The sequence below is a fragment of the Streptomyces sp. NPDC088147 genome (assembly GCF_044741565.1).
Classification (GTDB): Bacteria; Actinomycetota; Actinomycetes; order Streptomycetales; family Streptomycetaceae; genus Streptomyces.
In genome coordinates, this window is record NZ_JBIUSY010000003.1 from 227,675 (window position 1) to 342,722 (window position 115,048).

The window sequence follows — 115,048 nt, forward strand, 5'->3', positions numbered from 1 at the left end:
AACCTGACGCTGACGTCAGAGGCAAGTCGGTGTGACCCAGATCGCAACGGGGGTGCGTGGTGCGTATCGGTGAACTCGCCACCAGGACAGGGGCCAGCGTCCGGGCCCTGCGCTACTACGAGGAACAGAACCTGCTCACCTCGGAACGCAGCCCCGGGGGCCAACGGCACTACCCGGAGAGCGCGGTCGACCGCATCCAGCTGATTCAGCAGTTGTACGCCGCCGGCCTGTCGAGCAAGGCGATCGTGGAACTCATGCCGTGCGTCGTCGACGGCAACGCCACTCCGGAACTGCTGGATCGCCTGTCCGTGGAACGGGACCGTATCGACGGCAATATCGCCGATCTGGTCAGCACCCGGAACCGGCTCGACTCCGTCATCGCGGGGGCCGGCACCCAACTGCGCACAGGCCGGTCCTGCCGGACCAAGGACACCGGAGACGACTGACGCGGGGCGGCTCGGCTCACTGGGCGGCTCGGTTCGCGGGGCGGGGGGGCGGTCAGCTCGGGGGGCAGCTCGCGGCGGCGGTCAGCTCGCGGGGGACGGTCAGCTCGCGGCGGCGGTCAGCTCGCGGGGGCGGTCGTCCGGAAGCGGGACCGGTACGCCGACGGCGTCACGCCCAGCTGCCGCAGGAACACCCGCCGCAGCGATTCGTCACTGCCGAGCCCGCTGCGCCGCGCCGCGCCCGTCACCGTCTCCCCCGCCTCCAGCAGCGCCTTCGCCGCCTCCAGCCGTACGGACTCGACGTACGCCGCCGGTGTGCTGCCGACCTGCTCGTTGAAGAGCCGGGTCAGATGGCGCGCGCTCAGCCCGCCGCGCCTGGCCAGCGCGGGCAGCGAGTGGTCGGCCGCCGGATCCGCCGTCACCTCCCGCAGCAGTCCGCGCAGCCCGTCGTGGCGCGGGCTCGGCGTACGGGCGGCCACGGAGAACTGCGACTGCCCGCCCGGCCGCTGGAGGAAGACCACCAGATCGCGGGCCACCTCACGGGCCAGCTCGACGCCCTCGTCGTCCTCGACCAGCGCGAGCGCGAGGTCGATGCCCGCGGTGACCCCGGCCGAGGTGTACGTACGGCCGTCCCGTACGAAGATCGCGTCCGGGTCCACGGTGATCGCGGGATGGCGCCGGGCGAGAGCCGCCGCGTGCCGCCAGTGGGTGGTCGCGCGCCTGCCGTCCAGCAGCCCGGCGGCGGCCAGCGCGAAGGCGCCGGTGCAGACGGACGCGATACGACGGGACCGCTCGGCGCCGGCCAGTTCGGCCACCGCGTCCAGAAGCCCGGCAGGCGGCGGGCGGTGCGGCAGATCGTCGGAGCCCGGGACGACGAGCGTGTGCGTCCTGCCGACCTCGGCCGCCGCCACGTCGGCGTGCAGCCGGGTGCCGGTGGAGGTGATCACCGGACCGCCGTCCGCCGAACAGACCGCCGTGCTGTACGCGCCGCCGAGCCCGGCCGCCGTACCGAACACCTCCAGCGGCGCGGCGACGTCCATCAGCCGAACGCCGTCGTACACGAACACGGTGATGTTCCTGCGTTCGCCGATGTGCCCGCCGCCCCCGATGTGCCCGCCGCTGCGCTCTCCGGCCCTCATACGGCCAACCGTAGCCCGGATCCATGGCCATATGTGTGGGATACGGGTCCTGATAGACATGGCAGGGGCAGGGGCAGCGGGCTGACAGTGGAAGTGGAAGACCGAAGCCGAAGCCGAAGTGGAAGCCGAAGTGGAAGCCAAAGCCGAAGCGGAAGTGGAAGCCGAAGCCGAAGCCGAAGCCGAAGCAGCGTCGCGAAAGGAACCCGCCATGTCAGCCCCAGCCTCAGCCGAACGCATCGCCGGTATCGAGATCCCCGACAGCGCCCTCGCCAAGGAGGCCACCGAGCTGGTGCGGGACACCACCAGCCCCCTGCTGTACGACCACTCCCGCCGGGTGTTCCTCTTCGGATCGCTCCAGGGACGGCGGCGCGGACTCACGTACGACCCCGAGCTGCTCTACATCGGCGCGATGTTCCACGACCTCGGCCTGACCGAGAGCTACCGCGCCTCGCGGCAGCGCTTCGAACTCGACGGCGCCGACGCCGCCCGCGACTTCCTGCTGAGCCACGGGCTCTCGCAGGAGAGCGCGCGGATCGTCTGGACCGCGATCGCCCTGCACACGACACCGGAGATCCCGTCGCACATGGAGCCCGAAGTCGCGCTGGTCACGGCGGGGGTCGAGTTCGATGTGCTGGGGATGGGGCTGGACGCCGTACCGGACAAGGTGAGGCAGCAGGTCGTGGCGGCCCATCCCCGGCCCGACTTCAAGCGCCGGATCCTCCAGGCGTTCACGGAGGGGATCGAACACCGGCCGGAGACGACCTTCGGCAATGTGAAGGCGGATGTGCTGGCGCGCTTCTCGCCCGGGTTCGTACGGACGGACTTCGTCGACGTGATCGAGAACTCGGCCTGGCCCGAGTAAGCGTGACGGAACCCGGAGCCCGTGGGAGGAGCCCCGGACCCCGTGAAAGGAGCGTACGAACGAAGCCCTCGAACGAAGCCCTCGAACGAAGCCCGTCGCTCCGGCGAACACCGGTCCGTAGAGGTTTCGTTCGAGGGAGGCGATGAGTTCGGCCGTGTCATGCGAGATGATCCGAGGCGTGACGATGGGGAGGGGCCGGCCGGCCATGGAGAAACTCGCAGCTGACGATCCGCAACGCATAGGCGCCTACCGGCTGCTGGCACGCCTCGGCGCGGGCGGCATGGGCCAGGTCTATCTGGCGCGCTCCGACCGGGGTCGTACGGTCGCCGTCAAACTCGTCCACGAGGAGCTGGCCGCGCAGGAACAGTTCCGCGGCCGGTTCCGGCAGGAGGTCGCGGCGGCGCGCCGGGTCGGCGGTACGTGGACGGCGCCGGTCCTCGACGCCGACACGGAGGCGCCGGTGCCCTGGCTGGCGACGGGATACGTGGCGGGCCCCTCGCTCCACACGGTCGTCTCGGGCGGTCCCGGCGGTCCCGGCGGTCCCGGCGGTCCCGGCAGGCCGGGCGGGCCGGGCGGGCCCGGCGGCACGGCTGGTGGCGGTTACGGTCCGCTGCCGGAACGTTCCGTTCGTATCCTCGCGTCGGGCCTCGCCCACGCGCTCCAGGACATCCACGCGGCGGGCCTCATCCACCGCGACCTCAAACCGTCCAATGTGCTGGTGACGATCGACGGGCCGCGCGTCATCGACTTCGGCATAGCCCGCGCGCTGGAACCGGTCGCGGACGAGGGCCTCACCCGGACCGGCTCGCTGATCGGCTCGCCCGGTTTCATGGCGCCGGAGCAGGTACGCGGGGACCGGGTGACGGCGGCGTGCGATGTGTTCTGCCTGGGCTCGGTCCTGACGTACGCGGCGACGGGCCGGCTGCCCTTCGGCACGGCGGACACGGGTGTGCACGCGCTGATGTTCCGTATCGCGCAGGAGGAACCGGATCTGACCGGACTGCCCGAGGGCCTGTCCGAGCTGGTACGCGGCTGTCTGGAGAAGGATCCGGCCGCGCGGCCGACGACACGGGACGTACTGGCCCGGGTGGGCGAGGCGGCGGACTCGGGGGCGGGACCGGGCGGCGAACCCTGGCTGCCGGGCGGGCTGCTGGCCCAACTGGGACGGCACGCGGTGGAGTTGCTGGAGCACGAGGACCCGACGGGCCAGCTGCGGAAACTGGGCCAGGAAACGCTGCCGGGACCGGGACCGGTGCCGGTGCCGGGGACGAAGAAGGGACCGGAGCCGGAGCCGGGGCCGGGGGTGCGGGCGGAGACGCCGTCGGAACAGACGCTGCGGCTGGCGCCGACTCGACCGGGTCCTGCCCCGACTCCGAAACCGACGGGCGCCTTCCCGGCCCCGACACCCACCCAGGCACCTGCTCCGGGCCCGGCACCTGCCCCCGGTCCGATACCTGCCCCGGGTCCCGCAGCCGCTCCCGGTCCGATACCTGCTCCGGGTCCGGCAGCCGCTCCCGGTCCGGCAGCCGCTCCCGGTCCGATACCTGCTCCGGGTCCGGCAGCCGCTCCGGGTCCCGCTCCGCAGCCGTACGGCTATCCGCAGCCGGGATACGGCCCGCCGCACCCTCCCGCGCAGTACTACCCGCCCCAGCACACGGCCTTCGGCCCCACCCCTCCGAACGGCATGACACCGACGTACGCCACGCCCCCGGAGCCCGAACCCGCGCCGCGCAACACCCGCGCCACGATCGCGCTGATCGCCGTGGCCGTGGTCGTCGCGATCGGGGCGGGCGGTTCGGTGTACGCCTTCATGGACGGCGACGACAAGAGCACACGCGTCAGCGGCACGGCCGACCCGACGCCCTCGGCCGACGATCCGGCCGGCCCTTCGTCGAAACCGTCCGCCGATCCCTCCCCGTCCCCCTCCGGGGAGGAGACCAAGGACGGCGACGTGCCCACGCGGTATCTGGGCACGTGGACCGCAGCAGTGGACACCAGCACGGGCAGCAGCAGCCGCGAACTCGTCATCGAGCAGGGCGAGGTGGGCGATACGGTCCTCTCCCTGACCGTGGACGGCCCACCCGGCGACGGCACATACCACTGCGTCTTCGCGGCCCCCTTGGCGTCGGCCCCGTCCCCGGACGAGCCGCTTCGTATCGGCCCCTCCACCGTCACCACCGGCGAACCCATGTCCTCCTGCACGCCCGGCACCCCGACGGAGCTGACGATCGAGCCGGACGGCACCTTGCGCCGGGTGACGACGGCCGGCGAGTCGCTGACGTACACCAAGGAGAACTGAGTTCAGTCGCCGTCGTGGACGTCGAGCGTGGAGAGACGGAAGCCGACCGTCTCCAGGACGTCTCGCCCCGGCGGCTCGCTGAGGAGCGCGATCGCCGCGTTCAGCAGAAGGAGCGGGTGGACGAAGCGGTCGCGGGCCGTGGGCGGGAAGTACCAGGAAAGCGGCCACGTACGCCCCGACAGCGCGGGCACCGGTACGTAACTGACCATATTCCGGGCTGAGTTGAACCGCTGAACACCGGGCGGCCAGGACCGGTGGGCGGTACTTCCCGGCGGCACCAGGAAATACATTCCCCGCCGCCTATTCGCCTCGCAGACCACCGGCCCGGGTTCACCACCGCAGAGCGCCTCCAGCATGTCGGCGAGGCGACGGCCGTCATCCGCGTCGACCCTCACGGCATCGAATCGGCATCCCGCTTTACGGAGCTGAAATCCGGAGGCCGGAATCCAATCGATGTCACCTAATTGGCGAGTTGTCGCATCCATAGGGACATTCTGACCTCCGCTGGCTAGCGTTTTCCATGTCTGGAAGGGGTACGTCGGACAGGGGTTGACCTGCCCGAACACCCTTTACGGAAGGTCGAATTCCGTAAGTCTCGGTTGTGACCGGTTGAGTCCGGTTGAGTCGAAAAGGTGATCGCGATGGCGCGAGCGGAAAACAAGGAAACGGCGGGTCCTGCGACGCGACTGGTGGCTGATGTCGCCCGCAGGATGCGCATCAAGAAAAAGCTGACGCAGGAACAGCTGGGAAAGGAGATGGGCTTCTCGGGCGCGGCGGTGAGCGCGATGGAGACGTGCGCGCAACCGGCGAGTGACGAGATGCTGGTGGCGCTGGAGAGGGTGCTCGGGGAGGGGACGGGGATCTTCGAGGGCGCTCGGGAGTACGTACGGCTGGACAAGTATCCGGAGCAGTTCAAGGACTATGTGCTGCTGGAGCAGAAGGCGGTGGGACTCCAGCTCTACACCACGCAAGTCATCCACGGGCTCTTCCAGACGGAGGAGTACGCGCGAGCGCTGATCGGCGGAGGCTATCCACCGCTGCCTGAGCAGCGGGTGGAAGAGCTGGTCGAGGTCAGGATGGCGCGGAAGGCGATCTTCGATCGGGAGCCGACTGCGCTACTCGAACTGATCCTGGATGCATCGGTGTTCACTCGGCCAATCGGGAGTAAGGAGATCATGCACCGACAGCTGGTTCAGCTCGCGGAGTCCGCGAAGCGGCGCAATGTGACGCTCCAGGTGCTACCGCTGGACTGCGGTCTGAGCGGCGAGTACGCAGGTGATCGGGGCGAGATGACGCTGGTGGAGACTCCGAACCACGAGCACCTCGTTTACCTGGAGCCACAGGACGAGAGCCTTCTGATCAGCGACCCCGCAAAGGTGAGCACGTACGCCCAGCGATATGCGAAAATCCGGGCACAGGCCCTGGGTCCTCGCGAATCACTGGGCCTCATCGAGCGGTTGGCGGGAGTCCAGGAATGAGCAGCACCCTGCGGTGGTTCAAGTCCAGCTACAGCAGCGACGCCGGAGGCCAGTGCATCGAGGTCGCCCTCGACTGGCGCAAGTCCAGCTACAGCAGTTCCAGCGGCGGCGAGTGCGTAGAGGTCGCCGCCTGCGCGCACAGCGTCCACGTCCGCGACTCGAAGAACGTCGAAGGCCCTACCTTCACCGTCGCCCCCGACGCCTGGGCGCGGTTCCTCACCTGGTCGGCCTGACCCGGAGCGGGGCCGGGCACAGTCCGGCCCCGCACGGTTCGACGCGGCATGTCCGCGTCTTTTGGAACCGAAATCGCTGAGACAGAACCCGGACATGCGCAGGATCATTTCAGGATCGACCCAGCCCTAGTGTCGTCGGTGTCAGCAGGAAGCACCGCAATCGACAGCCGCTGGAGATCATGATGCGCTCGCGTCTCGCCGCCCGTTCCACCCGTCTCGTCCTGGCCGCCGCGGCCGTGACGGCCCTGGCCGCCACCACCACCGCTTGCAGCGCCGACGACGGCTCGAACACTGGCAGCGCCGCAGCCTCTTCCTCCGTCGCCTCGGCCGACAGCAGTGGGAGCGACAACGCCTCCACCGCCAAGTCCGGTTCCAACGGTTCCGACTCCAGCGGCTCCACCATCAAGACCGCCTCCGACGACGGCGGGAAGAGCGGCTACGGGCAGTCCTGCGGCACCAACGACATGGACTTCACGGTCACCTGGGAGTCCGGAGTCGGCGGCTACTACCTCGTCGCCGCCAAGGCCAAGCCCGGCATCACCTGCTACCTGGACGTCAACACCCCGACCGTGTCCTTCGGCTCCGACGCCGACGGCGTCGCCTCCCCCGTCGGACAGGGCGGCGAAGACCCCATCCAGCTCACCGGCTCCGCCGTCGCGTACACCGGCATCGACGCCAAGACCACTGTGACCGATGGGGGCACGGAGTTCGGGAACGTCATCATCGCCCTCACCGAAGACGACCCCAACCCGGCCGAGCTGGAACTCCCCGACATGGCCACCGTGGACGAGCCCATCGTCACCAACTGGTCCACCAACTCCGCCGAGACCATCCCTGTCATTGTCTGACGAGAGCACCGCGAGAACTGCTCTGGGATGGGTGCGGGTTCACACCAAGGGGTAACCGTGGTGACCCGGTGCGCTCAATGACGGGTGGGGGGCCGCCCCGACTACCCCTCGGCACGAACCCCCACCCCCACACCCCACCCAAACCTGGGATCGGTAGATCCCCCCGCGCGCCGGCGACCAGGTCCTCCTAGTCGCCGACCCGGCGCAGCCCGGCGGCTTCCTCTATGCCGGGATGGTGTGACCGATATGCCGGGATGGTGTGACCGAGTCCGGGCCCCCGGGGATCCTCCCCGGAGGCCCCTCGCCCGGACCCGAACCGGCCGAGCGCCGTTCCTACAGGAACGAGTTGATCTGGATCGTTTCCGTACGGCCCGGACCCACGCCGATCGCCGAGATCGGCGCTCCCGACATCTCCTCCAGCGCCTTCACGTAATCCTGCGCGTTCTTCGGCAGGTCGGTGAAGGTCTTCGCCTTCGTGATGTCCTCCGACCAGCCGGGCAGGTACTCGTACACCGGCGTCGCGTGGTGGAAGTCCGTCTGGCTGTACGGGAGTTCCTCGACGCGCTTGCCGTCGATCTCGTACGCCACACACACCGGGATCCGCTCCCAGCCGGTGAGCACGTCGAGCTTGGTGAGGAAGAAGTCCGTCAGGCCGTTGACCCGCGTCGCGTAGCGCGCGATCACCGCGTCGAACCAGCCGCAGCGGCGGTCGCGGCCCGTTGTGACGCCCCGCTCGCCGCCGATGCGGCGCAGCGCCTCGCCGTCCTCGTCGAACAGTTCCGTCGGGAACGGTCCGGCGCCGACGCGTGTCGTGTACGCCTTGAGGATGCCGATGACCCGGGTGATCTTCGTCGGCCCGACCCCCGAGCCCGTGCAGGCGCCGCCCGCCGTCGGGTTGGACGAGGTGACGAAGGGGTACGTGCCGTGGTCCACGTCGAGCAGCGTGCCCTGGCCGCCCTCGAAGAGGACGACCTTGCCCTCGTCGATGGCGTTGTTGAGGATCAGCGTCGTGTCCGCGACGTACGGCTTGAGCTGGCCGGCGAACGTCAGCAGTTCCTCGACGACCTTGCCGGACTCTATGGCGCGCCGGTTGAAGACCTTGGCGAGCAGCTGGTTCTTGGACTCCAGCGCCGCTTCGACCTTCTGCTCCAGGATCGACTCGTCGTAGAGGTCCTGGACGCGGATGCCGGTGCGGTTGATCTTGTCGGCGTAGGTCGGGCCGATGCCGCGGCCGGTCGTACCGATCTTCCGCTTGCCGAGGAACCGTTCCGTCACCTTGTCGACGGTGACGTTGTACGGCGTGATCAGGTGCGCGTTACCACTGATCAGTAGCTTGGATGTGTCGACGCCGCGCTCGTTGAGCCCGCTCAGCTCGGAGAACAGGACAGCCGGGTCGACGACCACTCCGTTGCCGATCACCGGGGTACACCCCGGTGAGAGGATTCCGGAAGGGAGAAGGTGCAGTGCGTACTTCTGGTCGCCCACGACGACCGTGTGGCCGGCGTTGTTGCCGCCCTGATAGCGCACGACATAGTCCACGGACCCACCGAGCAGGTCGGTGGCCTTTCCCTTGCCTTCGTCACCCCACTGAGCACCGAGCAGCACAAGTGCGGGCACAGGCGTACACCCCTTCCGGGCGGGGCATGTCCAAGGTCAGGGGGCGCGCAAACGCCGTTCATACGGCGCGTGTACGCCATATCTACGCGTATGACATCGCACAACGTTGTACGACGCGGTCCTGACCGTCGAACCGGATGCCCCGGAATAGACGAAGCCCCTGGCGCAATAGCGCAAGGGGCTCTTGCACAAAGATGCTACCCGAGGAAGGACCGAGGTGTCGGCTCCAGAGCCCGCCGAGAACGGTGCGCAACAGCTTCTGGTGGTCATCGACCCCTTCGCCCGCAGGACCGACGGCGAATCGGTGCGGATCGCGAAGGACGTGCTGAGCGCGGGTGCGGGGGTGAAGCTGTGTCTGCCCGACGGCCCCGAGGAATTCGCGCGGGCGCTGGCCCGGCGGGGCAGCAGACGCCCCGTGGTCGTGGGCGACGACCGGGCGCTGCTGCGGACCGTCGCCCTCCTCCACCGGGAACGGGAGCTGGCCTCGGGCGCGCTGTCGCTGGTGCCGATCGGCGCTTCCGTGGAGCTGGCCCGTTCCCTGGGCGTGCCCACGGGCGCGGTGGCGGCGGCGCGCGCCGTGCTGGACGGCGCGGCGCGCCGGCTCGATCTGCTGGTGGACGACAGCGACGGGGTGGTGCTGGGGGATCTGCGGATCCCGGCGCTGCCCGCGGCGCGCGCGCCGGGCGCGGCCCCGGCGGCGGGGTCGGTCTGGCACACCTGCCGTTCCCTGGTCCGCACGCTCGTACGGCCGGTCCCGTATGTGTTCGCCGCACATACACACCATCGGCTGAGGGTGGAGGCGGACGGTGTGCTGCTGAACGATCTGGACGAGCCGGTCGAGGGCGTACGGGTGTCGTCCCGCGGGGGCCGCGCCGAGGTCGTGATCCGTACGCACGCCTCGCCCGAGCCGGTCCGCGCCAGCGCGCTGTCCGTCACGGTCTCGGGCGCGGACTTCCGCTACCGCGCGGACACCCGCGTCACGGGCCCCGTACGGACGCGGACCTGGACGCTCAGGCCGGGGGCATGGCAGCTGACGCTCCCGACGGCGGCGGGCCCGGGGTCCGGGAGGGGGGCCGGGGCGGGGGCGGGCCCCAGGTAGTCTCGGCCCTCGGTTCCGAGCCCGGGGGGGCACATCTATGCAGAACCACGCGTCGCAGAACCCTGCGCTGGATGTCACGGACACGGCCGAGGCGCTGGCCCGCTACCGGGCGCGCGCCGGTACGTGGGTGCGCGCCGGTCTGGCCATGCTGGTCGGCAGCGGGATCATCGGCCTGATCGCGGCCGGCCGGGGCCTGCACGACGTGGTCGAGCTGATGCCGAATCTGCTGGCGCTGTCCCTGGCCGCGCTGGGTATGGGCCTCGTCTCCCTCCGGCTTTCCGGCCGGATGCGGCGCCACCTGGCGGCGGCCCCCTGGACCGTCTGCGTCGCCGTATCGGTCCCGCGCGGATGGCGGGCCGCGACGGTGGTGCTGCGGGACCCGGCGACCGGAGAGCTGTGGCCACTGACCGTGTGGGCGGTAGGGAGCCGCTACCACCCGGTCCGGCCCGCCCCGGGCGGCGTCCTGTGGTGGTGCGGCGACCCCCGGACCGGCGGGGTGATCGCGCTTCCCGGTGGTACGGGGCTCTGCTGGACGCGAGCGGTACGGGGAAGCGGGGCGCGGCAACTGACCGTACAACGGGCGCAGCGGGCGGGGCTGCTGGAGCGGCAGCTGCCGCACACGCCGCCGGACGTATCGCGCTGACGCCGACGGGCCTGGTGGGAGGTGCCGTCAAACGCGCGTACCGGCGGCGGGAGCCCACGGGCTGAGGCCCGTGTCCACCGACTGAGGTCCGTGTCCACCAGCTGAGGTCCGTGTCCACCGGCTGAGGCCCCCTGTCCGCAGGCCGAGGAGACGCCCGCCGCCTCAGTCTCCGCCGCCTCAGTCCCCGCGCCCCCCGTAACGTCAGCCCGCGCCCCCGGCATCCGCCGGGCGCCCGGTCTCCTTGTAGACCTTCCAGCGGTCCATCAGCGCGAGCAGTTCCTTCTGGAGGAATTCGAAGAACTCGACCGTCTCCGCCACCCGCGCCCCCGCCGGGGTGTCGCTGCCGAGCGTCGCCGCGCCGTCACGCAGGGTGTTCTCCCAGCGGGTCAGTACGGAGTCGCGCTGGGCGAAGGTGGTGTACCAGACCTCGTTGTGCAGCCGGTAGCGGTCGCGGCGGGAGCCGGGGTCGCGTTCCCTGCCGATCATGCTGACCTGGGTCAGATAGCGGACGGCCCCCGAGACGGCCGCGGGGCTGATCCGCAGCTGTTCGCTCAGTTCGGCGGAGGTCATGCTCGCGTCGTCCGAGCTGAGCAGCGCCGCGAAGACCCGGGACGCCGTGCGCTGCATCCCGGCCTCGGTCAACTCGGCCGCGAAGCGCTCCACGAACCGGGACACGGCCTCCTCGTCGCGCCGCGTACCACCCGCGCCCGCGCCCGCGCTCCCGCTCTCGTTCACGCTCGGGTGCACGCCCTCGGTCCCGTTCGCGCTCCGGCGCTGGTCCTCGCTGCTCATCGGCCCCTCGTCTCCCCTGCTCGGCGTCCCCCTCGATCTTAACCCGAACTCTTTTTACGCTTCCTTAACTTCATAAGTTTGTGAAAGTAGCGTACGTTCCGAAGCATGACGAAGGCAATCACGGTCGCCGGACTGCACAAGTCGTTCGGCCGGACGCACGCGCTGGACGGCCTCGACCTCGCCGTCGAGGCCGGCGAGGTCCATGGCTTCCTCGGACCCAACGGAGCCGGCAAGTCCACCACCATCAGAGTGCTCCTCGGACTGCTGCGTGCCGACTCCGGCGCGGCCCAGCTGCTCGGCCGGGACCCGTGGAAGGACGCCGTCGAGCTGCACCGCCGCGTGGCCTACGTACCCGGGGACGTGACCCTGTGGCGCAACCTCTCCGGCGGTGAGGTCATCGACCTGTACGGGCGGCTCCGCGGGGGCCTGGACGCGGCCCGGCGGGCCGATCTCGTCGAGCGCTTCGAGCTGGACCCCACCAAGAAGGGGCGTACGTACTCCAAGGGCAACCGGCAGAAGGTCGCCCTCGTCGCCGCGTTCGCCTCGGACGTCGACGTGCTGATCCTCGACGAGCCGACCTCCGGGCTCGACCCGCTGATGGAAGAGGTCTTCCAGCGGTGTGTCGAGGAGGAGCGCGACCGGGGCAGGACCGTGCTCCTCTCCAGCCATGTGCTGAGCGAGGTCGAGGCGCTCTGCGACCGGGTGAGCATCATCCGCAAGGGCGTGACCGTCGAGTCCGGCTCGCTCTCCGAACTGCGCCATCTGACCCGTACGAGCGTGAGCGCGGAGCTGTCCCGCGAGCCGGACGGACTGGCCGGGCTCCCCGGCGTGCACGACCTCGACATCCAGGGGAAGCGCGTCAGGCTCCAGGTCGACACCGACAAGCTGGACGCCGTACTGCGCTCGCTCTCCGCATCCGGCATCCGCTCGCTGACCAGCACTCCGCCCACCCTGGAGGAGCTGTTCATGCGGCACTACGCGGCCGATGACACGCCCGGGGCCGACGGCGCCCACGGGGCCGACGACGCCTACGCGGCGGGCGGGGCGGTCGCGTGATGACCACCGCCACCCTGGCCGTACCGGTGGCGCGCACCGGCGGCGGCCGGCAGCTCGCCGGCACCGGAACGCTCCTGCGGCTCGCCCTGCGCCGGGACCGGATCATCCTGCCGGTGTGGGTACTGGTGCTCGGCGCCTCGTACCTGTCCGTCACCCAGTCCGTCTCGACGCTGTACGACACGGACGCCGAGCGGGCCGCCCTCGTCCGGTCGATGTCCGCCAACGGCTCGCTGCGCGCCCTGTACGGACCCGTCTTCAGCGACTCCGTGGGCGGGCTCACCTCCTGGCGCATGGTCGCCTTCGGGGCCGCGCTCGCGGCGGTGATGAGCCTGGTCATCGTCGTACGGCACACCCGGGAGGAAGAGGAGACGGGCCGTCAGGAGATGCTCTCCTCGGCGATGGTCGGACGCCGGGCGCCACTGACCGCGGCGCTGCTCACGGCGCTGATCGCCAACGCCGCGCTGGTCCTGGCGGTCGCCGCCGGGCTCGTCGGCAACGGACAGAACGCCACCGGCGCGCTGGCGCTCGGCCTCGCGACCGGCGGGGTCGGCATGCTCTTCGCCTGCACCGCCGCCATCACCGCGCAGATCACCGAGAACGCCCGGCTCGCGAAGGGGCTGACGGCCGCCGCCATCGGCGCCGCGTTCGTACTCAAAGCGGCGGGCGACGCGTCGGCGGACGATGGTTCGTCCCCGCTGACCTGGCTCTCCCCGATCGGCTGGGCCGAGAACGTACGCGCCTTCGCCGGCGAACGCTGGTGGGTGCTGCTGGTCCTGCTGGCCGCGATCGCCGTACAGGCGGTCCTCGCGTACACCCTGGCGGGCCGGCGCGACATCGGCATGAGCTTCCTCGCCGCGCGGCCGGGACCCGCGACGGGCACGCTCACCACGGCGGGCGGGCTCGCGTGGCGCCTCCAGCGCGGCAGCGTGTTCGGCTGGGGAAGCGGCTTCCTGCTCGCCGGGCTCATGTTCGGCGGTATCACCGACGGCGCGGCGGAGCTGGTCGGCGACAACCAGCAGACCCAGGAGATCATCCAGCGGATGGGCGGGCAGCAGGGAGTGACCGATGCCTTCCTCGCCGCGATGGTCGGCATGCTGGGGATGGTCGCGGCGCTGTACGTGGTCGCGTCGGTGCTGCGGCTGTACGGCGAGGAGACCGGCCGGCGCGCGGAACCGGTCCTCGCAGGCGCGGTCGGCCGGCTCCGCTGGGCCGCCGGGCATCTGGTGATCGCCTTCGGCGGCGCGGGCCTGATCATGGCGCTCGGCGGTCTCGGCCTGTTCCTCGGATACGGCGACGACCTGCCGGGAATCCTCGGCGCCGCCCTGGTCCAGCTGCCCGCGATCTGGGTCCTGGGCGGGCTGGCGGTCCTGCTGTACGGCGCCTTCCCGAAGGCGGCGGTGGCGGCGTGGGGCGTCGCGGGCCTGGCCCTGGCCCTGGGCTGGATCGGTCCGGTACTGGATCTGCCGCAGTCGGTGATGAACCTGTCGCCGTTCGGACACCTGCCGAAGCTGCCGGGCGGGGACATGGCGTGGACGCCGGCCGTGGTGCTGACGCTGCTGGCGGTGGCGCTGGTGGGGGCGGGACTGGCGGGGCTGCGCCGCCGCGACCTGCTGAACTGACCGGAAACGGACAGCGGCCCGCCTTGTCCACAGGCTGTGGACAAGGCGGGCCGATGTGTGGCACCGCGTGCGTCAGCGGACGTAGTTCTTCAATTCCTCGGTGTCGAGCTCGATGCCCACGGGGTCGGGAAGGACGACCTTCTTGCCGAAGTCCGCCACCTGGAGATAGCCGTAGCCGTCCGGCGCCGGATCGCTGTGCACGGTGACCGTGCAGTGGTCACGATCGATCAGCAGATACATCGGGATGCCCGCGGCGGCGTAGGCGGCGGGCTTCTCCTTACGGTCCCGCCGGTCCGTGTCCCAGTCGTACGACGTGACCTCGACCGTCATCACCACGCGCGCCGGGTCGGCCCAGTCTCCCTGCCCCGCGAAATTCCCCTCCGGGGCAAGCACGGCGTCGGGTTTGGCGCGGCCCTTGCGGTACGCCTCGACCAGTAGCCCCAACTCGCCCCCCGCGTAAAGCCACAGGTCGGGCCGGACTCGCATGCAGCGCTGTTGCAGCCATCTGATGATCTCGCTGTGGTCGCCGTCCGTCACGCCCTTGAACCCGATCCGTCCGTTGATGAACTCCAACCTGACGGTGTCGGACTCCCTCTCGATGAGTGTGGCGATCCTCTCGAACTCCTCGACGGACATCTGGACCGCGCGCTCTGCCATAACTGTCATGGTGCACCTCCTGTCAGGCGGACACCAGCGTGACGTGACCCCGAGCGGACGAAACGGTTCCGTCCGGTGCGATCACCCGTGCGAGTGATCAAATGACCGGTACTCGCCAGCCCGCGCCCACGCGGCCCCCGGCATCGGCTCAGCCCGGCGTCACCAGCCGCGCCTCGTACGCGAACACCGCCGCCTGCGTACGGTCCCGCAGCCCGAGCTTCACCAGGATCCGGCTCACATGCGTCTTGATCGTGGACTCCGCGACCACCAGATGCTCGGCGATCTCCGCGTTGGACAGGCCCTGGGCGATCAGGACCAGGACCTCCGTCTCGCGCTCCGTGAGATCGCCGATCCGGGCCATCGCGGGCGCGCGCGGGGTCTCCGAGAGTTTGGAGAACTCCGTGATCAGGCGGCGGGTCACCGTCGGCGCGAGCAGCGCCTCGCCGGAGGCCACCACCCGTACGCCGTCGGCCAGTTGGCGGGCCGAGGCGTCCTTCAGCAGGAAGCCCGAGGCACCGGCGCGCAGCGCCTGGTAGACGTACTCGTCGAGGTCGAAGGTGGTCAGCACCAGGACCTTCGCGTCGGCGTTCGCCGCGACGATCTCGCGGGTCGCCTCGATACCGTTCAGCTCCGGCATGCGGATGTCCATCAGCACCACGTCGGGGTGGAGCGCGGCGACCTGGCCGACGGCCTCGCGGCCGTTCACCGCCTCACCGACGACCTCGATGTCCGGCATCGCGTTCAGCAGCACCGAGAAGCCCTCGCGGACCATCACCTGATCGTCGACGATCAGTACCCGGATGGTCATGACGCGTCCCCGTCCTGCACGGCGGCCACCGGAATGAAGGCCGCGACCTCGTAGCCGCCGTCCTCCAGGAGGTCCGCGGTCATCTCACCGTTCAGCATCGTGACACGCTCCCGCATCCCCGTGATCCCGTGCCCCGAGCCGGGCGACGGCTTGACCAGGCCGCGCGGCGGGGTGTTCACGATCCGCAGGCCGAGCCCGCCCAGTACGTACGCGATCTCGACGCGCGCGGTCGAGCCCGGCGCGTGCCGGAGCGCGTTGCTCAGGGCTTCCTGGACGATGCGGTACGCCGACAGCTCCACGCCCTGGGGCAGCGAGCGGACGGATCCGGTGATCGCCTTCTCCACGGTCAGCCCGGCGTCCCGGACGTTCCCGAGGAGCCCGTCGAGATCGGCCAGCGTGGGCTGCGGAGCGTCGGGGGCCTGGTAGTCCTCCGCCCGTACGACCCCGAGGACCCGGCGCAGCTCGGTCAGCGCGGCGACGGCGTTCTCCCGGATCGTGGCGAACGCCTGCTCCAGCTCCGGCGGCGGGTTCTCCACGCGGTACGGGGCGGCCTCGGCCTGGATCGCGACGACCGACATGTGGTGGGCGACCACATCGTGCAGCTCGCGGGCGATGGTGGTGCGCTCCTCCAGCAGCGTGCGCCGGTCGCGTTCGACGGCGGTGACACTCTGCTGCGCGGCGACCTCCTGCCGCGCCTCCCGGCGGATGTGCAGCACGGTCACGATCAGCAGGATGATCGCGGAGAAGAAGAGCATCATCAGCGAGGTGGGGACTCCGGACCCGTACCCACGGTTGAAGACGACCTCCATGAAGAAGGAGTACGCCGCCGTGGCCGCCCACATATAGGCGCCCGTGCGCGGGTGGGTACGGATCGCGGCCACCGTCAGCACGGTGAGATACCCGAGGAAACTGGCGGGCCCCCAGGGCCAGTTGTCATATCCCACGAGCCCCAGCAAGCCGCTGGATCCCAGCGACAGCCACCAGGCGCCGACCGGCCTGGCCATGGTGAGCAGCACGGGAATCGCCGGAAGGAGGCCGATCACGGCGCCCTCTCTGGCGGCGCCGGCGAACAGCACCATCAGCGCGCACCCCACGATCACGGCGTGCGGGGTCCAGGCGGCGTACTCACGTATCCGGCCGGGCAGCCGACGGGTGATCGGGCCGTCGGTCCGCATCGGCTTGAGCGGACGGTAGGCGAAGGCATCGTGGAAGAGGTCCTCGCGCAGGCCGCTCATCAGTCCCGCAGCCAAGCGGATCTCAGGGCTCCGGGTCTTCCCGGTATCTGTCTCGGTCACGTTGCCACGGTAAGTGGAGGGAGGGACGGGGTCGTCACCAGCGAAGCGGATCCTTGCCCGTCCGTCCCAGGTACTACGGCGCGCACCCCCGCTGTCACCAGGGAGGACGCGCCGACCGGTGACCACGTACGACGCGACGGCCGTGACCGGACGCGGCCGGGGTTCAGGCCCGGACCGTGACCGGACGCGGGCGAGGTCAGGTCCGGAACGCCGACCGGACGCGGGCGAGGTCAGGCCCGGAACGCCGACCGGACGCGGCCGAGGTCAGGCCCGGAACGCCGAGGCGTGCTCCGCCGCCCACTCCGCGAACGTACGGGCCGGCCTGCCGGTGACCTCCTCGACCGTGCCGACCACCGTCCTGCCCTCGGGCGGGGTGTCCCGGTACACCATGATCAGGAAGTCGATCAGCTCCTCGGGATGGCCCGCCGCGCGCCACCGCTGCCTCGCCGTCTCCTCGCTCAGCTCCACGAGCGTGATCTCCCCGCCCCTGGCCGCCGCCAGCGCGTCCACCTTGTCCTGGAGGGTGAGCACCTCGGGCCCGGTGATCAGATACGTACGGGCCGCGTGCCCCTCCTCGGTGAGCGCGACCGCCGCGACCGCGCCGATGTCGGCCTCGTGGACCATGGCGCTCAGTCGGCCGGTGAACGGCTCGCGCACGGTGTCCTCCGTACGGATCGCCTCGGCCCACTCCAGCGCGTTGGACATGAACTCGACGGGCTGCACCACGGTCCAGTCCAGCCCGCTCGTCTCGACGGCCCGCTGGAGCGGGGTCTCCTCGCCGCCGAAGAGGACGGTCACCCGCCGCACGCCGGCCTTCCGCGCCAGCTCCATGATCTCGGGGCCGGTCTCCAGCGGCGCGAACAGTGCCCCGCCGAAGGTGATCAGATGCAGCCCGGTGACACCGTCGAGGGCGGCGGCGAGGCTCGCGGGGTCGGTGAGGTCTCCCTGTACGACGTCCACGCCGGAGACGCCCGACGGGAAGTGGGAGAGAAGGCCGGTCCTCGCCTTCTCGGGGTCACGGGTGAGCGCGCGGACGGTGTGGCCGCGGCGGAGGAGTGCGGCGACGACCTGGCGGCCCACGGTTCCGGTGGCACCGGTCACGAGCACGGTCTGGCTGGTGTTCTTGGTCATGGGGAGACCGTAGGAAGACTTGCGGTCGGTTTCTGTCCGCATCTCCCGGGCCTCCCGCGTCTCCGGGGCCTCCGGGCCTCCCGGGCCGTCGGGCGTGTGGAGGACACACTCGCGGGAGGCGCACACGTGCGGGAGGCGCACACGTGCGGGAGGCACCCACGTGCGGGAGGCACACGTGCCGGTGACACGTATACGGGAGACACACGGCTACGGGAGACACACGGACTCACCAGGCGAGCTGGGCGATCTCCTCCGCCACCACCGCGCACGCGTCCGCCGCCGGGTCGATCAGCGGGAAGTGGCCGACCTCCTCCAGCAGCGTCAGCCCCACCATCTCGCCCGCCCGCCCGGCCGCGTCCACGAACGCCTCGGAGACCGTGTACGGCACGGTGACGTCCGTACGGCCCTGCACCACCGCCGTGGCGATCCCGGTCGGCAGCAGCACCGCCGGGTCCGCGCTCTCCCTGTGCCGCTTGAACTCTTCCTCGCCGCCGAGCAGTTGGACGATGGCCCCGCCGCACACATCCAGCTCCACGGCGCGTACGAGATCCGCGATCGGCGCCAGCGCGACGACCCCGCGCAGCGGCGGGGCCTCCGGCAGCCGCCACGGCGAGCCCACCGGCAGCACATGCCGGGCCGCCGCCCACAGCGCGAGATGGCCGCCCGCGGAGTGGCCGGTCAGTACGGTCCGCCGCGCGTCGGCCTGCGGCAGCGCGTCGGCGGCCAGCGCGGGCAGCGCGTCCATCGCCGCGGCCACGTCGTCGAACGTCTCGGGCCAGCGGCCCGCCTGGGGCGGCCCGCCGCCCTGCTGCGGGAGCCCGGGACCCCGCCGGTACTCGACATTGGCGACGGCGAATCCGCGCCGGGCCAGGAAGTCCGCGAAGGGCGTCAGATGCGCACGGTCGTACGCGGCGCGCCAGGCGCCGCCGTGCAGAACGACGACCAGCGGCACCCGCTCCTGGTTGCCGCGGGGAGCGTACAAGTCGATCACCTGATCAGGGTGCTCGCCGTACGCGGCGGTGGCATCGGGCCGGACGACCGGATGGGAGAAGACCGATTCGGTCTCTGCGGCGTCACGAGCGAGGGCATCGCGCGCGGCGGGGTCCGGCATCTTGCTCCAACCTTTCGGTACGGGGGCCGAATTGACCTGATCAGCCGGGACGCTATCAGCCCCGCGCGGGCCCGCTCACCCCGATCCCCGGCGGTCGCACGGGCGACCGCCGGGTCGTCGTGGCCCCGGCGTTGTGTCCGGCCGCGGCCTGACCGGGGCTAGCCCCCGGCCGGCACCTCCGTCAGGACCTCGCCGAGCACCCTGGCCGCCCGTTCCGCGTCGGCGAAACGTGTATAGAGCGGGGTGAATCCGAAGCGCAGCACATCCGGCCTGCGCAGATCCCCGACGATCCCCCGGGCGATCAGCTCCGCCATGACGGCGGGCGCCTCGGCGCAGCGCAGCGCGATCTGGCTGCCGCGCTCGGCGTGCGCGGCGGGGGTCAGCGAACGGACCCGGTCCGGCGGCGCGTACGCCGCCACGCACTCCAGGAAGAAGTCCGTGAGCGCGAGGCTCTTCTCCCGTACCGCCGCCAGGCTCACCCCCTCCCAGACGTCGAGGGCCGCCTCCAGGGCGAGCATGGAGAGGATGTCGGGGGTGCCGACCCGGCCCCGTACCGCGCCCTCCGCCGCCGCGAAGTCCGCGGACATCGCGAACGGGTCGGTGTGCGAGTTCCAGCCGGGCAGCGGGGAGTCGAAGCGGGCCTGGTGGCGCTCGGCGACGTAGAGGAAGGCGGGCGAACCGGGCCCGCCGTTCAGGTACTTGTACGTGCAGCCGACCGCGAGGTCCACGCCGTGCGCGTCCAGCTCGACCGGCAGGGCGCCCGCGCTGTGGCAGAGGTCCCAGACGGTGAGCGCCCCGGCCTCGTGCGCGGCGGCGGTGATCCCGGGGAGGTCGTGCAGCCGGCCGGTCCGGAAGTCGGCATGGTTGACGAGCACGACGGCGGTACGCGGCCCGAGCGCGCCGAGCAGGTTCTCCGGGTCGACGGGGACGATCGGCAGACCGGTCATCCGGGCCGCGGACCGCGCGATGTATCCGTCCGTGGGGAAGGTCGTGGCGTCGACGAGGATCTCGTCCCTGGCCGGTTCCGCCGGGTCCAGCAGACGTACCGCGCCCACCACGGCCTTGAAGACATTGACGCTGGTGGAGTCGCCGACCACGATCCGGCCGGGCCCGGTGCCCACGAGCGGGGCGATCCGGTCGCCGATCCGCTCGGGCGCGGTCCACCAGCCGCTCTCCGTCCAGGAGCGGATGCGCAGCTCGCCCCACTGACGGGTGATCACATCCTGGACGCGCTCGGGGACATGGCGGGGCAGCGCGCCCAGTGAGTTCCCGTCGAGATAGACGGAGTCGTCATGGAGGGCGAACAGCTCGCGCAGTCCGGCCAGTTCGTCGGCCGCGTCGAGCACCGCCGCCTGTACGGCGAGGGACGCGCCCTGGGGGGCGTGGTGCTCACGGGGGGTCGGGGTCGCGGCGGTCTCGTGTGTCTCAGACATGGCTGCGCGCCGTCCACAGCTCGGGGAACACGTTCTTCGCGGCCCGCTTCTCCAGCCAGGCCACGCCCGCGGATCCGCCCGTACCGGTCTTGGAACCCATCGCCCGCCGGGTCGCCACCAGATGGTCGTTGCGCCATCGCCACACCAGCTCGCCGACGTCCGTCAGCGCCTCACCGAGCCGGACGAGTTCGGTGTGCTGATCGGGCCGGCCGTATATCCCGGCCCAGACCTCCTCGACCGCCGGCGACGGCTCGTACCGCCGCGAGAGATCGCGGTCGAGCACCTCCGCGGGCACCGGCAGCCCGCGCCTGGCGAGCAGCCGCAGGACCTCGTCGTACAGGCTGGGCTCCTGGAGCGCCTTCTCCAGCTCGGCGTGGACGCGCGGCGCGCCGCGGTGCGGGACGAGCATCGACGAGGACTTGTCGCCGAGCAGGAACTCCATGCGCCGGTACATCGCCGACTGGAAACCGGAGCCCTCGCCGAGCGCGGCGCGGTACGAGTTGAACTGCGCGGGTGTCAGGCGGCCGAGCGGTGTCCAGGAGGCGTTGAGCGCTTCCAGCTCGTGCCCGGACCGCTTGAGCGCGTCGATCGCGACCGGGATCCGGTCCTCGCGCAGCGCGCGGGACGCGGTCTCCCACTCATGGACGAGGACGGTGAACCACAGCTCCATGACCTGTGTGGTGACGAGGAAGACCATCTCGCCGGGGTCGTCGGAGCGCGGATGCTGCAAATGGGTGAGGACGTCCGCCTGGACGTAGTCCTCGTACGGGGTGGTCCCGGCGAAGTCGAGGTTCGGGGCGTCCGAACCGGCTTCGGGGACATCGGGGGCGTGCGACATCTCTGTCTCCTCGATATGTGCCGGGTAGCGGTCCGCCCCTTCCGTGTTGGTTACGGAGCCCCGGTCCCCTCCCGGCATCATAATCCGGGGTCAGAGTTCGGGGCCTGTGATGTATTTCCCGTCCTCGCTGTACGGCCAGGCGTTGGAGGCGCAGCCGTCCAGGCCCTTGATCTGCTGCATCATCACCGGCGCGGGCCGGCCGGGGCCGGAGCAGCCCAGGTGCGTGCGCAGGCCGATCTCATGGCCGACCTCGTGGTTGATGACCAGATGCCGGTATTCGGAGGCCGGCCCGTCGAACGTCGGTGACCCCAGGACCCAGCGCCGCAGATTGACCACGACGCCGTCCAGGGTCTCGCAGTTCAGCTCGCCGTGGGTGTCCAGTCCCTGGGCACCGCAGAGCTTGTCGGCGGTGGCCGGGGTGGCGATACGGATGACGAAGTCGGCGTGCGCGGAGACGAGCTGGAAGGAGCCCCGGCCGTGCGCGGCCCAGCCGCGCGGATGGGCGAGTATCCGCTCGATCTCGGCCGCCGCCTCCTTCGCGGAGATGTCGATCCCGTTCTCGACCTGGACGCGGTAGCGGCGCAGTGGCCCGTCGCCGACCGGGTCGCCGTGCGCCTGCGCGGTGGTGAAGGTGCCGGGGCCCGAGGCGGGGACGCGGGGCGTCACCTTCGGAGACCGCTCCGCGGCCGGCTCGCTCGGCTTGCCGGGCTCGCCGGGCGTCACGGTCGGCGACGGTGGCGGCGGCTTCGGGGGCGGCGCGACGGGGGACGCGGTGATCACGTCGGCGGTCGTGATGGCCGCGCTGTCCCCCGTATCGCCGCTCCGCCAGGACGCGAGAGCGGCGCCCGCGCCGACGAGTACGGCGACCAGGCCCAGCCCCGCGAGCACCAGCCGGGCGAGCGGACGGCCGTGACCGCGACGCCTCCCGCGCACACGGGCACGGACACGGTCACGACCACGGCGGCCTATGCGGCGGGCGGCGGCACGCTTTCCCAAAACGGACTTCTCCCCTGGTGCGACCGGCTTGGGGGGAGAGGCGCGGGTGGGGGCCTCTGTGCCGGGGCGGGCTGATGATCTGCGGCGCGCGCGATCGATCAAGATCGAAGGCCCGCGCCCTGGATGACGGGCGGGGCCTTCGATGGGTTCCGTTTCGGGACGATCGGCGGCGGTCAGCCGCGATCAGCCTCCGTCGGCCGGTGTCGGCCGCGAGAGAACAGGGGTGGCGTGCCGGTCAGCCGAGGGTGTCGGCCGCGAGCGGCGAGGAGTCGCGCAGGAACGTCGCGCAGCGCTCGTACTCGTCCTGCTCCCCGATCGCCTGCGCGGCGCGGGCGAGCCCGTGCAGGGCGCGCAGGAAGCCGCGGTTCGGCTCGTGCTCCCACGGCACGGGGCCGTGCCCCTTCCAACCGCTGCGCCTCAGGGAGTCGAGCCCGCGGTGGTAACCGGTCCTGGCGTACGCGTACGACTCGACGACGCGGCCGTCCTCGAACGCGCCGTCGGCGAGCTGTGCCCAGGCCAGCGAGGATGTCGGATATTTCGCGGCGACGTCGGCGGGCGGCGTGCCGTTCGCGAGCAGCTCACGCGGCTCGGGATCATCGGGCAGCTGAGTGGGGGGCGGTCCCCCCAGGAGGTTTTCATGGATGGCCATACCTACAGTCTGCCTTGCCCCGGCCCGGTGGGCCCCGCTTCCCCGGCTCCGCCCGAACCCCCGCCCGGACCGCCACCGGATCCGTCACCGCCGCCCGGCCCTCCACCGGGCCGACCGACCGGTCCTCCGCTCGCACCGCCGCCGGGCCGACCGCCCGGCCCTCCGCTCGCACCGCCGCCAGGCCAACCGCCGCCTCCGGCCGTCCCGCCCCCGCTCCCGCCGGCCCCGGCCTCCCCCGCCAGCTGCTCCAGGGGCGGTGCGGACAGCCCGCAGTTCACCCGGCACTCGGGCTCGGTGCGGCCGGCCGCCTCCTTCGGCGTACGTACCGTCGCCCACGCGATCAGCGCGCCCACCGCCAGCACCCCCGCGCAGATCGGCATTGCACGGTGGAAAGTGGCGTCGAACGCCGTCGCCGAGCGGTACGCCTCCGGGCCCGTGCCCGTCAGCAGCGGCAGGGCGGCCACCGCGAGCAGGCCCGCCGCACGGGCCGCCGCGTTGTTGATGCCGCTGGCCAGACCCGCGCGCGTGTTGTCCACGGAGGCCAGCACCGTCGCCGTCAGCGGCGCGACCAGCGTCACCATCCCCATCCCCATCACCACCAGCGCGGGCAGCACATCCGCGAGATACGAGGAGCCCAGGCCCACCCGCAGCATCAGCAGCAGCCCCGCCGCGCACAGCAGCGGCCCCACGGTGAGCGGGATCCGCGGGCCGATCCGCTCCGCCAGCCCGCCGGAGCGCGCGGAGAACAGCAGCATCAGCACGGTCGTCGGCAGCAGGGCCGCCCCCGCGCCCAGCGCCGAGTACCCGACGACCACCTGGAGCTGGAGCGCGGCCAGGAAGAAGAACCCTCCGAACCCCGCGTAGACGCAGAGCGTCACCAGGTTCACGGCGGTGAACTGGCGGGACGCGAAGATCGACAGCGGCAGCATCGGGTCCGGCCTGCGCCGCTCGACCAGCACGAAGACCACAGCGACCAGCACCCCCGCCACCCCCGACCAGACATCCTTGCCGATGAGCGCGTAGGTGATCAGCGCCAGCGCCGCCGCACCGAGGAACGCGCCCAGCACATCGAACCGGCCGTGGTGCGCCGGATCCCGGGTCTCCGGTACGTGCCGCAGCGCCACCGGCACGCACAGCGCGGCCAGCGGCACATTGATCAGGAACACCCAGCGCCAGCCGGGACCGTCGACCAGCCAGCCGCCGAGAAACGGACCGATCGCCGCACCGACGCCGCCGAGCCCCGACCACACCCCGACGGCCCGCGCGCGGTCGTCCGGATGGAAGCTCGACTGGATGATCGCGAGCGAGCCCGGTACGAGGAGCGCCCCGCCCACGCCCTGGAGCGCGCGGGCGACGATCAGCACAAGGGCGTTCGGCGCGATCCCGCACAGCAGTGAGCCGCACGCGAACCAGATGATCCCGATCACGAAGATCCGCCGCCGGCCGTACCGGTCGCCCAGCGACCCGCCCAGCAGGATGAGCCCGGCCAGCGTGAGCATGTACGCGTTGACGGTCCACTGGAGATCCGCGAGATCCGCGTTGAGGGAGTCCCCGATGTGCGGCAGCGCGACATTGACGACGGTCGAGTCCAGCAAGGCCATGGTGGAGCCGAGCACCGTCGTCAGAATGACCCAACGCCCCTTGGCGGAGGACAGCCTGATGTCCATACGGGGATCATCCTCGCCCGGAAGCCCGGTGGCGACCGGGCGAACGCTATGGCAAGGGCCCGGCACCGTGATGGGTGCCGGGCCCGCCGTACGAGTCCGCCGTACGCGAGATACCGCTCGCGCGCGTTACTTCAGCTTGGTGCCCGTGGAACGCAGCGCGCCACACGCCTCGGTGACACGCTTGGCCATGCCCGCCTCGGCCAGCTTGCCCCAGGTGCGCGGGTCGTAGGTCTTCTTGGAACCGACCTCGCCGTCGACCTTCAGCACGCCGTCGTAGTTCTTCAGCATGTGGTCCGCGACGGGCCGCGTGAAGGCGTACTGGGTGTCGGTGTCGAGGTTCATCTTCACGACGCCGTTCTCCAGCGCGGTGGCGATCTCCTCGGCCGTGGAGCCGGAACCGCCGTGGAAGACGAAGTCGAAGGGCTGGCTGCCGGCGGCCCTGCCGTACTTCGAGGCCACGCCGTCCTGGAGGTCCTTGAGCAGCTCGGGGCGGAGCACGACATTGCCCGGCTTGTAGACGCCGTGAACATTGCCGAAGGACGCGGCCAGCAGGTAGCGGCCCTTCTCGCCCAGACCGAGAGCCTCGGCGGTGCGCAGCGCGTCATCGACGGTGGTGTACAGCTCGTCGTTGATCTCGTGGCTGACGCCGTCCTCCTCGCCGCCGGTCGGGGTGATCTCGACCTCAAGGATGATCTTGGCGGCGGCGGCCTTGGCGAGCAGTTCCTCGCCGATGGCCAGGTTGTCGGCGAGGGTCTCGGCGGAGCCATCCCACATGTGCGACTGGAAGAGCGGGTTGCGGCCGGCGGCGACACGCTCGGCGGAGATGTCGAGCAGCGGACGGACGTAGGCGTCCAGCTTGTCCTTGGGACAGTGGTCCGTGTGCAGCGCGACGGTGATGTCGTACTTCGCGGCGACGATGTGCGCGAACTCGGCGAGGGCGACCGCACCGGTCACCATGTCCTTGTTGTACTGGCCGCCCAGGAACTCCGCACCACCGGTGGACATCTGGATGATGCCGTCGCTCTCGGCCTCCGCGAAGCCACGCAGTGCGGCGTGCAGGGTCTGGGACGAGGTCACATTGATGGCCGGGTAGGCGAACTTGCCTGCCTTCGCCCGATCGAGCATCTCGGCGTAGACCTCGGGGGTTGCGATGGGCATCGGGCCGCTCCTTGTGATGTGCGGGTGAGAGGTGCTTGTCCCTGACCTGGGGGCGACGTCATCGTCGTCCCCCATCTTTCCAGACTCCTGTACGGACTCCACCCGGGTCCCGGCCGTTTCACGTGAAACGGCCGGGACCCGGCGGAAAAGCCGGCTCAGCCGAGGCCGAGTTCATCCAGCGCGTAGACATTGAGGTACGGAAGCCCCGCCTCCGCGATCGCCGGAGCGGCCCCCCGCTCCACGATCACCGCGACCGCGACGACCTCGCCGCCGGCCTCACGCACCGCCTCGACCGCCGTCAGCGGCGAGCCGCCCGTGGTCGAGGTGTCCTCGACCACCAGACAGCGGCGTCCCTTGACCTCCGTACCCTCGATCCGGCGCTGGAGGCCATGCGCCTTCTGCGCCTTGCGCACGACGAACGCGTCGAGCCGCTGCCCGCGCGCGGCGGCGGCGTGCAGCATCGATGTCGCCACCGGGTCGGCACCCAGCGTCAGCCCGCCGACGCAGTCGAAGTCCAGGTCGGCGGTGGCGTCGAGCATGACCTGACCGACCAGCGGTGCGGCATGACCGTCCAGCGTGATCCGGCGCAGGTCGATGTACCAGTCGGCCTCGAGCCCCGAGGAGAGGGTCACCCTGCCGTGCACCACGGCCTTGTCCTTGATCAGTTGCAGCAGCTCAGCCCGTACGTCAGTCATGGCCAAGAGCTTAAGTCTTCTCCTCAGAGCCGCTGCCAGCGCCAGGTCGCGGCGATCTCCAGCGGCTCCACGGGGGTGACCAGCCGGGGCGCGGTATTGAGCCCGTTCGGCGGGCCCGACTGCGGCTCCACACAGACCGCCTCCGCCTGTTCGTCGTAGACGACGACCCACTCGGCGCGGCTCGTGATCTTCAGCTCCAGCTGCTCGGGCCAGGTCAGGGTCACATCGACGCCGTCGGGCATCCCGAAGCAGTCGTCCCACGGCCCGGGACGCGGGGTGATCCGGCGGCCGGTGGGCAGATGGTCGGCACCGCGCTCCTCCCGCCAGGCCGGGTCGAAGCCGACGCGCGCGTCGCCCTCCCCCAGATTGCGCAGAAACCACGGGTGCCAGCCGGCCTGCGCCGGGAAGGACGTGTCGTACGTCTCCACCCCGAGCCCGAGCGTCAGCGCGTCCTCGGTCAGCTCGAAGGTCTGGGTCACCCGGCCGCTGTACGGCCAGGGGTCGACGAGGTCATACGTGAACACCGCCTCGCTCCCGGCCACCCGCGCGGTACGCCAGGCCGTGTCCCGGCCGGTGCCATGGATCGCGTGCGGCGGGGAGTTGAGCGGCATCTGATGAACGACCCCGCCGTTACGGAACTGGCCGTTCTCGATCCGCCCGCACCACGGCACCATCGGGAAGCAGCCGTACCGCTCGCCCTGGCGCAGCAGTTCGGTCCCGCCGATGCGCAGACTGCTGATCCGGCAGCCGTTCGCCGGAGTGATGGTCAACTCGGCGTCGCCCGCCGCCAGTCGGATGCTCTCTTCGCTGCTACTCACACCACGACACTACTTGCGCCGGCGCAGTGCCCGTCCGACCACCACGGCGGAGGCGAGCGCGAGCGCGGCGGCGGGCGCGACCCAGCGCAGCGTGGCCCGCGCGCCACCGGCGTCGGGCGCGGGCACGGGCGCGTAACGGCCACGCGGCGGCGCGTGATCCACTTCCTCCGCGCTGCGCCCGATCATGGTGCGGCGGGCATGCGCGGCCTCGGCGGGCGGCTCGTCCGGAATGATGAAGTCCCCCTCACCGGAGACGGTCTCCCCGCCGAGCGCGAGCGCCGACGGGTCGGGCCCGAACTCCGGCAGATCCTCCGCCACGGGCACGATGTCCTCCGGGGGCTCCGTCTCCTCCCCCAGCCGCGCGACGAAACGGTCCAGCAGCCGACGCGCCGCGGCGGTCGTCGTCTCGGCGGGCACCTCCGCGAGCCGCCCCTCCGAACGCGAACCGCCGGTGAACGCGAGCGTCGTACCGTCCGGCGTCTCCATCAGCCGCACGGTGAGCGTCAACTTGGCGGAGCCCGTACCGCGGACCTCCACGCCCTCGCCCTCCACCTCGAAGACACCGTCCCGCTCGACGAGCGTGAGCGCGCCGCGGTAGGTGATCGTGTGGCCGCCGATCCGCACCTTCATCCGGCCGGAGAGCGGCCCGGCCGACTCCTCCGCGTCGTGCTGAAGTCCGGGCACACAACGGGCGACACGGACGGGGTCCGCGAGCGCCTGCCGAAGAGCCTCCGCCGCCACCGGAACGAACACCTCATGCTCCATAACCCCCGAGCGTAGCCGGGTTCCCCTCCCAACGGGTCGCCGTCCGACGGGGGCGTTGGTACGGGTGCGTTTCGGCTGGGGCCGGTGGTCGTGTGCGGGTTGTCGCCGGGGTACGCGGTGCGCCTCCGGCCCACGACAACGCAACCGCAACCCCGCACCCCCGCCGGAGGCGCACCGCACCCACCCCGCCCACGACCCCCCGCCGGAAGGCGCCCCTCACCCCCCGTACCGCGGATGCACCAGCGTCGACGCCGGCAGCCCCCGCATCCGCGTCCGTTCCACCCCCCTCGCCCCCGCCACCAGCGCCGCCCCCTCCAGCGACCGCAATCGCGGCGCGTCCCGTGCCAGGCCCAGCTTCGGGCTCGCGCCCACCGTCGCCAGGTCGAACCCCCAGTCGCTCACGGCCGGCGTGCCGTCCTTGACCCGGTCGGGGCCCGCCGCGAAGCCCGACGGCCACCCCGTCGCGTGGTACGGCGTGGTCCCGAACCCGGCCGCCCGCAAGGTCGCGTCCACCGTCCAGTACGTATGCCGCTGCGTCGCCGGCGACCCCGCGTGCACCGCCAGCCGCCCGCCGTCCGCCAGTACGCGCGTGGCCAGGCCGTAGAACTCCTCGGAGTACAGCTTCGTACTCGCCGTGACGCCGGGATTCGGCAGATCCGAGATGACCACGTCGTACGGCCCGCCCCCGACGCCTCCGGCGTCCACGCCGCCGGCGTCCACGCCGCGCAGCCACGTGAACGCGTCCGCGTACACCGTCCGCACCCGCCCGTCCCCGTACGCCTCCCCGTTCAGCTCCCGCAGCGCGGGATCCGTGCGGGCCAGCCGGGCGACGCCCGGGTCCAGCTCGACCACCGTGACCTCGCGGACGTCCCCGTACCGCAGGACCTCACGCGCGGCCAGCCCGTCGCCCCCGCCCAGGATCAGCACCCGCGTGTGCGGCCCGCGCATCGCGGGATGCACCAGCGCCTCGTGGTAGCGGAACTCGTCGCGCGCGCTGACCCGCAGCCGCCCGTCGAGATACAGCTCCAGCGGCCCGCTCCGTCCTCCTGTGATGACGACGTCCTGGACATCGGTATGGATGGCGACCCGCACCTGCTCGCCGTAGACCGCCCGCCGCGCGGCCCGTTCGAAGTCGTCCACCAGCACGGCCGCTGTGGCGAGGAGGGCCAGCACCAGGACGTTGACCGTCACCAGCACCCAGCGTGAGCGCGACGTCAGATCGCGCCGGAAGAGCCAGAGCACCAGCCCGCCCCCCGCCACCGCGTTCACCGCGCCCGTCAGCAGCGCGCCCGTCAGCTGTCCCAGCCAGGGCAGCAGCAGGAACGGAAAGGCCAGCCCGCCGACGAGCGCGCCCACATAGTCGGCCGCGAAGAGATCCGCGACCGTTCCCTCCGCGTCCTGCCGGGAGAACCGCTGGATGAGCGACATCAGCAGCGGAATCTCGGCCCCGATGAGGATGCCGGTGGCCAGCGAGAAGCCGACGAGGGCGTAGCGGGACTCCCCCAGCCATATGAAGCTCGCGTACAGCACCAGTGCGGAGCAGCCTCCGAGCAGCGCCAACGCCGCTTCCAGCAGCCCGAATCCGAACGCGGCACGGCAGCGCAGCCGCTTGGCGAGCAGCGAGCCGACGCCCATCGCGAAGACCATCACCGAGAGGACGACCGAGGCCTGCGTGACGGAGTCCCCGATCAGGTACGAGGCGAGCGCGACCAGCTCCAGCTCGTACACCAGCCCGCACGCGGCGCAGATGAAGACCACGGTGAGGATCAGGTAACGCCCCGCGTCCGCGCGCACGGGAAGCCGCGCGCCACCTCGTGGCGGCGAGGACACGGACTGCTCGATCATGTTCGTAACGCTACGTCACGAATTCATTGCGGTTTGTCACCCACACGGGTGCATCTACAGCACCGCAGGCATACGGACCCCTACCCGCGTCCGAGTGACGACCAGGCGGCCTTCCTGTGGATACGCATGCCAGGTACGCCAGCGGACCTGGCCGCCGTCGCGCTGCGCCAGCATCGCGGTGAAGGCGTTCGGGGCGCCGGGGAACGTCCCCGCCAATCCGTTCGGGTGGTCGGCGACCAGTGCGAGCAGTTCCTGCGCGCGCCCGGCGAACGAGCCCTGGGAGAGCGTCTCGACGCGCGCGGCGAATTCGTACTCCCAGTCCCCGAGCCGTTTGGAGACACCGAGCGGCAGCGGTGTGCTGCTGCCCGGGATACAGGCGACGGTCTCGGAGCAGGTGCCCCGCTCCTCCTCCAGAATCACCTGGTGAGAGGCGCCGAGCAGCCTCAGCTGGAGCCCGGCGCCCGCGAGATCGAGGTCGAGGACGGCCAGGGCGGGGACCGGCTCCCGGCCCAACGCCCAGGCCAGATCTGCGGCGCGGGTGTCGGTGTAGGCGGTATTGAGGGTGGTGAGCATGGGTCGGCTCCGCAAACACGCTTGACGGGTGAACCGGGGATGTCCCGGACGATGAGCGAGTGGCTTGTGGGGGGAGATCGCCTGCTCGGTTCCGTATCAGGCCCGAGGGCTGGAAGCTCTCAACAGCGAGGGAATCACGAAGTACGCGACGCTCACAGTGTTTTTACCCAACTTGAAGGGGTTTCCATCCCCCCGGGGGCCCAAGGGTTCAACTGTTCAACCGAAAACGGGCGGAGAGAGCCGCCCGAACGGTCAGTTCCCCCAACACGGAGATGCCCGGCGGGAGTTCGTTCCCCACCGGGCACCATCCTGACAGCGGATCAGCTGCCCCGTGTCAGCTGCTTCCTCCGCCACATCCCCCGCCACCGCCGCACGACGAACCCCCGCCGCACGACGAACCGCCCCCGCACGACGAACCCCCGCCGCCGTCCGAACCGCTGCCGCTGCCGCTGTCCCACCAGCTGTTCTGGGAGCGGCGCTTGCTGCCCCCCTTCTTCAGCGAGGGGCTCGATGTGCGGTTCTTCGCCTTCACACGCGGCTTCTTGCTCTTGTTCGAGCTGCTCACACTCGCCACGACCCCGACGAACGCGACCGCGACCAGTACGACCACGACTCCTACGCCCAGCATCGTCCTCACCGTCCTTCTGTTCCCCCGTAGCGGAGCCCCCGCGCCCTCGCGCGGCCCGCTCCGTACCGACTGGCTTCCGCGTGAACTCGTTGCGTGAGATGGGTGTCCCCCCGGTGCCCCGCACCCAAAGCCGACTTGAGCAACTCCAGAGGTTCGGCACAGGATGGCGGCCATGACCAAAGAATGGCTCGGCGGCACCACGATCTTCGCGGAGATGTCGGCGCTGGCCGTACGCACCGGCGCGATCAACCTCGGCCAGGGTTTCCCCGACACCGACGGCCCCGAGGAGGTCAGGGAGGCGGCGGTACGGGCGCTGCGCGAGGGCAAGGGCAACCAGTACCCACCGGGTCCCGGCATCCCGGAACTGCGCACCGCGATCGCCGAACACCAGCTGAAACGCTACGGGCTGGCCCACGACCCGGACACCGAGGTCCTGGTCACGGCGGGCGCCACCGAGGCGATCGCCGCCGCGCTGCTCGCCCTGGTCGGGCCGGGTGACGAGGTGATCGCGCTGGAGCCGTACTACGACTCGTACGCCGCCTGTATCGGCATGGCGGGCGGCACCCGCGTCCCGGTCACCCTGCGTCCCCGGGACGGCGCCTACCACCTGGACCTGGACGAGCTGCGGGACGCCGTCACCGACCGCACCCGCCTCATCCTCCTCAACACCCCGCACAACCCCACCGGCACGGTCCTCAGCCGCGAGGAACTGGCCGCCGTCGCCGAACTCGCCGTCGCACGCGATCTGCTGGTCGTCACCGACGAGGTGTACGAGCACCTGGTCTTCGAGGGCGAGCACATCCCGATCGCCTCGTTCCCCGGCATGCGCGAGCGGACCCTGACGATCGGCTCGGCGGGCAAGACCTTCTCGTTCACCGGCTGGAAGGTGGGCTGGGTGACCGGGACGCCGGAGCTGGTGACGGCGGTGCGCTCCGCCAAGCAGTTCCTGACGTACGTGGCGTCGGGCCCGTTCCAGTACGCGATCGCGGAGGCCCTGCGCCTGCCGGAGAGCTATTTCGACGGGCTCCGCGCCGATCTGCGCGCCAAGCGCGATCTGCTCTCGGCGGGCCTGTCGGCGGCCGGTTTCGAGGTCTACCGCCCGGCCGGCACCTACTTCGTGACGACCGACATCCGTCCGCTCGGGGAGAGCGACGGCTTCGCCTTCTGCCGCGCCCTGCCGGAGCGGTGCGGCGTGGTCGCCGTCCCCAACGCCGTCTTCTACGACCACCAGGAGCAGGGCGCGCCGTTCGTACGGTTCGCCTTCTGCAAGCGCACGGACGTCCTGGAGGAGGCCGTGTCGCGGCTGCGCGGGCGGTAGCCCTCCCCGCGGTACGCGAAAGCCCGGCCCGGGGCCGCGTCACAGACGATCGCGGCGCCGGCCGGGCTGTCGTTCAGCGCGGTCCGCGGACTCAGGCGTCCTCGGGCTTCTCGTCGCCCGGCTCCAGGCCGAACTGCTCGACGAGCCACTTGTCGAACTCGATCGACGCGCGCACCCAGCTGACCGTGGACGACACGAAGTGCTCCAGGCTGACGCCCATGCCGATCAGCATCTGGGCCTCGCCGATGAGCCGGACGGTGGGCGGACCGTCACCCTCCTCGTGGATGTGGGTGTAGACCTTGGGCCACAGCGTGCGGCGGTTCCAGTCGTCGATCGCGTCGAGGACCTTCGCCTTGTCCGTGATCGGGTGCGGCCGGTCGTAGAACGTCCGCACCGAGAAGACCTGCTGGTCGTCCTCGCCGCGGAACATGAAGTACGTACGGAATTCCTCCCACGGCGCCGCGAGGTCACCCTCGTCGTCGACGACGTACTTCAGCTCCATCTGTTCGAGGAGCTGCTTGACCAGGTCCTGGTCGGGGACGACGGGGCCCGCCGGTCCTGCACCCTGCGGTTGGGGCTGTCCCCCGAAATTCGGAATCGAGGACGGGTCGATGCTCACCGTGTATTTCCCTTCGTACGGTTCCTTCCATCCTCCCCCATAGCGGGGAGGCCCTGGCAACCCCGGCCCGCCGATCCGGCGCACAAAGCCGATCCGGCGCACAAAGGGGGCCGGCGCGCGCTCACGCGCGTACCGGCCCCCGCGTCCCGCACGCTCACAGCGTCTTGCCGGACTCCGTCCGGGTCGGTTCCGCGGACGGAGTCGGCTCGGGAGACGCCGTCGGCTCAGAGGACACCGCCGGCTCCGGGGACGCCGTCGTCGCCGCGCCCACGATCAGGCCGTCCTCGAACCGGTCCACCCGGACCGTGTCGCCGTCCGTGACCTCGCCCGCGAGGATCTCCTTCGCGAGCCGGTCGCCGATCGCCGTCTGCACCAGGCGGCGCAGCGGCCGGGCTCCGTAGGCCGGGTCGTTGCCCTCGTCGGCCAGCCATTCCAGCGCCGCCGGGGTGACCTCCAGGGTGAGCCGCCGTTCCGCGAGGCGGCGGGCCAGGCGGTCGATCTGGAGCCTGGCGATGTGCGCCAGTTCGTCGCGCGAGAGGGCGGAGAAGACCACCAGATCGTCGAGGCGGTTCAGGAACTCCGGCTTGAAGGAGCTCCTCACCACTTCCAGGACCTGCTGCTTCCTGGTCTCCTCGCTGGTCAGCGGCTCGGTCGGGCTGTGTCCGCTCAGGAACTGACTGCCGAGGTTCGACGTCAGGACGAGGATGGTGTTGCGGAAGTCCACCGTCCGCCCCTGGCCGTCGGTGAGCCTGCCGTCGTCCAGGACCTGGAGCAGGACGTCGAAGACCTCGGGGTGGGCCTTCTCCACCTCGTCCAGCAGGATCACCGAGTACGGGCGCCTGCGCACGGCCTCGGTGAGCTGGCCGCCCTCCTCGTAGCCGACATAGCCGGGAGGCGCGCCGACCAGCCGGGCCACCGAGTGCTTCTCGCCGTACTCGCTCATGTCGATACGGACCATGGCGCGCTCGTCGTCGAAGAGGAAGTCCGCGAGCGCCTTGGCCAGCTCGGTCTTGCCGACCCCGGTGGGGCCGAGGAAGAGGAAGGACCCGGTGGGGCGGTCGGGGTCGGCGATGCCCGCGCGGGTACGGCGTACCGCGTCGGACACGGCCCGGACCGCCTCGTGCTGGCCGATCAGCCGCTTGCCCAGCTCCTGCTCCATGCGCAGCAGCTTCTGCGTCTCGCCCTCCAGCAGCCGGCCGGCCGGGATGCCGGTCCAGGAGCCGACCACATCGGCGATGTCGTCCGGGCCGACCTCCTCCTTGACCAGTTTGTCGGTGGGCTCCTTGGCCGCCACCTGCTCCGCCTCCGAGGCCTCCTCCAGCTCCCGCTCCAGGCCGGGGATCTCGCCGTACAGCAGCTTGGAGGCGGTGTCGAAGTCGCCGTCGCGCTGCGCGCGCTCGGCCTGGCCGCGCAGATCGTCCAGGCGTTCCTTCAGCTCGCCGACGCGGTTGAGGCCCTGCTTCTCCTTCTCCCAGCGGGCGTTGAGGCCGCGCAGCTCCTCCTCGCGGTCGGCGAGGTCGCGGCGGAGCTTCTCCAGCCGCTGCCTGGAGCCCGGGTCGGACTCGTTCTTGAGCGCCAGCTCCTCCATACGGAGGCGGTCGACGGAGCGCTGGAGTTCGTCGATCTCGACCGGCGAGGAGTCGATCTCCATCCGGAGCCGGGACGCGGCCTCGTCCACGAGGTCGATGGCCTTGTCGGGCAGGAAGCGCGAGGTGATGTAGCGGTCGGAGAGCGTCGCGGCGGCGACCAGCGCCGCGTCCGCGATCTGCACCTTGTGGTGGGCCTCGTACCGGCCCTTGAGCCCGCGCAGGATCGCGATGGTGTCCTCGACGGTCGGCTCGGCGACGAGCACCTGCTGGAAGCGCCGTTCCAGCGCCGCGTCCTTCTCGATCCGCTCGCGGTACTCGTCGAGTGTGGTGGCGCCGACCATCCGCAGCTCGCCGCGGGCCAGCATCGGCTTGAGCATGTTCCCGGCGTCCATGGCGGAGTCGCCGCCGGCGCCCGCGCCCACGACGGTGTGCAGTTCGTCGATGAAGGTGATGATCTGTCCGTCGCTGGACTTGATCTCGGAGAGGACGGTCTTGAGCCGCTCCTCGAACTCACCGCGGTACTTGGCGCCGGCCACCATCGCCCCGAGGTCCAGCGAAACCAGCCGCTTGTTCTTCAAGGACTCCGGCACGTCGCCCTTGACAATGCGCTGCGCGAGTCCCTCGACGACGGCGGTCTTGCCGACGCCCGGCTCGCCGATCAGCACCGGATTGTTCTTCGTACGGCGTGACAGCACCTGCACCACACGCCGGATCTCCTGGTCCCGGCCGATGACCGGGTCGAGCTTGCCCTCGCGGGCCGCCGCGGTGAAATCGGTACCGAACTTCTCCAGGGCCTTGTACTGACCCTCCGGGTCGGGTGTGGTCACCCGGCGCCCTCCCCTTGTCTTCTCGAACGCGTCGAGCAGTCTCCCGGCGCCGGCCCCCAGCCGGTCGAGCATCTCCCCGGCCTGGCCGCCCTTGGCCGCCACACCGATCAGCAGGTGCTCGGTGGAAAGGTAGTCGTCCCCCAGCTCCTTGGCCCGCTGAGCGGCGTCGTTGATGGCGGCGAGCAGCTCACGGTTGGGCTGCGGGGGCGCGACGGTGGAACCGGTCACGCTGGGCTGTGCGGCCAGCAGCCGCTCCGCTCCGGACCGTACCCCGGCCTGGTCCGCCTCGACGGCGGCCAGCAGGTCGGTGATGTTCTCGTTGTCCTGGCCTTCCAGCAGCGCGAGCAGCAGATGCGCGGGGGTCAGATCGGGATGCCCGGCCGCCACGGCCCGGTTGGTGGCGGCATTGATCGCATCCCGGCTCTTGTTGGTCAGCTCGGCGTCCACGTACGCCCTCTCCTCTCCTGCACAGACCTCGGGCCTCCATCCGACCCTGACATCGGCAACGTGCGCAAAGTTGAGTCTATTCCACTCAAGCCTGAATCGGGGCCGCTCCCCGGGGGTTTCCGCGCCCATATCCGCCGGGAGTCGTCACCGTCCCAGGGTTTCCGCACTCGTACCCGCCGGGAGTCGTCACCGTCCCTGGCTTTCCGCGCCCGTACCCGCCCCGGGGGCGTCACCGTCCTACGCTTCCGGCATGGCCCACGACGTACGCGATCCCAGCCCCGATTTTCTCGCCTTCTGGCGCGAGCACCACCTGTGCACCCTCACGACACTGCGTCCGGACGGCAGTCCGCACGTGGTGCCGGTGGGCGTGACGTACGACCCCGAGGCCGGGCTCGCCCGCGTCATCAGCAACAAGAACAGCACGAAGGTCGCCAACATCCTGGCGGCGGGTCCGGAGGGCGCGCGGGTGGCGGTGTGCCAGTTCAAGAAACGCCACTGGGCGACGCTGGAGGGCCGCGCCACGGTCCGTACGGAGACGGAGGCGGTCGAGGACGCGGTGAGCCGCTACGCGGCGCGGTACGGCCGTACGCCGACGCCCAACCCGGACCGGGTCGTCATCGAGATCGCCCTGGAACGGGCGCTCGGCCGCTGCTGACCCGAGGGCCGCGAGGGCCGCGAGGACCGCGGGGCCCGGCGGGCCCGCCGGGCCCGGAAGCGGACAGCACAACGGCGCCATCGTGTTTCAGGTCCACGATGGCGCCGCTGTGTGGGGGAAGCGCCTGAGCGATTTGGAACGACGGGGGAATCGCTCAGGCACTGCGGGGGGTGGCGATGGTGGTATTCGATCCGACCAACTGGTGGTCACGTTGGTCGAGGTTGACGAAGATCATGTCGTAGCGGATGGCACACCGGACCGGCTGCGGAGCCCCCCGCGGCCTCCGAAGGCAGCGGTAGGCACGGACGTCCTCGTCCTCCTCGCGTACGACGACGATCGGCTCTCCGAAGAGGGTGACCATCAACGAGTCGCCACGGTGGGGGATAGCGGTGACGAGATCGATGAAGTGCCAACCCGACCGGTAGGCCGTGGCCATCTCGCGCCGGAAGACCCGGTCGTCCGGCGGGACAGTCATGCGCTTACGTCGGCCGGTGAGCTCCCCCAGCCGCTGTCCGGCGGTTCGTTCGCCGGCGTCGAGCCCCAACCACTGTCATCCGACTTCGTGCCGCCGCTCCAGCCGCTGTCGGCCGGCGCACCGCCCCAGCCGCTGTCCGACTGGGTGGCCTGAGGCGCGAATCCCCAACCACTGTCCGCGCCACCCAGGACCCCGTAAGCCACGACCGCGGAGAAAGCTGCGGCAAGCACCGAGCGAAGCAATCTCTTGTACATAGTCGGCTTCGTCCTCACTTGATGGATTCCTCTCCCCCGCGTCACAAGACGATGGCTCATTCAGGCACGTCAATGCCACAGGGACGATGCATCATGTTCCTGTAGGTTCAGGACCCTGGGGGGTGGAGATTTGCCGAAGATCGTGTCAAAACCGACACATCCCCATGCTGTGACCGCACTGTGCGACGAGGGGGCGCATCTTTACGCCAGCGCTCTGAGCGCCGGGCGCATCTCCCGCGCGGAGGCGGAGGAGGCTCCGTGCCTCCTCGAATTTGCTCTTTTGCACCCCGATCCGGACGACCCGAACTGGCTGCGGCCGGTCCCGCCGTCCGTCGCGCTCGCACAGCGGCTCCATCCCATCGAGCGGGAGATCCTGGACCGGAGGCGTCTCTCGAACGATCTAACAGAATCCTTTGAGCCATTCATGGCGATCAGCGCGCTGAACCCGGCGCCCACGCACTCGATCACGGTCCTGGAGGGCTTCAACCGGATCAACGCCGCCCTCAATCTCGCCACCGCCGAGTGCCATACGGAGATGCTCACGATCCAGCCCGGAGGCGGCAGGCGCGAGCATATTCTCAGTCAGGCCCTGGAGCGGGACCGGCCGCTGATCGAGCGCGGTGTCAGTATGCGCACGCTCTACCAGCACACCGTCCGGCACAGCCAGGGCACGATGGCGTACGTGGACCGCATGGCCAGCGGCAAGATCGAGATAAGAACCCTGGAAGAGCTGATCGAGCGGCTCATCATCTGCGACCAGACCGTGGCCTTCATACCCGCGCGCGACGACCAGCAGGTCGCCCTGGAGCTGCGCCACCCGGGTCTGGTGACCTATCTCGTCAAGGTCTTCGAGCAGCTCTGGCGGCGCGCCACGCCCCTCACCGAGCAGGTCTCGTACGAGCCGACCCCGGACGGCATCACAGGCGTCCAGCGGACCATCGCCAAGCTTCTCGTCGAGGGGTACGTGGACGAGGCCATCGCCCGGCGTCTGGGGATGAACGTACGGACCTGCCGCGCGCACATCGCCAAGCTCGCCTCCGTCCTCGGCAGCGGCAGCCGCGCCCAACTCGGCTATCTCATCGCACACTCGGGAATCCTCGACCAGGAAAACTGACCCCGCCGCCAAGGCCCTCGGCGAAACCCGGCACATCGCCGCACGACGATTTCCGGAATGCTCTGCCGCTTTCTTGCCGCCCCAGGTCGCCAACCGCACTCCACCCCGGCCGTGGAGGGAATCCACGGCTGTCGTCGCCACCCCCCTAGGCTGCGTTTCACGCTCGCACAGTTCAAGCGACATGCGATTGCACTCACACGCACTACAGAATCGTGCAGGGAGGAACAAGTGGAGGAAATAAATAAAAAACCGCAAAAAGTGCCACCCTTTGACATATCGGAAGAGGCGCGCGCCCTGCTGCACCGGCTCGTCCAGGGGGATCAGGTCGAGGACTCCGAGCCCGGCCGCGCGGAGCTGGTCGCCCTCGGGCTGGCCGTGCACAACCCGCAGTACGACCGGTGGAGCGCGGCGGACATGTGGCACGCCGAGCAGACCGCCCTGGCGGAGGAGCGCGCCGCCATCGCCCACCACCTGCGCCGCATGGACCAGCTCTCCGAGCTGCACCGCGAGCTGAGAAGCGCCGAGTCGTCGCGCGGGGACGGTATCGAGTTCCTCGGCCGGAACGAACTGGTCACCGCCGCCATCATGCAAGCGGTCGATTCGGCGAGTATCGAGATCTGCACGGCACATCCGCGGAACAGAAAACCCGAGACGCTACGAGCGGTGATCACGTCCGAAATCAAGCTCCTTCAGCGTGGTATCGCATTACGCACCATCTATCCGGACACCGCTCGCAATCGGCCCGCGGAACAGGAGTGGGCCGCGGAAGTGAGCAAGCACGGTGCGGCGGTACGCACCCTCGCCACCGATTTCGAACGCATGATTCTGGTGGACGACAAAGTCGCCATCTTTTCCGACCACCGGGGCGTGCCCAGCGCGAACACCGCCTTCAAGGCGACCCACCCCGGCCTGCTGGCCTTCCTCCGCCACATCTACGACCAGCAGTGGGAGCGTGCCGAGCCCTGGGCGGGCGGCCGTTTTCTGCGGAAGGCGGAGACGGTCACGACGGGCCGGTCCCGCCGCATCCTGAACAAGCTCCGGGAGGGCCGCACGCTCAAGCAGATCGCCGGCGAGCTGGGCGTCAGTCTGCGCACCGTCAACAGTGACCTGAACAAGCTCTACGAGGCGGTGGGCGTGAACACCCAGTTCGCACTCGGCGTGTGGTGGAGCTCCGAGGCCGCCGCAGACGAGCGCAAGCTCGGCTGACCGGCCTGACCGGCCTGACCGGCCTGACCGGCGACCGGCCTGCCTGGCCGCTCGGCGCCGCGGCGACGCGGAACGCCCGGCCGGGAATCCCCGACCGGGCGCCCGCCCGCTCACATACGCCTCAGCGCGTCGGCCCAGTCCGTCGCCTCAGCGCGTCGGCTCAGTCCGTCGGCCGCTTGGGCCGCCACACCACCAGCGCGCTCGTCTGCTGCACATCCTGATACGGCACCAGATCCCGGCGGTACGAGGCATGCACCTGCGCCTCGCGCTGCCGCATCGCCGTCGCCGCACCGTCCACCGCCGCCGACAGCTCGGCGACGCGCGCCTGGAGCGCGGCGACCTGGTTCTCCAGCTCGATGATCCGCTTGATCCCGGCCAGATTGATGCCCTCGTCCTGAGACAGCTGCTGCACCTGACGGAGCAGCTCGATGTCACGGGCCGAATAGCGGCGTCCCCTGCCCGCCGTACGGTCCGGGGAGACCAGGCCGAGGCGGTCGTACTGCCTGAGCGTCTGCGGGTGCAGCCCGGAGAGCTGTGCCGCCACCGAGATGACGTACACCGGCGTTTCCTCGGTCAGCTGATACGCCCTGGTGAACGATGAAGACTGCCGACGCCGCCCGTCCATGAGGTCATGCTCCCTTCGCCGCCTGGAACAGCTCCGCCCGCGGGTCCTCGTCCGCGGTCGCCTTCCGGTAGGCCTCCAGCGCGTCCCGCGCGGGCGCGTCGAGGTCCTTGGGGACGACGACCTCGACGGTGACCAGCAGGTCGCCGCGGGTGCCGTCCTTGCGCACCGCGCCCTTGCCGCGGGCGCGCATCGTACGGCCGTTGGGTGTCCCCGCCGGAAGCTTGAGCGTGACCGCGGGGCCGCCCAGGGTCGGCACCTTCACCTCGCCGCCGAGCGCCGCCTCCGTGAACGTGACGGGCACGGTCACCGTGAGGTTGTCGCCCTTGCGGCCGAAGACCGGATGGGCGTCGACATGGACGACGACATACAGGTCGCCGCCGGGGCCGCCGCGCTCGCCCGGAGCGCCCTTGCCGCGCAGCCGGATCCGCTGCCCGTCGCTGACACCCGCCGGGATACGCACCTGCATGGTCCGCGAGGACCTGGCGCGCCCGCTGCCCTTGCAGACCTCGCACGGGTCCTGGGCGATCAGCCCACGGCCCTTGCAGTCCACGCAGGGGTCGGTCAGCGAGAAGCCGCCGCCGGTGCCGCGCGAGACCTGTCCCGTGCCCACACAGGTCGGGCAGACCCGCGGCGAGCCGTTCTTGTCGCCGGTGCCCGAACACGCCTTGCAGGGCGCCTGGCTGGACATCCGCAGCGGGACCGTGGCCCCGTCGACCGCCTCGGTGAAGCTGAGCGTCACCTCGGACTCGATGTCCTGGCCGCGGCGCGGCTGCGTACGGGTCCCGGCACCGCCCCGGTTGAAGATCCCGCCGAAGACGTCCCCGAGCCCGCCGCCGAGGCCGCCGGCGCCGGGTCCGCCCTGCGTGCCGCCACCGGGACGACCGCCGAAGAGGTCGCCCAGGTCGAAGTTGAACGAGCCGTTCCCCCCGGCACCGGGTCCCGGCCGGAACCCGTTGCCGAAGAGGGCGCGCGCCTCGTCGTACTCCTTGCGCCGCTTGGGATCCCCGAGGACGTCATTCGCCTCGGAGATCTCCTTGAAGCGCTCCTCGGCCTTGAGGTCGCCCTTGTTGGCGTCCGGGTGGAACTCGCGGGCGAGCTTCCGGTACGCCTTCTTGATCTCGGCCTCGGTGGCGTCCTTGGGGACGCCGAGAACCTTGTAGTAGTCCTTCTCCACGAAGTCCTTCGTGCTCATTCCCGACGTCCCTCCTCTCCGCCTGCTCCTGCCACCGCACCGCCCGCCACCGCGTCAGCCCTCTTCCGGGCCACCGCTCTCCTTGTCGCCGGCGGACTCGGCGGGCTCGTCCGCGCCCTTGGGCTGGGCCCCGGGCTGGGGCTCGGCCACCGCGACGCGGGCGGGCCTGATCGTCCGCTCGCCGAACCGGTACCCAGGCTGGAGGATCGCGACGCACGTCGTCTCCGTGACATCCGGCGCGTACGAGTGCATCAGGGCCTCATGAATCGTCGGATCGAAGGGCTCGCCCTCCGTACCGAACTGCTGGAGGCCCAGCTTGACCGTGACCGCTTCCAGCGACTCGGCCACCGACTTGAACCCGCCGACCAGTTCCTCGTGGTCGCGCGCCCGGCCGATGTCGTCCAGGACCGGCAGCAGTTCGGTCAGCAGGCTCGCGACAGCGATCTCCTTGACCGTGACCCGGTCGCGCTCCACCCTGCGGCGGTAGTTCTGGTACTCGGCCTGGAGCCGCTGGAGGTCTGCCGTGCGCTCGTTGAGCGCCGTACGGACCTGGTCCAGCTGCGCCGTCAGGGCGACTTCCTGTACGTCCCCGCCCGGGGACGCCGGGCCCGGCTCCGCTACGGAGTCGGACTCGGCGCCCTTCGACGCGGCATCTTCGGGGGTCGCGCCGGAGGGAACGTCGGGCTTCTCCTCGAAGCCCGGGGTCTCCTCCGTCACGCCGCACCGTCCTTCTTGGGCTTCTCGTCGTCCACGATCTCGGCGTCGACGACGTCGTCGTCGGCCTTGGCCTGCCCGGCGCCCGCGCCGGCCTCGGCACCGTCGGCGCCCGCGCCGGAGGACGCCTGGGCGTCGGCGTACATCGCCTGTCCGAGCTTCTGGGAGACGGCCGCGACCTTCTCCGTGGCGGTACGGATCTCGGCGGTGTCCTCGCCCTTGAGCTTTTCCTTCAGCTCGGCGATGGACGTCTCGACCTCGGTCTTGATGTCGCCGGGGACCTTGTCCTCGTTGTCCTTGAGGAACTTCTCCGTCTGGTAGACGAGCTGCTCGGCCTGGTTGCGGGTCTCCGCGGCCTCGCGGCGGCGGTGGTCCTCGTCCGCGTACTGCTCGGCCTCTTCACGCATCCGGTTGACCTCGTCCTTCGGCAGCGAGGAGCCACCGGTGACGGTCATCTTCTGCTCCTTGCCGGTGCCGAGGTCCTTCGCGGCCACGTGCATGATGCCGTTGGCGTCGATGTCGAAGGCGACCTCGATCTGCGGCACACCGCGCGGCGCGGGCGGCAGACCGGTCAGCTCGAACATGCCGAGCTTCTTGTTGTACGCCGCGATCTCGCGCTCGCCCTGGTAGACCTGGATCTGCACCGACGGCTGGTTGTCCTCGGCCGTCGTGAAGATCTCCGAACGCTTCGTCGGGATCGTCGTGTTGCGCTCGATCAGCTTGGTCATGATGCCGCCCTTGGTCTCGATACCGAGGGACAGCGGGGTGACGTCGAGGAGCAGGACGTCCTTGACCTCACCCTTCAGGACACCGGCCTGGAGCACGGCGCCGATGGCGACGACCTCGTCGGGGTTGACACCCTTGTTGGCCTCGCGACCGCCGGTCAGCTCCTTGACGAGCTCCGCGACGGCGGGCATACGCGTCGAACCGCCCACGAGCACCACGTGGTCGATCTCGGACAGCTGGATGCCGGCGTCCTTGATGACGTTGTGGAACGGGGTCTTGCAGCGGTCGAGCAGGTCCGCGGTCAGCTGCTGGAACTGCGAGCGCGTGATCTTCTCGTCGAGGTGCAGCGGGCCCTCGGCGGACGCCGTGATGTAGGGCAGGTTGATCGTGGTCTCGGACGAGGACGACAGCTCGATCTTCGCCTTCTCCGCGGCCTCGCGGAGACGCTGGAGAGCCATCTTGTCCTTGGAGAGGTCCACGCCGTGACCGTTGGCGAACTGCTTCACCAGGAAGTCGACCAGCCGCTGGTCCCAGTCGTCACCACCGAGGTGGTTGTCACCGTTGGTGGCCTTCACCTCGACGACGCCGTCACCGATCTCCAGCAGCGAGACGTCGAAGGTGCCGCCACCGAGGTCGAAGACCAGGATCGTCTGGTCGTCCTTGTCGAGCCCGTAGGCCAGGGCGGCCGCCGTCGGCTCGTTGACGATACGCAGCACGTTGAGGCCCGCGATCTCGCCGGCCTCCTTGGTGGCCTGACGCTCGGAGTCGTTGAAGTACGCGGGGACGGTGATCACCGCGTCGGTGACCTTCTCGCCCAGGTACGACTCCGCGTCCCGCTTCAGCTTCTGCAGCACGAAGGCCGACATCTGCTGCGGGTTGAAGTCCTTGCCGTCCAGGTTGATCTTCCAGTCGGTGCCCATGTGGCGCTTGACCGACCGGATGGTCCTGTCGACGTTCGTGACTGCCTGGCGCTTGGCGACCTCGCCGACGAGCACCTCGCCGTTCTTGGCGAAGGCGACGACGGACGGCGTGGTCCTGGCGCCTTCGGCGTTGGTGATGACGGTGGGCTCGCCGCCTTCGAGAACGCTGACGACGGAGTTAGTCGTGCCCAGGTCGATGCCGACCGCACGTGCCATTTCGATTCCTCCAGCTGACTTGAGTGGAACTGACTCAAGGATGCATGACAGATCCCAGAGAGTCAAAGGACCTGAGTCGATGGGACTCAACTATCGTGCGCCGGGCCCGTCTCCGAGCACCCTCGGACGCGCCTGAGGGGCCCGCCTACCCGATCCTCACACCTTCACCGTGCGATCGTTCCGTGGCAAAAGCACCGAAATAAATGAAACTACCGAAACAACCGCTGAACATGGCTGAACGCGACTGAACGTAACAGAGCACGCATAGCGAACAGAACGGTCAGGTGTGACCTTGAAGCGACGCCCCACCGCATGGCGCCCGCCCCACCCCCCGGAGCCCAAGCGCCTGCTGGATCTGATCCTCGGCTCGGCCCTCCTGGCGCTGACCGCGCCCCTGCTCGCGGTGGCCGCCCTCGCCCTCGCGCTGGCCCGGCCGGCCGAGGGCGTTTTCGTACGCGACTACCGCACAGGACTCAACGGCCACCCCTTCCTGCTGAGTTCCCTGCGCACCCGCCGGTTCCGGCTCGACCTGCTCTCCCGGCTGCCCCATGTCGTACGGGGCGAGCTGTCCCTGGTGGGTCCGGCGCCACTGAAGACCGGCTCCCCCGCGGGCGCCGCGCCCTGGCGACAGCTCGTACGGCCCGGCCTGACCGGGCTCGCGCAGGTACGGCGCCACTCGGAGCTGCCATGGGACGAGACACCGCTGCTCGACCAGCACTATGTGGAGCACCACTGGATCGGCCTGGACCTCGCGATCCTCGCGCGCACGCCCGTATGTGCGCTGAGAACGTGTGCGTGGAGAACGTGTGCGGTGAGGACGGCCGGGGCCGCCAGGGCGGTCCGGACGGCCAAGGCGGTCCGGAGGGCCGGGGCCGCCAGGAGGGCCAGGGCGGTCAGGGCGGTCGGGGCGATCCGGACGGCCAGGTTTCCCTGAGGGTCCCCTGAGCGACACAGATCACCGGTTCCGCCGCTACATTGCGGCTGGATAAGTGGGTAACCTCAGCACGAAACGATTAAGTTACCGCTTAGTAAGCAGCATTGAGCAGTGCGGCATCACGCAGTACTGAGCAGCAGCAGTTGGCCCGAGGAGCCCCCATGCAACTCGCCGCGATCATCGTGTCGCTGGTACTCGCCGTCGTCGGTGTGGCGTTGTTCGGCCGAGCCATCGCGCAGATCTACCGCTTCGTACGGCTCGGCCAGCCCGTCCCGGCGGGCAAGCGGACCGATGAGCCCGCCCAGCGCACCCTGACCGTGGCCAAGGAGTTCCTCGGCCATACCCGGATGAACCGCTGGGGTGTGGTCGGCGTCGCGCACTGGTTCGTCGCGGTCGGCTTCTTCTCGCTCGTACTGACCCTGGTGAACGCCTTCGGGCAGCTCTTCCAGGCGGACTGGCTGCTGCCGGTCATCGGCGACTGGACGCCGTACGAGGTCTTCGTCGAGCTCATCGGCCTGCTCACGACGCTCGGCATCCTGACCCTGATCGTCATCCGGCAGCTCTCGCTCCCCGGCCGCGCCGGCCGCAAGTCCCGCTTCACGGGCTCGAACTTCGGCCAGGCGTACTTCGTCGAGGCCGTCATCCTCGTCATCGGCCTGGCGATCCTGGTCCTGCGCGGGCTGGAGGGCGCGCTGCACCACGTCGACTCGTACCAGGCGGCGTACCTGGTCTCGTACCCGCTGGTCGCGGCGTTCGACGGGCTCAGCCTCGGCACCCTCCAGAACCTGGTCTACCTGGTCGCGCTGATCAAGCTCGCGACGTCCTTCATCTGGATGATCACGGTCGCGCTCAAGACCGACATGGGCGTCGCCTGGCACCGCTTCCTCGCCTTCCCCAACATCTGGTTCAAGCGCGAGGCGGACGGCGGGACGGCGCTCGGCGCCCTCCAGCCGATGACGAGCGGCGGCAAGGAGATCGACTTCGAGGACCCGGGCGAGGACGACGTCTTCGGTGTCTCCCAGATCGAGCACTTCTCCTGGAAGGGCCTCCTCGACTTCTCCACGTGCACGGAGTGCGGCCGCTGCCAGTCGCAGTGCCCGGCCTGGAACACGGGCAAGCCGCTCTCCCCGAAGCTCCTGATCATGTCGCTGCGCGACCACGCCCACGCCAAGGCGCCGTATCTGCTGGCCGGCGGCGGAAAGACGATGGAGGGCGAGGAGAAGGCCACCGAGGAGCAGCTGGCCGGGGTGCCCGCCGCGGCCCTCGCGGAGGCCGAGCGCCCGCTGATCGGGACGCTGGAGGCCGCGGCCGACGGCGGCGTCGCCCTGGGCGGCGTCATCGACCCGGACGTGCTGTGGTCCTGCACCACCTGTGGCGCGTGTGTCGAGCAGTGCCCGGTCGACATCGAGCATGTCGACCACATCGTCGACATGCGCCGCTACCAGGTGATGATCGAGAGCGCCTTCCCGAGCGAGGCCGGGACGATGCTCAAGAACCTGGAGAAGAAGGGCAACCCCTGGGGTCTGGCGAAGAAGCAGCGCCTGGAGTGGACGAAGGAGGTCGACTTCGAGGTGCCGGTCGTCGGCAAGGACGTCGAGGACCTGACGGAGGTCGACTACCTGTACTGGGTCGGCTGCGCCGGCGCGCTGGAGGACCGGGCCAAGAAGACCACCAAGGCCTTCGCGGAGCTGCTGCACATCGCGGGCGTCAAGTTCGCGATCATGGGCGGCGACGAGAAGTGCACGGGCGACTCGGCCCGCCGCCTGGGCAACGAGCCGCTGTTCCAGCAGCTCGGCCAGGAGAACGTCGCGATGCTGAACATGGCGTACGGCGAGGACGATGACGACGAGACGACGAAGAAGCCGAAGTCGTCGAAGAAGATCGTCGCGACCTGCCCGCACTGCTTCAACACGATCGCGAACGAGTACCCGCAGCTCGGCGGCGAGTACGAGGTCATCCACCACACGCAGCTGCTCCAGCACCTCGTGGACGACGGCAAGTTGGTCCCCGTGACGCCGGTCGAGGGCCTGATCACGTACCACGACCCCTGCTACCTGGGCCGGCACAACAAGATCTACACGCCGCCGCGCGAGATCATCGCGAAGGTGCCCGGTCTGCGGAACGAGGAGATGCACCGCCACAAGGAGCGCGGCTTCTGCTGTGGCGCGGGCGGCGCGCGGATGTGGATGGAGGAGCGGATCGGCAAGCGCGTCAACGACGAGCGGGTGGACGAGGCCCTTTCGCTGAACCCGGACATCGTGTCGACGGCCTGCCCGTTCTGTCTGGTGATGCTCACCGACTCCGTCAACGGCAAGAAGAACGACGGCCGGGCGAAGGAGTCTCTCCAGGTCGTGGATGTGGCGCAGTTGCTGCTCGACTCGGTACGGACGCCGGCGGGGCCGGAGGGCTCGGAGGAGCGGGAGAGCGCGCCGGACCCGGCCCCGGATCCGGCCCCGGATCCGGCTCCGGATCCGGCTCCGGAGTCCCAGCCGGTGAAGTAGCGGGCGGGCGTAGGTGACGTAGGCCGGAGAGCGGCCGGATCTGCCTCGGGGGCGGGTCCGGCCGCTCGGCGTGTGGGCCGGGGGCGGGGGCCTGGGGCGGGGACCTGGACAGGCGGCACGGCTTCGTATTCGACTTCGTCATCGGCGACGGCGACGGCGACGGCGACAGCGACAGCTTCGTCAACGGCGAAGACTTCGGCCGCTGCACGGGCGAGCGCTGGGGCACCATGTGACGACCGGAGCCGGCGAGAGCGGACCGGGCCGACGGATCGGCGGGACGGGTTGGTGGGCCATGCGCATACGCGTGACAGCGACGGCTTCGGCGACGGCTTCGGCGACGGCTTCGGCTTCAGCTTCAGCGACGGCTTCGCCGGTGATGGGGCGCGGGACCCGTAGAGCCGCGTGCGCGGTGGTGTGCGCAGCCGTCTGCACGGCTCTGCTGCTGACGGGCTGTACCGCTCTCTCGTCCTCCGACCGGTCCGCCCGCGACGGCCGGGACCGGGACAAGGGCACGACCGCCGGCAAGGGCACGACCGTCGGCAAGAACGGCGACACCGCCCCGCTCTCCGGCCGCTCCGGCGCCCCGCGTCGTCCCGTACCGCGCGGCGAGGGCAGCCGTCTGCCCGACGACTTCAACGGCGACGGCCACCGTGACCTCGTACTGAACGACCTGGTCAAGGCCCCGGGCGACATCTACGGCGATGACGCGGGCATCGGGATCGTGTACGGCACCGCCGCGGCCCGCGGTCTCGATCCGGCCGTACGCCAGATCCTCGGCCCGCGGCAGCACGGCGCCCGCGTCGACGGCGCGCTGCCCGCGGCGTTCGACGCCGAGGCCGCGTGCGATCTGGACGGCGACGGGTTCGGGGATCTGATCGTCACCACGGACCCGCCGTACGACGGGATCGGCGCCCCTCCCGTGCCGCTCCAGATCCTCTTCGGCGGCCCCGACGGACTCGGCGCGCGTGGCAAAAGCGGTGGTGACGGGACCGGCGGCAGGGCGGTCGTCCTCCGGATCCCCGCCAAGGCCCGCGCCGGCGACGAGTGGCCCGACCATCCCGTCTGCGGCGACTTCGACGGCGACGGCGAGACGGACCTCGCCGTGACCGCGAGCGCGGGCCGGGTGAGCTACCTCCGGGGCCCCTTCAGCCGCACCGGTGCCCCGCGCGCCGCCTCGGCGCCGATCCCGGGCGGCGGCCCGGTCCTCGAAGCGCCCGCGCCCGAGGCCGATGTGAACGGTGACGGCTACGACGACCTCGTCCACCACACCCGGGCCCGCACGCCCGGCGGCGCGGCGAAGGGCGAGCTGCTGCTCGGCGGCCCGGAGGGTCCGGCGCGCGAGGGAGGCGCGTACCGCTTCGAGGCCGTACGGTTCCCGACCGCGCCCAGACTCCCGTCGGGCTCCGGCCGGACCGTGACGGAACTCCTCGGCACGGCCGAGTTCACCGGGGACGGGCGCCCGGATCTGGTGACACGCACCCACCGGGGCGAACGGACGGATCTGATCGCGCTGTACGCGTCGGGCACCGGCCGACCGGTGATCACGTTCAGTACATCGATCTTCCTCGGACAGCCCGACAGCCCGACGCCACGGGCGGGCCGGGGGCAGTCCCCATAGGGTTCCCCTAGGGGATGTCACAGCTCGGCCGCAAAGAACCTCCCGTTCCCCACCTCAGCAGCCCCGCCCGCCCGGAGCGGGTACGTTCGATTGCGTGGCTGGATTCAGGATCGGACGCGGCCGGGACAACCGCACCCCGCAACAACAACCGCAGCGGCAGCAGCAACAGCCGTACGGGCAGCAGGCGCCGCCGCCCCCGGGCTACGGGGGCGGGCACCAAGCCGCGCCCCCGTACGGGCAGCAGCAGTGGCCCCCCACGGGCGGCGCACCGAACGGATACGGCGGTGGGCACGGTGGTGGGCACGGCGGCGGTCATGGCGGCGGTCATGGCGGCGGTCATGGCGAGCCGGAGTACTTCGGTGACCCGTACGGCCAGCAGGACCCGCACGGGCAGCCCCCGCAGGGCGGTCACAGCAGACACGGCGGGCACGGTGGGCAGGGTGGCTATGGCGGCCAGGGCGGGTACGGCGGCCAGTCCGGCGACTCGTACGCCAACAACGCCGGTCACACGCAGGCGTTCAGCGTCAACGAGGACCCGTACGGCGACGGCACCGCCTACCGCGGCGGCGCGGCCGCGGCCCCCGCGGGCCCGCGGCTGCACTGGAAGGAACTGCTGAGCGGCGTCGTCATGCGCCCCTCCCAGACGTTCCTGGGGATGCGCGACTACCCGGTCTGGGGCCCCGCCCTGATCGTCACGTTCCTCTACGGCCTGCTGGCGATCTTCGGCTTCGACGCGGCCCGCGAGGACGCGATCAACGCGACCCTCTCCACGGCCATTCCGTACGTACTGACCACCGGCGTCGCCTTCGTCATCGGCGGTCTGATCCTGGGCGCGGTGACCCACACGCTCGCCCGCCAGCTCGGCGGTGACGGCGCCTGGCAGCCGACCGTGGGCCTGTCCATGCTGATCATGTCGATCACGGACGCCCCGCGCCTGGTCTTCGCGCTCTTCCTGGGCGGGGAGAACTCGCTGGTGCAGGTGCTCGGTTGGCTCACCTGGATCGCGGCGGGCGCGCTGCTGACGGTGATGGTGAGCAAGTCGCACGACCTGCCGTGGCCGAAGGCGCTGGGCGCGTCGGCGATCCAGCTGATCGCGCTGCTGTCGCTGCTGAAGCTGGGCACGCTGTAGCGCCACCCGGCGACACCGCACAAACGGCACCCACGGCACACGGAAGGGGCCCGGACAGAAATTCCGGGCCCCTTCGCGATGTGTCAGGCGTCGAGTACCTGCCCGCTGCGGCGGACGACAGGCGGCTCGACGCTCCAGGGGAAGTTGATCCAGTCGTCGGTGCGCTTCCAGACGTACTCGCACTTCACGAGGGACTGGGGCTTCTCGTAGATGACAGCGCTGCGCACCTCGGCGACGTGGTCTATGCAGAAGTCGTACACCAGCTTCAGCGTCTTGCCGGTGTCGGCGACATCGTCCGCGATGAGGACCTTCTTGTTGGAGAAGTCGACGACGTTGGGAACGGGCGCGAGCATGACGGGCATCGCGAGCGTGGTCCCGACCCCGGTATAGAACTCGATGTTGACCAGATGGATGTTCTTGCAGTCGAGGGCATAGGCGAGACCCCCGGCGACGAAGACACCACCGCGCGCGATGCTCAGGACGACATCGGGCTCGTACCCGTCGTCCGCGATCGTCTGCGCCAGCTCGCGGACGGCGCGGCCGAACTTCTCGTATGTCAGGTTCTCTCGGGGCTCGGTCATGCCTGCATCACACCTGTGTCCGATGGAAATTGAGATACGAGCGGGACGCGGTCGGCCCCCGCTGCCCCTGATACCGCGAGCCGTACCTCTCGGAGCCGTACGGGAACTCCGCCGGCGAGCTGAGCCGGAACAGACACAGCTGCCCGATCTTCATCCCGGGCCAGAGCTTGATCGGCAGGGTCGCCATATTCGACAGTTCGAGCGTGACGTGTCCGGAGAACCCGGGGTCGATGAAGCCCGCGGTCGAGTGCGTCACCAGCCCGAGGCGCCCGAGGCTGGACTTCCCCTCCAGCCGGGAGGCGATGTCGTCGGGCAGCGAGATGACCTCGTACGTCGACGCGAGCACGAACTCCCCGGGGTGCAGGATGAACGGCTCGTCCCCGTCCGGCTCGACGGTCCGCGTCAGATCGACCTGCTCGACGGCGGGATCGATATGCGGATAGCGGTGATTCTCGAACACCCGGAAATACCGGTCGAGCCGCACATCGATGCTGGAGGGCTGCACCATCGACGCGTCATACGGTTCGAGGCGTACGCGTCCGGAGTCGAGCTCGGCCCGGATGTCCTTGTCTGAGAGAAGCACGCCCCGAGGATACGCAGAGCGCGCGAGCCCACCCCAATCGGGCGGCCCCGCGCGCCTGAACCACTACGGTCAGTGCCGCTCCACCGCCAGGGCCTCCACCGCCACCGCGTCCACCCTCACAGCCTCCGCCGGCCCGTCCACCCGCTCCACGGGCACGGCATGCCGCAACCGCGCACACCGCGGACACCGGATGAGCCGCCCGGGGCCGATGCGCCCGGAGTCGAGCTGCTGCATCGGAAACGTGGCGGTACTGAACACATGCCCTTCGGCACAGCGGACGACGGTGTGCTCCATCAAGTCCATCAAGTCCCTTCCCCAACAAATGCGGACGAAAGCCCACACTAGGGGATGAAGGGAACCCACCCGTCAGCGGCACTCCGCCCCCGACCCTACGCCCCAACTCCCGCGCGCCACCCCCCACATCCACCACCACACCCACCCACCCCAAGCGCCCCCCGCACCGCCCGGCAACACCACGGGCCCCACGGCGCAATACGCCCGGGGCCCGCGATGAGGTAGAGTGTCCGACGATGCGAAGCCGATCACCGGCTCGCCTCGCGGGTGTAGTTTAATGGTAGAACATGAGCTTCCCAAGCTCAGAGCGCGAGTTCGATTCTCGTCACCCGCTCCACGACGAAGGCCCAAGTCAGCGACTTGGGCCTCCTTTGTTGTCTAGACCTCTCACACCTCCTCGCACCACTTGCGCACCACTTGAGGGGTGGAATACCCCGCCCGCACAGGCCCCCCGAACACCCTCGCGCGCACGTTCGACGAACATCTCGAATGGCGAGATCCACTTCATGTGACCCGCGTCACGCACGCCTCGTCCGGATGGCGCACCCGCCATGGCAGCTAGACCACACCAACTACCCTGCCAGTCTGGGAATTGAGTGGCGAAAGGTGAACTCTCATCTGCTCCACGGGGCCGTCTGCCCGGTTGAAGCAGCCGCCACAGGGGTCCGACATCGCACATGTGGGACCCCTGACGCGGGTGTCGGAGGGGGTCAGGCGTGGCGCACCACTGACGCACCACTTGAGTCGCTGTCCGAATTCGGGCGCCCGTCGCCGCGGTTGCTCGCGGCGTCCTTCCGCGCGGCCCGTAGGCGGGCGTCGAGACCCTGTGCGACTTCCTTCTGCCGGTCCATGGGCGAGTGCTGGTAGATCAGCGCCGCCTTCTCCGACGACTGGCCGGCGCGCACCATGACGTCCTTGAGCGTGCCGCCGGACTGGGCGACGAGGGTGTTGCCGGTGTGCCGTAGGTCGTAGAAGCGGAAGTTGGGCGGCAGCCCGACCTTGTCCCGGGCCTTGCGCCACTTCCGGCCGAAGGTGGAGCGGCGGAAGGGGGCGCCCCGCTCGCCGACGAACAGCAGTCCGTCGGGTTCCTTGGCGGCGAACCAGTCGAGGTGCCGCCGCACATCGACGCACAAGAAGCCTGGCAGCACCGACGGCGCGCTTCCCTGCCTCGGACTTCCCATTGGTCGTCTTCACCGAGGCAGGTGGCCGTGTACCCGCCGGCCGCGGCGACCTTGCGCTGATACTCCGGGCGCGCGTCGGTGCGCATGAGGCGGTCCCAGGTGTGGACGAGGCACAGGACCGTACGGTTGCCCGCGTACAGCGCCATCGCGCCGCACAGGCCGTCGAACTGGCTGCGGTGCCCGTCGGTCAGGGCCGCGTCGCCGAGGTCGAGCCAGATACCCGCAATGTCCCAGCCGTGCAGCGCGGCCCAATTCCGGCAGCCGTCGAGGCGTAAATCGAGGGGTGCGCGGTGCTCGGTGGCGTGACGGTCGTAGATGAACGCGAGCGGCGGTGGCGCGGTGGACATGGTCGGCTCCATGTGACGGCGAGTGAGGCTCTCGTCACATCGTCCCGGCCAAGGAGGCGCGCAGTGTTCCCCTCTCGGGAACACTCGGCGGATGGCGCCGTGCTACATGCCCACCCACGCGGCCATTGATGACAGCGAGTCAGAGGCCCGACGCTGGCGCCGGACGAGTGCGCCGATCGTCTCGCGCATCAGAGGGTGATACCTGGCCTGCTGGGGGGCTACCCTGCGTGCGTTGCGCAGCGCCTTGTGTGCGGCTTCCGCGCGGTGGGTGACAGGCTCAGCAGTTGTGCAGGGCGCTCTGGAGCGCGGTCTTCTCCGCAGAGTCGATGCTCAGGTTGTAGAAGTGCTTCACCTGCACCCAGGCGCGGCTGTACGTGCACCGGTACGAGGCCAGCAGAACCATCCACTTCCCGGGTCCTTGTCGCCCTTGGCCTGGTTCACATTGTCCGTGACGGCGATGAGCTGCGGACAGGTCAGGTCGTTCGCGAGGCCCGGCGCTGCGCCGTGGTCCAGCTGTCCGCACCGGAGCACCACCCCTCCTTGAGCGGCACCACATGATCGATGTCGAGGTCGGTCGCGTCGGTCCAGCTGGCGCCGTCGTACGGCCAGTACCAGGTACCGGCCGCTCGGCACGCGGCATCCTGGACGACGTCCTGGCCGTCGCGTTGGAGCACGACCTCGCGGGTGTCGCAGGTGCCGTGCTGGGTGGCCCAGTGCGGAAATCTTGTTCGGCTGTAGCCGGGCGGTGTGACCTCTTCGGTGACGGTGAGCTGGGCGAGTTGAGTGCGGGCGGTCGCTGCGTCCACCGGCTCCGGCATGGACCGGGCTGACGGTGGCGAGAGGGGCGGCGTGTGAGCGGGGGCGGGAGCCGCAGCGAGGGCGAGGCGCGAGGAGGGTTGACACGGCGAGGACGGTCGTACGCCGCAGTTGCAGAATCATCCTGATCACGCTCGCGACGGTCCGGCTGGCGGATCGTTACTGCGGCGAGAGATCACCCAAACGTGCTTTCCACGCAGGAAACTGGCCTCTGCCCAGTCCGCTCGCGCACCGCCCGTTCACTGGCGATCAGCTTGTTGACCGACGTCTTCGCCCGATTCAGCGGCTTGCGCTGTCGATCCGGCCCTGACCGGCATGCCGCGCCAGGAGCTGGACTCCCTCGTCGACCAGTTCGCCGATGACTGCCAGAGGCTTGCCGATCGAGACTTTGCGGAAACTCGAACATCCCCGTCACCCATATGGTGTACCGATTTGCCTCTTACCTGAGAGTTTGGTGAGTATTCGTCGGAGTCCCTACCTGCCTTGAGGTGGGGGCACCAACGAGGAGGTCATCTTGCCCGGTCGAGGTTCGTCACGCCGTCTGCTGCGCAGTTCGGCGATCGTTGCGGCCGCCGCGTCCCTGCTCGGCGTGGGGCTGTCTGCCGCGGTCGCCGTACCGCAGTCCCATCCGGTGCGCGCGGCGTCCGCGGCCGATCCCAAGTACGTGGCGATCGGTGACTCGTTCGCCGCCGGCGGGTCCATCGAGCCGCTCGACCCGACCGACGAAGCCTGCGGCGGACGGTCTCTGAGGAACTATCCCCATCAGCTGGCCGAGGCCAAGGGCTGGGACATCACCGACACCTCCTGCAACGGGGCGACCCTCAAGAAGGGTGTCTGGGGGTCCGGACGAGGCGGCTTCTGGGAGTCCATCGACGGCGGGCGAACCGCGGCGATGATCGACGAGGTCGACGCCGGGACGAAGTACGTGACATTTCAGATGGGAGGCAACGACAGCGGAGTCAGCAACACCTTCCTCACCTGCATCAATGACGGGACCGACCGCGACTTCGGCGGCACCGGCAGGGGCAACGACCCCCAGGGCACCTCGTGCAAGGACCGCTCCGAAAACGGCGAGAGGAACTACCAGTTCGACATCCCAGGTGCACAGGAGGAAATCCGGAAGGCCCTGCTGGAAATCCACAAGCGGGCTCCGCAGGCCCAGGTAGCGGTCGTCGGCTATCCCGCGGTCATCCCCCAGGACGTGACGCGGTGCAACTTCTACACCGATCCCATCCCCTTCCTGAGGAACGGACTCGGGCCGGTCTCCCACGGTGACCTCGCGTGGCTGCGGGGCAAGTTCGAAGCGTTCAACGCAAGCGTCGAGGACACCGTGACCGGGCTGGCCGCGAAAGAGCCCAGCTTCGCTGTCACCTACGTCAACACCTACGACCACTTCAAGGGGCACGAGCCCTGCCAGCCCGCGTCCCCCAACCGGTGGATCTGGCCCGTCCCTGCCCCCAAGACCAACCCCGACTATGCCTTGTGGGGCGCGGCCCACCCCAACGAGTACGGGCACAACGAGCTGGCCCACCTGACCTCAGCAGCCCTCCCCATCGCCCAGCGATGACGCCCCGCTGACCGGGGGCTTTGCTGTCCTTCAAACGGGTAGGGCCGGGGGCTGGCGCGGTAGCTGACGCTCCGTTTCCAGCCCTCACCGCTGCAAGTGAAATAGGCCGCCGACGAGGTGCCCGTGGCTCGGGTCCCTTTTCGACTGCCCCTTCCCGAACCGGGCAGACGGTTTTGACCGCACCCGGCTCTCCGGTGAGCCTCCGCCAACTTGATTTGAGCTGCTTCAGCGGGGCCGGTGTGACGTTTGGTCGGCGTGCTCGTGCTGGTCTGGGCCGGAGTCTGTGGTGTAGATCGTCTGGCGGGCCGGTTTCGCCGGTTCTTGCCCGCCGTGGCCGGTACGCCTTCTGCGATCCGGTCCATGGCGGGCCCCCGAGACCCTGGAATGGATCGCCGCGCGACGCGCGGAGCTGGACGGGCAGGAAGAACAGCCGGTCAAACAGATGGAAGGGACACCGGCCGAGCGGGACGAACTCGACGTGACGATAGGGGTCCTGGAGTGGTGAGCGAGCAGGTCGCCCAAGACCGTGCCGCGGCTGCGCCGGTGTCCGCACAAGTGGGCGGGAGAGCGGTGCTGATGGTCCCGCACCGCGAGCCGGGCGCGGAGGAGACGGCGCTGCCGCCGGAGTACCAGCGCATTCTCACCGTCGTGCGGCAGGCCGGCGGTCCGGTCACGTCCGGCAGGTCGGCGAGGAACTGGGGCTGGAGGTCGGGGCAGTGGGGCATGCTGGAGCCGCTACGCGGAAGGCTGTCCAGACTGGCTGGCCGGGGCCGGCTGCACAAGCGGCCCGACGGAAAGTTCACCGTCCGCCCGTGACCGGCGAACACGCCGCCCCCGGTGCCGGAACAGCGGCCGTAACCAGGTTGCCCCCGGCGGCCGTTGAAATCGTGTGCCCAAAACCAGAGCGTCCGCCGAGGGCACCGTTTCGCTTGTCCACCAGTGCCGCCTGTCGTTGTCCACGCGGACCGTTAACCACCTCGCCGACCTGCTCAGGGGCCACCTGAAGGCGATAGGTTCCCGCGGGCGAGCGCTGCCGCCCCGGAAGATCGCGAACCGGTGCGGGGAGGTCGTCCTGGCCGACGGCACCCTCATCCCCACCCAGCGCCGCACCGGCCAAGCCGACCGCCATGTCCTGGGCATGACCGATGCGCCTCTGCCCTCCCGTGGGAGAGCAGAGGCGCGGCGCGCGGTACCACTCACGTGTGGTGTGTGCCGCAGGACCAGACACCGGGCGGGCCCTTCGCCACTCTCGGGCTCATGACCATGACGAAGTACTTCTACGTGACCACGATCGACACAGGGCGCTGGCTTGGTGTCGGTGGACAGCACCCTGCACGCGTCTGAGGTGACCATGGGACAGCGGAGGTATGAGGTCGCCTACGCGGACGCGTGTAAGCAGATCCGGGCCTCAACAGGGACCGATGTCCCGGACGGAGCACCGGTGATCTTCTACACCTGCGAGCCCGACAAGTAGACCTGAGCACAGGAAACGCCCCCTGCCCAGCCCGTGAAGGCCGAAACCGTTGGTTAATTCGGGGCCGGGCGCGAGTCGTCCTTCAAGAGCCGGTTGTGCCCCTGAAGGCCGACGTTGTCGTACGGGGCGAACGTCGAAATCTTTATCTGTGCGTCCGGGCCTGCATCAGCTTCAGCGTTCCTGCCACCACAGGTCGAAGACGATGTTGCATTCCGCCCTTGAGGAGCCTTTTTCGCCCGGTCGCAGCGTCACCCAGGCCCCGATTCCGCTTTCCGTATAGCACGTGGCGACTGCCCGGAATTCGATTGTCCGATCCGTGTTGTTGATGCAGTCCACCGTGCCGAACCAACTCCCGACAGCACTCTTCGTGCACGTAAGAGCCAATTCAGGGGCGGCCTCTGTGGCTGCTTGGGCGCTTCCCGTAGCTAAGGGAAGCGCGGCCAGGAACATTGCAGCGGCGGTGGTGAGGAGCTTTCCGGTGATACGGCGGTTCTTCATGGTCTTCCCGTCAACTAGTGGCCTGAATGTTCTTCAGTGGTATGCCCGGGGTGCGGTTCCCCGAACTGAGTACTCTCGACCGTCAGCGTTCTTCCCAGTAGACGTCCTCGACGACAAGGCATTCTGCTGACGAGGAGCCGCGTTCGCCCGGACGCACCGTCACCCAGTAGCCGATTCCAACTTCTCCAGGGCACGAGGCGACTGCCCGGAATTCGATTGTCCGATCGGTGCTGTTGGTGCAGTCCACCTTCCCGGTCGACGCGTCCGGGTAGCTCTTCGTGCAGGTGAGGACCAATTCTGGGGCGGTCTGTGCGGCTGCTTGGGCAGCCTCTGTGGCGAGAGAAAGCGTCGCCAGGGAGAGCGCCGTGATAGTGGTGAGGAGCTTGCCGGTGATACGGCGGTTCTTCATGGTCTTCCCGTCAACTAGCGACCCGAATGTTCTTCAGTGGTATGCCCGGAGCGCAGAGACGAATCCGTTTACTTGTGATCTGTCGAGAAGTCGCCAATCTCCGCAGATTATCGTTCAATTCGCTCGGGGGTGACAGGCCGTTCCTGGCGACGGCGTTCAACACCGCGCGCAGCGTCTCGGCGATCAGCTCCAGCCGGTTGAGCCCACGGATCGCCGCCAGGACGTGAGTGGAGTCGCTCCAGAACAACGCAGAGCGGCCCCATGATCACAATGGTGCTCATGGGGCCGCTCTGTGCTTCAACGGATTCGCCAACAGCTTCTCGTGGGAGGGCAGGAGCGCGGCGTGCGCGCGACGGCCGCTCCACGACAGACCCCCAGGTCAGCGACCCGGGGGTTGTTTGTTGTCTAGTCCAATTCGAAGACCACGCACCACTTGTGCACCACGCCTGGCGGTCAATCGCCGCAACGACGCGAGTCTCGGAGACCTGCCGAGTGTCCCTTCGAGCGCATCCTTGAATCCTGAGATCGACTTTGCGTGACGTGTGCCACGCCTTCGGCCGTTCCGAAATCACTGAACGTCGCGACTGTTGATCGCGGCACAAGCATCCGCCGGCACCCAACACCGCTGCTGGAAGCTACTTTGGGGTCGCTCCAGCCCCGTCGGGCAGACAGAACCGAGCACTCTACGTGGCAATGCGCCGGGTTCGGGGGTTGACGCCACGTCACGTCAACCCTCATTTCATGGCGGAGTTGCCAGCCCTGGATTTCGGCTCCCCCGCACCGAGGACCGGCGCCGACGGGCAGCAGCCGGAAGTCGCGGTCACGGGCCCGTCCGCCACTGAACGTGAACTCGTGACGTCGGTTGAATCGTGGTGAGGTCCTAATTCGAGAGAGTGCCCGGTCCGGTCGCTGCGGGCACAACCTCGCCGACCGGTATGCGGCCTGCTCACAGGTGGGCGTCCAGGAACTCCCCGAGCGCTGTCCTGGACATCGGACCGCTCCCGGCCGCCAACGCCTCGGTCCGATCGATCAGCACGAAGGAGGGCGCGCCGGTGACGCCGTACCGCCGTACGGGGCCGGGGCACCTTGCGATGTCGGCCCGCACGACGATCAGTCGGCCCTGATAGACGTCGGCCACCTCCCGCACCAGGGCATCCATTTCCTTGCATGCTGCCGCGGCCTTGGGCCACACCCCGTGGAAGTACGCGAGCACCGGCACGTCCGCCCTCGCCAGGATGAACTCGAACTCGGCTTCCTCATGGGGCCGTTGGACCCTGTTCGCCATCGGCACTCCTTGACGCTCCAGTCGATGTGAGGCAGTGGGTGCTTCCTTGTGTCTCCCGACCGCGACGGCCGTACCGCTCGTCAGTGGCCCCTGCGCGCTCGGGCGGCCTTGCGGGCCTCCGCCATCGTGCGCGCCTCCGCGGCCTTGCGGGATTCCTTCGGCGGGCGGCCCGTGCGGGTGCCCAGACCCCGGAACGCCGCGTTGCCGGTCTTCGCCCCGTCCTGCACCGGCGGGCGCTTCGCGCCTGTGATGCTGGTCAGCCTCTCCTCGCCGGAACGAACCTGAGCGACCGTGGGCCGGATCCCGGCATCCGACATCATCCGGTTCACGTCCCGGCGCTGGCCGGGCGTGACCAGCGTGACCACGCTGCCGGACTCCCCGGCACGCGCGGTGCGCCCGCCGCGGTGGAGGTAGTCCTTGGGGTCGGAGGGCGGATCCACGTTGACGACGAGGTCCAGGCGCTCAACGTCGATGCCACGGGCAGCGACGTTGGTGGCCACCAACACCGTGATCTCCCCGTCCTTGAACTGGGCCAGCGTGTGCGTGCGCTGCGGCTGCGACTTCCCGCTGTGCAGAGCACCCGCCCGTATGCCGCTGCTCCGCAAGTGGCGGGTGAACTGGTCCACGCCGTGCTTGGTGTCCAGGAACATCAGCACCCGCCCGTCCCGAGCCGCGATCTCGGTGGCTGTCATGTACTTGTCGGCGGGATGCACGTTCAGTACGTGGTGCTCCATCGTCGTGACCGAGCCCTTCGCCCGATCGACCGCGGCGAACACCGGCTCATTCAGATATTGCCTGACCAGTTGATCGACGTTGCGGTCGAGCGTCGCGGAGAACAGCATCCGCTGCCCGCCGGCGGGCGTCCGGTCCAGGGTCTCCGAGACCTGCGGCAGGAAACCCATGTCGCACATCTGGTCCGCCTCGTCCAGCACCGCGATCCGCACCCGGTCCAGGTGACAGTCCCGCCGGGCCACGAGATCGGCCAGCCGTCCCGGCGTCGCCACCACGACCTCGGCACCCGCCCGGAGAGCCGCCGCCTGCCGGCCGATCGCCAGCCCGCCGACCACAGTCACCGAGCGTAGCCCGAGCGCCTCCGCGTAGGGAGCCAGCGCCTCGCTCACCTGCTGCGCGAGTTCCCTCGTCGGCACCAGGACCAGCGCGAGAGGGCGCTTCGGTTCGGCGCGTCGGCCCGCCGTACGTGCGAGGAGCGCAAGCCCGAAAGCGAGGGTCTTTCCCGAGCCGGTCCGCGCGCGGCCGAGGACATCCCGGCCGGCCAGCGCGCTCGGCAGGGTGGCCGCCTGGATCGGGAATGGCTCCCGTATCCCGAGCCCCGCCAGCACCCCCATCAGCTCGACGGGCAGTTCCAGCTCCGCGAAGGAGCCGGCCGGTGGGAGGCCAGGCGCCAGTGTCCCCGGCACCGAGAGTTCGCCCCGCGGGGCCCTCCCCTGGTCGGACCTGCCGGGTCCGGAGCGACCGGAGTCCGACTGCTTCGCCTTCATTGGGGGTTCCTCGTTTCGGCGCCCTGAACGGACCGGGGCCCGTACCTTGTCCGGCACGGGCCCAGGCTCTCTGCAAGCGTGACCCAACCTTACCAGCGCGTGCCTCGCGCCGGCCGTCCCGCGGCCCGGCCGGGCACCCGCCCCGGGGATCGTCACGCGCCGAAGGCCGGAAAGCCGCTCGACATCCGGGATGCTCTTGCCGAGCGGTACAAGGGTTCCTGCCGTAGGTGGCCGGGCGCTGGACGCGATTGCCCCGCAGCTGGAGACCATGGCGGGCACGGTCGGGGTGCGGGCGATCGGGGCGCGGGTGATCGGGGAGTTCGGGATCGATGTCTCGCCCTCATCGATGTCTCGCCCTTGCACTGATACGTGACCAGCATGTCCGTGCACGGCGCATACTCGACCGAAGGCCAGGACGCCGATCTACGAGTGAGAGCGTGCTGGGGCCCTGCTGACGTCCCTCGACGTCACCGCGCCCGTCCCCCACCGATGAATTCGTAGATCACTTCACATCATTCCGGGAGAACCTATGACCGTGAGCAAGAACATCAACAACCCTGTGGGCATGGGCGGCGGCCAGCGCAAGAGGCTGTCCCGCGCGGAACGGCAGAACAACGGTCCGCACCGCAACCTCGACCGCCAGGGCGCCGCCGACCGGAAGGCGGAGCTGGTGCGCAAGATCCGCGAGAAGGCAGCCGCAGCCGAGGGCGCCGGGCAGACGGGCGACGACACCGCACAGAGCTGACGCACCCTGTCGCAGGGCGGCGCCGTACGGGGCAGGGCCAGGACCTCGACGCACGGTCCGGGCCCCGCTGCCGTACCGGGGTCTGCGGCCGTACCGAACGCCACCGCTCCCGCTCAGCTCTCAGCTCTCGGCCGACCACCGGCGTCTCAGCCGACCACCCGGGGATGGGCGTGCCACTACGCGCCAGTCGGGACGGTGAGCAGCGGTCAGCTGGGGCCGGAACGAGGCGACTGCGGCACGCTCCCCAGAGACGCGTTTCCCAGGTCAGAGGCGAGCACGCCTACGCAGTACCGGGTGATTCCCAAGCTCAGAGCGCGAGTTCGATTCTCGTCACCCGCTCCATTTGAAAGCCCCAGGCCGACGGCCCGGGGCTTCGGTGTTATCTAGACCATTTCCCGCCCGTGTGTCACAGCCGGTCCATGTCGTCGATGCTGTCCGTGCCCGCCGCCGCCCCCGCGACCAGGCCCATCACCTTCGTCGCCAGGAAGGTCCCGGTGCCGTTGGCCGACGCCGGCAGATCCACCAGCCCACCGACCAGGCCGAGGCCGGACAGGCCGCACCGCTCGGTCAGGCGTAGCAACAGGACCAGCCCGCCGTACGCGACCAGCTCCCGGGAAAGTGGTCCACAGGCATCGGCCCGTGCATCCAGGCCGAGCTGTAGCCCGTCAGGAATTCAGGGCGGCACGCGAAGAGGTCCGGCCACCTCGTGCGGCTGCCGGACCCCGTTGGCGCGGTGTCAGTACGTGGTGGGCGCACCCTCTGTGTCTCCAGAGGACTCCACTCGGATCTGCCCGGTGCTCGTGTCCACGTCGCTGCCGCCATCCTCTGGCGGTGCTGTTTCCGGGGCGTCCGTGGCGCCGGGCATCGTACGAAGGAACAGCGTCGCAAGCAGCGCCGCGGCAGCGAGGCCCACCGCGCTGAGCAGGGTGGCGGCCTGGAGTCCTCCGGCGAAAGCGTTTTGCGCGGAATCCCGCAGCGCCGACCCGGCCTCCTCGGGCAGCCGCTCGGCCACGGCCAGGGCGCCACCCACGGTCTCCCGTGCCTGCTCGCGCGCTGCGGCAGCCAGCCCGTCCGGCATGCTGTCGGACAGCCGGCCCTGATAGGTCACCATGGAAATGGTGCCGAAGAACGCCATCCCGCCCGCCAGCCCCAACTCGGCGCCGCTCTGCGAGATTCCGGAGGTCAGGCCCGCCCGTTCGGTGGGGGCGGAACCCACGATCGCGTCCGTTGTCAGCGCCAGCGTCGGCGTCACGCCCGTGTACAGAATCGTGAAGCTGACCACCGTCCAGGCCAGACTGCTCTGCCCTGCGGTCGCACTGATCATCGCCGCTCCCACGGCGGCCATGCCGAGCCCCGCACTGATCACGACGGCCGGACGCACCCGACGCACCAGTCGCGGTGCCAGCAGCGTCGCACCGATCCCGAACAGCACCGATGGCACCGTCCACAGTCCGGCGGCCAACGGGGACAGACCGATCACCGACTGCAGGTACTGCATCACCAGCAACTGCGAGCCCGCCATCGCCGCGACCGCGACGGTCTGCGTGGCCAGTCCCGCACTGAACGCGGACTGCCGGAACAGCCCGAGATCCACCAGCGGCTCCTCGACCCGGCGCTGGCGGCGCAGGAACAGCGCGCCCATCGCCAGACCCCCCAGCAAGAATGCCCCGGCCTGCACCGACAGCCCCGAGGACGCCGCCTGCTTGGCGCCGTAGACCACGCCCAGCACGGCCACCAGTGACATCGCGGCACCGGCCACGTCGAAACGTCCGGTCGCCTTCTCCCGCTGCTCCGGGAGCAGTACCGGCCCGGTGACCAGCAGGAGCACCATGACCGGCACGCCGATCAGGAACACCGAGCCCCACCAGAAGTACTCCAGCAGTGCCCCGCCCACGAGCGGGCCGATGGCCTCACCCGCGGTGAAGCACGTCATCCAGACCGCGAAGGCAAAGGTCCGCTGGACCGGATCGCGGAACATGCCCGACAGCAGCGCCAGCGTCGAGGGCATCACCGTGGATCCGGCGATCCCCAGCAAGGCACGGGTCAGGATGAGCAGTTCGGCCGTCGGGGCGAACGCGGCCACCGCGGAGGCGACGGCGAACGTCGCCGCGCCCAGGAGCAGCAGCCTGCGCCGGCCTATCCGGTCGCCCAACGTGCCCATGGTCATCAGGAATCCCGCCACGAGGAATCCGTAGATGTCCAGGATCCACAGCAACTGGCCACCGGTTGGCGCGAGATCGGCGCTGAGGCTGGGCGCTGCCAGGTGCAGCACCGTCAGATCCATGGACAGCACCATGGTCGGCAGGGCCAGCACCCCCAGACCGATCCACTCCCGCCGTCCGGCCCGAGCCGGAGCCTCTCTGGACACGTCGCCTTCCTCCCTGAACTCCCAGTTGTCACATCGTCAGAAAGACGTGCTCGGGCCCCTACGTCGCGCTGCGGCACGTCGCACAGCGCGCCCGCACGGGACCTTCTCGACCCGCCACAGGCGTGACGCACCGGCGACGCTAGACCTTCACATTGATGTGAGAGTCAACCCGCGACGTTGACGGGACGGCGCCGACTTTCAGAAGGCCCTCGCCTCCGCCGGTGGCGTCGTCGACGGAGTGCGGATGCACCACGTCGACCGCGCGGCACGCGGGGAGGAGGTGTGGCAACCATGGAAACCCTCGTGCGGCAGGGCAAGGCCCGCTACGTCGGCTCCTCGGACTTCGCGGGCTGGGACATAGCCTCGGCGCGGGAGGCGGCTGATCGGCGCAATCCCCTGGGGGCTGTTCTCCGAGCGGTGCCTCGACAACCTCGCGGTCCGCTACCCGGAGCTGGAGCTGCTGCCCGCGGCTCAGGCGTACGGTCTGGCCGTGCTGCCCCCTGGTAACGACTGCACGGCGGACTCCTCGGCGGCGCGCTGCCCAAGAGCACCGAGGGGCGCGGTCAAGTCGGCGCGGGGCCGGGCCACCGCGGCGCTGGCCGGCATGCGCCGAACTGGCCCGGCCGGACGAACTTCCCATCGGTAGGACACGGAGGTACCGCCCCCAACGCCCGGCACAAGCCCCGGGGGCCGTTCAGCCGCACCTCGCGGGGGATTCCTCACCGTCGAGGATCCAGGACTCACCGGGTTCCCGCCTCCACGGCAGAGTGGGAGGAAGGGCCCACCACGGCGTCCGGATCCGCGGACGCCTCTTGGCGCGGGCGTTGCTACGAAGCCTCCGCCAGCAGGGGGGCTGACGCGATGACCGCATCCAACTTGTCGCGAGACGAACGCAGTTCGTCGATCGCGCGGGTCATCCGATCCCTTGCCTCATGCAGGTCGTCAAGCATCTCGGCGCAGGTGGGGACGAGATGGTCACCGTCCTCCCGCATGCATGGAAGCACCCCGGCGATCAGGGACGTTCCCAGACCTGCCGCCAGCAGCGCACGGATCTGCCGCACCGCGGCAACATCCCCCTCGCGGTACTCGCGGTAGCCGCTGGAGCGCCGCTGTGGATGCAACAACCCCTGCTCCTCGTAGTACCGCAGCAGCCGTTCGCTGACTCCCGTACGCCGGGAGAACTCGCCGATCCGCACCCGCACCTCCCCTACCTGCCGGTCCGCCTCACGCTGCTTTGAGCCTACCCATCCGGCCGACACAATCGACCCGTCGGCCACGAAGAAGCAGCCACGCCCTCGCCGCTCGTTCACACCCGAGTTCAAGGCCGAGATCGTCGAGTTGCGTCGCCGCGGTGGACCGCTCGTTCGCGTCAGCACACCGCGCGGCAACACTGGCCGCGTCGTCCCTCGCCACAAGCGGAACTGGCCCGCCGGAGCAGTCTTCGGTTCCCCCCTACCGAGTCACCGACCCGCACTCGGGCCTCACCCGCTCCTTCCGGGGCGGCCCGTACCACACGTCACCGGCGTACTGGCTCAGAGAGATCGAGGACCGCAACCTCAACCGAATAAGCTTCGCGCGCCTCGCGGACGGCACTCCCACGGTCGTCGCCCACTCCGGGGGCTACCGGGTCACCGTGGCCGTCGAGAACGCCCGGGTGCGTGAGATCGCCCTGCGCACCCCAGACGGTCCGGTCACCGTCATGCGCTACGACTACGACCCCCGAGGCAACCTCGACGCCGTCATCAACTCCTCGGGCCTGCCGCTGCGATTCACGTACGACCCGGACGCCCGCATCACCTCCTGGACCGACCGCAACGACTCCACGTTCCGCTACGGGTACGACGCCGCCGGCCGTGTCGTCCGCACGATCGGCCCGGACGGCTACCTCTCGTCCACGTTCGCGTACGACACCCACCCGGAGACGGGCGACCGCGTCACCCGGTACACCAACTCCCTGGGCGCGACCAAGGTCCATCACTTCAACGGCCTACTGCAGGCCATCGCGGAGACGGATCCGCAGGGCGGTGTCACTCACCGCACCTTCGACCGCTACGACCGGCTCCTCTCCCGAACGGATCCGCTCGGCCGGACCACCACGTACACCTACGACGATCACGGAAACCTCACCCGGATCGAACACCCTGACGGCAGCTCCGCCTCGGTCGAGTACAACGACCTGAACCAGCTCGCCGCCGTCACGGGCCCGGACGGCACCACGTCGCGGCAGGAGTACGACGACCGGGGCAATCCGACACTCTTCACCCGTCCGGACGGGTCCACAACCCGACTCACCCACGGCCCGAAGGGCCAGCTCACCGGTGTCGACGACTCCCTGGGCGCGCTGGACCGGGTGCGCTGCGACGCAGCCGGCCTTCCCTTGGCCATCCGCGGCCCGCTCGGCACAGTCAGCCGGTACACCCGCGATGCCTTCGGGCGCGCGGTGAAGATCATCGGCCCGCAGGGCCACATCACCGAGCTGGAATGGACCGTCGAGGGCAGGCTTGCCCGGCGTACGGGGCCGGACGGAGCGCAGCAGTCCTGGGCCTACGACGGCGAGGGCAACTGCCTCGTCCACACCGACGCGGCAGGCGGCGAGACCCGCTTCGAGTACACCCACTTCGATCTCGTCTCCGCCCGCACCACACCCGACGGCGCACGCCAGGAGTTCACGTACGACTCCGAGCTGCGCGTTTCCCGTGTCACCAACTCCCAGCGCCTGACCTGGGACTACACCTACGACTCGGCGGGACGTCTCAGCTCGGAGACTGACTTCGACGGCCGCTCTCTCAGCTATACGCACGACGCCTGCGGGCGTCTCACGTCCCGGACGAACGCTCTGGGCCAGACGATCCGCTACACGCGCGACACGGCGGGCCGAGTCACCGCCAAGGACGCCGACGGTACGGTCACACGCTTCACCTACGACATCCACGGCCGTCTCGCCTCGGCGACGGGCCCAGGCACCGAACTGTCGTACGTACGCGACAGCTCGGGCAGGATCCTCCGCGAGATCTGCGACGGCCGCGAACTGAGCAACACCTATGACGAGACCGGCCGCCGCACTCGCCGGGTCACCCCTACCGGGGCCATCAGCACCTGGTCCTTCCCCGTCGGACTGCTCGCGGAGCTGAACGCATCGGGGCAGCAAGTGGTCTTCGCGTTCGACGAGACGGGTCGCGAGACGACCCGCCGGATCGGTGACGCGCTGACCGTGGAGCACGCCTACGACCCCGCGGGCCGCCTGACCGACCAGCGTGTCCGCGCGCCCGGCGACCAGATACTCCAGCACCGCTCGTACACGTACCGCGCCGACGGCCACCTCACCTCGGTCGATGAACTGACCGGCGGGCACAAGCGGCTGGAGCTGACCCGAGACGGCCGGGTCACGGGTGTCACCGCGGAGAACTGGTCCGAGCGGTACGCGTACGACGAGGCCGGGAACCAGACCACGGCGACCTGGCCGGGCGCGGACGACGCCACCGGCTCACGCGAATACGCCGGGACCCGCATCAGCCGGGCGGGCGGCATCCGTTACGAACACGACGCACAGGGCCGCGTGGTCCTACGTCAGAAGGCCCGCCTCTCCCGCAAGCCCGACACCTGGCGCTACGGCTGGGACGCCGAGGATCGTCTGGTGTCGGTCACCACACCTGACGGCACGCGCTGGCGTTACCTCTACGACGCCCTGGGGCGTCGCACCGCCAAACAGCGGCTGTCCTCGGACGGCACGACGGTCGCCGAGGAGGTGACCTTCACCTGGGACAACGACACCCTCTGCGAACAGACCACTTCCGTAGCGGGCTCCTCGGACTCCGTTGCCCTGACCTGGGACCACGACGGCGTGAAGCCGGTCACCCAGGTGGAACGACGGCTCGTGGACCAGTCGGAGGTCGACCGCCGCTTCTTCGCGATCATCACCGACCTCATCGGTACACCCCGTGAACTCGTCGACGAGCGGGGCCAGGTGGCATGGCACACTCGCGCCACTCTGTGGGGCACCACCTCGTGGAACCGCGACGCCGACGCCTACACCCCACTGCGTTTCCCCGGCCAGTACTTCGACCCGGAATCGGGTCTCCACTACAACCGCCACCGCCACTACGACCCGGAATCAGGCCGCTACCTCTCAACGGACCCTCTCGGCCTGATCCCGGCCCCGAACGCGGTCACGTACGTCGACAACCCGACGCGGTGGATCGATCCGCTGGGGCTGGCCGGCTGTCCCCACCGGGCCGGGGAGCCCCGGCACAGTGTGGTGCTGGGGGTGGACATAGCACCGGACCGGGCTTCGGAATCGCTGGCACGGTACCTTCGCAACGACCCCTCGGACTCCGATTACGACCGAACCCGCGGCAGTGACCCGGGAGCACACACCTACAACGGTCCGGACTACGCCGGTCGGGAACCCGGTGGCCCGGTATGGATGACGAACGTGATGGATGCCGTCGGGGACCGCGGTACCACTCTGTCGATCACGCTCGACGGAATGCCCAGCAGCGGCGGCAAGATAGGGAACTGGAGCTCGCCTCAGGACATTGTGGATGCGTTCCAGACAGCGGCGCAGCATGGAGCGCAATTCGACAGCAAGCATGAGGACAATTACCCGGGCCGAGGCGACGGCACCGCCTGGGAAATGAGCGAAGTCGCCTACGCGGTACGCAACTACGACGGGGCCGCCGCTTGGGGAGACCCTGATGACGAACGTCCTGGTCGACCGTGGGAAGAAATCCACTGGTACACCCGCGATGAAGAGGGAGGCTACACGGAAGTCAGCGTACCCAAGCCAGACATTCCAGAGATAAAGCCGGACCTGTCGCGTCTACCGGAACATTTGAGGTGAGGAAATATCATGGCGCCCGATGAAGAAGCCCGGAGCGCGGCTGAGATCGTGGCTGCGGAGTGGTCCGCTGTGCTGTCTTACGGACCCGATCAAATCGATCTGGCCGTACCCCGAACCGCTTACGCCCACCTGCCCTTGCGACAGCTCTATCCCATGGTCAGCCACGGCGTTCTGTACCTGAGCCGGTGCACCCAGTGGCCGTGGACACGAGACGTCGGTACGGCCTATCCGCTGGTCAAAGGTGGGTACCGAGTACGTCGAGAGTCCGACAAAACCCTTCTCGGCGAGGTCGACAGCGTTGAAGAGGCATACGAATTGATCGCCGCCACTCTTCCTGACGGCTGCGGGCCAGCAATCGACGGAACCCCGGACGATCTGTGACCGTGGCCCACTTCATCGCGCCCGGCCGGACGTCACCGTCGTTGGCGTACGGGCTCATCGGCGACTCGTGGTCGAAGCCACGCACGTAGGCGCCTGCCGCCGACCGGATGCCGACCGGATGCCGACCGGATGCCGACCGGATGCCGACCGTACTCGATCATCGCGATCCCCTTCGGCCCGCCTGGGCCCGGCACGCAACCCGCGCGACGTAGGTGGCCCGGCTGGCGCGGACCCGTGATGGTGCGGCGACCGGTCCTGGTGCACGGCCCAGTTGGGACACCGACTGTCAGAGGCGGCGGATTGGATGCGCGCAGGCACAGGTACGGGCTGACATCGGGTTTCAGGTGCCGTGCGCCCCTTGCGGCCCGGGGTCACACGTTGGATGGCGAGCACTCGATGTCGGCGACCGCCGTGACCGCGGAAGGCGTCTGGCCCGGTGCGGAGTCCGCGGACTCGTCGAGCCCGCGGGCGGCGTGGATCCGCAGCAGTCCTTCGATGCCGCGCAGCAGGGTCTCGCCGGCCAGGACGGGGTCGCCGAGGTAGCCGGCGCTCATCGCGCCGTCGCGGAGCATGACAAAGTGCCGCCCGGCGTGCTCGGCCTGTTCGGCCGTGATCGTGGCGAACAGTGTGGTGACCGTCTGCAGGAACCATTCACGGTGCTGCACGATGGCTCGGTGGACCGGGTTGCCGGGGTCGGGGAATTCCGCTGCCGCGTTGAGGAAGGCACATCCGCGGTAGCCGGGTGAGCGGATCTGCTCGACCAGGGACGTACCGATGCCTCGGAGGATGGCGTCGGTCGGCACGTCCGTGGACATCAGAGAGCCGATCTGGCCGCGGATCGCCTGGTCGACGCTTCCGATGTAGGCGAGGGCGAGGTCGTCCTTGCTTCGGAAGTGGCGGTAGAAGGTGGCGTTGGTGACCTTCGCCTCGGCGACGAGGCGGTCGACGCCCACCGTGTGGATGCCCTCCGCGTAGAAGAGCTGCGCCGCGGTCCGCAGAAGCCGCTCCCGGGCCGCCGAGACCCGCCCGCCAGTGCCTGTGCCGGCTTCTGTCCGTGTCATGCCACCCATGGTAGCGGGTAGAACGCTCTCTCTTGTTTTCGCCGGAGGGGTGTGCCAGGCTGCGCCAGAGAGAGAACGATCTCTCTACCTGGAATCACTGGAGAATCCCATGGCATCCACCGCCTCCGCCGAGCACGTCGCCGCCACACCCGCCCTGCGCCGGCTGTACGTCATCCGCTTCGCCTTCGCCGCCGCGTGGGCCGTGCTGCTGATGGTGGCCGGCTCGGACCTCACCCTCGGGGCCCAACTGCTGCTGGTTCTCTATCCGGCCTTCGACGTGGCCGCGGCTGTGGTCGATGCCCGGTCCGCGCGCACCGCCGGACCGGTCAGGGGCCTGTACGCCAACATCGCCGTCAGCTCGCTCGCCGCCGTCGGTATCGCGGTCGCCGGCACCTCGGGCGTCGCCGACGTGCTGCGCGTCTGGGGCGCGTGGGCAGTGCTCTCCGGGCTGGTCCAGCTCCTCGTGGGCGTCGCGCGCCGGCCGATGGGCGGACAGTGGGCCATGATCGCCAGCGGCGGCATCTCGGTGCTGGCCGGCGCGGCCTTCTTCCAGAGCGCCTCACAGGACGACCCCTCGCTGACCGCCCTCGCCGGCTATGCCGCGCTCGGAGGGATCTTCTTCCTCGTCTCGGCGTTCCGCCTGTCCCGTTCGACATCGATGCCGTCTCGGTGACGATCACCGGGAGCGCCGCGGCAGGCGGCCGACGCCGAACGGGCGCGCCCTTCGCGTGCCCGCCTGTACCTCGTTGGCGTTGAGACGCCGACGTCCGGAGGCCGAGCGGGCATGCCGGGAACAGTCGGTCCTGTCGGAACGGTTGCAACCGAGGGGCCGGCGCCTACGGGCGGGGGGGTACGGAGACCATGAGGTCGTCCGCCCCACCCGGAGCCGGGCCCAGGAGTCGCGGTGCGCCCGCCGCGTACTCGGACCAAGACGTAGTTCCGCAGGAGGACTGTTTTCATGACTGACCGGCCTTTGACGCTGATGGCAGTACACGCCCACCCCGACGACGAGGCCACCGGAACCGGAGGGGTCCTCGCGCGGTACGCGGCGGAAGGCATCCGCACGGTGCTCGTGACGTGTACCGACGGCGGTTGCGGTGACGGGCCGGGAGGTGTCAAACCGGGTGATCCCGGGCACGATCCGGCGGCCGTCGCCTCGATGCGCCGCCGAGAACTCGAGGCGAGCTGTGAGGTCCTGAAGATCAGCGAGCTGGAGATGCTGGACTACGCCGACTCCGGGATGGCGGGCTGGCCGAGCAACGACGCCCCCGGATCCTTCTGGCGGACCCCCGTGGAGGAAAGCGCCGCCCGGCTCGCGGAACTCATAGAGCACTACCGGCCCGATGTGGTCGTCACCTACGACGAGAACGGCTTCTACGGCCACCCCGACCACATTCAGGCCCACCGCATCACGATGGCGGCGCTGGAGAGGACCGCGCTGACACCGAAGGTGTACTGGACGACGATGCCCCACTCGCAGATGCAGCGGTTCGGGGAGACCATGCGCGAGTTCCAGGAGGACATGCCGGAGCCGGATCCTGCCGAGGCCGCCGCGATGGCCGAGATCGGCCTGCCCGACGACGAGATCACCACGTGGGTGGACACCACCGCGTTCAGCGGTCAGAAGTTCGACGCGCTGGCCGCGCACGCCAGTCAGGGCGAGAACATCTTCTTCCTCAAGATGGGCAAGGAGAGGTTCGGCGAGTTGATGGGCATGGAGACCTTCGTACGCGTCAAGGACGCCACCGGTGCGGCCGTGCCCGAGAACGATCTCTTCGCCGGACTGCGCTGATCCGTCCGGCCGGCCGGGGTCCGGACCGGGGCCTGGGCCCCGGGAAAGCCCGAGCCCCAGCCCGATCCGTACGTCCACGTCGTGGTGCCTCTCCCCATTCGTGATGTCGTCCGGCGGACACACCGCACTCACGTCCGGGGAATCGCTTGACCGTTCGCACGTCCGCACGCCGAAGGCAACGCCCGCTCCATCCCCTTCAGATGCAGGACGTCCAGCTCATGGCCGTACGCCGACCAGGCGGCAGCGCCGTACAACCGCAGCTCGCACGACGGCGAGGAACGTACGTCCTCCGTCGCCACCAGCGTGTCGAGCACCTGCGTGGTGATGCGGTCGAGTGCCGGCCTGATCTCCTTGTCGAGGTCCGGCCGCTCAGTGGGCCGCTCTTCGGGACGCGCGTCCCAGCGTGCGTACAGCCCGCGCTGGACCACCTTGTTCGCCTCGATCTGGTCCCCGAAGACGGCGACCACCGCGGCAGGATCCAGCCCGAGCCCGACGGCCCGAGCGGCGACGTCGTCGAGGATCCTCTGCTCCCGTGCGGGGTCGTCGATCGGCCGGTCGGTGCCGTACTTGGCGGCGGCCACCTTGTCGGCGATCAGCAGTCGCTCGGCGAACAGGTCGGTCAGCGGGGTGAGTGCATAAGCGGCAGAAGGCGCGGGCGCCGCGGACGCCGCAGGCGCCACGGGCTGCGGTCGCGGCTGGGCGACGGCGGGCATGGCAGCGCCACCGGAGAGCAGCAGCGCGGCGGATGCGGCGACCAGCACGGATCGCGTACGTCGGGTTCGCACAGGGCGTGTCTCTTTCCCTACGTGGGTGGGGTCAACGTGTATGGGCGCACATGCTCGGCACGGGCCCGACGCCCGACTCAGTGAACTTCCGCCAGGTAGGGGTGAGTTGACTCTGCGGTGAGTCGTTGTCCCCCTGGCGGGCGCGCCTCAGCGCAGGATGCGCCGGGCCGCGTACACCGTGACGGCGGCGGTCAGCGCGAGCAGGACGCACAGTGCGCCGGTCGCGGCCCATTGCATGGCACCGATCTGGGAGTATGGCAGATACTCCACCGACCAGCCGACGATTCCCTGCTCGCGCAGGCAGGCCGCGTTGTCACCCTCCTGTGCACACGTTCCCCAGCCGTGGAGCGAGCCGTCGGCGCCAAGGTAGGAGATGTCGACCTCCAGGGCGCTTCGGGGAATCACCGGCGAGTCCTCCTGGGCGAACCGCCCTCCGCCGGTGGTCTTCGTCACCGTGCTCGCGAACGACATCCGCAGGAACGACCATGCCGTCTTCACCACCAGCAGCACACCGAAGGTGGCCACCATCGCGGGCAGTGTGCGCCGCAGCAGCAGCCCGGCCGCGGCACCGACCAGCAGTCCGAGCAGAGCCAGCGCCACCGCCACCGGTCCGGTGGTGTCGAAGCCCGCGGCACTGGTGAAGTCGGCGTCGATGGCGCGGTACTCCGCCAGCGGTGACCACAGGCTCCGCATGGCGAGTCCGGTGGCGAGCGCCGCCGCGACCGAGAACGCGGCGGCGAGGCCCAGTTTCGCCGCCACCCAGCTTCCCCTGCTCCGGGACTGCAACCCGACGAACTTGGCGGTGCCGCTCTCCAGGTCTCCCGCGAACAGCGGAGCGCCCACGAACACCCCGATCAGCACCGGCAGACACGCCAGGGCCAGGCCGAGGAGATCGAGACGCTTGTACGCGCTGTTGATCGTCTCGCTCTCGCCGGGTGAGGGATCGCCGGCATTCACGGCGGCCAGCGCGTCGTTGACGCTCCCGCTCAACCACATCAGGACCGCCGTCATGGCCGCCGCGACGGCAAGCATCATCAGGAGCGTCACTCGGTGCTGGCGCCACACCAGCCATGGCATGCCGCTCAGCCCGAACCGACGGCCCGCGCCCCGCTGCTGTCCACTGCCGCCCGGGTCCCCGCCGGCCCGCGGGAGGGGCTGCGTCGTCGTACTCATGCCGCTCATGCCGCCACCTCGGAACCAGTGCCCGGGACATGGGAGTTCGGGCTGATCAACGGCGTGGACTCGCCCTGCCGCAGATAGGCGAGCACCACCTCTTCCAGGGTCGGCGCGCAGGTCTCCCATACGTCGCTGACGGGGCCACTGGGGCGGATCAGTGCTTTGGTGTGCTGTTTGTCGCTGTGGGTCTCGACGACCGTGTGCCGATCCAGCCCCGCGGGCAGTCCGCCCGGCCCCGTCGTCACCCGGTCATGCGGCGCGGACAGCAGCCGGTGGACACTGATGATCTCGTCCACGTCTCCGGCCAGCCGCAAGCCGCCCGCGGACACCAGCAGCACGTAGTCGCACAGGGTGTCGAGTTCGGCCACCAGGTGGCTGGACATCAGCACGGTGATCCCCCTTTCCGCCACCTCCCCCAGAAGGGCGGCCACCGTCTGCTGACGTACGAGCGGATCCAGATCGGCCAGCGGCTCGTCCAGCAGAATCAGACTGGGCCGTTTCCCGAGGGCCACCGAGAGGGCGACCCGGGTGCGCTGGCCTCCGGAGAGCCGGCCCACCTTGGCGTCGAGCGGCACGGACCCCGAGCGCAGGAAATCCTCGGCGAGCCGCTGGTCCCACTCCGGGTTCAGCTCCCGGCCGAGCCGCAGAGTCTCGGCCACGGTGAAGCGCGGGAACAGCGGCTTCTCCTGCGGGAGGAACGCGATGCGCCGGCGCGCCGATGCTCCTCCGGCGGGTTCGCCGAACACCCTTGCCTCCCCGGCCGTGGCCTGCCGCAACCCCGCCACGATCTCCAGCATCGTGGTCTTGCCCGCCCCGTTCGGCCCGACGAGTCCGCACACCCGGCCGGCGGGAAGCCGGAAGGTCGCGTCGCGCAGCACCCAACGCCTGCCGTACCGGCGCCCCAGACCCCGCACTTCCAGTGCGGTCTGCGCGTCGTGGGCAGGCTCGCCCCGTATGCCCCTGCTCACCTGTGGTCGCCCTTTCGTTCTTCCGTCTGTCGTTCTTCCGAGTGTTGTGCTTGCGTGTTTTGTGCTTGCGTGTGTTGTGCTTCCGCGTGTCGTGCTTCCGTGTGTCGTGCTTCCGTGTGCCGTTCTTCTGTACCGCGCTGGATGCGGGCCGCCCCCGCGACCTCGTGCTCCTCCAGCGTCAGTTCGACCAGTTCGCGTACGTCGTCGTGGCTCAGGCCCGCCAGCAGCGCCCGCTCCGTCCAGGCGGACAGCTCCGCGTGGAGAGGCGATCCGGCTTCCGCCATGTGCCGCTCGGGAGCGCGTGTGATGAAGGTGCCGAGCCCCTGGCGCAGCTCCACGATCCCTTCACGCTCCAGCTCCCGGTACGCCTTGAGCGTCGTATTCGGGTTCACCGCACAGGCGATGGCCGCCTCCCGGGCGGTGGGCAGCCGGTCCCCGACCTTCAACGCACCTGTTCGCAGCGCCCTCTTGGTCTGCTCGATGATCTGCTGGTAGGCCGCGACCCCTCGGCGTCTCTCTATCCGGTACTGCATCCACATCACCGACACTCTGCTAGTTGAATAGCTCAATGATGCGGAACGGGTGCTCCGGTGTCAATCGCCCTCGCGGGGCCTCGCGCCGTGTGGCAGGCGGCAGTTGAGCGGAGGGCGGACCGCTCGCCGTAGTCCGCCCGGCCCGCCCGGCCTGCCCGCGGAACGAGAACAGGGGCGGGCGACCCGCGAGGGTGTCGCCCGCCCCTGCCCGCGCGCTCCGGCGCCCGGCCGGTCAGAGTGCCGTGACGCGTACGCCGTCGATCACCCAGTACCAGTTGTTGCTGCCCGTGTAGCGGAAGCGGAAGCTGACGTTGCTCGCGCCGGGCGGCACCGTCAGGGTCAGGGACTGGGGTTGTGAGAGGACATCCGTGGTGTACGACCTGACGGCGACGGGGGTGCCGCCGTTCCAGGAGGCGAGGATCTGGGCGCTCTGACTGCCCTCCTGCCGGTAGAAGGTGGTGAAGTCGAGCCGGGCGGTCGCTTTGCCGCCGACCGCGTACGCCGGGGTGACGAGCGTGGAGTCGTACGTGCCCGACGACGCCTTGTCCGCCCACTCGTCGGAGTCGGCGACCGCGAAGACGCCGCGCGAGCGCACGTTCAGCTCGCGGGACTGGTCACGCTGGGACCGGCTCCAGAACTCGTCCGTGGCGAAGGACCAGCCACGCCACTCGGTCACGCCGCCGGTGCCCATCGCCGTGTTGATGACGGACCAGCCGCTGGGCGCGGTGTGGGTGAAGCCGATGACTCCGGCCGGGATACCCGTCTCGTCGACCCGTTCGGAGAGGGAGGGGTGCAGGGTGTCGAAGGGATCGCCGGACCGTTCCTGGACGGGCTTGCCGTCGAGACCCCACGCGGGGTCGGGGACGATGCCGAGCTGTTTGAACACGGTCGCGGCGACGTCCACGAGGCGGGTGTCGACCGGGCGCGCGCCGGCGGCGATCCCGGGCCCCTGGGCGAGGACGAAGGTGCGCCGTTCCTCGATGGCGCTGCCGCCGTGGCCACCCGCGTCCGTGTGGCCGTGGTCGGTGGTGACGATGACGGTCCAGCGCTCGGAGGCGTACGTCGGGCGGGCTTTCACGGCGGCGAGCAGCCGGCCGACATAGCCGTCCTGGACATCGATGGCGTGGAGATAACTCGCGCTGGCCGCACCGGAGTTGTGGCCGACGATATCGGTGTTGCCGAAGTAGACGAAGAGGACGTCGGGGTTCTGGTGGCGCAGGACCGCCTCGGTCTCGGTCGCGATGGTGGCGTCGTGGCCCGTGTAGCCGTCGGCGTCGCCGTCGAGGACGAGGGTGGCGTCGGCGCCCGGCGTGACCGTGCCCTGGGTGTGCAGGGGCTTCCAGTCGACGGCGGCGTACGTGGAGAGCTGGGGGCGCACCTGGGCCAGGCGCGCCAGGAAGCCGGGGTACGTGCCATAGTCCTTGCCGGTGAAGGTGTTGTCCTTCACGCCGTGTTTGTCGGGCCAGACCCCGGTCGAGATGGTCGACCAGCCGGGACCCGAGGAGGTGGCGGCCATCGGGTTGGCGTAGAGCAGGGAGGTGCCGTACGTGCCGTTCGCCATCAGGGACTTGAGGTGGGGGGCCTTGGCCGCGGTGATCCGGTCGTGACGCAGTCCGTCCATCCCGATCACGAGGACCTTGTCGAGGCTGGTGCCGTTGGGCAGGACGGGTGCGGCGGCGCGCGCGGCGGGGGCGGCGAGCAGGGGTCCGGCGGTGGCGGCGAGTGCGGCGGTGCCGGCGAGTACGGCGCGTCGGGGGATTCCGCCGGGGGTTCCAGTGGGCATGTGATCTCCAAAGGGGTGAGGGTGCATCACTTTTGGACGAGACCTGTTATCTTCTCGTGATCGATGAAAGGTGCTGGATCAGCCGCCGGTGAGCGTGCCCCGCGGCCGACTTCCAGGCGTCGACGCGGCCGTCGAGGGTGTCGCCGATGCCGTCCCACGGCTTCGCGCCCCCGCTCAACTGCCCGCCAGGCGCGCATCGTTCCCACGGCGTCGGCTCCGACGACTACGACTCTCACGGCGGCCACGTTGCTGGCCGCCGCTGGCGCGCGGGGATCCGGTTGGCGACGGCGCGATGAACGGCCCTTCAATTATGGACCAGACCCGTTATGCACTCGTGATCACTTCAGCGGGTTCGATGCGCGCGTACGTCCAGGATTGCCCGTTTCTCCGGAGGCCGTGAGCGTGGCTCCCTCCGATTCCCGGGCGCCCCCGGCCGGTACTCCCGCGGATCAGCCATGGCAGCGAGAGCCGGCAGGCCTGCCCGACGCACCCAACCGTCGGCAGCCGGGCGTTCTCCAACAGGGCCGGAAACCGGGGCGCGGCGGGATCTCCTGCCGTGTGATGATCCGTCCGGTGCGCCGGAGCTGCCGGTGCGTCAGTCGTGTTTACCGCACACCCTTGGGGGAGCAATGAGACAGTTCTCTGCTGGACGCCCGGTACGTCTCAGATCCGGCGCCGCCGTGCTGATGGCGGCCGGTCTGCTGACCGTCGGCCTCGCCGCACCCGCGTTCGCCGACGACGACCCGCCGCAGACCGACCAGTTGTGGATCAACGCGCCGTACGAGCAGACGCTGCCGCTCAGCACCGACGGCGGTCAGCCGCAGTCCCGCACCCTTGGCGTCGGCCTCAACCACGACAACGAGAACTTCACGGTGACCGATGGCAGGCTCACGGTCGACGTCTCCGACCTCGCCGGGGTCGCCGAGGTGACCTGGCCCGACAACTGCACGCCGAGCGGCACGAGCGCGGTGTGCGACATCCCCGTGGTGCCCGGGACCGGGAGCGACTACAAGGACCAGGTGCCGCTGACGGTGCGCGCGGCCGACGGTGCCGAGATCGGCGCGCAGGCCAGGATCACCTACGAGGCGACGGCCACGGGCGGGCCCGACGGCACGCTCACCGCGCCGCGCGAGAGCTTCGACACGACACTCACCGTCGGCGCCGGGCCCGACCTCGCCATCGACCCCATCGCCGACATCGAGGTCGGCCGGCCCGGCGACGAGCGGACGGTCCCGTTCAAGGTCACCAACAACGGCAACGAGAGCGCGAACGGGGTCACCGTCAAGCTGTACGCCTCGTACGGCCTGACGGATCTGACCCGCTACGACGCCTGCACCTACACCGCGGAGGGCGGCGAGTACGTACCGTCGACCCGCGCGGTCTGCACGTTCGACCAGGTGCTGGCGCCGGGTGACTCCTTCCAGCTGCCCGAGCCGCTGGCGGTGCGGCTCGCCCCGCACGCGCTGAACGAGCGGCTCGACATCGGCGTCGAGCCGAGCGACGGCGTCCAGGACATCGACTCCGACAACGACTACGTGGCCCTCCAGATCGGCGCGGAGAACACCGCGGACTTCTCCGTGACCGGTGACGCCATCTCCGGCGCGGCGGGCGAGACGGCCACGGCCGAGATCACGTTCAAGAACAACGGCCCGGCCTGGCTGGGCAATCTCGGCTCCGGCGACCCGGTCGCCCAGGTCCGGCTGGTCGTGCCCGAGGGCGCCAAGGTCACCGGCGTACCGTCCGACTGCTACCCGCGCACCCTCGACGGCGGCTACTACCCGAAGCAGACGGGCGCCCCGCGCTACGACTGCGACCTGGAGTACTGGGTACTGGAGGACAGCGAGCGCACGTTCGCTTTCTCCGTGCGCGTCGACACCGTGGTGCCCGGCGCGACCGGGGCCGTGAGCCTTCACCCCCCGTACGGCGAGCGCCCCTTCGCCTTCGACCCGGACCGTACGAACAACACGGCGGTTCTGACCGTCAACTGACCGGCCTGGCCTGATCGGGATGATCCGTACCGCCGGAGCGGTGCGGATCATCCACGGTCACACATCAATGGCGGGCTCGGCGGAGTTCACTCCGGCCCGCTCCACACGGAAACCGGCCCGCTCCACACGGAAAGGTTCGTGCGCGCCCTGAACCATCCGGGGACATGAGGCGCCCTCGCGCCCCACACATCTCGCCCACACATCTCGCCCGCTCAGCACGCCCGAACCGGGCCCGACCGCACGCCGCCGATCGACGCGCCCGCGGAAATTCCCTCGCGCTGCGGCCGGAACGGGCCGAGACTCGTCTCATGGCTGACATGGGGGCGTTCCGGGACGCGGTCACCGCGTGGGCGGCGGGTGGCCCCGGCGGCCCCGCGCACGAACTGGCCGCGCGGCTGCCCGTCCGGGTGGCCGTTCTGCTCGAAGGGCCGAGCGACGTCGCGGCCGTGAACGCGCTCGCGGAGAGCCGCGGCCGGGACCTGGCGGCCGAGGGGGTCTGCGTCCTGCCGATCGGCGGTGCGATGAGCATCGGGCGCTACGCCCGACTCCTCGGCTCACCCGGCCTGGGCCTCCGCCTCACGGGACTGTGCGACGAGGGGGAGCGTCCCTTCTACGCACGCGCCTTCGAGCGGGCCGGTGCGGCACAGCAGTGCTTCTTCGTCTGCGCGGCGGATCTGGAGGACGAGCTCATCCGCGTGCTGGGCGTGACGCGGGTGGAGGAGCTCGTCCGGGCGGAAGGCGACCTTCGTGCCCTGCAAACCTTCCTGCGCCAGCCCGCGCAGCAGGGCCGCGCCCCACAGCAGCAGTTCAGGCGCTTCTTCGGAACGAAGAAGGGGCGCAAGATCCACTACGGCCGCGTACTCGTCGAGGCCCTCGGCCCCGACCACGTTCCCGCCCCGCTCGACGGCCTGCTCTCCAGCCTCTGACCGCTGGACGACGACGAGCCTCCAGGGCTGATGACGGCGGCGGCGTCGGTGGCCGTGTGAACTGGAGTGGGGCGGTGCCCGCCGTGGGCGGGTCAGACGATGACCGGCACGGAGTTGGCGGGGTTGGTGGCCCAGCCGGTGACGATGGGCTTGTCGACGGTGGCGGGCTCGGGGAGCTTGAGTTCGGCGGGGTTGGGGTCTTCTTCGGTGAGGCCGATGATGACGTTCTCGAACTCGACGCCGGAGTCGCTGTTGGTGGTCTTGGGGCTGATACCGGTGTAGGCGGCGGTGGAGCCGGTGAGCTTGATGGGGTCTTCGCCACCCTGCCCGACGGGGGAGGCGACACCGTCGGCGTCGGAACCGAAGGACACGCTCGGGGTGTTCACGTCCAGGTAGCAGGTGATGCCCGACTTGGCCTTGGCGGTGACGAGGTAGTAGCCGCCTGCCTGGGACTTCGTGGTGACCGTGAAGTCCAGGTCGTTGGTGCCGCAGGACTGCCCGTAGCCGCTCTTCCCGCCGTCGCCGGAGCCGGTCTTGTCGGACGAACCGCTGGAGCCGGAGTTCTTCGCGTCGCCGGAGCCGGAGTCGGAACCGGAGCCGGAGTCGCCGGCGCCGGAGCCGTCCGTGGTGGCGCTGCCACCGTTGTCGGCGGACTCGGTGGAGGAGGAGGTCGCGGTGGCCGCGGCGCCGTTGTCCTCGGGGCCACAGGCGGTCGTGGTGGCGGCGAGGGCCGTCACGGCCGCGGCGGCCAGGAAGAGGCGGGCGGAACGGGCGGTGAGACGCGAGCGCATCGTGATCTCCAACGGCTGTCGGTAGCGGTGTTTCCTGCTGACACCGACGACACTAGGGCCGGTCCGATCCTGAAATGATCCCGTGCATGTCCGGGTTCTGTCTCAGCAACATCGGTTCCAAAAAACGACGTTGGATCGAAACAACCCAGCTCAGGGGGTACGTCCAGGACCGCGCGAGCCGCCGGGACGCCGGAACGCGCCCGGTGCGCTCGCTTCTTCGGCTGTTACCGGTTCCGCCCGGTGCCGAGGTCCGGGTCCGGGTCCGGAAGTGGAAGTGGAATTGGAAGTCGGTGGAGGTGAGTCCCACTCACCGTACGGGGAAGCCGAAGGAGTACCCCTGCTGCCTCAGCCAGGGCAGCACCTCGCGCAGAGCGGCCACCGTCTGGGAGCGGTCCCCTCCCGCGTCGTGGAAGAGGACGGTCGGCCCGTCGGCGATCTCGTTCTTGACGGTGGCGACCATGGTGTCCACGCCGGGACGCTCGAAGTCCTTGGAGTCGACGTTCCAGCCCAGCGGACGCATCCCCCGGGACGCGGCGAGCTGCCGGCTGTACGGGGTGAAAGCACCGCCCGGGGCCCGGTAGTACTGCGGCCGGACACCGCCGGACGCCTTGGTGATCATGCGTTCGGCGTCCAGGATCTGCTGGGACTGGTAGGCCTCGGACTTGGTGTCCATGGTGGTGTCGTGCGAGACGGTGTGGTTGCACAGCCGGTGGCCGGCCGCCACGACGTCCTTGACCAGGTCCGGGTACGCCTCGGCCTGTGTGCCCACCATGCAGAACGTGGCCTTCGTATCGCTGTCCTTCAGCAGTCGCAGCACCTGCGGCGTCCAGACCGGGTCCGGCCCGTCGTCGATGGTGATGTTGACGCCCTGGGCACCGCGGTCCGAGGCGTGCGCGATGTCCGCCGCAACCTTCGCCACTGTCCCGCCCTCGTGCCCGTCGTGCGGCGCCGAGACACGCGCCTGCGGCTGCCGCCCTCCGGCGGGGTCGGCCTGCGCGGTCCACACCGAGGCGGCAGCCGCCAACGTTGTCACCCCGAGCGCCGCCGCGAGGAGCCGGCCGTGCCATCCCTTTCCCTTGTGCTGTGCCATGTCCGCCCACCCCTTCACTGTTCCCGCCGATGCCGTGCGCCCATCAAGACACACGAACGCCCGGACAAGATCCCTCTGTTACCGATCACGGACGAATCCGCAGGGGGCCGGCGACAAAGGCAGAGGTTCCGCGACAGCCGAGGGCGCGCGCCCGCCGGGGATTACGGGACAGCCCTCAGACCTTGTCGAGCCAGATCACGATCCCCGTCAGGTCGTTGAGCACGGCCGCGACGCCTGCCCTGATGGCGGCGGCGCAGCGCTCGGCGGTGAACGAGTCGGGGTCGTACGCCGAGGACGCGCCGAGCCCTTCGCCGCGGAACGACGCGCCGGACCAGTCGACCGCCGTGACGTTGTCGGTGGGCTCGGCCAGCTCCGCCCCCACGACGAGGAACGGCTGTGACAGGTGGTTGGGGGTGACCATCGCGAGGGGGTCGATGAGGTCGTTGCCCGCGCTGACGATGAGGTCGGGGCGCATCTCCATGGCCTTGCTGATGCTGGGTATGTAGTCGTGGGGGGTGTCGGCGACCACCGTTCTGAGGTCGACGCCCTCTTCCTCGGCCCAGCCCTCGACCGCCGTCACGAGGGCCTTGGTCGGTCGGTCGTCACCTGTGGTGAGCAGCACCACGCGGTAGTCCTCGGAGGGGTGGACCCCGGTCCAGGAGCCGGGCCGCGGCGTCGCGGTCGCCTCCGGAGCGAGCGAGGCGGAGGGGTCGACGAACCCCCGGCCGAGAGTGCCGACGGGACTGGGCTCAGGGTGCGGCCGTGACCAGTCGTCGCCGGAGCTGCATCCGGTGACCAGCGCGGCGGCCGCGGCCAGCGTGGCGACGGCCCGAAGCGGGGAGCGCAAGGCGATCTTCCTCCGAGTGGTGGTGGATAGTGCGCCTACATCCTCCTATCCCGGTTTCTGCCTCGTTCCTTCTCGGGTGTCGTCTTCGCACTTGTTTTTCCGCTCTTCGTCATGTGGCCGGAAAGTGTTCACCCATGCCATGCACCGTGCACGGGCAACCTGAAGGAGCCAGCCACATGTCACGACACCTCCGCCGCGCCCTCGTCGGGGTCACCGCCGCGGTGATCGCTCTCCTGAGCGTCGGTCCGTCGGCGCAGGCCCACGGATTCACCTCGACCGTCTACGCCGACGTCACCTCGGGCGAAGAAGGGCATATACGGACGAAACTTGGGCTTGAGTACGACCTCTTCGTCGTATCCGCCGCCGACTCCGAGGACAACGATCCTCTCTTCCGAACGGGAAACGCCGCGTTCGAGAACGGCGACACCGCCGCGCAGGCCGCGGCGCTCAACGCCCACGCCGCGTCGGCCGTCGCGTATGTCACCCGGCGCTTTTCGGTCACCTCGGACGGCGCGGCCTGTGCGCCGGCCCGGGTCGGCGACTTCACGATGGGCCGGCGGGAGGGCGTGCCGTACGCCGATCTGCTGCTCGACTGGTCCTGTCCCGAGGGGGGCGGCAACCACGAGGTGCGCAGCGGCCTGTTCCCCGACGCCGAGACCTACGTCACCGGCACCAAGACGATCGTCACCTACGAGCTGGACGGCCGCTCCGGCAGCGCCGCGCTCGACGCCGCGCATCCGTCGTTCTCGACGGCGCAGTCCTGGTACGAGCGGTTCTGGGAGTTCTTCCGCCTGGGCGCCGAGCATCTGCTGGGCGGGATCGACCACATCCTGTTCCTGCTGGCGCTCATCGCCGGGTCACGGCGTCTGCGCGAAATCGTCCTCGCGGCCACCAGTTTCACCCTGGCGCACTCGGTGACGTTCATGCTCGCCGCCCTTGGTCTGGTCGCCGTGCCGTCGAGTGTCGTGGAGCCCGTCATCGCGCTGTCGATCGCCGTGGTGGCCGGCTGGTACCTCTGGCAGATCCGGCGGGGCGGCGACCACGCCACCGGTCTCACCCTCGGCCCCGGCCTCGACGGGACGGCGGGGCGCGGTCACTTCGGCCTGGACCGTGCGGGCTGGACGCGGCTCGTGGTGGTGTTCTGCTTCGGTCTCGTGCACGGCCTGGGCTTCGCGGGCGCGCTGGGAATCGACGAGGCGTTCTCCTGGACCCTGCTGTGGTCCCTCCTGGTGTTCAACATCGGTATCGAGGCTGTGCAGTTGGCGATCATCGCCCTCGTCTTCCCGTTGCTGACCGTACTGCGGCGCCGCGCGCCGACGGCCGGGCTCTGGGCGACCGGCGCGATCTCCGCGGGTGTCTGCGCCATGGGACTGGTGTGGTTCACGCAACGGCTGTTCGGGGTGTGAGACCGGCGCCCGCCCCGAGAAAGTCCAATGTTCAACCTAGACGAGGGTCGCATTCGCATCCGGTTCACCAACGGCCGGGAACTTATGGATTCCGAACACATCCACCAATGTGGGTAAAAGGAACGTAAAATAATGATACTCAGACCTTCCGCGCAGGCTTCCGGGCCTGCGCGACGCCGCGTGGCCACAGGGGCCGCGGCTGCATTCCTGGGCCTGGCCGTGGCCTTCGGCGGCGGCATGACGTCCCCCGCCGGCGCCGCCGAGCCCGCCACGCTCACCGGTGTCATCCTCGGTGTGGGCGCCAACGAGACCCAGCGCACGGTGACCTGGTACTCCTCGGCCGACACCGCGCAGAAGCTCCAGGTCGCCCCGACCGCGGAGGTCGCCAACGGCGAGTTCCCGGCCGGCGCCGCCACCTTCGACGCCATCGGCGGGGCGAACATCGCCACCAGCGGCGGCTTCAACCGGCACGCCACGATCACCGGCCTGAAGGAGCACACGCAGTACTCGTACCGCGTCGGCACCGAGGGCAACTGGTCCTCGGCGTACTCCTTCAAGACGCAGGACTTCGAGGGCGAGTACGACTTCCTGTTCTACGGCGACCCGCAGATCGGCTCGTCCGGCGATCTGGCGAAGGACCAGGCCGGCTGGCAGGACACCGTGGACGTCTCGCTCGCGGCCAACCCGAACGCCGAACTCCTCGTGTCGGGCGGCGACCAGGTCGAGACCGCCAACAACGAGTCCCAGTGGAACTCGTTCCTGGCACCCGACAAGCTGCGCCAGTACCCGTGGGCCGCCACCATCGGCAACCACGACGTCGGCGGCAAGGCCTACGAGCAGCACTTCTCCACCCCGAACACGGACCGCTCGGCCCCGTACTACTCCAACGGGAACCCGGCGTCCAACACGTCCGGCGGTGACTACTGGTACATCTACAAGGATGTGCTGTTCATCGACCTCAACAGCAACAGCTACGCCACCTCCCAGGGTGGCGGCGGCGACGCGGCGCACCTCGCCTACGTCACCGACGTCATCAACAAGCACGGCGCCGAGGCCAAGTGGAAGGTGCTCACCTACCACCACGCGATCTACTCTCCGGCCGACCACGCCCAGGACTCCGACAACAAGACCCGCCGCGTCGACTTCCCGACCACCTTCTCCAAGCTCGGTGTCGACCTGGTGCTCCAGGGCCACGACCACAGCTACTCCCGCAGCTACCTGATCAAGAACGGCGAGAAGGCGAACCCGGCCGAGCAGCCCGGCGCCTCCGACGTGTACGCCGGTCCCGGCGGCGTCCTCTACGTGACGGGGAACTCCGCCTCGGGCTCGAAGTACTACGACATCACCAAGCCGGACAACAGCGGCACGAGCGGCGCCGGCAACGGTGCGGACCCGCTGAACCCGGACAGCTACTGGTACAACTCGGTCCAGAACCAGGAGCACGTCCGCACCTACGTCAAGGTCCAGGTGCGCAACGACAAGCTCGTCGTGGAGAACGTCCGCAGCGGCACCTGTGCCGCTCCGAACGCCGCGGTCGAGAAGGGCAACTGGTGCAACAACACCGCTGAGGGCCAGCCGGTCGGCTCGCTCGTCGACAAGGTCACGGTGCACCCGTACCACGGCGACGGTCAGGACCTCCAGGTCAACGTGCCGAACGCCGCTCCGGGCGAGTTCGGCTGGACGATCGACGGCTACAACGGCCTGGTGGACCTCGGCACCGCCAAGGAGACCAGCGGCACCCACTTCGAGGCGAACGGCAAGATCAACCCGATCGTCGTCTCGGACAGCCGCCGCTCGCTCGCTCCCTGGTCCATCGCGGCCAACGTGAGTGACTTCAAGGACGCCGGCAAGAACTTCTCCGGCTCCTACCTCGGCTGGACGCCGCGCGTGCTCGTGAACGGCGCGGGGTCGAAGGCAGGCACGAAGGTTGCCTCCGGCTACGACGACCAGGGCAAGGGCCTGTCCGTCTCGCGCGGCCTCGGTTCCGCCGAGCAGGGCCACGCACGGGGTACGGCCAAGCTGGGCGCCGACCTGGCGCTGAAGATCCCGGACAGCGTCGAGAAGGGTGGCTACCGCGCCACTCTCACGATCACCGCGCTGAGCAGCTGATCTGACCCGTTCCATGGGCGGGGCAGGCACCTCCGGGTGATCTGCCCCGCCTCCCGTTCCAGGAGACCCCCGACATGCACACGCCCGTAACGCGCCGGAGGACCGGCGTCACCGCCCTCGTCCGTACCGTCGCCCTGCCCCTGCTCATGGCCCTCGCGATCGCCGGCCTGTGCGCCGGCCCCGCTCAGGCGGCTGACGGCGACGTCACCTGGACGGTCAGGACGGCCGCGAACGGGTACGGCGACGACCGCTCCAGCTACAGCTACACCGTCAACCCCGGTGGCCAGGTCAAGGACGCCATGGTCGTCGCCAACCGCAGCAAGTCCCCGCTGGAACTCACGGTCTACGCCGCCGACGGCTTCACGACCGACACGGGCCAGCTCGACCTGCTCACCAAGGACAAGAAGTCCACGGGCATCGGCGCCTGGGCCCGCGCGGGCCGCGACAGCGTCGTGATCAAGCCCGGCACGTCCGCCGAAGTTCCGTTCACGGTCCGCGTTCCGGGCAATGCCACACCCGGCGACTACGTGGGCGGGGTCCTCACCTCCCTGAAGCAGGCCGACGAGGCCGAGGGCATCAGCGTCGACCGGCGCCTCGGTATCCGGGTCAAGCTGCGGGTCAGCGGCGAACTCAAGCCGAAGCTCGCCGTCGAGGACCTGCACGTCGACTACACCGGCTCGGCCAACCCGTTCGCCAAGGGCGACGCCACCGTCACGTACACGATCCACAACACCGGCAACGCCCTTCTGTCGGCCCGCCAGACGGTGTCGGTCTCCGGCCCGTTCGGATGGCTGCGGACCGAAGCGGGCGACATCGCCGCGCCGCCGGAGCTGCTTCCGGGGGAGAGCTGGAAGACGAAGGTGCCCGTTCACGGCGTGGCGCCGGGAGTCAGTGTGGCCGCGACGGCGACCCTCACGCCCCTGCTCACCGACGCGTCGGGCTCCACCACGTCGCTCAAGCCGGTCGAGGCCACCGCGCACGGCTGGGCCGTCCCATGGACGCTGTTGCTGCTGGTCGTCGTCCTGCTCGCGGCCGTCGTCGGCGCGTTCATCCTCACCCGCCGCACCCGCGCACGGCGCAAGGTACGTGAGGACGCCCGCGTCCAGAACGCCGTGGAGCAGGCGCTCCGCGACAAGGAGCGGAGCGGGCGGAACTGACCGGGCGGACCGGGCAGTTCACCGAATCCGCCGGGGGGAGACGGACCGCCGTCGCGTCGACCGCGCCGGGCCCGTACGCCCCGTGGCCGGTCGGCGGGGTGTACTCAGCACCACCATCCCGGCCGGGCCGTACGCCCCGTGTGCCGCGCTCTCGTCGTCCGTAGCGTCATGGACATGGCGCAGAGAGCGTCTCGGCGGAAAGGACGACGGACATGTTCCAGCGGAAGAGCGGGACCGGCCCCACCGAGAGCGGCGGAGCGCCGCGGCGGGCCGGGGCCGGCGACACCGGCGGCCGGTACAGCGGTCTTGCTCTCTTCTTCGCTGTCACCTTCACCACGACGTGGACCTTCTGGCTGATCGCGATCGCACTGGGCGGATCACCGACGAGTTCCCCCACCGCCGTTCCCTATCTGCTCGGTGGCTTCGGCCCGGTGTTCGGCGCGATCGCGGTCCGCGTGCGCCGCACGCGCCGCCGGGAGCCCGTACCCGCTCGTACGGTGACGTTCCGGCAGGGCAGACGGCTGTTCTGGGTACTGCCCCTGCTGGTGCTGGCCTCGGGGACCGTGGTGGCGGGCGCGACGCTCGCCGACTTCCTGGGGGGCGCCGAGGTGAGTCTGGCCGAGGGCAGGGAACTGATCTCGACCGTCGGCGGAGTCGTCCCGTTCTTCGTCAGCATGCTGATCGCCGGTCCGTTGTCCGAGGAGCCCGGCTGGCGCGGCACGGCGTATCCGCGCCTGCGCGCGTCGATGAGCCGTCTTCAGGCCGGCCTCCTGCTGGGTGCCGTCTGGGCGGTGTGGCATCTGCCGCTGTTCTTCATCGAGGGCACGGTCCAGGCCGAGTTCGGTCTGATCAGCTGGAGCGGCCTGATGTTCTCGCTCAGTGTCATCCCGGTGGCACTGCTGACCGGTTACGCCTACGAGCGCGCCGGAGTCGCGGCATCCCTCGCGGTTCACCTCGGCTTCAACGCGACCATGGCCGTGCTGACCGTCGACTCGCCCGTCACGCAGGCGTTCGTCCTGGCGGTGCAGGTCGTCCTCGCGGTCGCTCTGCTCGCCACGGGGCGCGACCGCCGGACGGACCCGACCGTGCGGGCGGCCCCCCGCCCGCACCAGGTCGTCACCGAGGCGTCGCGTCAGGTCAGTCCGGCCCGCGGCTGATCGATTCGGGCGGCGCGGCACAGCCGCCCGACGGGAAAGGGCGCCCCCGGGGACGGGGGCGCCCTGTTCTCACCGCGCGGGTGGACGAGGCCGCGTCAGAAGGTCCTCACAGGCCGTCCGTCAGGAGGCCGAGCCCGCCCGGTGGCGGCGGCCGACGAAGACCGCGACGGCGCCGAGAGCCACGGCCGCGCCGGCCGCGCCGGCGAACCCCGGGAGGGCCGAGGGGGAGCCGGTGCTGGCGAGAGAGCCGGTGGCGGCGGGGTCGCCGGAGTCCACCGGGGTGGTGGACGTGGCGCCCTGCGGCTTGGTGTCCGGGGTCTGCGGCGTGGTCTTGCCGGGCTTGGCGTCCTCGACGTCGTCGACGGCACTGCCGGCGGCGAGCAGCTCGAAGTCGTACTCGGTGGCGAAGTTGCCGCCACAGGACTCGTCGTCGTTGAGGTAGTCACCGGCGACGAACGCAAGGCCGTCCCCGGCCGGGGCCTTGGCGTCAACCTTCAGACGCAGTTTCACGTCGGCCTGGGCGCCCGCCTTCAGCGGACTGATGGGGCCGGCGTGGCTGCCCTCGACGTTCTTCCAGGTCGGGGACGCGGCGGTCGACCACTGTAGGTGGAAGGCGTCGTCGATGACGTTGTAGCCGCTCTTGTCCGTCGCGTGGAAGTAGACGCGGGGGGAGACCTCGTCCAGCGTCTTGTCCGTGCCGTTGGTCACGCGGACCGAGAAGTCGGTCGTCGAGCCCGCGACGATCTTGGACGGCAGGCCGATGGCGACGGTGCGCAGCCGGCTCTCGAAGACGCACTCCGGCTCGCCCGGCTCCGTCTCCTCGTCCCTGGCGTCCGCGAGCGCCTTGTCGGCGGCCTTCTTCGCTTTGAGGGCCTCCTTCTCGGCGTTCTGGACCACGGAATACGCCCGGACGGCCGCGACACGGGCATCGTCGGCGGCCTGGCCGGCCGTCGCGGCCTTGGCGTCTGCGGTGGCCTTGGCGCCCTCTGCGGACAGGACGGCGGTCTCGGCGTCGGCGACCGCCTTCTCCGCGACCGCCGTCTCCTCGGGGGTGGCGGTCCCGGGCAGCGCGGCACGCGCGGCCTTGGCGTCCGTCAGCGCCTTGTCGGCGTTCTCCTTGGCGGTGGCGGCGTCGGCCGCCTCTTTCCTGGCGGCCTTCGCGGCGACGGTGAGCGGCGCGTCGTCGGAGAGGGCGACCTTGAGAACGGCCCGCGCGGCCTTGACCGCGGCGACGGCGTCGTCGTACGCCTTCCGCGCCGTCTCGGCGGCCTTCTCGAGTTCCTCGATGGAAGGCGTGCCCTGCTCGCCCCGCTGCTGCGCCTGCGAGGCGGCGGACGGCTTGGCGTCGGCGAGCGCGGGGGTGACGGAGAGCAGGACGACGGGCGTGGTCACGGCGGCGGCGACGGCCGTGGCAAGAATGCGGCGAATCTTCAACGGAGTCCTTCACGGGTCCGAAAAACGGGTGGGACAAGCAGGTGAGAAAAAGTGGTGGGACGGCCGCTGCGGCGGCACTCACGCAGGGCTTCGCCGGTGATCGTATGACCGGAAACACCCTTGTCGGAAGGGCGTTAAGAAGGAGACGCGTGCCGTGCAGGACACTCACACGGCGGGCAATTGCCCCATAAGGGGATAGTTGCTTTCCCCGTATGGGTCACTTTAGTGATCCATGTCATTGCGTGAGGCGCGAGTCGATCCACCCACACGCACGCGAAACGCTCGGCTGGGAGATCCCAGCCGAGCGTCTGGCTGCTCCGCGCCGACCACAGTCGCTCGACGAGCAGGGTGTTACGCCCCCTTGGATTCGCCACCGGGCGGGGGCCTCATGCCGACGTGGCCTCTCGCGGGGCCACTAACTCGTTCCCAGGTCAGATCGTCGGTGTGTCGTCGACGATCTCCTTGTGCGGTTCGACGATGAACCGCCAGCCGTCGCTGGGCTCCATGAACCGCACGCGGGTCGGGTAGATGTCCAGGGCGCGGCGGTCGCGGTTCTGGCTGCTCGTGTTCTTCCGCCCCCGGGTCGGCTCCTCGAACAGGTCGACCTTGACGTCCGGCACCGAAGCGACTTCCTCGCTCCAGCGCTGGACGATCCCCGCGCCGAACGCGTCCCGCGCGGCGGAGTAGAGCGCCTCCAGGGATTCCTTGCTCCCGTCGGGAACGAAGAGTGCGAGGTTCAGGAGGACACCGGCACTCTGGAGAACCTCGATTTCCTCCCCCGCCTTGTCGGCGACCCAGATCCCACGCTCTTCCGCGTTGTCCGGGAGAACATGGATTTCCTCACCGAAGATCGTCCTCGCAGTGAAGGACCCTCCCTCGAAATTCTTACCCGGCTCCGTAAGGAAAGCCGGGGCATAGCAGTCGAGAGGAAGGTCATCCGTCTCTGCCGAGACGAAGATTCCGTCCTGGAGGCCCAACTCCGAAACCTCGCCGGCCGTAAGACGTCGAGCCGTAACCTTCTCGGTATTCACGCCATTCCCCTTTTTTCGTGGCGTCCTGTGAATTCATCGAAACTCTACCACGAAAACGACCGGCCAGTTTCCGCCGCATATGTCTTACCGGCCACGACAGCGCCGATCAACTCTCCATGTAATTCCTTCCGGCGGAACAGCGAACAGGAATCCGCCCGCACCCGGGAGACGAGTAATTCCCTTCGGCGGTAAATAGGGCTGCCCGGAGGGAGCGGCGCTGGAAATCGACGCGCCCGGTTCCATCCCGCGCTCCGCGCCGTACGGGCCGTACGCGCTGTACGGGCACGATCGTCGTTTCCTCGGCCCGGCAAGCCCGGCGGGCCGAGCGCTGCCGGTGACGGGCATGGGCGCCGATTCGCCCGGCGTGTTCCTATACGCCTGTATACGTGTGTATCCGCGTGTACGGGGGACTCGTGAAAAGGGTGGGGGGGAAATACATGGGGTCGGCACAGCTCAGAGTGATACGGGCCGTGGTGTGGCTGGTCATCGCGGTCGTGGCTCTCGTTGCGGGGGTGGTGATGGCCTTCGGGATCCGCGAGGCGCTGGAGCGGGAACGGGAGTTCCGTGCCGCGCCGGAGTGTGCCTCCGTCCCGGTGAAGGCGTCGGGGTGTCTGTGGGAACAGGAATTCACCGTTCGGAGCGCCGACGCGCACCGCGGCGAGAGGAATGAGCCGGCGGAAGCGGAATTGTCGCTCCCCTCCGGTGAGCCATGGGAAGTAACGTTCCGGCAAACTGATCCGGTGATGTCGGGAATGGGGCCGGGCGACCATGTCGTCGGCTTGATCTGGCACGGTGAGGTCGTCGAGGTACGGGACGCCGGCGGACAGCGGCAGCAGACGTCCGCCGGGCCGCTGGGGTGGCCCGAGGACCGCCTCGGCGGCGCGCTCGCCGGCGTCTCCTTCGGCCTGACCGCCCTCGTCGGGAGCCTGTGGTCACTCTTCGCACGCGGCAGCCGGCGTCACGCGAAGGCCGCGACGGTGGTGCGGTGGCACAGCGTCGGCTTCGGTGTCACCGCCGTCCTGGCGCTCTGGGTGCAAGGGTCCAACGAGTGGCCGATGTGGGCGGTCCCGGCGCTCTGGGGGCCGGTCGCGCTGCTCCTCGTGGCCTGCATGGTGGCCTTCGCCGTCGCCGCCCTCCGCGGCGAGCTGGACGATGATCCCCCGCCCACCCCGTGAGGACGATCCGGCCGCCCGTCGCCGTGGGGTCGCCGTGGGTCCCGGGCTCATCGGTACGGGCTCATCGGTCCGGGCTCACCGGTCCGGGCTCTGCCCCGCTGATCGTCGGCGACCCTCGCGCGCGGCGCCGACCGCGGTCAGCAGCCACAACGTGACGGCGATCCACAGCAGGACCCGGCCGAGGGTCTCGGCTGCCGGCAGTCCGGCGGTCACCGCGATCACGAGGCAGGCGACCGAGGTCGTGGCGAGCGGGAACACGGTGGCCCAGCGCCGGATGTCGTACCGCGCCCGCGGCCACCGTGTCTCGGCGTACGCCAGGACGAGCAACCAGACGAGGCTGCCGACGAGCAGGACGAGCGTGACCGTGCGCAGCGGCCCGTGGAGCACCGGGACCCACCCCAGGGGGCCGCGCGGATCAGAGGCGTCCGTCAGTTTGGCCCCCGCCAGCGCGGAGATCGACAACGCCCCGCCCGCCACCCAGTGGTCGCCCGCGCCCGTACGCACCTCGCGCCGGTCGAAGTGGGCCAGTGCCAGCCCGTACAGCGCCACCCCCAGGCCGAAGAACACCAGACTCGCCCAGCACAGCCACCGCGAGCCCTCCAATACGGCGAGGGTGCTCGCGCCGACGGCCAGGCTCTGCGTGGCCGCGCAGACCAGGAACACCACCCCCGGCAGCCGCCGGCCCCAGCCGTGGACCACCGGCACCAGCAGCACCGGCCACAGTGCCGCCGACAACGCCAGCGCCACCGCCGCCGCGACACGCCATTTCTCCAGCGACAGACAGGTGCTCAGCACACACGTCGACGCGACCCCGGTCAGCGCGGCCGGGGTCACCGCGTCGCGCCGCCACTGCTCCGTGCTGCACACCAGCCGTACGGCGAACGTCACGGCAAAAGCCGCCCACAGCGCGCAGGCGAGCACGAGCGCGATCGCGGACAGCGCCGTGTAACCCGTCAGGTCCAGCCCTACGGAGAGGATGCCGGTCGCCATCACGGCCGTCCCGGCCGCAGGCGTCAATGCCTTCACCGCTCCACCGTGGAGCGGTGAACGCCGCGACCTCATCCGTACACGCCGCAGCAGGGCCAATCGATCCGGGACGTCGCCGATCCGTCCGGGAGGACACGGCCGCCGAGCGGTCGCGGCTACGCCTCGTCCGGCGGCGCCCCCTTCTGGTTCCTCTCGTTCTTCCCGCTCTTCCCGCTCTTCCCGTTCCTCTCGTTCCTCTCGTTCCTCTCGTTCTTCTCGTTCTTCTCGTTCTTCTCGTTCTTCTCGGACAGCGGTCCGTAGACCGGCTGCCACATGGCGTCCTGCACCGCCTGGACCAGATCGGCCGGTTGGCGGGTGGCGACCTTGTCCGCGACGGCCGCTCGTACCACCGCCACCGCGACCGTCGCCGACGACGCGCGCAGGTTCCCCACCGGCGGCAGCAGGGGCGCGCCGGGGGCCCGTGCGTCGACCTGCCCCGCCACCGCCTCCGCGGCGGCGAGCAGCATCCCGGCGGTGAGCCGTGCGGCCCCGGCGACGATGGTGCCCAGCCCGAGGCCCGGGTAGAGCAGCGCGTTGTTGGCCTGCCCGATGACATGGCGCACGCCGCCGTACTCGACCGAGTCGACGGGGATACCCGTCGCCGTCAGGACCCTCCCGTCGGTCCAGGCGAGGAGGTCGGCCGGCATGGCCTCGATCTTCTCGGTGGGGTTGGACAGCGGGAAGATGATCGGCCGGTCGACGTGCTCGGCCATCGCGGTGACCACCGCCTTGTCGAAGGCGCCCGGTGAGGTCGAGGTGCCGATCAGCATGGTGGGCCGCACGTGCCGGACGGTGGTCAGCAGGTCGATCTTCCCGTCCGCCCAGTCCCGCACCTCCGAGGCCGGCCGCGCGTAGGGGGCCTGGTAGTCGCGCAGGTCCCGCATCCCTTCGACCAGCAGTCCCTGACGGTCGACCAGCCACACCCGGCGGGTTGCCTCCTCGGGGTCCAGGCCGTCGCGGACCATCGCGTCGCGCAGCTGGTCGGCATTGCCCACACCGGCCGTGCCGGCGCCGAAGATGACGACGCGCTGGTCGCGGAAGGGCTGCCCGGTGATCTTCAGGGCCGACACCACGGCCGCCAGCGTGATGGCGCCGGTGCCCTGCATGTCGTCGTTGAACATGCGGTAGCGGTCGCCGTAAGTCTCCAGGATGCGGCGGGCGTTGCCCGGCCCGAAGTCCTCGAAGTGCAGGAGCGCGTTGGGATACAGCTCCGAGACCGTCTCCAGGTAGTCCGCGATGAACGCGTCGTACCGCTTCCCGCGGACCCGGCTGTGGCGCACGCCCAGGTACAGCGGATCGTTCAGCAGGTTCTCGTTGTCGGTACCGACGTCCATGACCACGGGCACGCAGCGCCCGGGATGCAGCCCGGCGGCGGCGGTGTAGACGGCGAGCTTGCCCACCGAGATCTGGACGCCCTGCACCCCCCAGTCGCCGATACCCAGGATCTCCTCGGCATCGGAGACCACCACGAGATCGACCTCGTCCCGGTGGAGCCGGAGTGCCTCGAAGGAGCGGCGCACGTCCTGTGGGCGCTCGATGGACAGGAACACTCCGCGCGGGCGCCGGTACTCGTGGCTGTACCGCTTGATCGCCTCGCCCACGGTCGGGTCGTAGACGATCGGCAGCAACTCGGCGAGGTGATCGTGAAGCAGCCGGTAGTACAGCACCTCGTTGCGGTCGTGCAGCTGCTCCAGGTTGAGGAACTTCGCCAGATCGGTCGGCTCCTGCCGCATCTGCTCGTAGGCGCGGGCCGCCTGCTGGTCGAGGGTGAGCACCGCGTCCGGCAGCCGGCCCCACAGCCCGAGGCGATCCCGCTCCTCGGCCGTGAAAGCGGTCCCCCGGTCGGTCAGCGGGTCCAGCAGGGCAGAAGGCATGTGTATCGGCATGAGAACCCCTCCAGGGAGATGTTCCAGCGGTCCGGCCACCCCTCTTTCGGTCCAACCCGCTTTCCATTTTCGGTCCAACCCGCTTTCCATGCTCGACCTGTTCCCCGGGCGGCGCTACCGGGCCGGGGAAGGCGGAAACGGGGTCCTGGAACAGCGCGAACGGCCGCCGGCGAGGTGCCGGCGGCCGTTCTGGATTCCGTGGTCCGTGACCGTCCGAGACTGTCCGAGACCATCCGAGACCGTCCGAGACCGTCCGAGGCTGTCCGCCGCGGCGCGGGTGAGCGCCGCGGTGGGTCAGCCCGGGTCGGTCCGGGTCGGTCCGGGTCAGTCGCGTCCGAAGATCTTCTTGCTGGAGCCGAGGCGCAGGAAGACCGTCTCGCCCGTGGAGTTGTCCAGGGCGTCGTTGTCGGTCACGGCGTAGACCTCACCGTCGCCGCCCACGGTCAGCCCTTCCAGCTTCTCCTGGGTCCAGCCGTTCGTCGCGCGCAGGTCGGGCAGCACGTCGTGGGCGAGCTTCTTGGGCAGTACGGGCAGCGCGCCCGACGGCGCCGCGGACTTCGGCAGGTCGACCGTGTACACCCGCTTGATCTTGGCGGACGGGCCGTTCAGCTTGTCCCGCTCGATGACGGCGAGCTTGTCGCCGACCACGGTGATCTCGGAGAGGCCGATCCAGTCACCCGGGGTGGTGGTGCTGCCGATGCGGTAGCCGTACCAGCTCCAGGTGCCGGCCGTGACGTCGTACCGGCCGAGCCGGACGATCCCGGCCGGGTCGGTCTTGACCTCGCGCTGGAGGGTGGCCCAGACCACCTCGTGACCGCGGCGGTCGGTGGTCGCGGTGACTCCCTCGAAGCCCTGACCCCCGAGGCCGGCGGCGACATCCGCCGGCAGCGGGACGGTCTGCCGGGTACGTCCCGCGCTGTCGAGCCGGACCAGCTTGTTGTCCGCGCCGGTCGCGCCCTCCACGGCGAGCCAGAAGCCGCCCTGCGGCCGGGCGTAGATGCCCTCGGCGTCATAGCCGACCGGCCGGCCGTCGGTTCCCTTGACGTCCAACGACCGGGTGATGACCGCCGGACGCCGCGCCGCGTCGATGGTCAGGATCTTGGTGGTGGAGTACGCGGCGTCGGTGACGCTGTAGAGCTGCTGCCGCTTGCCGGGTACGGCGGAGAGCGCGCCGAGCGCGCCCCAGCCGATCGGCGCGCCGGTGGAGTCCGGGCCCGAGACGATGCCCGGGAACGCGGGGGTGCCCTGGCCCGGGTTGCCGTTGCCCGGGTTGCCCTTGCCCAGGCCGCTCTTGCCCAGACGGAAGACACTCACCGAGGACCGCACGTTGACCGAGGCGTCGTCCTCCTCGCTGGAGACCGTGAGCAGGTCGCGCGACGGGATCGGCAGCAGCCCCTCGGGGCCGTTGGTGGTGGCCAGCACCTGGCGGAAGACCGGGGCGGTCGGCCGGCTCAGGTCGTAGACGGCGACGAAGTTGCTCCGCTCCGAGCCGACGAAGGCGTAGCGCACGCCGTCGAACTCGGCGATCGCCAGGCCCTCCGGCTCGGTGCCCTTCTTCTCGGCCCGGCCTTCGTTGTGCAGCCCGTAGCGCGCGGCGATGGCCTCGAAGCTGTTGCCCGCGTCCCAGACGACCTTGCCGGTCCGGCTGTCGAAGATGGACCAGCCCCGGGTGCCGCCGCGCCAGTCGCCCTCGTTGGCGGTCGCCAGGTAACGGTCGTCGATCCAGCCGACCGAGTCGGGCTCGCGCGGTACGTCGGTGATCGAGCCGGTCAGGTCGATCTCGCCGTCCTCGACCGTGTCGATGCCCTTGACCGACGCCGTACCGGCGCTGAACGCCTTGGTGATCCTGCCCGTCGGCAGATCCAGCAGGACGACGCCGTTGTTCTCCTGGAGGGTCACCACGAGCTGGTCGCGGCGGTTGATGGAGACGTACTCCGGCTCCGGGTCGGTCGGCTCGGTGATCCCGGCGGCGACCAGGGCGGGCAGGGCCTTGCCGTTCGACTGGGTCAGCGGCACGGCGCGGGTACGCCACCGGTCCGGCTTGTCGCCCTTGAGGTCGACGATCTGGACGAAGCCGGCCGGGGCCTGGGGCAGGTCGCCCTCCTCGCCTCCGGGCGGGGTGGCCTCCTCGTCACGCTCGTTCTCGATCGCGATGGCGGCGTACCGCTTGTCCTTGCTGATCGCGATGGAGTCGGGCTGTCCGCCGAGGTCGTGACTCGCCACCCGCTTGCGGTCGCGCAGCGAGATGATGTCGAGCCGGCCGGACGGGTCGGCGTAGCCGGCACTGGTGTTCACCACCACCAGGACGTACTGGCCGACGACCGCCACCGAGGTCGGCTCGTCCTCGGCGTTGCCGAGTTCCGCCAGCGACAGCGTTCCGAGCCCCCGCGGGCTGTCGGGCCTGCTGATGTCGAGGAAGCCGATCCGCCGGGCCACCGCGTCGGTGTAGATCAGGGTCCGGCCGTCCTCGCTGGCCGCCGAGATCTCGGCGACGGTCGGGGAGGCCGGGTCCTCGCCGGCCGGCCGGTTCTGGAAGACCGGGTAGGTGGCGGTGCGGTCGAAGGCGGCCGGCCGCCACGACTCCTGATGCGCGCTCGCCGCGCCCGTGCCGGCCAGCAGGCCGGCGGCGGCTGCCACGGCTACGAGCGCGGCGCAGGTTCTCTTCGGGGACATCGTTTCTCCGTTGCACGACAGTGAAGGGCAGTGAAGGCAGTGGGGGAGCGCGATCGTCCCACCTGCGAGCAAGCACGAGACGGCGCCCGGGTGAACAGCCGACGAGGGGCACCGCCGCCGCGAGGCCGCGCGAGGCGGCGCGCACGGCGCCGCGCGACGCCGCCGCACGGGCTCAGTGTTGTCCGTAGCCGCACCGCCCGCCAAGGCCGCGTACGGGCCGACCGTCGGCGAACAATCTTCGCGAGAGCAACACACGGGCTACGCACGGCCTCCCGCAGAGGCCGTTACGTTGTTCCCGCTCGATCATGAGTGCGAACTTGAACCGGTCGCCGGAGTTTCTGGTGGCGCAGTCAGCACAGAAAGATCGCGGATGGACTACTGCTCCTCGTGCCGTCGGACCCTCAACGGGGCGCTGGTGTGCCCCGGGTGTGGCGCGTACGCACCGGACATCGCCCCTCCTGGGCACCGCCCTCACGACGTGGCACCCACGACCGTGACGGCGGCGGAGGCGTGGCGGACGCGGGAGTTCCCGGCTTCGGCGGACTACTACGGCGCGCCTCACCCCGGTCCCGAGCCGACCGCGTCCGGCGCCCACGGCGCTCCCGGCGCTTCCGGCGCTTCCGACTCCAAAGTCGCTTCCGGCGCCCATGGCGTGCCCGAGGACGCGGTGATGGACTCCGTGGCGGCCGCGTCCGACGCCGGGACGTCGAGTGGCTTCGAGGAGACCGCGCCGGTGACCCCCGGCCGCGCGGCCCGGCGCCGCCAGCTGGCGCGCTGGAAGAAGCAGCGGCGCCGGGCCGTGGTCGCGTCGACCGTCGCACTCGTCGGGGGCGGTCTGACCCTCGCCGTGCTGCCGTCCCGGCCGTCCACCGGCCAGGACACACAGGCATCGGCGACACCGGAGCCGAAAGCCACGGCCACGACGGGCGCGGACGCCACCGACACCGACTCGTCGTCCGTACGGCCGAGCACCCGCGATCCGCGGGACTCCGGCGGCGACGCCCCGCCGCCCGCGATCACCAGCCCGCCGCGGAAATCCACCACCGTGGTGACCAGGACCGCGACGAGGAACCCGCGGCAGACCACGGCCGCCACCCGCCCCACCGCGACGACGAGCCCGCGGCCACAGACCACTCCGCCCGCGGCGGCCGACGATTCGCCCACCACCCGTCCCCCGGCCGCACAGCCGACCACGCCTCCTCCGCCGCCCCCGCCGCCGCCCGCCGACGACTCCACCCCGGACACTCCGCCCCCGAGCAGCACACCGACACCGCCGCCGGACCGGCTCTGCCTGCTTGTCCTGTGCATCGGCTGATCGCGCGCTCCCGGACCCGTATCCGGTCCGACGGCATGACGGCGAAGGACGGCGAAGGCCTGATCACCGCGCCGGGGAGGACCGTTGGGAAGGCCACCCCCTGGGGACCGCACCCCCCAGGGGGTGGACCTTGCTCCACCCCCGTTCCGGGAGCAGGCAGCATTCCGGTGGCATGCCCGGCACGGACAAGCTGAGGACATGCCGGTGCACACGCATCCGGCCCGTCCGGTCAGTCCTGAAGGAGCTTCCGCATGTCCGACAACGCCCCCACCCCCGCCCGTGTTTCCGGTACCTCCGCCCGCCGGAGGGGCTCCCGACGGAGGGGGGCGGCCCTGATCGCCCTCACGCTGGTGGCCGGGCTGGGTCTGCCCGCCGCCTACAGCGCGGCCTACGCCGACGAGAGCACGCGGACCAGCGAGGCGGGCGGGCACAAGGGCGCGCGGACGGACCTGCGGAAGATAGTCGACGGCCTCGTGAGCGACGGCAGGCGTCCCGCCGCGCTCCTCAGTACCCGGGAGCGGGACGGCCGTACGCGTACGTACACCGCGGGCGTCGCCGACCTGGCGACCGGCGCCCCGGTCCCGGCCGACGGTCAGGTGCGCATCGGCAGCAGCACCAAGACCTTCACCGCGGTCGTGGTGCTGCAACTCGTCGGTGAGGGAAAGATCGACCTCGACGCGCCGATCGAGACCTACCTGCCGGACCTCATCCGCGGTGAGGGCGTCGACGGCCGTCACATCTCCGTACGGCAGCTGCTCCAGCACACCAGCGGACTGCCCGAGTACACCCAGGCCGTGGCCGAGAACTTCACGGAGTTCCAGCACCGCTACGCCGAACCGCGGGAGCTGCTCGACCGCGCCCTGAAGGGCAAGGCGTCGTTCCCTCCGGGCGCCAAGTGGGAGTACAGCAACACCAATTACGTCGTCGCGGGGCTGCTCGTCCAGAAGATCACCGGCCGCCCGCTCGCCGAGGAGATCAACAAGCGGACGGTCGAACGGATCGGGCTCCGGCACACGTACTTCCCGCGCGCCGGTGACATGACGATCCGCGAGAAGCACCCCAAGGGCTACTTCGCCGAGCGGCCCGGCGCCCCGCTGCGCGACGTCACGGTGCAGGACCCCTCCTGGGGCTGGGCGGCCGGGGCCATGATCTCCACCAACAGCGATGTCAACCGCTTCTTCACCGCGCTGCTCGACGGCCGTCTGCTCAAGCCGGCCCAGCTCAGGGAGATGCGCACCACGGTCCCGGCCGAGGACCCGGTCGCCGGCTCCCGTTACGGACTCGGGCTGATGAGCAAACCACTGTCCTGCGGCGGCGTCGCCTGGGGCCACGGCGGCGACATCCCCGGCTACGAGACCCGCGGCGGCGTCACGGAGTCCGGCCGCTCCGTCAGTGTCGCGGTCACCGTCCTGCCGGGCGCACTGGACGAGGTGATGGAGGTGGAGAAGGCGGTGGACGCGGCGCTGTGCCGCTGACACACGCGGCCGGTCGCGGCGCTTCCTAGGGCCCAGCGGACCGCCGCGACCACGCCGAGGAGCAGGGGCGGCGCCGACCACCACGGTCCCATGGCTCGCCGCACCGAGGGCGCGACCGTGATCAGCAGGGCCAGGGCGCTCGTCGCGAGGGTGAGAATGCACGCCAGGACGATTCCGGCGCGCGCGTCGTCGTCCCAGGTGCCCGCCGGCCGGATGGTCAGCGCCAGGAAGCAGCACCCGGCGGCGATCAGATGGAGAAGCACGAGCGGAACGGCCAGGACCCCTCGCAGACAGCCCACGTCCTCCGTGGGCGACGGGTAGCGCGTCACGGGTGTCGCGTCACGGGCGTCGGGTCGCCAGTCACGCGGCACGCCGTCGCGCGCGGGCGCGGGCTCGTAGCGCGTACGTGACCAGGGCGCGGACCGGGGCGGGTGGGCGGCGTACGGTCAGGGCCTCGCGGAGCGGCCGGTCCAGGAGCGAGGCGGCGAACACCGAGGCCAGCGGGGCCAGTGGGGCGGGCAGCCGGGCCGCGAGCAGGCCCTTGCTGGTGGCGGCCCAGAGCGCGCGGCCCGCGTCCGTGGGGGCGAAGTGGCGCGTCTCGTAGTCGCGCATCCAGCGCTCCACACCGGCCAGGCCATCGGCCCCGGCCCCGGCCACGCCACCGGCCGCGTCGCCGGTCGCCCCGCCGGCCGCGTCGCCGGTCGCCCCGCCGACCACGCCACCGGCCACCCCGCCGATCGCCCCACCGGCCGCCTCTCCCGCCAATTCGCCGTCCAGGCTGGAGAGTTCGGGCATACCGAGGGCGTCCGCGAGGGACAGGTGGAAGAGGTAGGCCGCGTCCCGCTCCGCCTCGGTGACGGCCCGGTGGCCGTGGGCGTCGATGAAGCGCAGGGGGCACACGGTGAAGCAGGCCAGTACGTAGTGCATCAGCTCCGGCGTGATGCCGGGCCGGTCGTGGACCCGGCGCAGCCCGTCGACGACCCGACGGCCGTCCTCGCTGTCCAGGCCCTTCCCGATCAGGGTGAACATGGCCACCCCGGTCGCCTTGGCCCGGCCGCGCGGCTCGTTGGTCATCCGGCCGGTGGCGGCCAGCACCCGGGCGATGTCCGGGATGCCGAAGGTACGGACGAAGCCGAGGGTGAGTCCGACCCGGGACTCCTCCGGCATCGTCTCCAGGACGAGCCGCGCGTAGGCGCGGTACGCGCCGCGCGTTCCGGCGGTCATTCGGCCGCGGTGGCGACGGCCAGCGCCTCGCCGGTCAGGGGGGCGTACAGAGAGCGGGCGACCCGTACCAGGTGTGCGCGTTCCTCGGCCGGTTCCGCGTCCAGGCCGGGCAGCGGAGCCTGGTCCTCGCGCGGGCGCGGCGGGGTCCCGGCGTTCAGCGCCTCGCCCGCGGCGCGCAGCGCGGCGGCGACGATCAGGGCCGCCCGGTCACCGTCGTCCAGACCGGCCCGTTCGGCGACGCCGGTCGCCGCGGCGACCACCGCGGGATCGACCCACGGCCGCAGCGTCAACTGGCCGTCGCGTATCTCCAGTCCACGCCTGGCGGTACGCCACTCCAGGTCCCGGAACGCCAGCCGCTCGGTCCACGGCGACGGAGGCGCCTCCAGGGCCAGCCGGCGGTCCGCGCGGTACACCAGATCCCACAGCGGGCGCAGGGCCTGGTAGTCGCGGCGGCGGAGCGTCCAGGCGGCGACGGCCGGTCCGGCGAACCCCGCGGTGATGAGTACGGCTCCGAGCGCGGCGAACGCGGGACCCGCGGCCGTGCTCAGCCACTCCACCCCGTCGACCTCCGCGAAGGCCGCGCCGATCGCGATGAGCTTGCACACGACATAGCCGCAGGCCACGAGCCCGCCGACGGCGATCAGCCGGATGCCGCGGCGCAGCCACCCGTACGGCAGCCCGGCGGCGTGCCCGGAGCACACCCGGCTGATGTCGATCAGCGCGAAGCCGAACAGCACCTGGTAGATGACGAGGAAGACCGCGATCCGCGGGCTGGTCGCGAAGGTGGTGTCGAACGTGAGGGGGGTCTCCGGGCTCTCCGCTCCCCCGGTGAGGAACAGGACGATCATCGTCGGCACCAGGACCGCGAACACCGCGAGCCGGCGCCGCGCCTGCCGCCAGGTGTCGCCCGTCACCCCTTCCCACACCTGTGCGTTGGTGCGCCGCTTCGGCGGGGTCCACATCCGCGCCAGCACCACGACGGAGGCGGAGAAACCCGTGATGCCGAGATAGACGAACAGCGTCGCCAGATTGCCGCGGCCCGTGAGGCCGTCGATCAGCCGGTACAGCACCGGGGCCGCCACCACGAACGCGGTCGAGGGGGCCGCGACCGTCACGGCGACGACGAGCAGACCGGGGGACGGATCCCGGCGCCACGCCCGGAACTTCAGTACGGCCACGACCCAGGCGACCGTACCGATGCCGAGGTAGACCACGTTGAACGGCGCCTCGGACATGCCGGACGCACCGCCGTCAGACATGCTGTCCCTTGCGATGCTCCAGCGCGGGCGCCAGCTGGGAGGTCGTCCCGGCCCCGGGCGCCAGCACGAGAATGCGCGTCAACTCGGCCCCCAGGATCTCCGCTTCCTCTTCCGCCGCACCATCGTAGTGCGAACGGCCGAGCACCAGCCGGATCATGTCGGCGTCGATCGTGGGCAGTTCCACATGCGCCGTGTCCTCGTCGGCCGCCGGGGCCTCGGCGAGGTGTCCGCAGAGAAGATGCGCGAGTTCGTGGCAGATGATGTGCGCCTGGTGCAGGCCCGAGGTCTCCTGCTCGAAGTAGATGACGTCGGATTCCGCGCGGCGTTCGACGAACCCCGACGGCTCGTCCACCCGCATCCGGCGCGGAACGAGCCGTACGGGACGCCCCGACCGGTCGGCGACCGCGGCGCACAGCTCTTCGACCGTGCTCAGCTGCGGCAGATCCAGCTCTCTGACCATGGCCCGCATCCGGCGGCGGGTACGTCCAAGATCTCGCACGTTCTCCCCATCAGCGTCGGCCGGCCGCCAGTGCCCCAACGGCGTCTGCCGGTAGTCGGTCACGCCTCGGAGCGACCGTCGGACCGGCCGTCGGAACGGCCCTCGGAGCGGCCGTCGGGCAGTCCGACGGCCTTCCTCAGTTGTTCCACAACAGTGAGGGCGGCGTCCTGCATTTCCGGGGGAAGACCGGCGGCCCGCATGGCGATACGTTCCACCCGGGCGTCCCGCAGCGCCTCGATCTTGCGCAGGTCGCGCTCGACGGCCTGGGCGGTGGCGGAGTCGCTGAAGTAGTCCAGCGGGATGCCGAAGAACTTGGCGATCTTCACCGCGTTCTCCAGGCTGGGTTTCTGCGTGCCCTTGCGGAGGTTGCCGATGTAGGTGCCGCTCAGGCCGGTCCCCTCGGCGATCTCCGAGTCGCGCCAGGGGCGGCCCAGATCCTTGGGATAGATCACCGAGATCACCCGCCGGAAGCGGGCCGCGAAGTCCAGGGGTTCCGACGGCTCTCCACGGTTCCCACTGTTCCCGCCGTCGCCAGTGTCGCCAGTGTCGCCAGATCGAAGAGCCGACGCTTCTGAGCGTGGAGAATCCGTGGCCATGTGCCGGATCATAGAACTCTTCGGCCGACGGCGGGGATCACACTGCCGTACCGATTTACACGATCGTTGCGAATAAGCGGGTCAAAAGACGCACCGCGCACGGAATCGCTGTCGACCACCCGCCGTGCAATCAACAATAGTTGACTTCTCCTCGGCGCAAGTAGCAGGATCGACGACGCTGGCGCGTGCACGTCATGAGAGTCCCCTCGTGGGACCTGGCTCTGCGGGCGCCGGGCGCCGCTGCCCCACGGGGGTGGGCAACAGCGCCCGGCGCCCGGACCTGTCCGCGGGGCGGGCCCGGAGGCTCTGAGGCCCTCATGACGCGCTCGCCACGGCTGTGCCGGGCGGGGGCGGGCCATGAGGGCCTCGGTGTCTTCACGGGCTTACAGGCTTACGGGCTTACGGGCTTGGAGGCTTGCGGGCTTGGGGGCTTACGGGCTTGGAGGCTTGCGGGGTTGGGGCCGGTGCCCGGGGGGCGCGTCGTGCGCGTCAGGCCACTGCCCCGGTCCGGCGCCTGCGCGCGACCACCACCAGCGCGCAGCCCGCCGCGAGTACGGTCGCGCTCGCCCAGGCGATCGCCGACGTACCGCCGCTACCGGTCTGGGCCAGGGCGCCGGTGCCACCGCCCGCGGCTCCCGTCGTCCCCGCGCCTGCGTTCGGCGGTGAAATGGTCTGCGGCTGGGGCTGGTTGCCGCCCGAGCCGCCCGCCGGACCACCCTCCGGACCGCCCGTCGAACCGCCGGTGCCCGCCGCGTCCGTCACCCGCACCGTGAAGAACGCCTTGTTGTTCGCCTTGTTGGTGTCGAACGCCAACTCCGCGCCCCACTCGGACATATGACGTACGACGCCGCGGGTCGTCGCCGGCGCGTCCTCGCCGACCTTCAGCACGAACGGCACCGTCGCGACCTTGCCCACGGGGAACGGCGAGCCGATCCAGCAGAGGTAGGCGGGCACGTCGGGGTCGGGTTCGCTCCCGCCGTCGCCCTTCCAGACGCGGCAGCGCTCCGGCATCTTGACCACGGTCGTGCCCTTGGGGATCTCGACCAGCAGCGAGATCTGACCGTCGGCGGTGATGAGGTCGACGGAGGCGGGGCCGTCGTTGCGGACCTTCGCCGCCAGCGTGACGGTGTCGCCGGGATCGGCGGTGACAGTGTCCCCGGTGACGTCGAGGTCGGCGGTGTTGGTCGCGTTGACGATCCATCGCCAGCGGTCCGTCAAGGACTCGCTGGGCGGAGCACTGCCGTCCGAAACGAGCGCGAGCACGGGCCCTGCCCCGGAGCCGTGGCCGCTCTTCGCGCCCTTCGCGCCCTTCGCGTCCTTCGCGCTCGTCGGCACGGTGGCGGCGAGGGGCGTCACCTCGAAGTCCACGAACTCGAAGAGCGCCGTCTTCTTGACGTCGAAGCCCACGGGCGTGGACAGCCGGTAGCGCTTGCCCGGTTCGACGGGCGTGCTGATATGGCACACCGCCTCGGGCAGCGGGCGCCCGGCGCCGGACGGAGGGTCGGTGGTCCCGTACACACAGTTCGAGAACCGCTGTGCGAAGCCGAGTTCGTGGGAGGTGCCGAGCCGCAGTGCCACGCCCTGAGCCGTCAGCGACCCGGTGTTGGCGACGGTGATCGGGGCGTCGAGCGTGCTGCCGGGCTCGGCGGTCTCCGTATCGGGGAGCCGGCTGACGGCCAGCGCCACCGCGCCGACGGTGACCTTCACGGTCGTGTCGATGACGGTCGCGTTGGTGGACGTGGCGTAGACCCGGGCGGTGCCCGTCGTACCGAGCGCGGCGCCCGGCTTGGCGCTCATTTCGAGGAGCCCGCCCGAGTAACCGTCCGGCGCGATGTCCGTGACGGGCCAGGCGCACACGTCGTCCGGGCAGCCGTCGGGGCCGCCGCGCACCTCGGTGAAGGCGGAGATGCCGGACACGTCGATCTTGACGACCACGTCCTTGGCGGTACCGCCGTCGGGGTCGCCCGGGACACCCCAATTGATCAGCGGCGGATCGCTCTCGGCGGGCTGCGGCAGGCCGACCTCGTTCTGGACGACATGGAACTTCAGGACGGGACCGGCGGCCTCGGCCGGTTTCGAACCGTCCGCCGGGTCCGCCTGGGCCGGGGTACCGGCGAGCACGGCGCCGAGGAGAACGACCGCGACGGCGGCCGGGGCTGCCGTCCAGCGGCGTTGGCTGAGGCGTCGGCTGAGTAGAGACATCTCGCGGATACCCTTCCGTTTACCGGACGTTGGCTTCCAGATGTCCTGTGCGACAGATGGGCCTGGTGAATGGTTGTGCGGAGGTGAACACTCCGTTCAGCGGGGCGCCGCTCGCCGCCGGGAAGAGGATCCGTTCCGGCTGGACGGGTTACCCGCATGTCGTCGGTGCCGGTGATCTGAACGGGGACGGCATCGGCGACGTACTGGCCCGGGGGAAGAACGGGACCCCGTACCGGTACGACGGCACCGGCAAGGGCACGCTGCGCGAGCGCGTGACGGTGTTCACCGCCTGGGGCGCCTCGTACACCACCATCGTCGGCGTCGGCGACATCACCGGCGACGGCCGGAACGATCTGGTGATCCGGGACAAGGCCGGCGACCTCTACCGCAACGACGGGAAGGGCAACGGCTCCTTCACCTCGCGGACGAGGATCGCCACAGGCTGGCAGGGGTACAAGGGCGTCTTCTGAGCGCCGGGCGTCTTCGCGGCGGGCGTCTTCTGAGTGGCGGGCGTTTCCCCGCGCCCGCCTCCGCCCGCCTCAGATCGTCATCGCCTCCTGGATCCAGCGGTTGACGCGGTACGGCAGCCACCACTCCAGTCCGCCGACCGCGAGGACGAGACGCTCCTCGCGGAAGTCGGCGAGCGCGTCCGCCGGCACCGACGCCGCGGGAGCCCCGTACGCCAGGCGTTCGATCGCCTCCTGGTAGTGCGGCTCGTCCACCGTGAACCGGCGGAGATCTCCCCAGCGGCGGTCGCGGATCTGGACGAAGCCCGGCCCCTGCCGCCAGAGGCACTTGCCGAGGTAGTGGCCGTTGCGCCAGGTCCGCAACGCGTCGGCCGCGGCCGACGGGGCCACCCCCTCCCCCTCGATCCGCTGCGGCGGCTGGAGGTGGCTCAGGAGGCGGCTGATGTCCTCGGCGGCCGTCGGGCCCCGGCCGGGATCCGGGCGCAGGTCCCACTCGACGAGTACCGCGCGGGCCGTCAGGTCTCTGACGAGGCTGAGGGTGCGTACGGTACGGGCCGCCGCGTCCGGCGTCGCCGTGTCCGCGAGATTCACGGCGCCGGACAGCCGGACGCGGCGCGCGCCCAGTTCCCACAGCCGGTCGCACTCCTCGGGGACGGAACCGGTCAGCGCGAGGTCGCCGAGGAACATCCCCGGCAGCGCGCAGGCGACGGGATCGTAGTCACGCCAGGCGGCGACGGCGGCGGGCGGAGTGAGGGTGGAGCTGGAACCGGAACTCATCGGGCTGGCCTCCTGGTGCGCCTGAACGGTCGGACGGCGGTCGGACGAGGGCTGGTGGACGGTGGAAGAGGGCTGGCGGAAGAGGGCTGGCAGAAGGTGGACGAGGGCTGGTGGAAGGTGGAAGTCGGCTGGTGGAAGAGGGCTGGCGGACGGTGGAAGATCGAGAGACGGGTCAGACCCCGGTCATGTGCGGTTCGGCCGACGCGGAGGCCGATACGGCCGCCGGTGCGGGGTCCGTTGCGGGATCCGGTACGGGCGCCTCCGCCCGAGGCGCGTGCCTGTGCCGCATGAAGTCCAGCCGCAGCAGGTCCTCGTTCACCGCCGACGGCGCGATATGCACGTACTGCCCGTTGTCGGTGAAGACCAGCCCGAGCCCCACCCAGCGGTCGAGCAGGTCCTGCACCTCGTCCTCCTGGAGCGCCCCGCCCGGCACCCGGCCCGCGGCCTTGCGGGTGAGGGCCGCCGGCGTGTGCGGCTGGTCCAGCAGCCGGAACGCGGCGATCTCGTACGGGTCGGTCAGCTCCATCGCCCGCCACTCGAACGCCCGGCGCTTGCTGACCAGGACGATACGGTCGCCCAGATCGGCCTGCGTGAGGCGCGCGTCGGCGTGGTGCTTGCGCCAGGCGGCGAGGGCGGCGTTGAGCGCGGTGACCGTGGGTTTGCCGATTCCGCGCTCCGGCGCCTCGAAGACATAGGCGAGGCCGTAGAGCTCCTCTTCCGGCAGGTCGTAGGTGAAGCGGTAGTGCGCCTCGGGGCGCAGCCCGGAGAAGCCCAGTTCGGGCCGGTTGAAGTAGGGGCTGAACCGTTCGATGGCGATCCGGGCGGAGAGGTCGACCGGCGGATTGAGGTGTTCCAGCGCCGGTATCTGCGCGATGACCGGGTCGTAGTCCTCCGCGCTCTCCCCGGGGAAGCCGTGCAGATAGTTCCAGGACACCGACAGGCCGGTCTCGGCTCCGTCGCGGAGCATGCGTACGTTCTGGCAGCCGCTGACGCCCTTGTCCATCAGATCCAGGACACGGCTGTTCAGGCTCTCGATGCCCGGCTGTACGTAGATCAGGCCCGCGTCGGAGAGCGTACGGAGATGGGCGCGGCGCATATTGGCCTTGATCTCGATGTGCAGCCGCAGGTCGTAGCCGCTCTCGATGATCCGGGGCAGCACGGTGGAGAGGTAGCCCATGTCCAGGATGTTGTCGACCACGTACATGTCCAGCACGCGGTGGCGGCGGGCGAGATCCATGATCTCGTCGTAGAAGGTGTCCGGGCTCTTGCTGCGGAACTGCATGAAGGAACCGTTGAGCCCGCAGAACGTGCAGTGGTGCTTCTCGCCCCACCAGCAGCCTCTGGCGCCCTCGACGACGAGTTTGGGCTCGACCCAGTTGCGGGCCACGGAGGCGCCGAGGCGTTCGAAGTAGCCGCTGTAGTCGGGCGGCAGGATGGTGGCGGGCGGCAGCGGGCTGGTGGCCATCGCGTTGGCGGTGCTCACACCGTCCGGACCGCGGTGGCACAGCCCGGTGACGGTGGAGAGGTCCGGCTGTTCCTCGCCGAGCGCGGCCAGCAGCCGCGGGAACGCGGCCTCGCCCTCGCCCCGTATCACGTAGTCCACGAACGGGAAGTTGCGATGGACCGTCGCGCCTTGCTCACCATCGCAGTTGGCGCCGCCGATGACGGTCACGATGTGCGGCGCGAGCCGCTTGACCTGGCGGGCGGCGGCGAGCGCGGCGGTGTTCTGCTGGAAGGTGGAGGTGAAGCCGACGACATCGGGTGCCTCGTCGACGATCCGCTGGGCGATCTCCGACACGAACTCCGGTACCAGCCGGTGCAGTTCGCGGGTCATCCGCATCCGGGAGGCGCCGAGCTTCCCCTTCATCGCGGCGGCGAACTCGTCGTCCCGCCAGGCGGGGTCGTCGTAGAGCGCGGAGGAGAAGACCCAGTCGCCGCAGCCCATGAAGTAGGAGGCCAGCGCGTAGTACTCGTAGTCCTCGGCGGTGAATTCCATGCGCCGGGTGATCCAGTCGGTGAATTCGAGGTTGGCGTGGAGGACTTCGGCACTGCCGTCCGGCACGTGCTCGTCCACACTCCGCTTGAGGATTCCCAGGGCCAGCGACGGAAGGTCGATGGGCGACCAGGGCATGTTGACCAGCAGTACGCGCATGTCGGTGCTCCTCGTGGGACGTACGGAGGTAGGTCGGTACGGGCAAACCGACCGCGGTCGTGCCCGGTCGTGGGCGGGACGACCGGCCGGCCCGGCATCGGTGGCCGCCGGGCCGGCCGGCGCGGATCAGATCAGTCCTCTTCCGCGTCTTCCGCGTTGCGGAACGGGATGGTGACCGTGACGCCGACGCTCGGCTTCCGGTTCTCCTCGTCACCCTCGAGCGGGTCGTTGTGGATGATGTCCTTCTGCATGGGTGGTTCTCCTCTCGGTGTGTTCGGTGGTACCTGTCCCGGCCGCCGCCGTCGTGCGGACGCGGCCGGAATCCCCCCTCCGGTCGGCGGGGGGCGTCTTGGGGTCGCGATGCGGGCCGTACGCGCCGTCCGTGCCGCGCGCGCCCTGCGTACCGCGTCCGTCCTGTGTGCCGCGCTTGTCCTGCGCGCCGCGTCCGTCCTGTGTGCCGCGCCCGTCCCGCGTGCCGCGCAGCTCGCGGTCGAGGAAGACCACGGCGCGGCGCAGTACGGCGACGTGGTCGCCGCCCTCGTAGCCGTCGTGCCCGCTGTCGAGCCACATCGACTCGTGGCGGGCTCCGGCGGCGCGGAGCGCGGCGAGATAGCCGCGTACCTGGCCGGGCGGGCACTTGGCGTCCCGGGTGGCGGCAACGACCAGCAGCGGCGCCCGGACGTGCGAGGCGTACTGGATCGGCGAGCTGCGGGCGTACGCCTCGGGCACATCGTCGGGCGTGCCTCCGTACAGGCGCTCGTCCAGGGCGCGCAGCGCGGAGGTGGTGGTGCGGTAGGCGGCGACGCCGTCGGCGACGGGCTTGACGGCGACGCCCGCCTGCCACAGCCCGGGACGCGTGCCGAGGGCCAGCAGGGCGAGGTAGCCGCCCCACGAGGTGCCCCACAGTCCGACGGCGTCGGGGCGCACCAGCCCGCGGCCGATCAGATCGGCGCGGACCGCCACCAGGTCCTCGACCTGGGTGAGCCCCACGCCCGACCCGAAGGCCCGGCGCCAGCGCGGACCGTAGCCGGTGGAGCCGCGGTAGTTGACGCGCGCGACGGCGAAGCCCGAGGCGACGAGCGAGTGCACCACACCGTCGTAGGCGTCGCGGTCGTGGTCGGCGGGACCGCCGTGCACGAGGAAGACGACGGGCGGCGGCGCGCTCCGGCCCTCGGGGGCCTGGCCCTCGGGGAGTCCGTGGCCCTCGGGGGCCTGGCTCGCCGGGAGACCGTGGCCCTCGGGGGCCTGGCTCGCCGGGAGACCGTGGCCTTCCGGGAGACCGTGGCCCTCCGGGAGGCTGAGCCACGTGTGCACGGGGCCGTCCGGGGTCGGCGTCCACAGATCGCGGTGGTCGCCCGGTACGCGCCCCGGCACGGTGCCGAGGGCCGGCAGCGCGGTACCGGCGGTGGAGTGCATACGCGGCGGATGGGCCGTGTCCGTCCACAGGTAGTGCACCTCACCACCGGCGCGCGGCGCCGCGTCCAGCAGGCTGCCGGGCGGCGTCGGCACGGGCGTGAGGGTGCCGGTGTCCAGACGGGCCCGGTGCAGGGTGCTGCGGCCATGGCGGTCCTCCCGGATCAGGACGGTGCGCCCCGCGCAGCCCTCCCCGCCCGGACGCCTGTCGCCACCGGGATCCCCATCGACGCCCGGATCCCCGCCTGGATCCCCATCTCCGCCCGGATCCGCGTCCCCGTCCTCGTGATCCTCGTGGTCCGCGTGATCCTCGTGACCTTCGTGCGGATACCAGCGGGCGGTGATCTCACTGTCGAACGCGCACCACGGGTACGTACGGATCCCGGTCTCCGGACGCCAACTGGCCAGCAGATAGCGGTCGTCGTCCTCGCGTACCAGCAGCAGCTCGTCGCGTTCCGCGGTGGGCGCGAAGCCGAGCGACCAGAGCCTGCCGTGCTCCCCGGCGCCGGAGAGCACGGCGCGCGGTGTGCCGTCCGCCGCCAGGACGGTCACGGCGTGCGCGGAACCGGCGGGTCCGCTGATCGCCAGCAGGCCGGCCGAGACGGTGATCCCGGACAGCGTGGCGTGCCGGTCGACGCGCGTCACCTCGCGTGCGGAACCGCCGCGCGGGCCCAGGTGGACGGTGGTCGTACGGCCGTCCCCCAGCCCCATGGCGACGGTCCCGTCGTCGCTCACGGCCAGGCCACGCGGGGTCCCCGGGGGCACGCCGGTCAGCCCGGGGAGGTCGGGTCCGCCCCGGAAGGGCTGGAACCGCCAGCGGCCCACGCCGTGCGCGTCCTCGTCGAACCACCACACGTTCGCGTCCCGGTCGATCGTTCCGTGCAGCGTGCCGCGCGGCCGATCGGTGACCTGGCGGGCGCGGCCGGTCGCGGCGTCCCAGGCGAACACCTCGCACCGGCCGTCCGCGTCGGCGGTGAACGCCATGAGCGCGGGATCGGCGGCGCAGACCTCGGGCAGGGCGGCGAGGTAGACCTGATAGCGGGAGCCGGTCACGCGCCTCGCCCCCTCTCCGGTAAGCCCTTCGTCAGGACGCGTGTGGCCCCGAAGGTCGTGTACAGAGCGAGCAAGACCAGTAGCCCGGCGCACGCCAGCGCGGGTACGGCGGCCCCCGCGTGAGCCGTCAGCAGCCCGGACAGCGCGGGCGCCATGGCGGCGGCGCCGCCCGCGGCGGTGGCGAGCACGGAGCCCGCGCGGGCCTGGAGTTCGGGCGGGGTCCCCTGGATGGCGCGTGCCTGGAGGATCACGGTGGCGAGCGGCATGATCAGGCAGAACCCGCCGAACAGCGCTCCGTACGTCCACGGTCCCCCGGCCGTCGCGAGCGCGGCGGCGAGCGGGACCATGAGCCACGACACCACCACGACCGCCCGTGCGGGGCTGAGCCCGCGCACGAGCCGGGGCGCGGCGAGCGAACCGGCGAGTCCCGCGGCGCCGGACAGCGCCAGGACCAGACCCATGGGTGTGCCGCCGTGGCCGCTCTCCTGCAAGGTGAAGACGGCGTCGTAGTAGAGCGCGGCCAGTACGCCGTTGACGGTGGTGGTCCACACAAGTACCAGGCGCAGCAGGGGCGTTGCCCGGACGAGCCGGAGTCCGGCGGTGGCCTCGGCGGCCAGCGCGGACCAGGTGCCGCGCACGGAGCGACGCGCGGGCGGCGCGGGCCGCGCGGCCGGGTCCGCGCCATCGGCCGGGTCGGCCCGGTCCGCAGGACCTGCGCTGTCAGCCCGACCAGCCGGGTCCGCGGGGTCCGTACGGCCCGCACCATCCGCCCGGTCAGCAGGACCCGCACCATCCGCCCGGCCAGTCCGGTCCGCCCGGTCCGCCCGGTCCGCCCGCAGGTCCGAGCGCATGGCCCGGACGCACACGGCCGTGACGACGTACGAGACGGCGTCCAGCACGAAGGGCAGCGCGCGCGAGGCCTGGTACAGCATGCCGCCCAGGGCGGGTCCGGCGACCAGGGCGCCCCGGTCACCCGCCTCCAGCCCGGCCACCACGCGTGGGAGGTTCCCGGGCGTGGAGATCAGGGCCACCGTGCCGCGGGCCGCCGCCTCGTAGCAGGCGGTGGCGGTACGTTCCACGAGCACCGCGGCGAGCAGATGGAGCAGCGACGGCCGTCCTTCCGCCACGGCCAGGGCCACGGCCACGGAGCCCATCGCGAGCGCCGAGACCACCGCCGACCAGAACATCACCCGCTTTCGCGCGCCCCGGTCGGCGGGTACGGCGACCAGCGGGCCGAGTACCAGCCCGGTCGCCGTGGACACCCCCGCGACCAGCCCCACCACCGCCGGCGAGTAGCCGAGCCCGAGAAGCAACAGCGGCAGGACGACGCCGGACGCCTGGCTGCCGAGGGAGTCGGCGGCGTTCGCACACCAGAAGAGCCGGATGTCGCGGGTGGCGTGCGAGGTGCGCTCGGCGTGCGCGGCGTCGTTGATCGGGACCGGAGGGACCGGAGATTCCGGAGCCTCGACGCGCGAGGCCCCCGTTTCGGGAAGAGAAGATCCCACGCGCAGCCCTCCCCGTTTCCGCCGTCGTCAGACCCGAAATCACTTACGAGATCGCATGCGAAGTAGCGCCGCATCCAGCAAAGATGCGGAGAAAACGTGCAGGAATTGAAACGCTCGGGAGCTTAACCAGGCGTCGTCGCGGAGGACAAGGACGCCGGAACGAGGGCGGTTTCGTTTTCGCACGGACGCCACGGGGCGCGCCGGGGCCTCCGTACAGCAGCATCGGGGCGGTCGGTTCTTACCGCGCCCGCCGCCCGCGATCACCGCGTCAGGGGTGGCGGATTCGGGTCACGACGGCGCGGCACCCGGGATTCCCGATTCGCTTTGGCATTCGCGGCGCCGGGTGCGCCGTCCGGGCGAGCGAAGACCCCCTGGAGATCGTCCAGATCGCCGCCGATGGACCGGACATAAGCCGGAATTCACCACTCCGCGCGAGGCAGGCCATCTGAACAGCGCGGGGAACGGAGCGGAACGCCGCCATCCGTACGCACCGCACCCGCGCCGCGACGCTCCGCGACGGCCGCCGTACACAGCCGTGCACCACCGTCACACCGGCCACCGACGGTGCACGGAGGCTTCCCGGTGGTAAACGCGGCCCCCGCCGCCCACGCGCCGTACACCGCGCGCCTCGACGGAGGAAAGGGGCCCGGCGGAAGCGCGCGGGCCCGCGCGATATCCGGAATCCCACTCCCCGGATATCGCCCGGCCGACGGTGCCGGCTCAACTTATTGGCCGGAAACGTACAGGAGACAAGCGAAAAGAAGACAGGCGGAAAAGGAAATCCGGAGCACGGCGCACGGCGCACGATGTCGTCGCCGCAGGACGCCCGCTTCCCCGACACACCCCCGCCCGGTGGCACCGCCCGCCCCACTGAACGGACCGAGCACAGCGCACAGTTCAGCGCCGGGCCGCATGCCGGCCGTAGTGCCCGGCCAGCGCGTGAAACGCCCGCTTCGGCTCCCAGCGCCAGGCCGACGCGGGGTCGTCGGGCCGTTCCCGGACCGTCTTCACGACGCTGTAGCTCGCCATGTCGAGGTCGTCCTCCTGCGCCGCGCCGTACGTCATCGGGCCGCCGGAGACGGACCTGCCGACCGCCGCGGACCGCGCGATGAACGAGCTGAGCCTGCGTGTCATCCGCACCGGGTCGAACGTGCCGTTGAGGAGGTTCTCGATAC

At 70.4% G+C, this 115,048-nt stretch carries 96 protein-coding genes, 1 tRNA gene and 4 pseudogenes (1 of these 101 only partly in view); 37 read left to right on the forward strand and 64 right to left on the reverse strand.

Annotated features, from left to right (window positions below; genetic code table 11):
- The first annotated feature begins 59 nt into the window (after positions 1 to 59).
- Positions 60 to 446, forward strand: a complete 387-nt coding sequence (locus ACIOGX_RS11840) for a MerR family transcriptional regulator (protein WP_356515576.1) — start codon at positions 60 to 62, stop codon at positions 444 to 446.
- 116 nt (positions 447 to 562) lie between these two features.
- On the opposite strand, the gene ACIOGX_RS11845 is transcribed toward ACIOGX_RS11840, so the two are convergent.
- A complete protein-coding gene (locus ACIOGX_RS11845; RefSeq protein WP_401912345.1) occupies positions 563 to 1,582 on the reverse strand; it encodes a GlxA family transcriptional regulator in 1,020 nt (339 codons plus the stop codon).
- Between the two features lie 208 nt (positions 1,583 to 1,790).
- On the opposite strand from ACIOGX_RS11845, the gene ACIOGX_RS11850 reads away from it, so the two are divergent.
- Together ACIOGX_RS11850 and ACIOGX_RS11855 are read left to right on the forward strand one after the other, a co-directional pair.
- Positions 1,791 to 2,444 carry an HD domain-containing protein gene (locus tag ACIOGX_RS11850; RefSeq protein WP_356515273.1) on the forward strand — a complete coding sequence of 218 codons (654 nt, stop codon included), beginning with the start codon at positions 1,791 to 1,793 and terminating at the stop codon, positions 2,442 to 2,444.
- 205 nt (positions 2,445 to 2,649) lie between these two features.
- Positions 2,650 to 4,743 carry a serine/threonine-protein kinase gene (locus ACIOGX_RS11855; protein WP_401912348.1) on the forward strand — a complete coding sequence of 698 codons (2,094 nt, stop codon included), beginning with the start codon at positions 2,650 to 2,652 and terminating at the stop codon, positions 4,741 to 4,743.
- A 2-nt stretch (positions 4,744 to 4,745) separates the two neighbouring features.
- Here ACIOGX_RS11855 and ACIOGX_RS11860 read toward each other — a convergent pair whose 3' ends face one another.
- The gene (locus ACIOGX_RS11860) at positions 4,746 to 5,228 is read right to left on the reverse strand and encodes a hypothetical protein (RefSeq protein ID WP_240045291.1); all 483 of its coding nucleotides are present in this window, start codon (positions 5,226 to 5,228) and stop codon (positions 4,746 to 4,748) included.
- A gap of 156 nt (positions 5,229 to 5,384) precedes the next feature.
- On the opposite strand from ACIOGX_RS11860, the gene ACIOGX_RS11865 reads away from it, so the two are divergent.
- From ACIOGX_RS11865 to ACIOGX_RS11875, 3 genes are all read left to right on the forward strand, one after another.
- Complete coding sequence (locus ACIOGX_RS11865; protein WP_401763881.1) at positions 5,385 to 6,221, forward strand: Scr1 family TA system antitoxin-like transcriptional regulator; 837 nt, start codon at positions 5,385 to 5,387, stop codon at positions 6,219 to 6,221.
- Positions 6,218 to 6,454 carry a DUF397 domain-containing protein gene (locus ACIOGX_RS11870; RefSeq protein WP_401763884.1) on the forward strand — a complete coding sequence of 79 codons (237 nt, stop codon included), beginning with the start codon at positions 6,218 to 6,220 and terminating at the stop codon, positions 6,452 to 6,454. The genes ACIOGX_RS11865 and ACIOGX_RS11870 overlap by 4 nt, the downstream gene beginning before the upstream one ends.
- A gap of 182 nt (positions 6,455 to 6,636) precedes the next feature.
- Entirely contained in the window at positions 6,637 to 7,302 is a 666-nt protein-coding gene (locus ACIOGX_RS11875) for a hypothetical protein (RefSeq protein WP_401913374.1), read from the forward strand.
- Between the two features lie 333 nt (positions 7,303 to 7,635).
- Here the strand turns inward: ACIOGX_RS11875 and ACIOGX_RS11880 are convergent, their stop codons facing one another.
- Positions 7,636 to 8,919, reverse strand: a complete 1,284-nt coding sequence (locus ACIOGX_RS11880; RefSeq protein ID WP_356515267.1) for an adenylosuccinate synthase — start codon at positions 8,917 to 8,919, stop codon at positions 7,636 to 7,638.
- A gap of 217 nt (positions 8,920 to 9,136) precedes the next feature.
- Here ACIOGX_RS11880 and ACIOGX_RS11885 point away from each other — a divergent pair, with 217 nt between their 5' ends.
- Both ACIOGX_RS11885 and ACIOGX_RS11890 read left to right on the forward strand, forming a co-directional pair.
- Positions 9,137 to 10,018, forward strand: coding sequence for a diacylglycerol kinase (locus ACIOGX_RS11885; protein WP_401912352.1), 882 nt, complete (start codon positions 9,137 to 9,139; stop codon positions 10,016 to 10,018).
- 37 nt (positions 10,019 to 10,055) lie between these two features.
- On the forward strand, positions 10,056 to 10,661 hold the full coding sequence (locus ACIOGX_RS11890; protein WP_401912355.1) for a hypothetical protein: 606 nt from the start codon (positions 10,056 to 10,058) through the stop codon (positions 10,659 to 10,661).
- A 201-nt stretch (positions 10,662 to 10,862) separates the two neighbouring features.
- Here the strand turns inward: ACIOGX_RS11890 and ACIOGX_RS11895 are convergent, their stop codons facing one another.
- A complete protein-coding gene (locus tag ACIOGX_RS11895; RefSeq protein ID WP_383961880.1) occupies positions 10,863 to 11,453 on the reverse strand; it encodes a GbsR/MarR family transcriptional regulator in 591 nt (196 codons plus the stop codon).
- Positions 11,454 to 11,558: 105 nt separating this feature from the next.
- Between ACIOGX_RS11895 and ACIOGX_RS11900 the strand changes: the two genes are divergently transcribed.
- The gene (locus tag ACIOGX_RS11900) at positions 11,559 to 12,509 is read left to right on the forward strand and encodes an ATP-binding cassette domain-containing protein (protein WP_401912357.1); all 951 of its coding nucleotides are present in this window, start codon (positions 11,559 to 11,561) and stop codon (positions 12,507 to 12,509) included.
- Positions 12,509 to 14,128 (forward strand): ABC transporter permease, encoded by a 1,620-nt coding sequence (locus ACIOGX_RS11905; protein WP_401912360.1) that lies wholly within the window; start codon positions 12,509 to 12,511, stop codon positions 14,126 to 14,128. Before ACIOGX_RS11900 ends, ACIOGX_RS11905 begins: the two co-directional genes overlap by 1 nt.
- A 72-nt stretch (positions 14,129 to 14,200) precedes the next feature.
- Here ACIOGX_RS11905 and ACIOGX_RS11910 read toward each other — a convergent pair whose 3' ends face one another.
- The 17 genes from ACIOGX_RS11910 to ACIOGX_RS11990 form a co-directional block, all read right to left on the reverse strand.
- The gene (locus tag ACIOGX_RS11910) at positions 14,201 to 14,794 is read right to left on the reverse strand and encodes a Uma2 family endonuclease (RefSeq protein ID WP_129769893.1); all 594 of its coding nucleotides are present in this window, start codon (positions 14,792 to 14,794) and stop codon (positions 14,201 to 14,203) included.
- 139 nt (positions 14,795 to 14,933) lie between these two features.
- Complete coding sequence (locus tag ACIOGX_RS11915; protein ID WP_030353201.1) at positions 14,934 to 15,593, reverse strand: response regulator transcription factor; 660 nt, start codon at positions 15,591 to 15,593, stop codon at positions 14,934 to 14,936.
- Positions 15,590 to 16,828, reverse strand: a complete 1,239-nt coding sequence (locus ACIOGX_RS11920) for a histidine kinase (protein WP_356515570.1) — start codon at positions 16,826 to 16,828, stop codon at positions 15,590 to 15,592. The genes ACIOGX_RS11915 and ACIOGX_RS11920 overlap by 4 nt, the downstream gene beginning before the upstream one ends.
- Positions 16,829 to 17,152: 324 nt before the next feature.
- Positions 17,153 to 18,019, reverse strand: a complete 867-nt coding sequence (locus ACIOGX_RS11925; RefSeq protein WP_401912364.1) for an SDR family NAD(P)-dependent oxidoreductase — start codon at positions 18,017 to 18,019, stop codon at positions 17,153 to 17,155.
- 226 nt (positions 18,020 to 18,245) lie between these two features.
- Positions 18,246 to 19,130, reverse strand: a complete 885-nt coding sequence (locus tag ACIOGX_RS11930) for an alpha/beta hydrolase (protein WP_401912366.1) — start codon at positions 19,128 to 19,130, stop codon at positions 18,246 to 18,248.
- Between the two features lie 158 nt (positions 19,131 to 19,288).
- Positions 19,289 to 20,563 carry a kynureninase gene (kynU, locus tag ACIOGX_RS11935; RefSeq protein WP_401763906.1) on the reverse strand — a complete coding sequence of 425 codons (1,275 nt, stop codon included), beginning with the start codon at positions 20,561 to 20,563 and terminating at the stop codon, positions 19,289 to 19,291.
- Positions 20,556 to 21,401, reverse strand: coding sequence for a tryptophan 2,3-dioxygenase family protein (locus ACIOGX_RS11940; protein WP_401912369.1), 846 nt, complete (start codon positions 21,399 to 21,401; stop codon positions 20,556 to 20,558). The genes kynU and ACIOGX_RS11940 overlap by 8 nt, the downstream gene beginning before the upstream one ends.
- A gap of 90 nt (positions 21,402 to 21,491) precedes the next feature.
- The gene (locus ACIOGX_RS11945) at positions 21,492 to 22,334 is read right to left on the reverse strand and encodes a DUF3152 domain-containing protein (protein ID WP_401912372.1); all 843 of its coding nucleotides are present in this window, start codon (positions 22,332 to 22,334) and stop codon (positions 21,492 to 21,494) included.
- Between the two features lie 298 nt (positions 22,335 to 22,632).
- On the reverse strand, positions 22,633 to 23,046 hold the full coding sequence (locus ACIOGX_RS11950) for a DUF3151 domain-containing protein (RefSeq protein WP_129769900.1): 414 nt from the start codon (positions 23,044 to 23,046) through the stop codon (positions 22,633 to 22,635).
- 2 nt (positions 23,047 to 23,048) lie between these two features.
- A complete protein-coding gene (locus ACIOGX_RS11955) occupies positions 23,049 to 24,713 on the reverse strand; it encodes an MFS transporter (RefSeq protein WP_401912375.1) in 1,665 nt (554 codons plus the stop codon).
- Between the two features lie 126 nt (positions 24,714 to 24,839).
- A complete protein-coding gene (gene fbaA / locus ACIOGX_RS11960) occupies positions 24,840 to 25,871 on the reverse strand; it encodes a class II fructose-bisphosphate aldolase (RefSeq protein ID WP_356515243.1) in 1,032 nt (343 codons plus the stop codon).
- 155 nt (positions 25,872 to 26,026) lie between these two features.
- A complete protein-coding gene (pyrE, locus tag ACIOGX_RS11965) occupies positions 26,027 to 26,566 on the reverse strand; it encodes an orotate phosphoribosyltransferase (protein ID WP_129769903.1) in 540 nt (179 codons plus the stop codon).
- Positions 26,567 to 26,589: 23 nt separating this feature from the next.
- A complete protein-coding gene (locus ACIOGX_RS11970; protein WP_401912379.1) occupies positions 26,590 to 27,384 on the reverse strand; it encodes an aldose 1-epimerase in 795 nt (264 codons plus the stop codon).
- 9 nt (positions 27,385 to 27,393) lie between these two features.
- Complete coding sequence (locus tag ACIOGX_RS11975; RefSeq protein ID WP_401912382.1) at positions 27,394 to 28,149, reverse strand: SRPBCC domain-containing protein; 756 nt, start codon at positions 28,147 to 28,149, stop codon at positions 27,394 to 27,396.
- Positions 28,150 to 28,365: 216 nt separating this feature from the next.
- Positions 28,366 to 29,994, reverse strand: a complete 1,629-nt coding sequence (locus tag ACIOGX_RS11980) for a polyamine aminopropyltransferase (protein ID WP_356515237.1) — start codon at positions 29,992 to 29,994, stop codon at positions 28,366 to 28,368.
- Between the two features lie 54 nt (positions 29,995 to 30,048).
- Positions 30,049 to 30,567 (reverse strand): DUF2617 family protein, encoded by a 519-nt coding sequence (locus ACIOGX_RS11985; protein WP_249953143.1) that lies wholly within the window; start codon positions 30,565 to 30,567, stop codon positions 30,049 to 30,051.
- Between the two features lie 334 nt (positions 30,568 to 30,901).
- Entirely contained in the window at positions 30,902 to 31,195 is a 294-nt protein-coding gene (locus ACIOGX_RS11990; protein WP_356515235.1) for a hypothetical protein, read from the reverse strand.
- A gap of 172 nt (positions 31,196 to 31,367) precedes the next feature.
- On the opposite strand from ACIOGX_RS11990, the gene ACIOGX_RS11995 reads away from it, so the two are divergent.
- On the forward strand, positions 31,368 to 32,513 hold the full coding sequence (locus ACIOGX_RS11995) for a pyridoxal phosphate-dependent aminotransferase (RefSeq protein WP_401912386.1): 1,146 nt from the start codon (positions 31,368 to 31,370) through the stop codon (positions 32,511 to 32,513).
- Between the two features lie 91 nt (positions 32,514 to 32,604).
- Here ACIOGX_RS11995 and ACIOGX_RS12000 read toward each other — a convergent pair whose 3' ends face one another.
- Positions 32,605 to 33,132, reverse strand: a complete 528-nt coding sequence (locus ACIOGX_RS12000) for a YbjN domain-containing protein (protein ID WP_129769910.1) — start codon at positions 33,130 to 33,132, stop codon at positions 32,605 to 32,607.
- 256 nt (positions 33,133 to 33,388) lie between these two features.
- A pseudogene (clpB, locus tag ACIOGX_RS12005) lies at positions 33,389 to 35,995 on the reverse strand (ATP-dependent chaperone ClpB); the annotation flags it as partial.
- A gap of 250 nt (positions 35,996 to 36,245) precedes the next feature.
- Between clpB and ACIOGX_RS12010 the strand changes: the two are divergent.
- Complete coding sequence (locus ACIOGX_RS12010) at positions 36,246 to 36,650, forward strand: TIGR03618 family F420-dependent PPOX class oxidoreductase (RefSeq protein ID WP_356515231.1); 405 nt, start codon at positions 36,246 to 36,248, stop codon at positions 36,648 to 36,650.
- A 154-nt stretch (positions 36,651 to 36,804) separates the two neighbouring features.
- On the opposite strand, the gene ACIOGX_RS12015 is transcribed toward ACIOGX_RS12010, so the two are convergent.
- Positions 36,805 to 37,125: a hypothetical protein gene (locus ACIOGX_RS12015; protein WP_030353182.1), complete on the reverse strand. Its 321-nt coding sequence runs from the start codon at positions 37,123 to 37,125 to the stop codon at positions 36,805 to 36,807.
- A gap of 369 nt (positions 37,126 to 37,494) precedes the next feature.
- Between ACIOGX_RS12015 and ACIOGX_RS12020 the strand changes: the two genes are divergently transcribed.
- On the forward strand, positions 37,495 to 38,493 hold the full coding sequence (locus tag ACIOGX_RS12020; RefSeq protein ID WP_383962086.1) for a helix-turn-helix transcriptional regulator: 999 nt from the start codon (positions 37,495 to 37,497) through the stop codon (positions 38,491 to 38,493).
- 228 nt (positions 38,494 to 38,721) lie between these two features.
- The gene (locus tag ACIOGX_RS12025) at positions 38,722 to 39,699 is read left to right on the forward strand and encodes a hypothetical protein (RefSeq protein ID WP_401912390.1); all 978 of its coding nucleotides are present in this window, start codon (positions 38,722 to 38,724) and stop codon (positions 39,697 to 39,699) included.
- Between the two features lie 160 nt (positions 39,700 to 39,859).
- Here ACIOGX_RS12025 and ACIOGX_RS12030 read toward each other — a convergent pair whose 3' ends face one another.
- From ACIOGX_RS12030 to dnaK, 4 genes are read right to left on the reverse strand one after another with little or no spacing between them, the layout of a single operon-like run.
- Positions 39,860 to 40,324: a heat shock protein transcriptional repressor HspR gene (locus tag ACIOGX_RS12030; RefSeq protein WP_129769915.1), complete on the reverse strand. Its 465-nt coding sequence runs from the start codon at positions 40,322 to 40,324 to the stop codon at positions 39,860 to 39,862.
- Between the two features lie 4 nt (positions 40,325 to 40,328).
- Positions 40,329 to 41,516, reverse strand: a complete 1,188-nt coding sequence (dnaJ, locus tag ACIOGX_RS12035; RefSeq protein WP_356515226.1) for a molecular chaperone DnaJ — start codon at positions 41,514 to 41,516, stop codon at positions 40,329 to 40,331.
- Between the two features lie 54 nt (positions 41,517 to 41,570).
- Positions 41,571 to 42,233: a nucleotide exchange factor GrpE gene (grpE, locus tag ACIOGX_RS12040; protein WP_129769917.1), complete on the reverse strand. Its 663-nt coding sequence runs from the start codon at positions 42,231 to 42,233 to the stop codon at positions 41,571 to 41,573.
- Positions 42,230 to 44,092: a molecular chaperone DnaK gene (gene dnaK / locus ACIOGX_RS12045; RefSeq protein WP_129769918.1), complete on the reverse strand. Its 1,863-nt coding sequence runs from the start codon at positions 44,090 to 44,092 to the stop codon at positions 42,230 to 42,232. Before dnaK ends, grpE begins: the two co-directional genes overlap by 4 nt.
- A 286-nt stretch (positions 44,093 to 44,378) precedes the next feature.
- Here dnaK and ACIOGX_RS12050 point away from each other — a divergent pair, with 286 nt between their 5' ends.
- The 4 genes from ACIOGX_RS12050 to ACIOGX_RS12065 all read left to right on the forward strand — a co-directional run bounded on the left by ACIOGX_RS12050 (position 44,379) and on the right by ACIOGX_RS12065 (position 50,274).
- On the forward strand, positions 44,379 to 45,026 hold the full coding sequence (locus ACIOGX_RS12050) for a sugar transferase (protein ID WP_401912394.1): 648 nt from the start codon (positions 44,379 to 44,381) through the stop codon (positions 45,024 to 45,026).
- 161 nt (positions 45,027 to 45,187) lie between these two features.
- Positions 45,188 to 47,527, forward strand: a complete 2,340-nt coding sequence (locus tag ACIOGX_RS12055; protein WP_401912396.1) for a (Fe-S)-binding protein — start codon at positions 45,188 to 45,190, stop codon at positions 47,525 to 47,527.
- A 376-nt stretch (positions 47,528 to 47,903) separates the two neighbouring features.
- On the forward strand, positions 47,904 to 49,145 hold the full coding sequence (locus ACIOGX_RS12060; protein ID WP_401912399.1) for an FG-GAP repeat domain-containing protein: 1,242 nt from the start codon (positions 47,904 to 47,906) through the stop codon (positions 49,143 to 49,145).
- 94 nt (positions 49,146 to 49,239) lie between these two features.
- Complete coding sequence (locus tag ACIOGX_RS12065; protein WP_401912402.1) at positions 49,240 to 50,274, forward strand: Yip1 family protein; 1,035 nt, start codon at positions 49,240 to 49,242, stop codon at positions 50,272 to 50,274.
- 83 nt (positions 50,275 to 50,357) lie between these two features.
- Here ACIOGX_RS12065 and ACIOGX_RS12070 read toward each other — a convergent pair whose 3' ends face one another.
- The 3 genes from ACIOGX_RS12070 to ACIOGX_RS12080 all read right to left on the reverse strand — a co-directional run bounded on the left by ACIOGX_RS12070 (position 50,358) and on the right by ACIOGX_RS12080 (position 51,741).
- Positions 50,358 to 50,855, reverse strand: a complete 498-nt coding sequence (locus tag ACIOGX_RS12070; protein ID WP_356515216.1) for a phosphoribosyltransferase — start codon at positions 50,853 to 50,855, stop codon at positions 50,358 to 50,360.
- 7 nt (positions 50,856 to 50,862) lie between these two features.
- Complete coding sequence (dcd, locus tag ACIOGX_RS12075; protein ID WP_129769924.1) at positions 50,863 to 51,438, reverse strand: dCTP deaminase; 576 nt, start codon at positions 51,436 to 51,438, stop codon at positions 50,863 to 50,865.
- 69 nt (positions 51,439 to 51,507) lie between these two features.
- The gene (locus tag ACIOGX_RS12080) at positions 51,508 to 51,741 is read right to left on the reverse strand and encodes a hypothetical protein (protein WP_356515614.1); all 234 of its coding nucleotides are present in this window, start codon (positions 51,739 to 51,741) and stop codon (positions 51,508 to 51,510) included.
- 254 nt (positions 51,742 to 51,995) lie between these two features.
- On the opposite strand from ACIOGX_RS12080, the gene ACIOGX_RS12085 reads away from it, so the two are divergent.
- A tRNA-Gly gene (locus tag ACIOGX_RS12085) sits at positions 51,996 to 52,069 on the forward strand.
- 373 nt (positions 52,070 to 52,442) lie between these two features.
- Here ACIOGX_RS12085 and ACIOGX_RS12090 read toward each other — a convergent pair.
- The gene (locus tag ACIOGX_RS12090) at positions 52,443 to 52,880 is read right to left on the reverse strand and encodes a tyrosine-type recombinase/integrase (protein ID WP_401912406.1); all 438 of its coding nucleotides are present in this window, start codon (positions 52,878 to 52,880) and stop codon (positions 52,443 to 52,445) included.
- Positions 52,881 to 53,537: 657 nt separating this feature from the next.
- Positions 53,538 to 54,078 (reverse strand): annotated as a pseudogene (locus ACIOGX_RS12095) (HNH endonuclease family protein).
- A 512-nt stretch (positions 54,079 to 54,590) separates the two neighbouring features.
- Here ACIOGX_RS12095 and ACIOGX_RS12100 point away from each other — a divergent pair.
- The 3 genes from ACIOGX_RS12100 (at position 54,591) to ACIOGX_RS12110 (ending at position 57,117) form a co-directional block, all read left to right on the forward strand.
- A complete protein-coding gene (locus ACIOGX_RS12100; RefSeq protein ID WP_401912409.1) occupies positions 54,591 to 55,643 on the forward strand; it encodes an SGNH/GDSL hydrolase family protein in 1,053 nt (350 codons plus the stop codon).
- 543 nt (positions 55,644 to 56,186) lie between these two features.
- Complete coding sequence (locus ACIOGX_RS12105) at positions 56,187 to 56,459, forward strand: hypothetical protein (RefSeq protein WP_401912412.1); 273 nt, start codon at positions 56,187 to 56,189, stop codon at positions 56,457 to 56,459.
- Positions 56,460 to 56,994: 535 nt separating this feature from the next.
- Positions 56,995 to 57,117 (forward strand): hypothetical protein, encoded by a 123-nt coding sequence (locus ACIOGX_RS12110; protein WP_401912414.1) that lies wholly within the window; start codon positions 56,995 to 56,997, stop codon positions 57,115 to 57,117.
- A gap of 171 nt (positions 57,118 to 57,288) precedes the next feature.
- Here ACIOGX_RS12110 and ACIOGX_RS12115 read toward each other — a convergent pair whose 3' ends face one another.
- The 4 genes from ACIOGX_RS12115 to ACIOGX_RS12130 form a co-directional block, all read right to left on the reverse strand.
- On the reverse strand, positions 57,289 to 57,615 hold the full coding sequence (locus ACIOGX_RS12115) for a hypothetical protein (protein ID WP_401912417.1): 327 nt from the start codon (positions 57,613 to 57,615) through the stop codon (positions 57,289 to 57,291).
- 82 nt (positions 57,616 to 57,697) lie between these two features.
- On the reverse strand, positions 57,698 to 58,024 hold the full coding sequence (locus ACIOGX_RS12120) for a hypothetical protein (RefSeq protein ID WP_401912420.1): 327 nt from the start codon (positions 58,022 to 58,024) through the stop codon (positions 57,698 to 57,700).
- A gap of 946 nt (positions 58,025 to 58,970) precedes the next feature.
- Positions 58,971 to 59,309, reverse strand: a complete 339-nt coding sequence (locus tag ACIOGX_RS12125) for a thioredoxin family protein (protein ID WP_401912423.1) — start codon at positions 59,307 to 59,309, stop codon at positions 58,971 to 58,973.
- A gap of 80 nt (positions 59,310 to 59,389) precedes the next feature.
- The gene (locus ACIOGX_RS12130) at positions 59,390 to 60,808 is read right to left on the reverse strand and encodes a DEAD/DEAH box helicase (protein WP_401912425.1); all 1,419 of its coding nucleotides are present in this window, start codon (positions 60,806 to 60,808) and stop codon (positions 59,390 to 59,392) included.
- A 529-nt stretch (positions 60,809 to 61,337) separates the two neighbouring features.
- On the opposite strand from ACIOGX_RS12130, the gene ACIOGX_RS12135 reads away from it, so the two are divergent.
- Positions 61,338 to 61,553 carry a DUF6243 family protein gene (locus ACIOGX_RS12135; protein WP_356515210.1) on the forward strand — a complete coding sequence of 72 codons (216 nt, stop codon included), beginning with the start codon at positions 61,338 to 61,340 and terminating at the stop codon, positions 61,551 to 61,553.
- Positions 61,554 to 61,959: 406 nt separating this feature from the next.
- Here ACIOGX_RS12135 and ACIOGX_RS12140 read toward each other — a convergent pair whose 3' ends face one another.
- From ACIOGX_RS12140 to ACIOGX_RS12150, 3 genes are all read right to left on the reverse strand, one after another.
- Positions 61,960 to 62,133 carry a hypothetical protein gene (locus ACIOGX_RS12140; RefSeq protein WP_401912428.1) on the reverse strand — a complete coding sequence of 58 codons (174 nt, stop codon included), beginning with the start codon at positions 62,131 to 62,133 and terminating at the stop codon, positions 61,960 to 61,962.
- A gap of 156 nt (positions 62,134 to 62,289) precedes the next feature.
- Entirely contained in the window at positions 62,290 to 63,921 is a 1,632-nt protein-coding gene (locus ACIOGX_RS12145; RefSeq protein ID WP_401912431.1) for an MFS transporter, read from the reverse strand.
- Positions 63,922 to 64,748: 827 nt separating this feature from the next.
- The gene (locus ACIOGX_RS12150; protein WP_384773083.1) at positions 64,749 to 65,117 is read right to left on the reverse strand and encodes a MerR family transcriptional regulator; all 369 of its coding nucleotides are present in this window, start codon (positions 65,115 to 65,117) and stop codon (positions 64,749 to 64,751) included.
- Between the two features lie 257 nt (positions 65,118 to 65,374).
- On the opposite strand from ACIOGX_RS12150, the pseudogene ACIOGX_RS12155 reads away from it, so the two are divergent.
- Positions 65,375 to 68,761, forward strand: a pseudogene (locus ACIOGX_RS12155) (RHS repeat-associated core domain-containing protein); the annotation flags it as partial.
- 9 nt (positions 68,762 to 68,770) lie between these two features.
- Positions 68,771 to 69,142 (forward strand): DUF6193 family natural product biosynthesis protein, encoded by a 372-nt coding sequence (locus ACIOGX_RS12160; RefSeq protein WP_387020563.1) that lies wholly within the window; start codon positions 68,771 to 68,773, stop codon positions 69,140 to 69,142.
- A gap of 371 nt (positions 69,143 to 69,513) precedes the next feature.
- Here ACIOGX_RS12160 and ACIOGX_RS12165 read toward each other — a convergent pair whose 3' ends face one another.
- Positions 69,514 to 70,212 (reverse strand): TetR/AcrR family transcriptional regulator, encoded by a 699-nt coding sequence (locus ACIOGX_RS12165; RefSeq protein WP_401912434.1) that lies wholly within the window; start codon positions 70,210 to 70,212, stop codon positions 69,514 to 69,516.
- Between the two features lie 100 nt (positions 70,213 to 70,312).
- On the opposite strand from ACIOGX_RS12165, the gene ACIOGX_RS12170 reads away from it, so the two are divergent.
- Both ACIOGX_RS12170 and ACIOGX_RS12175 read left to right on the forward strand, forming a co-directional pair.
- The gene (locus tag ACIOGX_RS12170; protein WP_401912436.1) at positions 70,313 to 70,876 is read left to right on the forward strand and encodes a hypothetical protein; all 564 of its coding nucleotides are present in this window, start codon (positions 70,313 to 70,315) and stop codon (positions 70,874 to 70,876) included.
- A gap of 285 nt (positions 70,877 to 71,161) precedes the next feature.
- Positions 71,162 to 71,995 carry a PIG-L family deacetylase gene (locus tag ACIOGX_RS12175; RefSeq protein WP_383961967.1) on the forward strand — a complete coding sequence of 278 codons (834 nt, stop codon included), beginning with the start codon at positions 71,162 to 71,164 and terminating at the stop codon, positions 71,993 to 71,995.
- 128 nt (positions 71,996 to 72,123) lie between these two features.
- Here the strand turns inward: ACIOGX_RS12175 and ACIOGX_RS12180 are convergent, their stop codons facing one another.
- From ACIOGX_RS12180 to ACIOGX_RS12200, 5 genes are all read right to left on the reverse strand, one after another.
- Positions 72,124 to 72,780 (reverse strand): chorismate mutase, encoded by a 657-nt coding sequence (locus tag ACIOGX_RS12180; protein WP_401912440.1) that lies wholly within the window; start codon positions 72,778 to 72,780, stop codon positions 72,124 to 72,126.
- Positions 72,781 to 72,927: 147 nt separating this feature from the next.
- Positions 72,928 to 73,962: an ABC transporter permease gene (locus ACIOGX_RS12185; protein WP_401912443.1), complete on the reverse strand. Its 1,035-nt coding sequence runs from the start codon at positions 73,960 to 73,962 to the stop codon at positions 72,928 to 72,930.
- Complete coding sequence (locus ACIOGX_RS12190) at positions 73,959 to 74,924, reverse strand: ABC transporter ATP-binding protein (RefSeq protein ID WP_384773038.1); 966 nt, start codon at positions 74,922 to 74,924, stop codon at positions 73,959 to 73,961. Before ACIOGX_RS12190 ends, ACIOGX_RS12185 begins: the two co-directional genes overlap by 4 nt.
- The gene (locus ACIOGX_RS12195; protein WP_401913379.1) at positions 74,921 to 75,463 is read right to left on the reverse strand and encodes a GntR family transcriptional regulator; all 543 of its coding nucleotides are present in this window, start codon (positions 75,461 to 75,463) and stop codon (positions 74,921 to 74,923) included. The genes ACIOGX_RS12190 and ACIOGX_RS12195 overlap by 4 nt, the downstream gene beginning before the upstream one ends.
- 226 nt (positions 75,464 to 75,689) lie before the next feature.
- Complete coding sequence (locus ACIOGX_RS12200; RefSeq protein ID WP_356517625.1) at positions 75,690 to 77,240, reverse strand: alkaline phosphatase family protein; 1,551 nt, start codon at positions 77,238 to 77,240, stop codon at positions 75,690 to 75,692.
- A 629-nt stretch (positions 77,241 to 77,869) separates the two neighbouring features.
- On the opposite strand from ACIOGX_RS12200, the gene ACIOGX_RS12205 reads away from it, so the two are divergent.
- Both ACIOGX_RS12205 and ACIOGX_RS12210 read left to right on the forward strand, forming a co-directional pair.
- On the forward strand, positions 77,870 to 79,228 hold the full coding sequence (locus ACIOGX_RS12205; RefSeq protein WP_401764011.1) for a hypothetical protein: 1,359 nt from the start codon (positions 77,870 to 77,872) through the stop codon (positions 79,226 to 79,228).
- A gap of 308 nt (positions 79,229 to 79,536) precedes the next feature.
- Positions 79,537 to 80,154 (forward strand): TOPRIM nucleotidyl transferase/hydrolase domain-containing protein, encoded by a 618-nt coding sequence (locus tag ACIOGX_RS12210; protein WP_401912447.1) that lies wholly within the window; start codon positions 79,537 to 79,539, stop codon positions 80,152 to 80,154.
- Between the two features lie 92 nt (positions 80,155 to 80,246).
- Here the strand turns inward: ACIOGX_RS12210 and ACIOGX_RS12215 are convergent, their stop codons facing one another.
- The 3 genes from ACIOGX_RS12215 to ACIOGX_RS12225 form a co-directional block, all read right to left on the reverse strand.
- Complete coding sequence (locus ACIOGX_RS12215) at positions 80,247 to 80,945, reverse strand: hypothetical protein (RefSeq protein WP_401912450.1); 699 nt, start codon at positions 80,943 to 80,945, stop codon at positions 80,247 to 80,249.
- Between the two features lie 307 nt (positions 80,946 to 81,252).
- On the reverse strand, positions 81,253 to 82,035 hold the full coding sequence (locus tag ACIOGX_RS12220; protein ID WP_401912452.1) for a polysaccharide deacetylase family protein: 783 nt from the start codon (positions 82,033 to 82,035) through the stop codon (positions 81,253 to 81,255).
- Between the two features lie 175 nt (positions 82,036 to 82,210).
- The gene (locus ACIOGX_RS12225; protein ID WP_401912455.1) at positions 82,211 to 82,882 is read right to left on the reverse strand and encodes a hypothetical protein; all 672 of its coding nucleotides are present in this window, start codon (positions 82,880 to 82,882) and stop codon (positions 82,211 to 82,213) included.
- Between the two features lie 176 nt (positions 82,883 to 83,058).
- On the opposite strand from ACIOGX_RS12225, the gene ACIOGX_RS12230 reads away from it, so the two are divergent.
- The 4 genes from ACIOGX_RS12230 (at position 83,059) to ACIOGX_RS12245 (ending at position 88,711) form a co-directional block, all read left to right on the forward strand.
- Entirely contained in the window at positions 83,059 to 84,288 is a 1,230-nt protein-coding gene (locus tag ACIOGX_RS12230; RefSeq protein WP_401912458.1) for a HupE/UreJ family protein, read from the forward strand.
- Positions 84,289 to 84,420: 132 nt separating this feature from the next.
- Positions 84,421 to 86,397: a metallophosphoesterase family protein gene (locus ACIOGX_RS12235; RefSeq protein ID WP_356517641.1), complete on the forward strand. Its 1,977-nt coding sequence runs from the start codon at positions 84,421 to 84,423 to the stop codon at positions 86,395 to 86,397.
- A gap of 74 nt (positions 86,398 to 86,471) precedes the next feature.
- A complete protein-coding gene (locus tag ACIOGX_RS12240) occupies positions 86,472 to 87,554 on the forward strand; it encodes a WxL protein peptidoglycan domain-containing protein (RefSeq protein ID WP_401912462.1) in 1,083 nt (360 codons plus the stop codon).
- Positions 87,555 to 87,766: 212 nt separating this feature from the next.
- Entirely contained in the window at positions 87,767 to 88,711 is a 945-nt protein-coding gene (locus tag ACIOGX_RS12245) for a CPBP family intramembrane glutamic endopeptidase (protein WP_401912464.1), read from the forward strand.
- A gap of 120 nt (positions 88,712 to 88,831) precedes the next feature.
- Here ACIOGX_RS12245 and ACIOGX_RS12250 read toward each other — a convergent pair whose 3' ends face one another.
- Together ACIOGX_RS12250 and ACIOGX_RS12255 are read right to left on the reverse strand one after the other, a co-directional pair.
- A complete protein-coding gene (locus tag ACIOGX_RS12250) occupies positions 88,832 to 90,145 on the reverse strand; it encodes a peptidase (protein ID WP_401912467.1) in 1,314 nt (437 codons plus the stop codon).
- A 431-nt stretch (positions 90,146 to 90,576) separates the two neighbouring features.
- Positions 90,577 to 91,176: a hypothetical protein gene (locus tag ACIOGX_RS12255; RefSeq protein WP_401912470.1), complete on the reverse strand. Its 600-nt coding sequence runs from the start codon at positions 91,174 to 91,176 to the stop codon at positions 90,577 to 90,579.
- A 437-nt stretch (positions 91,177 to 91,613) separates the two neighbouring features.
- Between ACIOGX_RS12255 and ACIOGX_RS12260 the strand changes: the two genes are divergently transcribed.
- Positions 91,614 to 92,351 (forward strand): hypothetical protein, encoded by a 738-nt coding sequence (locus tag ACIOGX_RS12260; RefSeq protein ID WP_401912473.1) that lies wholly within the window; start codon positions 91,614 to 91,616, stop codon positions 92,349 to 92,351.
- Between the two features lie 75 nt (positions 92,352 to 92,426).
- Here ACIOGX_RS12260 and ACIOGX_RS12265 read toward each other — a convergent pair whose 3' ends face one another.
- The 3 genes from ACIOGX_RS12265 to ACIOGX_RS12275 form a co-directional block, all read right to left on the reverse strand.
- Positions 92,427 to 93,377, reverse strand: a complete 951-nt coding sequence (locus ACIOGX_RS12265; protein WP_401764036.1) for a tellurite resistance/C4-dicarboxylate transporter family protein — start codon at positions 93,375 to 93,377, stop codon at positions 92,427 to 92,429.
- 116 nt (positions 93,378 to 93,493) lie between these two features.
- Positions 93,494 to 95,251, reverse strand: a complete 1,758-nt coding sequence (locus ACIOGX_RS12270; RefSeq protein WP_401912476.1) for an NAD-dependent malic enzyme — start codon at positions 95,249 to 95,251, stop codon at positions 93,494 to 93,496.
- 336 nt (positions 95,252 to 95,587) lie between these two features.
- Entirely contained in the window at positions 95,588 to 97,936 is a 2,349-nt protein-coding gene (locus tag ACIOGX_RS12275; RefSeq protein WP_401912478.1) for an esterase-like activity of phytase family protein, read from the reverse strand.
- Between the two features lie 478 nt (positions 97,937 to 98,414).
- On the opposite strand from ACIOGX_RS12275, the gene ACIOGX_RS12280 reads away from it, so the two are divergent.
- Together ACIOGX_RS12280 and ACIOGX_RS12285 are read left to right on the forward strand one after the other, a co-directional pair.
- Entirely contained in the window at positions 98,415 to 99,251 is an 837-nt protein-coding gene (locus ACIOGX_RS12280; protein ID WP_401912481.1) for a hypothetical protein, read from the forward strand.
- 251 nt (positions 99,252 to 99,502) lie between these two features.
- Positions 99,503 to 100,726: a serine hydrolase domain-containing protein gene (locus ACIOGX_RS12285; RefSeq protein ID WP_401912484.1), complete on the forward strand. Its 1,224-nt coding sequence runs from the start codon at positions 99,503 to 99,505 to the stop codon at positions 100,724 to 100,726.
- Positions 100,727 to 101,086: 360 nt separating this feature from the next.
- On the opposite strand, the gene ACIOGX_RS12290 is transcribed toward ACIOGX_RS12285, so the two are convergent.
- From ACIOGX_RS12290 to ACIOGX_RS12310, 5 genes are all read right to left on the reverse strand, one after another.
- Positions 101,087 to 101,950 (reverse strand): oxygenase MpaB family protein, encoded by an 864-nt coding sequence (locus ACIOGX_RS12290; protein WP_401912486.1) that lies wholly within the window; start codon positions 101,948 to 101,950, stop codon positions 101,087 to 101,089.
- Positions 101,947 to 103,209, reverse strand: a complete 1,263-nt coding sequence (locus ACIOGX_RS12295) for an MAB_1171c family putative transporter (protein WP_401912489.1) — start codon at positions 103,207 to 103,209, stop codon at positions 101,947 to 101,949. Before ACIOGX_RS12295 ends, ACIOGX_RS12290 begins: the two co-directional genes overlap by 4 nt.
- Positions 103,202 to 103,708 carry a hypothetical protein gene (locus ACIOGX_RS12300; protein ID WP_356517668.1) on the reverse strand — a complete coding sequence of 169 codons (507 nt, stop codon included), beginning with the start codon at positions 103,706 to 103,708 and terminating at the stop codon, positions 103,202 to 103,204. Before ACIOGX_RS12300 ends, ACIOGX_RS12295 begins: the two co-directional genes overlap by 8 nt.
- Before the next feature lie 59 nt (positions 103,709 to 103,767).
- Positions 103,768 to 104,160: a helix-turn-helix transcriptional regulator gene (locus ACIOGX_RS12305; protein ID WP_165371782.1), complete on the reverse strand. Its 393-nt coding sequence runs from the start codon at positions 104,158 to 104,160 to the stop codon at positions 103,768 to 103,770.
- 633 nt (positions 104,161 to 104,793) lie between these two features.
- Positions 104,794 to 106,506 (reverse strand): LPXTG cell wall anchor domain-containing protein, encoded by a 1,713-nt coding sequence (locus tag ACIOGX_RS12310; RefSeq protein ID WP_401912493.1) that lies wholly within the window; start codon positions 106,504 to 106,506, stop codon positions 104,794 to 104,796.
- A 110-nt stretch (positions 106,507 to 106,616) separates the two neighbouring features.
- On the opposite strand from ACIOGX_RS12310, the pseudogene ACIOGX_RS12315 reads away from it, so the two are divergent.
- Positions 106,617 to 106,976, forward strand: a pseudogene (locus tag ACIOGX_RS12315) (FG-GAP repeat domain-containing protein); the annotation flags it as partial.
- A 69-nt stretch (positions 106,977 to 107,045) separates the two neighbouring features.
- On the opposite strand, the gene ACIOGX_RS12320 reads toward ACIOGX_RS12315, so the two are convergent.
- The 5 genes from ACIOGX_RS12320 to ACIOGX_RS12340 all read right to left on the reverse strand — a co-directional run.
- Positions 107,046 to 107,750, reverse strand: coding sequence for a DUF5825 family protein (locus tag ACIOGX_RS12320; RefSeq protein ID WP_401912496.1), 705 nt, complete (start codon positions 107,748 to 107,750; stop codon positions 107,046 to 107,048).
- Positions 107,751 to 107,922: 172 nt separating this feature from the next.
- Entirely contained in the window at positions 107,923 to 109,902 is a 1,980-nt protein-coding gene (locus ACIOGX_RS12325) for a RiPP maturation radical SAM C-methyltransferase (RefSeq protein WP_356517674.1), read from the reverse strand.
- A gap of 210 nt (positions 109,903 to 110,112) precedes the next feature.
- Entirely contained in the window at positions 110,113 to 112,368 is a 2,256-nt protein-coding gene (locus ACIOGX_RS12330) for an alpha/beta hydrolase family protein (protein ID WP_401912500.1), read from the reverse strand.
- On the reverse strand, positions 112,365 to 113,873 hold the full coding sequence (locus ACIOGX_RS12335) for an MFS transporter (RefSeq protein ID WP_401912503.1): 1,509 nt from the start codon (positions 113,871 to 113,873) through the stop codon (positions 112,365 to 112,367). The genes ACIOGX_RS12330 and ACIOGX_RS12335 overlap by 4 nt, the downstream gene beginning before the upstream one ends.
- 897 nt (positions 113,874 to 114,770) lie before the next feature.
- Positions 114,771 to 115,048: the 3' portion of a hypothetical protein gene (locus tag ACIOGX_RS12340; protein WP_401912506.1), read on the reverse strand. It continues 223 nt past the right edge of the window; 278 of the gene's 501 nt are visible here — the last part of the coding sequence; its start codon lies off the right edge, out of view; it ends in the stop codon at positions 114,771 to 114,773.

Coding starts and splice junctions, on each gene's coding strand:
- ACIOGX_RS11845 (WP_401912345.1), bottom strand. CDS start 1,582: ATGAGGGCCGGAGAGCGCAGCGGCGGGCACATCGGGGGCGGCGGGCAC.
- ACIOGX_RS11850 (WP_356515273.1), top strand. CDS start 1,791: ATGTCAGCCCCAGCCTCAGCCGAACGCATCGCCGGTATCGAGATCCCC.
- ACIOGX_RS11855 (WP_401912348.1), top strand. CDS start 2,650: ATGGAGAAACTCGCAGCTGACGATCCGCAACGCATAGGCGCCTACCGG.
- ACIOGX_RS11860 (WP_240045291.1), bottom strand. CDS start 5,228: ATGGATGCGACAACTCGCCAATTAGGTGACATCGATTGGATTCCGGCC.
- ACIOGX_RS11865 (WP_401763881.1), top strand. CDS start 5,385: ATGGCGCGAGCGGAAAACAAGGAAACGGCGGGTCCTGCGACGCGACTG.
- ACIOGX_RS11870 (WP_401763884.1), top strand. CDS start 6,218: ATGAGCAGCACCCTGCGGTGGTTCAAGTCCAGCTACAGCAGCGACGCC.
- ACIOGX_RS11875 (WP_401913374.1), top strand. CDS start 6,637: ATGCGCTCGCGTCTCGCCGCCCGTTCCACCCGTCTCGTCCTGGCCGCC.
- ACIOGX_RS11890 (WP_401912355.1), top strand. CDS start 10,056: ATGCAGAACCACGCGTCGCAGAACCCTGCGCTGGATGTCACGGACACG.
- ACIOGX_RS11895 (WP_383961880.1), bottom strand. CDS start 11,453: ATGAGCAGCGAGGACCAGCGCCGGAGCGCGAACGGGACCGAGGGCGTG.
- ACIOGX_RS11900 (WP_401912357.1), top strand. CDS start 11,559: ATGACGAAGGCAATCACGGTCGCCGGACTGCACAAGTCGTTCGGCCGG.
- ACIOGX_RS11905 (WP_401912360.1), top strand. CDS start 12,509: ATGACCACCGCCACCCTGGCCGTACCGGTGGCGCGCACCGGCGGCGGC.
- ACIOGX_RS11910 (WP_129769893.1), bottom strand. CDS start 14,794: ATGACAGTTATGGCAGAGCGCGCGGTCCAGATGTCCGTCGAGGAGTTC.
- ACIOGX_RS11915 (WP_030353201.1), bottom strand. CDS start 15,593: ATGACCATCCGGGTACTGATCGTCGACGATCAGGTGATGGTCCGCGAG.
- ACIOGX_RS11920 (WP_356515570.1), bottom strand. CDS start 16,828: ATGAGCGGCCTGCGCGAGGACCTCTTCCACGATGCCTTCGCCTACCGT.
- ACIOGX_RS11925 (WP_401912364.1), bottom strand. CDS start 18,019: ATGACCAAGAACACCAGCCAGACCGTGCTCGTGACCGGTGCCACCGGA.
- ACIOGX_RS11930 (WP_401912366.1), bottom strand. CDS start 19,130: ATGCCGGACCCCGCCGCGCGCGATGCCCTCGCTCGTGACGCCGCAGAG.
- kynU (WP_401763906.1), bottom strand. CDS start 20,563: ATGTCTGAGACACACGAGACCGCCGCGACCCCGACCCCCCGTGAGCAC.
- ACIOGX_RS11940 (WP_401912369.1), bottom strand. CDS start 21,401: ATGTCGCACGCCCCCGATGTCCCCGAAGCCGGTTCGGACGCCCCGAAC.
- ACIOGX_RS11950 (WP_129769900.1), bottom strand. CDS start 23,046: ATGGCCATCCATGAAAACCTCCTGGGGGGACCGCCCCCCACTCAGCTG.
- ACIOGX_RS11955 (WP_401912375.1), bottom strand. CDS start 24,713: ATGGACATCAGGCTGTCCTCCGCCAAGGGGCGTTGGGTCATTCTGACG.
- fbaA (WP_356515243.1), bottom strand. CDS start 25,871: ATGCCCATCGCAACCCCCGAGGTCTACGCCGAGATGCTCGATCGGGCG.
- pyrE (WP_129769903.1), bottom strand. CDS start 26,566: ATGACTGACGTACGGGCTGAGCTGCTGCAACTGATCAAGGACAAGGCC.
- ACIOGX_RS11975 (WP_401912382.1), bottom strand. CDS start 28,149: ATGGAGCATGAGGTGTTCGTTCCGGTGGCGGCGGAGGCTCTTCGGCAG.
- ACIOGX_RS11980 (WP_356515237.1), bottom strand. CDS start 29,994: ATGATCGAGCAGTCCGTGTCCTCGCCGCCACGAGGTGGCGCGCGGCTT.
- ACIOGX_RS11985 (WP_249953143.1), bottom strand. CDS start 30,567: ATGCTCACCACCCTCAATACCGCCTACACCGACACCCGCGCCGCAGAT.
- ACIOGX_RS11990 (WP_356515235.1), bottom strand. CDS start 31,195: ATGCTGGGCGTAGGAGTCGTGGTCGTACTGGTCGCGGTCGCGTTCGTC.
- ACIOGX_RS11995 (WP_401912386.1), top strand. CDS start 31,368: ATGACCAAAGAATGGCTCGGCGGCACCACGATCTTCGCGGAGATGTCG.
- ACIOGX_RS12010 (WP_356515231.1), top strand. CDS start 36,246: ATGGCCCACGACGTACGCGATCCCAGCCCCGATTTTCTCGCCTTCTGG.
- ACIOGX_RS12015 (WP_030353182.1), bottom strand. CDS start 37,125: ATGACTGTCCCGCCGGACGACCGGGTCTTCCGGCGCGAGATGGCCACG.
- ACIOGX_RS12030 (WP_129769915.1), bottom strand. CDS start 40,324: ATGGACGGGCGGCGTCGGCAGTCTTCATCGTTCACCAGGGCGTATCAG.
- dnaJ (WP_356515226.1), bottom strand. CDS start 41,516: ATGAGCACGAAGGACTTCGTGGAGAAGGACTACTACAAGGTTCTCGGC.
- dnaK (WP_129769918.1), bottom strand. CDS start 44,092: ATGGCACGTGCGGTCGGCATCGACCTGGGCACGACTAACTCCGTCGTC.
- ACIOGX_RS12055 (WP_401912396.1), top strand. CDS start 45,188: ATGCAACTCGCCGCGATCATCGTGTCGCTGGTACTCGCCGTCGTCGGT.
- ACIOGX_RS12060 (WP_401912399.1), top strand. CDS start 47,904: ATGGGGCGCGGGACCCGTAGAGCCGCGTGCGCGGTGGTGTGCGCAGCC.
- ACIOGX_RS12070 (WP_356515216.1), bottom strand. CDS start 50,855: ATGACCGAGCCCCGAGAGAACCTGACATACGAGAAGTTCGGCCGCGCC.
- ACIOGX_RS12080 (WP_356515614.1), bottom strand. CDS start 51,741: ATGGACTTGATGGAGCACACCGTCGTCCGCTGTGCCGAAGGGCATGTG.
- ACIOGX_RS12110 (WP_401912414.1), top strand. CDS start 56,995: ATGGGACAGCGGAGGTATGAGGTCGCCTACGCGGACGCGTGTAAGCAG.
- ACIOGX_RS12115 (WP_401912417.1), bottom strand. CDS start 57,615: ATGAAGAACCGCCGTATCACCGGAAAGCTCCTCACCACCGCCGCTGCA.
- ACIOGX_RS12120 (WP_401912420.1), bottom strand. CDS start 58,024: ATGAAGAACCGCCGTATCACCGGCAAGCTCCTCACCACTATCACGGCG.
- ACIOGX_RS12125 (WP_401912423.1), bottom strand. CDS start 59,309: ATGGCGAACAGGGTCCAACGGCCCCATGAGGAAGCCGAGTTCGAGTTC.
- ACIOGX_RS12130 (WP_401912425.1), bottom strand. CDS start 60,808: ATGAAGGCGAAGCAGTCGGACTCCGGTCGCTCCGGACCCGGCAGGTCC.
- ACIOGX_RS12135 (WP_356515210.1), top strand. CDS start 61,338: ATGACCGTGAGCAAGAACATCAACAACCCTGTGGGCATGGGCGGCGGC.
- ACIOGX_RS12160 (WP_387020563.1), top strand. CDS start 68,771: ATGGCGCCCGATGAAGAAGCCCGGAGCGCGGCTGAGATCGTGGCTGCG.
- ACIOGX_RS12165 (WP_401912434.1), bottom strand. CDS start 70,212: ATGGGTGGCATGACACGGACAGAAGCCGGCACAGGCACTGGCGGGCGG.
- ACIOGX_RS12170 (WP_401912436.1), top strand. CDS start 70,313: ATGGCATCCACCGCCTCCGCCGAGCACGTCGCCGCCACACCCGCCCTG.
- ACIOGX_RS12175 (WP_383961967.1), top strand. CDS start 71,162: ATGACTGACCGGCCTTTGACGCTGATGGCAGTACACGCCCACCCCGAC.
- ACIOGX_RS12185 (WP_401912443.1), bottom strand. CDS start 73,962: ATGAGCGGCATGAGTACGACGACGCAGCCCCTCCCGCGGGCCGGCGGG.
- ACIOGX_RS12195 (WP_401913379.1), bottom strand. CDS start 75,463: ATGTGGATGCAGTACCGGATAGAGAGACGCCGAGGGGTCGCGGCCTAC.
- ACIOGX_RS12200 (WP_356517625.1), bottom strand. CDS start 77,240: ATGCCCACTGGAACCCCCGGCGGAATCCCCCGACGCGCCGTACTCGCC.
- ACIOGX_RS12205 (WP_401764011.1), top strand. CDS start 77,870: ATGAGACAGTTCTCTGCTGGACGCCCGGTACGTCTCAGATCCGGCGCC.
- ACIOGX_RS12210 (WP_401912447.1), top strand. CDS start 79,537: ATGGCTGACATGGGGGCGTTCCGGGACGCGGTCACCGCGTGGGCGGCG.
- ACIOGX_RS12215 (WP_401912450.1), bottom strand. CDS start 80,945: ATGCGCTCGCGTCTCACCGCCCGTTCCGCCCGCCTCTTCCTGGCCGCC.
- ACIOGX_RS12220 (WP_401912452.1), bottom strand. CDS start 82,035: ATGGCACAGCACAAGGGAAAGGGATGGCACGGCCGGCTCCTCGCGGCG.
- ACIOGX_RS12230 (WP_401912458.1), top strand. CDS start 83,059: ATGTCACGACACCTCCGCCGCGCCCTCGTCGGGGTCACCGCCGCGGTG.
- ACIOGX_RS12235 (WP_356517641.1), top strand. CDS start 84,421: ATGATACTCAGACCTTCCGCGCAGGCTTCCGGGCCTGCGCGACGCCGC.
- ACIOGX_RS12240 (WP_401912462.1), top strand. CDS start 86,472: ATGCACACGCCCGTAACGCGCCGGAGGACCGGCGTCACCGCCCTCGTC.
- ACIOGX_RS12245 (WP_401912464.1), top strand. CDS start 87,767: ATGTTCCAGCGGAAGAGCGGGACCGGCCCCACCGAGAGCGGCGGAGCG.
- ACIOGX_RS12260 (WP_401912473.1), top strand. CDS start 91,614: ATGGGGTCGGCACAGCTCAGAGTGATACGGGCCGTGGTGTGGCTGGTC.
- ACIOGX_RS12270 (WP_401912476.1), bottom strand. CDS start 95,251: ATGCCTTCTGCCCTGCTGGACCCGCTGACCGACCGGGGGACCGCTTTC.
- ACIOGX_RS12275 (WP_401912478.1), bottom strand. CDS start 97,936: ATGTCCCCGAAGAGAACCTGCGCCGCGCTCGTAGCCGTGGCAGCCGCC.
- ACIOGX_RS12285 (WP_401912484.1), top strand. CDS start 99,503: ATGTCCGACAACGCCCCCACCCCCGCCCGTGTTTCCGGTACCTCCGCC.
- ACIOGX_RS12290 (WP_401912486.1), bottom strand. CDS start 101,950: ATGACCGCCGGAACGCGCGGCGCGTACCGCGCCTACGCGCGGCTCGTC.
- ACIOGX_RS12295 (WP_401912489.1), bottom strand. CDS start 103,209: ATGTCTGACGGCGGTGCGTCCGGCATGTCCGAGGCGCCGTTCAACGTG.
- ACIOGX_RS12310 (WP_401912493.1), bottom strand. CDS start 106,506: ATGTCTCTACTCAGCCGACGCCTCAGCCAACGCCGCTGGACGGCAGCC.
- ACIOGX_RS12320 (WP_401912496.1), bottom strand. CDS start 107,750: ATGAGTTCCGGTTCCAGCTCCACCCTCACTCCGCCCGCCGCCGTCGCC.
- ACIOGX_RS12325 (WP_356517674.1), bottom strand. CDS start 109,902: ATGCGCGTACTGCTGGTCAACATGCCCTGGTCGCCCATCGACCTTCCG.